A 111,680-nucleotide genomic window follows, 5' to 3' on the forward strand; every position below is an offset into this window, starting at 1 on the left:
TCTCGTTGATGACTCCGACCGGATCGAAGGCGGACCAGCCCGGTAGGGCCGCGGATCTGCCCGGTAGGGCCGCGGACTAGCCGGGACGAGGTCGCCCCAGGCCACTGGCCTACTACCTTGGTCCGCCCCTACCCGCGCATGCCCTAGGAGAGCCGGGGTGATCGACCCGGTCGGCGGGTCGGGCAGGTTGCCGGTGGGTCCACCGCCGCCGGGGACCTGGAAGTCCGGTACGCGCGGGTGCCGGGGCCCTGACGAACGACACGCTCAGGAGAAGGCGACAGCCCCGGGGCCGGCGAGATCCTCCGGGCCGGCGGGGCGCCCGGACACCGCCAGCAGCAAGGCGATGGTCGTACCGCGCACCTCCTCGCCTGTGCCCATGGTGAGGTCGGTGTCAGTGGCCACCAGGCGCAGGCCCTGGGCGCGTTCCTTGCCGCCGCCCATCTTCACGCTGGTGCTGACCTGGTAGCGCAGCGCGGTCGCTACATGGGCGGCCGGGTAGTCGTGGCGGACGCCCAGCGGGCGTCGGATGTCTTCTCCGTGCACGAACGCCTCCACCAGCCGGCTGGCGCGCGGCACCGGCGCGCTGGTCGTGCGACTGCATACTGTCTCAAACCGTTCCAGCGTGCGGGCGGGGTCTTCCGCGCGTTCCCGTTCGACGCCCTGGGCGTTGAGACGGTCGAAGTGGAAGCCGGCGGCGAGGAGGTCACGGACGAACCCCAGCCTGGTGGTCTTCGCGTCGTCGACCAGGTGGGCGAGGATGTCATGGACGTCCCACCCGGGACACAGGCTCGGTGTGGACCATTGTGACGCCGTCAACGCCCGGAGGTCGTCGATGAGCGCCGTGCGCTCGGCGTGGACCACGTGCCAGATGTCGTTCATCGGTCTCCTTGCTCCCCATCCCCTGCGGCCAGCCGCGCGCCCCGGGCGCGCTCGTGGTCCATCAAGGTGTAGCGCGACGCGGTCGCCTTCCCCGTCCGGACCGTAGTCGACAGCTGGACGACGCGGCCGCGGACGTGGGCCGGACGGCCGTCGTCGCCGCCGCGGAGCCAGCGGCACACCCGACCCGCCACGCGCCCGCCGCTACCCTGAGCCATGGACCGCGAGCGGTCACCCGCGACTGCCGGCCTGGCCGAGTCCTTCGGCGGCCGCCTCAAGCAGCTGCGCGAGGCCGCAGGCCTCAGCCAGGAGGAGCTGGCCGAGCGGGCCCGGATCTCCACCGACGCCGTCAGCGCTCTCGAACGCGGGACCCGGACGCGCCCGTACCCCAGCACAGTGCGGGCCCTGGCCGACGCGCTCGACCTCGGGCCCGAGGACCGCGCCGGGCTCCTCGCGTCCCTGCCGGCACGCGGTAGCCCGCGCGAGCCGGAGCCGGTGTCACCGCGCTCACGCCGCCGCGGCCCGCTCCCCCGCGCGGCCACTCCGCTGCTCGGCCGGGACGAGGCCGTCGAGGCCCTCGCAGCCCTCCTCACCGACCCGGGCCGGCCGCTGGTGACGCTGACCGGGCCGGGCGGGGTGGGCAAGTCCCGGCTCGCCGCGGCGGCCGCCGCCCATGTCGCCGCGCGGATGCCCGACGGCGTGGCCTGGGTGCCCCTTGCCCCGGTGATCGACGAGAGCCTCGTCCTGCCGGCGATCGGCCAGGCCGTCGGCGTGAGGGGGAGCGACGGCGAGGCCGACGTCCTGGCCGTGCTCGGGGAGCTGGAGCTGCTGCTCGTCGTCGACGACCTTGAGCACCTTCGGGGGGCACCGCTCGTCGTCACGGAGGTCCTGACCCAGTGCCCCGGCGTGAAGGTCCTGGCCACGAGCCGGGCACCGTTGCGGGTCCGCGGTGAGACCGAGTTCGCGGTGGCGCCCTTGCGCACCCCGGAGCCTACGGAGACCGACCCGGCCGCCGTCCTGGCGTCCCCGGCCGCCGCACTCCTCCTGGACCGCGGCCGCGCAGTGCGCCCGGGGCTGGTCATCCACGAGCGCGACGTGCCCGCCGTCGTCCAGCTCTGCCAGCGCCTCGCGGGCCTGCCGCTCGCACTGGAGCTGGCTGCCGTCGGGCTGCGCTCGCTGACGCCGCAGGAGCTGCTTGACCACCTCGAGGAGGTGCTCGACGCCGACGGGCCGGTGGACCTGCCCGCCCGGCAGCACTCCATGCGCGCCACCTTGGACTGGAGCTATGGGCTCCTCACGGACCGGGACCGCACCAGCCTGCGCCGTCTCACCGTCTTCACCGGTGGCCTCACCACGGCCGCCGCGCAAGCAGTGCTCGGCACCGCGGACGTCATCACCTCCATCGACCGCCTGGTGACGCAGTCCCTGCTCACCGCGCAGCCGTCGCCGGCGGGCGGGACCAGGTACGACCTGCTGGCCCCGGTCGCCCAGTACGCCCGGTCCCTGCTGACGGCCGCTGAGGACGACGACGCGCGCCTCGCGCACTGCCGGTACTTCCTCGACCTCGCCGAGCACGCCGACCTGCACCGTGGGCAGGGCCAGCTCGAGCGGCTACGGCGCCTGAGCGAGGAGGACGGCAACATCGCCGCCGCCGTCGACTGGGCCGTGCGCCACGACCACCACGACCTCGCCGCACGCTTCACGTGGGCGCTGTGGCGCTACTGGTGGCTGCGCGGGCAGGTGGTGCCGGCGCGCCGGCTCGTGGAGGAGATTCTCGCCGCGGAGCTGCCCGACGCCGAGCGCGCCCGGGCACTCGTGGCCGCCACCGCCCTGGCCGAGCCCGACGTCGGCACCGCCCTGGTCCGGGAACGCTGCCAGGCGGCCCTCACCCTGGCCCGGCGCGGCGACGACGCCGAGGCCGAGTCGGCCGCTTGCACCCGCCTCGGCCTCCTCGCCCTGGAGGAGAACGATCCCGCCGCCGCGGAGAGCCACTTCCGTCAGGGCATCGACGCCGGCCGGCGCACCGGCGGCGACGGGGCGTGGTTCGAGGCCGCGTGCCTGGTGTTCACCAGTGCGGCGCGGCGCCACCGGCACGACGACGCCGGCGCCGTCACGTCCGCCCGGACCGGCCTGGCGGCCGCGGAGCGGGAGGGAGACCGCACCCTGGTCGCCGTCGCCCTGTACAACCTCGCCCAGGCCGAGCACCTGCTGGACGACGACGCCGCGGCCCGGGCGCACCTCGAGACGGCGGTGGCCATCTCGCGCGGACTCGGTGACGCGGCGAACCTCTCCTACCTGCTGGACGCCGTGGCGGTGCTGGACTCGGCCGCCGGGGCGCACGAGCGCGCGGCCATCCTGCTCGGGGCGGCGGCCGCCCTGCGCCGCGCCATCGGCACGGCCGTCTACGGCTACTACGCCCCCGACCTGGCCGTGCGCGACGCCGCAGCGCTGGCTTCGCGCACCGCCCTCGGGCCGGAAGGCTTCGAGGCTGCCCGCGACGACGGCGCGCGGCTCGGTCTCGAGGCTGCCGCCGCCCTTGCCCTCGTGGGCCCCGGCGCACCCTGACGCCGGCAACTGTCCAGGTGGCGTCCGGGGGCTGTCGGTGCCGCGTCGGACGCGCGGGGCGCACCTTGGTGGAGTCCTGCTCCACCACCTGAAGGAAGCACCCTCATGATCGAGATCCGCGACCTGACGAAGGTCTACGGCAGCACCACCGCCGTCGACCATCTCACGGTCACCGTCCGGCCGGGCGTCGTCACCGGCTTCCTCGGCCCCAACGGGGCCGGCAAGTCCACCACCATGCGCGCCGTCCTCGGCCTGGACCGGCCCACCGCCGGCGAGGTGCTGGTGGCCGGCCGGCCGTTCGCCGAGCACCCCGACCCCATGCACACGCTCGGCGCCCTGCTGGACGCGGGCGCGGTCCACCCCGCCCGTACCGCTCACCGCCACCTCACCGCGCTCGCCCGCTCCAACGGCATCGGGCCGCGACGGGTCCAGGAGGTCATCGACCTGGTCGGGCTCGGCAACGTCGCGCACCGCAGGGCCGGCACCTTCTCGCTCGGCATGTCCCAGCGCCTCGGGATCGCCGCCGCCCTCCTCGGCGACCCGCCGGTGATCATGCTCGACGAACCGGTCAACGGCCTCGACCCCGACGGCATCCGGTGGATCCGGACGCTGCTGCGGTCCCTCGCCGCGGAGGGCCGGACCGTGTTCGTCTCCTCCCACCTCATGAGCGAGATGGCGCTGACCGCCGACCATCTCATCGTGCTCGGGCGTGGGCGTCTGATCGCCGACGTCCCCCTGGCGGACCTCACGAGCCCGCTCACCGCCGTCCGGGTGCGCACGCCCGACGGCGGCCGCCTTGCCGCGGCCCTCACCCGGCCCGGCGTCACCGTCACCCCCGCCGCCGCCGGCGCCGGCGCCGACGCCGACGCCGACGCCGACGCACTGACCGTCACCGGCGCGGGCGTGGACGCGATCGCCGCGGCCGCCCTCGCCGACGGCGTCCTCCTCACCGAGCTCACCCCGCTCCACGACTCCCTCGAGGACGCCTACCTCGCCCTCACCCGGGACGACGTCGAGTACTCCGCCCAGCCCGCCCCCATCTCGAAGGCCCTCCGATGACCACCGCCCTCTCCCCCACCCGTCCCACCCCATCCCTTCGGCCCGGGCCGTCTCGGGCCACGACGCGGCGCGTGGTCGCCTCCGAGCTGACCAAGCTCCGGCTGCGGTCCACCGTCGTGGCTATGACCGTCGCCGTGGTGCTTGTCGTGGCCGTCGGGGCCGCCATGGCCATCGGCGTGCTGGTCCAAGAGGTGCCCGCGGACGGCCTGGCCGACGCCCCGGTCGGTGCGCCCGCCACGGCGGCGCTGACCGGTGTGGAGGCAGCGGTCTACGCCGTCGCCGCCCTCGGGGTCATCGCCGTCACCGGCGAGTTCGCGAGCCGGTCCATCGCCACCACGTTCGCCGCAGTGCCGCGCCGGTCGCGGGTCGTCCTCGGCAAGGCCCTGGCCGTGGGGGTCCTGGTGCTGGCCGTCACGCTCCCCGCCATGCTCCTCACGTTCGCGGCGACCCAGGTGATCCTGGGCCGGGCCGGCATCGCGGTGTCGCTGGCGGACCCCGGGGTGCTGCGGGCCATGGTCGGTGCCGCCCTGTACCTGACCGTGGTGGCGGTGCTCGCCGGCGGCCTCGGCTGGTTGCTGCGCAGCACCGCCGGCGCCTACATGGTGCTGATCGGGGTGCTGGTGCTCGTGCCCGCGCTGGCGACCCTCCTGCCCGGGGACCTGGCCGCAGCCGTGCTGCCGTACCTGCCCAGCGCCGCGGGCACCGCGATGATGCAGCTGGAGGACACCGGCCAGCTGGCCCCGTGGGTCGGGTTCGGGGTGTTCGTGCTCTACGCGGTCGGCACGCTGGTCATCGCGGCCGCCGTCGTGCGGCGCCGGGACGTGCGCTGAGCACCTGCGCGAGGAGGAGGCGGGGCCCGAAACGGGCCCCGCCTCCTCCTCGCACCAGGCCGGAAACCGGCATCGCAGCGACTACGTCAGCGGTTCTCTTCCGCCCATGGCAGCAGGACCTTCTCGAGCCACACCAGCAGGTAGAACAGCACGATGCTGATGAGGGCAAGCAGGACGATGGCTGCGAAGGCGAGGGCTGTGTCCGCGCTGGCACCGGACTGCACGATGACGAAGCCCAGCCCGGAAGAGGCACCGACGAACTCGGCGATCACCGCGCCGATGACCGCCAGCGAGATGGCGTTCTTGAGGCCGACGAAAATCTGCGGCATCGCCCACCGGAACCGGATCTTGCGGAACTCCTGCAGGTTCGACGCGTCGAGCGAGCGCGAGAGCTCGACGAGCTCGGACGGGGTCGAGCGCAGGCCGGAGACGGTCGAGAGCACGATCGGGAAGAAGCACAGCAGGATGACCATGACGATCTTGGGCGTCTGGCCGAACCCCATCCACACCACGAGGATCGGGGCGATCGCCACCTTCGGCACCGAGTTCACGGCAAGCAGGAGCGGGTAGATCATGAGCTCGACCACGCGGAACCGGGCGATCGCCATCGCCACCGGGATGCCGATGAGGATGGACAGCACGAACCCGGCGAGGGTCTCACCCAGGGTCACCCACGTCTGCTGGAGCAGGTACGGGCCGAGCTCCACCAGCCTGCCGGTGACCACCTGCGGGCCTGGGACGAGGTACTCGGGGATCTCGAACAGCACGGTGGCGAGCCACCACAGCGCGGCGATGATGACGACGGCGAGGACCGGCAGTCCGACGGTCGCCAGGCGGGACGTGCCTGATTGCTTCGCCGGCCGCGTCCTGGCGCGTGCCGCAGCGTCGCGGCGGAGCCCCTTGTCCGGAGCGCTCACGGCGGTCATGCGGCAGCACCTTCCTTCTCCGGCATCAGCAGGTCGTGCAGCCGGGCGCTGACCCTGGTGACGTCCTCGGCGTGCGCGTTCTGGCCGAGCGTGCGCGGCCGGGGTATCTCGACGTCGACGATCTCGCGCAGCCGGCCCGGACGCGGGCTGAGGACCACGACACGGTCGGCCAGGAGGACCGCCTCGTCGATGGAGTGGGTGACGAACACGATCGTCGTGCTTTCCTCGGCCACGATGCGCTGGAGCTCGACCGAGAGCTCCTCGCGGGTGAGGGCGTCCAGCGCCGAGAACGGCTCGTCCATGAGCAGGACCTTCGGTCGCTGGATCAGCGAGCGGCACAGCGAGACGCGTTGCTGCATGCCACCGGAGAGCTCGTGCGGCAGCTTGTCCTCGAAGCCGGTCAGCCCGGTGAGCTCGAGAAGGTCGTGCGCCCGTGCGGTGTGGCTGGCGCGGTCGAGCTTGAGGATCTCCACCGGCAGCAAGATGTTGTCGAGCACCGAGCGCCACGGCAGCAGCGCCGGTCGCTGGAACATCACGCTGACGTCCCGGCGCGGCTTGACCACCGGCTCGCCCGCCACCCGGACCGTCCCGGAGGTGGGGGTGATGAGCCCGGAGATGATGCGCAGGAGGGTGGACTTCCCGCAGCCGGACCGGCCCACCAGCGTCACGAACTCGTTCGTGGCCACCTCGAGGTTGATGTTCTCCAGGGCGTGGACCGTGCCGGACCTCGTGGTGAAGACCTGTGAGACGGCGTCGATCGAGATCACTGCTGGCCGCCCGGCGCGAGGTCGAAGCTGACGAGGTCCTCGGGGGCGACGTCGCCCGTGAGGGCGGGAGCCATGATGTCGATGATCGCCTGGACGCGCTCGGCGTCGATCGTGCCGATCTCGACGCCGTCGCCCTCGACGTACGGCGCCATGAGGGTCACCTCGGCGGCTGCCACGTCCGGGTTCTGGGTGGGCTGGTACTTGCGGAGGATCTCCCCGGTCTCCTCGGGGTTGGCGATGGAGTACTCCAGCCCCTTCAGGAGCGCCTCGGTGAAGCGGCTGACCAGGTCGGGGTCGGACTCCGCCAGCTTCTGCGACGTCAGCAGCACGTTGCCGTACAGCTCGGGCAGGAGGTCACCATAGGGCAGGACGACGACGTCCTTGCCCTGGGCGGTCGAGGCGATGAGCGGCTCGCCCACGACGAACTGACCGATGGCGTCGACCTGGCCGCTGGCGAGCAGCTGCGGCAGGGCCGGCGGTGCGGCGGGGACGAACTCAACCTGCGCCGGGTCGATGCCCGCGGCGGCGGCGTACGTGGGGAAGATGACCTGGTTGGTCGAGCCGGGCTGGTCGCCGATCGTCTTGCCCTCGAGGTCGGTCGGCCCGGCGATGCCGTGGCCGTCGATCGAGATGATCGCCGCGAGGGACTTCTGGTGGATGACGCCGGTGGTGGTGACCGGGAGGCCCTCGTTGGCGACGGTGACGACGACCGTGGAGAAGTCGCCCGTGCCGAAGTCGGCACTGCCCGAGGCGATGAGCTTCATGACGTCGACCGTGCCGGTGCCCGGCTGGATCGTGACCTCGAGCCCGGCCTCCTCGAAGAAGCCCTTCTCCTGCGCGACGTAGGCGTAGGCGTCCCGACCGAAGGTGTTGAACGACGTCAGGTACGTGACCTCGGCGGTCTCCGCCGGGGCGTCGCCGGCCGTCTCGTTCGCGGCGGCCGACGTGGTCTCGGCCTCCGCCGGCTGTGTCGGGGTGGAGCCACCGCACGCGGTCAGGAGGAGGAGGCCGGCGAGGCCTGCAGCGACGCCGGTGGCACGTGAGCTGGTCATGGTGGTCCTGTCACTCGTTGCTGGGCAGGGCTGCTGCTGGCCGCCGAGAGGTTGGCGCCGACGCAGCGGTTCATCGGGCGTCCGTCTGGTGACGGCGGCGGTCAGCTGTGATCCGCCGACCGGCTGTGAGGCCAGTCACTCGATACCACCGACCCTGCCCGATATTTGATCAGATGTCAAAGACGTCCGAAACGGTCCAGCGGGCCCTCAGGACCGCGCGGTCACCACTGCCGGCTCGCGGTGGATCGGGGTGTCGACGTCACGAAGCGGACGCCCCGTGCCACCCCACCGCTGCGCAACGATCTCCGCGGCGATGGACACAGCCGTCTCCTCGGGGGTGTGCGCGCCGAGGTCCAGACCGATCGGCGAGCGCAGGCGCGCGAGCTGCTCCTGCGTGATGCCCTGCTCGAGCAGCTGGGCGTTGCGGTCGGCGTGGGTGCGCCGGCTGCCCATGACGCCGATGTACGCGGCGGGCCCGTTCAGCGCCTCCACCAGGAGCGGGATGTCGAACTTCGGGTCGTGGGTCAGCACGCAGAGCACGGTGCGCTCGTCCACGTCGATCGACTGCAGGTACTCGTGCGGCCACTGCACGACGATCTCGTCGACCTCCGGGAAGCGCGCCCGCGTGGCGAACACCGGCCGGGCGTCGCACACCGTGACGTGGTACCCGAGGAAGGACCCGATCCGGGCCACCGCGGCAGCGAAGTCGATCGCCCCGAACACGACCATCCGCGGTGCGGGGGCGAAGGACTCGACGAAGACCGACAGCTCGTCCATGCGCCGCTCCCCGTGGGTGCCCAGGTGCACCATCTGGTTGCGGCCGTGCTCGAGCAGGCCGCTGGCGACGTCCACGATCGCCGCGTCCAGCCGCTCGTCCCCCGTGCCACCCCTGGCCACGCCGTCGACAAGGAGCACGTGGCGGCCCATCAGGCCCCCCTCCTGCGCGGCGGCCACGGTCGCCAGCGCCGTCGGCCGTTTGGCGTCGACGGCAGCGACGAGGTCGGCCAGGTGGTCGGGTGCGGCGGGGTCGAGGCGCTGGACGAACAGCTCGATCGTCCCCCCGCACGTCAGGCCCACCTCGAACGCGTCGTCGTCGCTGACGCCGTACTTGACGCGCTGCGGTTCGCCGCTCTCCAGCACCTCCCGGCACACCTCGTAGACCGCGCCCTCGACGCATCCGCCCGAGACGCTGCCCACCGCCTCGCCGTCGGCGTTGACGGCCATGGCGGCGCCCGGCCCGCGCGGGGAGGACTTCCACGTGCGCACCACGGTGGCGACGGCGAACGGTGCGGTCCAGGACCGGATGCTCTCGAGGATGTCACGCACGGCGATCGTCTCCTGGCTCGGTGCCGGCCACGGGCCGGCGGGGGGTGTCGGTGTCGGTGCGGTGACCAGCGACGGTCACCGGCGGGGTGTCGATGTCCTGCCCGGTCGCCAGATCGGCGCACTCGACCGTCAGGTGCTCGTGGGCGCGGAGGTAGGGGCCGGCGCCGTCGGCGTCCGTCAGGGACGCGAGCAGGGGGGCCAGGTGCGCCTGCGGCAGGACGACGGGGTGGCCCGGACGGCCGTCGAAGACGGCCCGGGCCAGGCGGTCACCGGCCGCGGTGAGGACCCGGGCGACGACGTCCGCACCAACGTCGGGGCAGTCGACGACGTGGACGACCACCCGGCCCGCTTCCGGCCCGACGGCGGCCAGCCCGGTCCGCAGCGACGCACCGATCCCCCCCTCCCAGCCGGCGCAGTGGATCCCCTCGACCCCGGCGGGCAGGTCCGGCTCGGCGGCGCCGGTGACGACACGGACCGCGGGGCAGCCGCCGTCGTGCAGGGCCTGCACCGCGCGCTCGAGCCATCCCGGCACGAGGATCTTCGGCATGCCGTACCGGCGTCCGGCGCCCGCGGCGAGGACGAGCCCGACGGTGTCGGTGACGACCATGGGTCCCTCCTGCGGCGTTGGAACAGGGGCTGGGCGAGGCCCGGGGTTCGGGCTACGATGGCTGGATTCTTCGTAGGATTTGATCACATGTCAAGCACGTGCGTAGCAGAACGGAGGCCGGGATGACGACGCCCTTGGGTCTGCCTGCCTCCTTCCCGCCCGACCGGCTCGGCCGGCCCCTGCGTGACCTGCGCATCTCGGTCACCGACCGGTGCAACTTCCGGTGCGTGTACTGCATGCCGAAGGAGGTGTTCGGCCGGGACTACGCCTTCCTGCCGAGGGCCGAGATCCTCACGTTCGAGGAGATCACCCGGGTGGCGCGGGTGGCGGTGGCGCACGGGGTGGAGAAGCTGCGCCTGACCGGCGGGGAGCCGTTGCTGCGCCGCGGCATCGAGGAGCTGGTTGGGGCCCTCGCCGCGCTGCGCACCCCCGACGGCCGCCCGGTCGACATCGCCCTGACCACCAACGGCTCCGCGCTCCCGGTCAAGGCGCGCGCCCTCAAGGACGCCGGCCTCACGCGGGTCAGCGTGTCGCTGGACTCCCTCGACCCCGACCGGTTCGCGGCGATGAACGACGTCGGCTTCCCGGTGGACCGGGTACTGCGCGGCATCGAGGCCGCGCAGGAGGCCGGGCTCGGCCCGGTCAAGGTCAACATGGTGGTCAAGCGCGGCACCAACGACGCCGACATCGTGCCCATGGCCCGGCACTTCCAGGGCACCGGGGTGGTCGTGCGGTACATCGAGTTCATGGACGTCGGCGCGACGAACGGCTGGCGGATGGAGGAGGTGCTGCCCTCGTCGGAGGTCGTTGCCCGCATCGACGCCGAGCTGCCCCTCGAGCCCGTCGACCCCGCCTACCGTGGCGAGACGGCCGCGCGGTGGCGCTACCGCGACGGGTCCGGCGAGGTCGGCGTCATCTCCTCGGTGACCGGCGCATTCTGCGGCACCTGCACCCGCGCCCGGCTCTCCACCGACGGCAAGCTCTTCACCTGTCTCTTCGCCGCCGACGGGTTCGACCTGCGGGCCCTGCTGCGTGACCCGACCAAGGACGACGGCGACCTCGTCACCGCGCTGGGCGGGATCTGGGGGGCTCGCGGCGACCGCTACTCGGAGCTGCGCGCCGGCCTGGGCGCGCGGCGCGCCAAGCGCATCGAGATGTCCTACATCGGCGGCTGAGCCACCCTCCCCGCAGGCGAACTAGCCCTTGTCGGCCAGCCGACCACTAGCGGCGAGATGTCATCTCCTCCGCGAGATGTACCTCGTCGGCGAGATGTTGTCTTCTCCGCCGATGCCCCTTTCGCCGTGCGTCTAAGGCGTCGATGAAATCTCGCGGAGAAGTTGACATCTGGCGGAGGAGATGACGTCTCGCGGAGAAGATGACATCTCGCGGGAACTTGGGTGAGGGTTAGCGGCGGCGTCTGGCGGCGACGGTGTCTGCGGCCTGCCGTACACCGCGCGCCACCGCTTTTGCGCCCGCCTTCACGCCGCCGGCCAGCCGCTCGCCGGCCGGTGGCGTCAGGAGCAGCTGGGCGCACAGGTACCCCGAGAGCGCGTTCGTGCCGGCCCCGGGCCAGGTCGACGCACCCACCAGATACAGCCCGGGTACCGCGGTCGTGTACCCCGACGCACCGAGCCACGGCCGGAAGAGGAAGTTCTGCGCCACGTGGTGGCTGCCGGCCACGGAGTCCCCGCCGACGAGGTTGGGGTTGGACCGCTGGAGGTCCAGCGGGGAGAGCACGGTGCGGGCGCGCACGAGGGCGCCGAGCCCGGGCGCGTACTCCTCGAGCTTGGCGAGCACCCGGTCGGCCATCGCCTCCTTGGCCTCGTCCCAGTCCCGCGCGGTGATCTCCCCGCGCGCGTCGCCGCGGATCTGCGAGGGCAGGCTGCGTACCTGGACCCAGACCACCTGCCGGCCGTCGGGGCTGCGGCTGGGGTCGACCTGGCTGGTCTGGCCGACCACCAGCAGCGGGCTGTCCGGGAGGAGCCCGGCGACGGACTGGGCGTACGTCAGGGACAGGTCGTCCACGTACGGGCCGACGTGCACGTACGCGAACGACGCGAGGTCGGGGTCCCCGGCCCACGGCACGGGGCCGTCCAGGGCGAGGTGGACCATCATCGTGCCCGGGCCGTACCGGAACCGTTCGGCCTGCTCCCGGTCCGCGGCCGGCACGACGCCGTCGTCGCTCAGGAGCTCGCCGTACAGCTGGGTGGGGGTGGTGCCGGCGACCACGGCGCGACGCGCGCGCAGCTCCTCCCCGCCTTCGAGCCGGACGCCGGTGGCGCGAGCCGCCGAGGTGAGGACCCGCTCCACCCTGGCCCCGGTGCGCACCTCTCCGCCGGCCTCGGCGATCAGCGCGGCCAGCGCCCGCGGCAGGGTGGAGATCCCACCCTCGGCGACGGCGATCCCGGCCTCCATGTCCCCGAAGGTCTCCACGAACGGGAACATCGCCCCGAACGACACATCGGGGCCGTAGTCCAGGTGCATGCCCCAGGCGGCCAGGAGCGCCTTGGCCTCGGGGGTGCCGAACCAGCGCTCACCCAGCTCCCGGGTGGAGCAGGCGAGGATCTGGGCCAGCTGCAGCGCCCGGCGCGGGCCGGTGCGGCGCACGCCGCGGGTGAGCGCCCCCAGCGCCGCGGCGCTGGGCAGCCGCGTGCCGTAGATCGGCATGAGGGTGGCCATGAACTCGTGCTGGAGCTCGCGCAGGCGGCGCCAGCCGTCGAGGTCGGCCGCGGAGTGCTCGCCGAGCAGCCGCTCGGTCTTCTCGGCGTCCTGGTAGACCCGCAGGCTGGTGCCGCCGGGGAAGACGCTGGCGTAGGGCCGGTCGCTGACCACGGGGCGGAACCCTGTGCGGGCGAGCTCGTCGGCCAGCTCGGCGTAGACGGGGCTGGCCAGGAACAGGTTGAGGTTGGTGGCGTACAGGTCGTGCACCAGCCCCGCCTCGGTCGCCTCGCCACTACGGGTGGCGCCGCCGACGTCGTCGTTGCCCTCCAAGACCACCACGTCCCAACCCGCGCGGGCGAGGTACAAGGCGGTGACCAGACCGTTGTGGCCGGAACCGATGACAACGGCATCGACTGTGCTCATGGGTGAGGCTCCTCGGGAAGTCACGACGCAGATGGGTGGGCCGCTCAGCCCTCGGGCCGGGGCCGGGTGGCGTGGAAGCGGCCGTTGTGGAACAGCAGCGGCTCGCCGCCGGTCCGGTCGTACTGCTCGACCTCGCCGACGTAGATGAGGTGGTCGCCGCCGTCGTGGCGGGCGACGAGGCGGCACTGGAAGGAGGCGACCGCGTCGCGGAGCACCGGCGCGCCGCCGACTCCCTCGACGACGTCGACGCCCTTGAACTTCTCCTCCGACCCGGACACGGAGAACTGCCGGGACAGGTGGTACTGGGAGTCCGCGAGCACGTTGATCGCGAAGTGCGTGGCGCTCTCGAACGCGGGCAGGCTGGTGGCGCGCTTGCTCGGGCACCACAGGACCAGCGGCGGGTCGATCGAGACCGAGGTGAAGGAGTTCGCGGTCAGCCCGTGGTAAGTGCCGACGTCGTCCTTGGTGGTGATGACGGTGACGCCGGTGGCGTACTGCCCCAGCGCGGCGCGGAAGTCCCGGGCGTCGAACTCGCCGCGGGCCTCGGCGGCGCCCTGGGCGACCAGCTCGGCGGCACTCGCCTCGTCGAACCACCAGCGGTAGCTGGTGCGGGGGTCCTCGAGGCTGCCGGCGACGGCCTGGGCCACGCCGGGGATGTCAGCCGCGGTGCGCAGGAGCCGGCGCTGGGTCTCGGTGATGCCGTCGAGCATGGAGTTGGTCCACAGCACCGACCACTTCGACCAGCCCCGCCAGAACGCCTCGAAGGTCTTCTTCTTCCAGGCGTCGTCGAAGGGCCGGGCGCCGCGGCGCAGGATGGCGTCGAGGTAGAAGTCCGCGGCGAGGGAGGCGTTGTTCGACGGCTGGGAGGCGATGGGGTCGGTGGCGACGACGGCGGTGCCCAGTCCCAGCACCGCGCGGCCGGAGGGCAGGTACCCCACCGGCCGCCGCACGGCCGGGGTGACCTGACCGTGGGCCACCGCGGTGGCGTCGACGAGCCGGGCGCCGGCGAACCGCGCGGCCTCGGCGGGGAAGTGTGCGGCGAGGAGCTCCTGGGTGACGGCGAGGTGGTCCTCGGGGCCGCCGATGGCGTCGAGGGCACGGCCCATGGCGGTGCCGGGGCGTCCCTCGAACATCATCACCTGGGCGACGCCGTCGGCCGTGAGCATGGGGTAGGTGATGAACTCCCCGACGTCGGGGTTGATCGCCAGTCGCAGGGCGTGGCCGGCGGGGTCCGGGACGACCCCCGTGACCAGTGCCATCGCGAGCACTCGCTGCGGGGCGGCGAAGGGGCTGCGGCTGCGGTCCACCGGGAAGGCGGAGCCCACCTCGCCCTTGCCGGTCGCGACGATGACCAGGTCGTGGGAGGAGGCCAGCTCCTCGGTCGCGGCGAGCGACATCGACTCCAGGCGCAGGTCCCCGCCCCGGGAGGCGAAGAGCTCGAGCCAGGTGGCGTACTTCAGCCGCAGGTCGACCGACCGGGCCGGGGAGTCGAACGCGGTGCGCCAGCTGGTGCCCTCCTCCCCCTCGAGGGTCAGGGCGAGGTCGGTGATGGCGGGGGCCTCGTCCTCCCAGGTCGGCAGGTCGGAGTTGTCCTCCACCTCCAGCGCGGGGGCGAACAGGCACTGGCTGGCCATGACGTTGCCCGAACGGATCTCGTCCGGGCTCCGGTCGGTGACGAGGGACACCTGGTAGCCGTGGTGCTGCAGGCCGAGCGCGAGCTGGATCCCCGCCTGTCCCGCACCGACGATCGCGACCTGCCGTCCGGTCACCACCTGAGGCCGACGCGTCACCGGTCCGGGCCGGTACGCGAGGGTCTCAGTGCGCGTTGCCGGCACTTTGGCGCTCCGCCAGCGTCTCGCCGGCGATCATGAGCTCGTCGGCGGGGACCTCCACGATCCACGCCCGCACCGCCGCCAGCGGGGTGCCGGTGGTCTCGTGGGCGGCCTGGGAGATGGCGGCCAGCAGCTCACGCTTCTGCTCGGTGGTGCGTCCGGCGCCCATGGTGATCTGGATGAGTGGCACGGTGCGGTCTCCTTCGGTGGTGGTGTGCGCGGAAGGCGGGTCCGGCGGGCGGTCGCCCAGGTGGGCGACCGCCCGCCGGTGCCGACGCTGCGGGGTCCGACGTCGCGGGTCGACGTCGCGGGTGACGTCGCGGTCAGACCCGACTGGCGACGTCGGACGTGACGTAGCTGGTCAGGTCGGCGGTACGCACGGTGTTGCGCAGCTGGCCCAGTCCGCTCCCGGCGGTGACGACGACGTCGCCCTCCCCCAGGAAGATCTGCGGCTCACGGGCGTTGCCGATACCGGCCGGCGTGCCCGTCAGGATGACGTCCCCGGCCCGCAGGGTCATGCCGCGGCTGAGCTCGGCGATGATCCGCTCGAAGCGGAACGCCACCTGCGCCGTCGAGGCGTCCTGCAGCACCTGCCCGTTGAGCTCGCAGGAGAGCTGGATGCCGTAGGGGTCTGCGACGTCGTCGGGTGTGGTGAGCCACGGGCCGAACGGCATGGAGCCGTCGATGCTCTTGCCCTTGAGCCACTGCCCGCCGTGGGCGCGCTGGAGGTCTCGCTGGGAGACGTCGTTGGCCAGGGCGAACCCGAACACGTGCTCCATGGCGCGGTCCTCGGGGATGGAGCGGCCGTCCTTGCCGATGACGATGGCGACCTCCGCCTCGTAGTCCCACTTCGCGCTCAGCTCCGGGTCGAACGCGATGTCGTCGTACGGGCCCACCACGGCCTGCGGGCCCTTGGTGAAGAAGGTGGGGTGCAGGGGCCGCCCCTCGGGTTCCTGTCCCTCCCGCTTGCCCTTCGACTCCTCGAAGTGGTCCCAGTAGTTCCACCCCGTGCACAGCACGTCGCGGTTGAACCGGGCCAGCGGTGCGGCGAGGTCGACCTCGGCCAGCGGGCGCACGTCGCCCGATGCCACGCGGGCGGCGACGGCCTCGAGCGCCGGGGCGCCGCCGCGGACGACGTCGTCGAGCGTGCCGGCGTCGGCGGGCAGGACGGTGACCGTGCCCGCACCGGCGTCGACGACGCCGATGCGGACCCCGTCACCGGTGCGGACGGAGGCGAACCTCACTCCTGGTCCCCGACGACCGCGATGGCGTTGATCTCGATGAGGTAGTCCTTGTTCACGAACTTGGAGACCTCCACCATCGTCGAGGCGGGCGCGACGCCGGTGAAGTACTGCACGCGCACCTCGTGGATGGCCTTGAAGTCCTCCATGTTGCGCACGTAGACGTCCACCCGGGCGATGTCGTCCATGGTGCCGCCGGCCGCCTCGACGGCGGAGCGCAGGTTCTGGCAGACCTGGTGCGTCTGGGCCTTGACGTCTCCGACGCCGGTGACGCCACCCTCGGCGTTCCGGGCCGTCATGCCGGAGATGAAGACCAGCCGTCCGGCGGCGCGCGCCGCGGTGGCCTGGGCGAAGTGTCCGTTGGGGACCGCGAGCTCGTCGCTGCGGATCTCGACCTTGGGCATTGTGTTCTCCTTCTTCTCGCGCGCTGTCAGCGCGCGTCGTTGGGGTCGGTGTACCAGTCGGGCTGGGTCGGGTAGTGCGGGCCGTCGTAGAACTCCAGCAGCACCGTCTCCTCCTCGGCGAGGGTCGGGCCGTGCAGGCTGCCCTTGGGGTTCCAGTAGAACGAGCCGGGAGTGAGGGTCACGTTCGTGGGCACGTAGGTGTACCGGCCGGAGAGGCAGAACATGAACTGGTTGGAGGCGTGGGAGTGCCGGCTCGGGATGCCCGAGCCCTTCAGGAACCGCACGAGGGTGATCGAGGCGCCGGTGTCCTCGTCGCGCCACAGCGCCTTCTGGCTCAGCCCGGCGAGGGTCTTGTCGACCCACTCCAGGTCCGCGGTCTGCACGAGGATCTCCCGAAACCGGTGCGTGAGCTCACCACCGACGACCGGGCCCTCCTGCTCGCGGGCGCCGTCGGCCGCGATCCCGCCGTAGCGGGCGGGCTCGGAGAGGTTCTCCGCCCACTCCTCCTCGGCGACGGCCGCCGGCCGGGGCGGGCGAGGGACGAGCGGGAGCGCGACGTCCTGCTGCTCGGTCATGCGTGGTCCTTCCCGTGGGTGGTGAGGTAGTCGAGCGCGACCACAAAGTAGGTGCGCGCTCGGTCGGTGTCGTTGGGAATCTCGTGCGCGCCGCCGTCGTGGAGCTGGACCGACGCGGCGAGGTCCTCGCCCTCGAGGTCGGCGTCGAGCTCGGCGAGCACGTGGCCGATCGGGTCGAGCGTGAGCCGGGCGGTCTGGCCGGGCGCGACGTCGACGGTCCAGACCCGTACGTACTCGGTGCCGATGACGGGGACGCGACCGTCCCCGGGGACGGGCAGGTCCGGGGTCTCGCCCTGGACGCTCCGCGCGCCGGGGCCGACGTCCACGACCACGCCGCCGGGGCGGTTCTCGCCCATGTCCTTCAGCTCGATGAGCCGGTTGCGGTACCGGGTGCCGCCGGTGTTGGTGAGCCGGTGGATCGGTGAGATGGGACGGAAGACGGCGCCGCCGGAGTACTCCGAGACGTGCCGGGGCTCGCTGCCGTCCAGCCAGTCCATGCGCCCGGACGAGCCGGCCACCGAGAGCACGACGTACGGGTTGTGGTGCAGGTGCCACGGGTGCGTGCCGTCGGGCGGCAGCGTGACGTCCCACACCCGCACGACGTCGTTGTCGACCAGCCGGGTCGAGCCGACGTCGACCAGGGTCACCTTCGAGCCGTCGGGCGCCTCGACCACGTCACCGAACATTGCTCTCCTCCTCGATCAGGTCTGTCTCGTCGGCCGCCGGCAGCTGGGCGCCGACCAGGTCCGCAGCCCGGCGCAGGCCCTCCAGGACGCTGCCCTCGAGCGTGACGCCGGCGGTCTCGGCCCGGCGGCGACGGGCCTCCTCGGGCTGGCCGGGAAGGAGGACACGCTCCACGCCCGGGCGTGGCCGCGAGCGGAGCACCTCCTCCCCCAGCGCCGTGGCGCGCTGGGCGAACCCGCCGCCGAACGCCTCGGGGTTGATGGCGAGGAAGAAGTGGGCGCAGTCGTTGGGCGTGGCGGTGTCCTTGTACAGGCCCTGCACCGCCTGGCCGAACGCCCCGCCGGAGAGGACCCCCGTGAGCATGTCCACGACGAGCGCGAGACCGAAGCCCTTCGGCCCGCCGGTGGGCAGCAGCATGCCGGCGATGGCGGCGGTCGGGTCGGTGGTGGGGACGCCGTCGGCGTCGCTGGCCCATGTGTCCGGGATCGTCCGGCCCTCGGCCTCGGCCATGCGGATCTTGCCGAGTGCCGCCTCGGAGAGCGCCATGTCGAGCGTGACGGCATGGTCGGCGTCGTCGGCGGGGACGCCCACGGCCACGGGGTTGTTCCCGACCACCGGCTCGGCGCCGCCGACGGCGGGCATGAGCGGGCGGGTGTTCGACGTGGCCAGGCCGATGCATCCCGCGGCGGCGGCCTGTTGCGCGTAGGAGGCGGCGCGGCCGAAGTGGAAGGCGTGCCGCACGGTCACGGCACCGATGCCGAACTGCTTGGCCTTGTCGACCGCCAGGTCCATGGCCTGCCGGCCCGTGAGCTGGCCGAGCGCGTGCCGCCCGTCCAGGACCGCGACCGCACCCGTGTCGGCGACCACCTCGGCGCGCTCGTGGCGGGAGACGGACCCGCTGCGCAGGCGCTCGACGTACATCGGCAGCAGCATGGTGCCGTGCGACGCGACGCCGCACATGTCCGCCTCGACGAGACTCTCGGCGACCTGCGCCGCGGCGTCAGCGGAGAACCCGACGCCCCGGAACACGGAGCCGACCGCGGCGCGCAGCCAGTCGGCGCTGACGGTAGTCGTTCCGTTCACGAGACCTCCTGTGATTTGTGATATCTGATACCCCATCATGCCATGGCTTTCGGCGAAAGGGGAGTCCTGACGGTCCGGGTCCTTCGGTGAGGCGCCGGCCGGGCGGGGTAGGGCGGCGGACGTGCCAGACGCCGTCGTCGCCCCAGCGGCTACTGGACGGACCCGTCGTCGCCGGTCCGGGCACCCACGGCGACCGCCGTGTCTGTCGGGGCCGACGCCGGACCCACGCCGGGCTGCCGGCGCGCTCGTGCGATGCTCCGTCGGCTGATGGCGTCCCAGGGCCTGCGCAGCGCGAACTCCTTGCCGCCGGTCAGACCCTCGGGCCGCAGGAGCAGCATGAGCACCAGCACGGCGCCCAGGATGATCAGGCGGGCGCCCTCGGGGATCGTGACGATGACCGGCCCCAGGACGACGCCGGACTGGAACATCTGCAGCAGCGAGTCGAGCACCGAGAAGGTGATCGTGCCGGCCACCGCGCCCCACAGGCTGTTGCGCCCGCCCAGCACGAGCATCGCGATGAGGATGAAGGTGTACTCGATGCCGAGCTGGGAGGCCTGGACCACGCGGTTGGTCTCCGCCCACAGCGCCCCGCCGAGCCCGGCGACGGCACCGGAGACGGTGAACGCCACCACCCGGTGCCAGGTGACGTGCACGCCCGAGGCCGGCGCGGCGATGAGGGACTCCCGGCTCGCCCGCAGCAGCCGGGCGCTGCGGGTCTGCTGGTAGATCCACGACACCACGATCACGGCGATCGCGAGGTAGAGCAGCTCCTGCAGCCCGAGGGCGTTGGGGATGCCCACCATGGACTGGCCGCTGGGCGGGGCGACCTTGGTCCAGTAGGTGAGCACCACGCCCACCATGAGCAGCAGGGCGAAGGTGGCGATGCCGGCCTGCAGGCCGTTGGCGCGCATGAGGAACGGGGCGAAGATCGCGGCGAGGACGCCGCCGCCGACGACGGCGAGGAGCAGCGCCGCCCAGAGCGGCAACTGGGCGTCGACCAGGAACGGGAAGGGGTCGGCCAGGATGTTTCCCTTGAGGACGGGGTCGATGACCATCAGCCCATAGGTCCACGCGCCGACCGCGACGAAGGCGACGTGCCCGAAGGACAGCACCCCAGAGTTGCCGATGAAGATCTGCAGGCCGACCACGATGACGAGGCTGACCAGGAAGTACTCGGCCTGCACGACCAGCGATCCGCCGCCGAGGCTCGCGACGAGGACGACGAGGTAGAGCACCAGCACGGGGCCGCCGAGGCTGACCAGACGTGCGCCCCAGCCGGGGACGGCAGTGGCGGTCCGCGCGGTGGTGGTGTCGGTGTTCATGCGCGCTCCAGGACGGGGCCGCGGACCAGGAGGCCCGACGGCTTGAGGATGAGGATCACCATGACGACGGCGAAGACGAACGCGTTGCGGAAGTTGACGACGTCGCCGGGGAGGTAGCTGGTGAGGATCGAGGAGACGAACCCGACCACGAAGCCGCCGACGACGGCGGACCCCAGCTTGTCGATGCCGCCGATGACCGCGCCGATGAGCGCGAGGACGGTGATGTTGACGCCGAAGGTGGGCGACACCGCCCCGGTCTGCACGACGAGCGCGAACCCGACCGCCGCCGCCAGCGCCCCGCTGATGCCGAACGTCAGCGCGATCACCTTGTTCGCCCGCACGCCCAGCAGGCGGGCGGTGGCGAAGTCGGTAGAGGCCGCCTGCACCTGGAGCCCGAGGCTGGACCGGTTGAGGAACTGGTGCAGGGCCAGCAGCAGCAGACCGGCGACGACGATGGTGACCAGGGAGAGCATCTGCACCCGGACGCCGCCGATCTCCACCGAGCGGGCGAGCGCGGGCGCGACGGCCGCCGTGCGGACGTTGTTGCCGAAGACGATCTCGTAGACCCGCTGGAGCAAGAAGCTCAGCCCGAAGCTCGCGATGAGCAAGGTCGAGGCGTCCGCTCGTCGCATCCGCCGGAAGACGGCGAACTCGAGCACCAGCGCGAGCAGCACGGAGGCCGCGATCGCCAGCGCCAGGGAGATGACGGCGCCCCAGTGCCAGGTGAGCACGAGCGTGTAGGCGGCGATGGTGATGATCTCGCCGTGCGCGAAGTTGGCCAGGCGCATGACGCCGAAGACCAGGCCGATCCCCAGTGCGGCGAGCCCGTACAGGGCGCCGGTGGAGATGGCGTCGATGAGTCCTTGGATGATCATGATCCGAAGTACGCCTTCGTGAGGAGGTCTTCGTCCTGGGCCGCGTCGGGTGTCAGCTCGAGCGTGATCCGCCCGTCGTGGAGCACGTAGGTGCGGTCCGCGAAGGCGATGGTGAACTCGGCGCGCTGCTCGACCACGAGGATCGAGGTGCCCTGGGCCCGGACGGCCTCCAGCGCCTCGAAGACGGTGTCGACGGCGGTCGGCGAGAGGCCGAGGGAGGGTTCGTCGAGCATCAGCACGTCGGGCCTCGCGAGCAGGGCGCGGCCGATGGCGAGCTGCTGCTGCTGGCCGCCCGAGAGCAGGCCGGCGGAGCGGCCGCCGAACTCGCGCAGGATCGGGAAGAGGTCGAGGACCTGCTCGAGGTCCTCGTCGATACCGGTGCGGTCGCGTCGTCCGACGAGGCCGAGGCGGAGGTTGTTGCGGACCGAGAGGTCCCCGAAGATGTGCCGGCCCTCGGGGACGAGCGCCAGGCCGCTGCGGATGACGTTCTCGGGGGCGAGCCCGGTGATGTCGCGCCCAGCCAGCCTGACGGCGCCGGCGCTGGTCCGCACGGCGCCCATGAGCGCCTGCAGGGTGGAGGACTTCCCCGCACCGTTCGGCCCGATGAGGCCGACCGTCTCGCCGCGTCCGACGGCGAAGGAGATGCCCTTCACCGCGGGGACGCCGCTGTACCGGACCTCGAGGCCGGCGACCTCGAGCATGGGCTCTTGCTGCGTCGTCGGCTCGAGCGCCGACTCAGGCTGCGTCGTGGGCACGTCCGCTCCTCCCCAGGTAGGCCTCGGCGAGGGCCTCGCTGCGCTGCACCGTCTCCGGCGTGCCCTCGAGGAAGCTCTTCCCCTGGACGACGACGTGGATGGTGTCGCAGACGGCCATGATCAGCCGGATGTTGTGGTCGATGAGCAGCACGCCGGTGCCCTCCGCCGCGATCGAGCGGACGACGTCGCCGAACTCGCCGATCTCGCCCTCGTTGAGGCCGGCGGCGGGCTCGTCGAGCAGCAGGTAGCGCGGTTCGATCGCGAGGGCCCGGGCGACGCCGAGGCGCCGCTCGGTGCCGTGCGGCAGGGCCGCCGCGAGCTGGTTGGCGCGGTCGGCGATGCCGAGCCGCTCCATGAGCTCGGTCGCCCGGCGGCGGGCCTCCGCCCGCCGCCGGCCGGTGCCGAGGGCAGCCACCTCGATGTTCTCCCGCACCGAGAGCCCGTGGTACGTGTGGCCGTGCTGGAACGTCCGGGCCAGGCCGTTGCGCGCCTTGGTGCGCGCGTCGGTCCTGGTGACGTCCACGCCGTCCATCGTCACCGTGCCGGTGTCCGGCCGGTCGTACCCGCTGATGATGTTCACCAGCGTGGACTTCCCCGCGCCGTTCGGGCCGATCAGCCCGAGGACGGCGCCGCTCGTGACGGTCAGGTCGACGCCCACAAGGGCCTTGACCCCCCGGAAGGACCGGGTGATACCGCTGACGGCGAGAGTCTTCGTCATGGTGGCTGCCTGTTCGCTCATCCTGCGAAGGTGACCTTCTCGGGCGCGCGCTCCTCGACGAACGCGAGCTTGCCGTCCTTGACCTGCAGCACCCGCATGGGCCGCTCGACGGAGATGTGCAGCTCCTCGGTGAACTTGGTGGGGCCGGCCATGAGGTCCAGCTCGCCCATCGTCTCGAGCGCGGCTGTCAGCTTGTCGCCGTCCCAGCTGCCGGCCTCCTCGTAGGCGGCTTTGATGGCCTGGAGGGTGGAGTGCCCGGCGACGAACGCGCCGACGGAAGGACGCTCGCCGTAGGCGGCCTCGTAGGCGTCGGCGGCCTCGTTGACGGCGGGGTTGGGGTCGTCGCCGTTCTTCGCGGCATAGGTGACCACGTAGTAGTCGCTCAGGCCAGGGATGCCGCCGGTCCAGAAGTCACCGTCCATGCCGAAGCCGGAGATGATCGGCGCGTTCACGCCGCCGTCGCGCATCTCCTTGGCGACGGTGGCGCCGCCCGGGGAGTAGCCGCAGTTGGCGATGACGGCCGGCTCCTCGCCCGCCGCGACGGCGGAGACCGTCTCGCGGACGGAGTCGCCCTGCTGGTAGTCGTACTTGGAGACGATCGTGCCGCCGAGCTCGGTGAAGCGCTTCTCGAAGATCTCGCACTGGTTCTGCGTGTACTTCAGGGTGGTGTCCGTGAGGAGGACGGCGCTGGTCCAGCCCTGCTCGTAGGCGAACTCGGCCTGGATCGTGGCCTCGCCGGGGGTCCCAGAGCCCATCGAGAACCCGTTCTCCAGCCCGCCGGCCGGCCCGTAGATCGGGTCGCCGATGCAGGGGGCGATGCTCAGGACGTTCTCGGTCTCGGCGACGAGCGCGGCCGGGGAGGAGACGTCGTAGTCGCAGGTGACGATGAGGACCTCGGCACCGCCACTGATGAGCTCGGTCGCCGCCGAGGCGTACCGGTCGAGGTTCGTGCCGGTGTCGATGACCTTCAGCTCGATCTGCTGCCCGCCGATACCACCCGCGGCGTTGAGCGTCTCGGCCTCCAGCTTCATGGCGTTCAGGGGCGGGGTGTCGATCGGGCCCATGAAGCCCGACGACGCCATGACCACGCCGATGGTCACGGTCTCGGCGCTGCCGGAGGGCTGGGTGCCCGCGGCACCGTCGGAGGTCTCCGCGGAGGGCGCGGGTTCCTCTTGGGCGCTGGAGACGCAACCGGCCAGGAGGAGCGCCACGCCGGCAAGACCGGCGAGCGGTGCGATGCGAGGGAGGGACATGTCACCACCGAGTTTCTGTTGGGGGTCCGAGGACAGGATCAGGCGGTCGGGCCGGCGCCTGTGCCGGCCAGGGTCTGATACTGGCAGTTTGATCACAGATATTTCAAGGAGTCTTGGTAAAGATCTTGTTACGGTCCTGCGTTCGGAGCGCCGGTCACCGTGCTGCGTGCGCGGGGGCGCGCCCGCCACCGACCGAGGGTCTTTGGGCCGAGCGAGCGTGGCCAACCATGCTCGCTCGGCCCCACGACCCTCGGTCGACGCAGACGCCCCGGAGGGGATCGTCCCTACGAGGCCGGGACCGGCACCGAAGCCGCGGCGCCGACGATGCTGCGGTACTTCTCGACGACGGCGTCGGGGTCGCCGGCCGGGAGGATCGCCGCGATGTGGGCGTCCGGGCGCAGCAGGACCACCACGTCCTCCCCCACGCCGAGCCGGCGGCGCAGCCGCTCCGAGGGGTCGAAGAGGGCCCGGTCGCGTAGCCCGGAGTCGTGCGGGGCGTCCCAGCGGCTGACCACGTAGTGCCGCAGGCCCGGCCGCGTCGGGCCGGGGATGTTCGGCTGCCGGCGGGCGTCGGTGAAGTGGAGCGCGACGAACGAGTTCGCGCACAGGTCGTGCACGTACGTCTGGCCGTCGGGCCCGAAGACCGGCAGGTCGGGTGCGCGGTCCCCCGCCGTGACGGGCAGCGGCACGTCGCCGGACTTGACCATCGACCACTCGCCGTCGCCGTCCACGTCGAGCTTCACGCCGAGCAGGGCGCGGGTGAACGCGTTGCCCCAGTTGCCCTCACCCATGGCGGGTGCGCCCTCGGCCCGGCGGCCCATGTTCGCGCGCGCCGCCTCGGCGAGAGCCCCGGAGCCCTTGATGGCCACGGGAGCCTGCTCCTGCTCGTAGCCGGCGAGCACCGACTCGTCGGCCCAGCCCCGGAAGAGCCAGGCCAGCCGCCAGGGCAGGTTCGAGGCGTCGAGGATGCCGGTGTTGAGCCCGAGCGCCCACATCGGGGTGATGAGGTGCGCGGCGTCGCCCATGAGGAAGACCCGGCCCACGTTCCACGTCTCGGCCACGCGGTGGTGGACGCTGTAGATGTTCGTGCCCAGGATCTCCATCGAGTCCGTCTCGCCGATGAAGCGGGCCACCTTCTCGGCGAACTCCTCCCGGGTCGGTTCCGGGCGGCCGGGGCCGAGGGGGAAGAGGAAGCGCCAGCAGTGCGGCTGGCGCACGAGCACCATCCACTCCTGCGGGTCGCCGAAGTACGCCAGGTAGGGGTAGTCGCGCGGGTTGGCCAGGTCGAGGTCCACCTTGAGGTCGACGAGGCTGTACCGGTCCTCGAGCGTCTTGCCCTCCACGGTGATGCCGAGCAGGCGGCGGACGGTCGAGTGCCCGCCGTCGCAGGCCAGGACGTAGCCGGCCTCCTGGATCACCTCACCCGCGGGCCCGTCGAGGGTGAGCTCGACCCGGTCGCCGTGGTCGGTGAAGGTCCGCAGGCGGTGGCCCATGCGCAGGGCCCCGGGGGCCTTGCGCTCCAGGGCGTCGCGCAGCAGCGGCTCGAGCTCGTGCTGGGGGATGTTGATGACGAACGGGTATCGGGTGTCCTCGGTGAGGTCGCCGGTGCGCACGGACAGCGTGGAGGTGTTCGTCGCGCGGTCCAGCTCGCCGATCTCGTCCACCCGCACAGCGGCGCGCAGCACGTCGTCGAGAGCCCCGTAGCGGTGCAGCACCTCCAGGGTGCGGGTGAGGATCGTGCCCGCCTTGGTGTCCAGCGACAGGCGGTCGTCCTCCTCGTAGACGACGACGGGCACACCGTAGTGCGCAAGTCCGATCGCAGTGACAAGACCGATAGGACCGCCACCGATGACGGCGACAGGCAGCTCGCGAACCATTACTTCTCCTCCTTGCTGAACACCCGGTCGCGGGTGAGGGTCGAACCGGTCATGGTGGCGGCGTCGGACATGAGGTACATCAGGGGTCCGACGACGTCGGCCGCCACCCCGACGCCGGTGGTGCGCAGCCACTGCTCGTACTCGGGCCCGGGCGGGTTGGCCGCCCGCATCTGGGGGGTGTCGATGACGCCCGGGAAGACGGTGTTGACGCGCACCCGGTGCTCGGCGACCTCGGCCGCGAGCGACTGCAGGAACGCGACGAGGGCGGCCTTGCTCGCCGCATAGGCGGACGCCTCGGCGTGGCCCGTCCGGGCCAGCCCGGAGGCGAACGCGACGACCGAGCCGGACCGACGCCGCACCATGTGCGGCACCACCGCCTGGCACGCCCACACGACGCCGTCGAGATTGATCGCGAGGGTGCGCCGCCAGGTCTCGGCGTCCATCTCCAGCACAGGCACGCGCGGCTGGACGGCCGCGCCCGCGACGAGCCCGTCGATCCGGCCGTGCCGGTCCACGATCTGCTCCACCGCGGCGTGGACGGCGTCGCGGTCGGCGACGTCGACGTGCACGTGCTCCACGCCGTCGGTGCTCGGCCCCTCGGCCACGTCCAGGACGACGGCATGCCCGCCGGCCGTGGCGTACTCCCGAGCGACGGCCGCGCCGATCCCGGACGCACCGCCCGTGACCACCAGGACGTGACCGGTGGCGTCAAACGTTGCCCTCACGCGTGCACCTTCTCTTTCTGCTTCTCCCCCGCGCGGCGCGGTGCCGGGCGGAGCGTTCGTGCCCGGCGGACCAGGCGGTGTGCGGCGCGGTAACCCGAGCCGGCGCCAAGACCCGGCCCGGGGTGGACGGCCGCGCCGATGTGCACGAGGGCGTCCACGCCGGTTCCGCCGGCGCCTTGCGGGAAGGGGCGCCACCACAGGTTCTGGTCCAGCTCCGCCGAGCCGCCGTAGGGGTCGCCGGCGATGGCGTTGGGGTTGCGGGCGAGCAGGTCGGCCGGGGTGGTGACCCGCACGTCGCGGACGGCGCCGCGCAGCCCGGGGGCGTGCGCGGCCACGCGGTCCAGCACCCGGTCGGCGTAGGCCCGGGCGAGCTCCGGGGTCCAGGCCCCGTCGGGACGGAGCTCCCCCGCCGCGTCGCCGACGGGCGCGAACGGCACCTCCTGGAGCTGGAGCCAGAGGGCGCCGGTGCCGGCCGGGACGCGGGAGGGGTCGAGCAGGTGCTGGCGGCCGACGACCACGGTGGGACGCTGCGGCAGGAGCCCGGCCAGCGCCTCGGCGCAGGCGACACCGGTGGACGCCGACCCGTCGCTGACGTGCACGAGCGGGATGTCGGCGAGCCGCTCGTCGGTCCACTCCAGCGGCCGGTCGAGGGTCACGTGCACATGCATCGCGGCGCGGCCGGGCTGGTACGTGGCGGCCCCCGCGCGCCGGGCCTGAGGTGCCGCGGCCCCGAGGAGGTCGCCGTAGAGCGCCTGCGGGGACACCGAGGCAAGGACGGCCCGACGGGCGAGGATCCGCTCACCGCCGGCGTCGACGCCGACCGCCCGGCCGCCGCGCACGAGCACGCGGTCCACGTGCACGCCGGTGCGGACGTCGACGCCGAGCTCGGAGAGCAGGCCCTCGAAGGCGGCGACGAAGTTCCCGGCCCCGCCCTCGACGACGGGCAGCCCGGCCAGGTGCGTCGTGGCGGCGAAGAGCGGCAGCATGAAGCCGCCCGAGGCGGCGTCCGGCGAGAGGCCGGCGTGCAGGAGCCACGGGACCCAGAGATGGTCGACCTCGGGTCCGTGGAAGGTGCGGCCCGCCCAGGACCGGCCCGAGCTGAGCAGGTCCCGGGTCAGGCGCTCGGAGCCGCGCAGCCCCGACCGGCCGCCGAGGCGCAGCGCCGCCCCGAGGCCGGCCGGGGCGCGCAGGTCGGCACCCATGAGCGCGCCGATACGGTCCGCGCGGCGGCCGAACTCGTCCACCATCTGCAGGTAGGCCCGCCGGTCGCCCGGCGACATGACGGCGGCGGTGAGCGCGGGGTCGCGGTGCGCCACGGTGACCCGGCCGCCGTCCGCCACGCTGGCGGTCACGGCGCCGTCGGTGTTGCGGTAGCGCAGCCCGTGCCGCTCCAGGTCGGGCCCGAGCTCGGCGAAGGCCGGCGAGGTCACGAAGAGCGGGTGCCAGGAGGAGTAGAGGTCGTCGACGTACCCCGGCGTCGTCGCCTCGGCGGAGGCGATGAAGCCGCCGATCCGCTCGTTGCGGTCCATCAGGACCACGTCCCAGCCCGCGCGGGCCAGCACGGCGGCGGCGACCATCCCGTTGACGCCGCCTCCGACGACGACGGCGTCCGCCGCGGCCGCGCTCACGCGGTCACCTCGGTGGCGACCGGGTGTGCTCGCGCCGCCACCCGGGCGGCGACGGCGGGGGCGAGCACGGCCAGGTAGGTGGTGCTCCAGGCCTCGAGGGCGGCGCCGGGGTCGGTGAGGTCGGCGTCGAGCACGAACACCCCGCGGGTGGGCATGCTCGCGCCGATCTCCACCAGGACCGGGCGCAACGAGGTCTCGACGGCGAGGGCGTGGTGCGGGGCGCCGGCCACCATGAGCGGCACGGTGGGGATGCCGAGCAGCGCGTCGGCCGCGAAACGGTCCAGGAACGCCTTGAGCAGACCGGTGTAGGTGGCCTTGTAGGTGGGTGAGGCGACGACGAGGGCGGCGGCGCCGCGTACTGCGTCCACCGCCTCCGCGACGGCGGCCGAGGCCGGGTCGAAGAGCTCCCCGGCGAGCTCGGCCAGCTCGATCACGCGCACCTCGCCGTCGCCGGCCACCCGCCGGCCCAGGGCGCGCGCCACAGCGGCGGTACGCGATCCGGGCCGGGGGTTGCCCACGACCACGACGACGTTCCCGTTCATCGGGGCTTCCGCACGCCCTTGCGCTCCAGCCGCGGGAGCACCTCCTGGGCGAAGTACTCGAGCTCGGAGACGTAGTCGACGAAGGCCAGCGTCAGGCCGGAGAAGCCGGCCCGGTAGTAGCGCTCGAGCTCGTCGGCCACGTCGTCCGGCGTGCCGTACAGCGGGACGGACCCGTGCCCGGCGGCGAAGCGCGACCGGTAGGTGGCGAGCATCTCGGGGGTGAAGGACTTGGCGTGGAGGTTCTGCAGGCGCATGAGGTTGTCGACGGCGGACCAGTCGGCGTTCTCCTCCGCGTAGTAGTGGAGAAACTCCTCGGCCTCCTTGCGGGTGGGGCGGCACACCACGTGGCTGGGCGTGAGCACACCGAACTCGCGGCCGTAGGCCTCCTGCGCGTGGCTGGAGAGCTTCTCCACGATGCCCGCACCGTCCTCGGGACCGAAGACGTTGGTGAAGACGTAGTCGGCGTTGCGGGCGCCGAACTCGCGCCCCTGGCCCGAGGATCCGGCGTTGAGGATCGGCATCCGGCCGCCGAACGGCTTGGGGTTGCCGTAGATGTGCTTGCCGTTGAAGAAGCGGCCGTCGTGGTCGAACGGCGCGTCCTCGCTCCAGATGCGCTGGATGAGGTCGAACCACTCCTGGGCTCGGGCGTAGCGGTCGTCGTGCTCCTTCGGCAGGTCGACACCGAAGATCTCGTACTCCGGCTGGTTCCAGCCGGCGACGACGTTGAGCCCGGCACGGCCGTGGCTGAGCTGGTCGATGGTGGCGAGCTGCTTGGCGACGACGACCGGGTGGTTGAAGGCGGTGTGCACGGTGGAGAAGATCGTGATGTTTTTCGTCTTCGCCAGCAGCCCGGCCGCCCAGGTCAGAGTCTCCAGGACGCCGCCGTGGAAGTTTGTCTCGCCCCCGTACCCGATCCACCGGGCGATGGGCAGCAGGAAGTCGATGCCGACCTCGTCGGCGAGGATCGCCATCCGCTCGTTGTCGTCCCAGCTCGCGGACCAGCGCTCCTCGATCTTCGTGACGGCGAAGCCGCCGGAGCAGTTCGCGCTGAAGAGCCCTAGCTTCAGGCCGGTGTCGGCCAGCATCGGGCGGACCTGCTGCTGGGTGTCGAGGGTCTGGGTCATCACGGTCTCCTTGCGGTTGAGCAGGCGGTAGGGCGCTGAGGGCGGTCGGGGCGGGTCCGGCAGTCAGGCGGTCTGGGTGGCGAGGCGGCCGAGGGCGGCGGCCGCGTTGTCGACGGCGGCCAGGCGCTGGGCGTCGCCGCCACGGTGGGCGAGCAGGGCGAGCGGGTCGGTCGAACCCATGGGGAACGGCCAGTCGCTGCCCAGCAGCAGCCGGTCGGAGCCGAAGACCTCGGCTGCGAGGTCCACGACGGCGGGGTCGTGGGCGAGGGTGTCCACGTAGAGGCGGCGGACGGCCTCGCGTGGCGGCAGCTCCAGCCGGGCGACGCCGGGCCGGTCGGTGTCGTAGCCGTGCTGCCAGCGCCCCACGACGGCCGGCACCACGCCGCCGCAGTGCGACAGGATCACCCGCACGCGCGGGTAGGTGCTCAGCACGCCGCCGAAGACGAGCTCCGCGGTGGCCACGCCGGTCTCGGCCGGGTTGCCGAGGAGGTTGGCCAGGTAGTACCGGGTCAGGCGGACGTCCGGGGCGGCGCCGGGGTGCAGCAGCAGGGTGCGGCCGTCCTCGTCGAGCATGCGCCACAACGGGGCGAGGGCCGCGTCGTCGAGCGCGTGCGATCGCCCCCCGGCGGACGCGACCACACCCGCCCAGCGGACGTCGTCGCGCACGGCGGCGTACGTCGCGGCGGCGACGTCGGGGTGCTCGAGCGGCAGGTAGGCCAGGGGCAGCAGCCGGGTGTGCCCGGCCACCGCCCGCAGCATCCCGTCGTTGAGCGCGTGCCCCCAGACTGCCGCCTGCTCCGCCGGAAGATGCTGCCGGAAGAACGGCGGCGGCGCGGACACGACGGCGGAGTCCAGACCGGCGTCGTCGAGGTAGGTCTCGAGGTCGCCGGGCTCGTAGAGCCCCGCTGGCCCGACGGTGTGCCCGTCCACGGCAAGCCGTCCGCCGTCGGCGGCCACACCCGCCACCACGGCCTCGAGGACCGGGGCGAGATGGGTGTGGACGTCGACGGAGCCCAGCAGGCTCACGCGGGGACGGGCGCCGTCGCGGCCGCCCGTGCGGTCGCGCGCAGCACCTCGTCGATGACGCGGTGGGCGATCTCGCCGGCCACCCGCTGCCCGACGCTCGCCGCCGGGCCGGCCACCAGCACGTCCGCCTGCCAGGCGACGCGTGCGCCGTCGCCGGTGGGCTCGAAGGTCAGCTGGATGTCCGCGGTGACGGCGTTGTTGCCGCGCTGGGCGACCACCCCCACCACGGCGGAGGTGTCGGTGACCTCGCCGGCGGTGATGGTGGTGTCGAACCGGATCGGGCCGAGCGCGATGACCGGGTGGAAGCCCGCCTTGATCGCGCCGTCGCCGGCCTCGACGTCGGTGAACGTCGGGACGGCGGCGAGCACCTCGGGCGAGGTGGCCAGGCGTCGCAGGGCGGCCGGGGTGGCCGGGGTGTCGAACGTGCCGTCGAGCCTCATCGGATCACCTTCACGTGCTCGGAGTTGGCGCCTGCGAGGAGGTCGAGGACCACCTCGGAGGGGATGTGGGAGTCGATGACGATGCCGGTGTCGCCCAGGGCGTTCTGCACCGCCGCACCGAGGGTGTGCTGCGGGGCACCGCCGCCCTCCCCCATGCCCTTCGCGCCGGTGGGCGTGAACGGCGAGGGGCTGACGACGTTGTCGTAGCGCAGGATCGGCATGTCGTAGGCGGTCGCGGCGTGGTAGTCGTAGAAGTTCGCGCCGAGGAGCTGGCCGTCCGGGGTGTAGTGCATGTTCTCGAACAGCGCGGCGGACAGGCCGTGCGCGGTGGCTCCCTGTACCTGGCCCTCGACCAGCATGGGGTTGATGGGGTTGCCGCAGTCGTCGACCATGGCATAGCGCAGCACCGTGATCTGCCCCGTCTCCTCGTCGATCTCGACGACGGCGGCGTGGACCTGCGTGGAGTAGGTCAGGGTCAGGTTGCCCTTCTTGGTCTCCAGGTCCGGGACGTTGAACGGGGCGTTGTACACGCCCCGGCCCACCAGGGTCACGGTCTCGGCGAGCTCGCGAGGCAGCTCTGCGGGCGACATGTGCACCAGCCAGCCGATGGCCTGGATCGGCATCTGCCGGTCCGGGTCGCCGACGACCTTGACCATGCCGTCCTCGAGCACGAGCTCGCTGGGCTCGGCGCCCAGCTGGGAGCCGGCCACGAGCTTGATCTCGCGGATGAGCTTGTTGGTCGCGTCGATGAGGGCGCCGATGCCGGTCACGACGAACTGGGAGGCGTAGGAGCCGGAGAAGCCGGTCTGGGTCCCGAGCAGCGAGTCGCCGCCGCGGTGGGTGATGAGGTCGTCCGGCCGCAGGCCGAGCATGTCCGCGACCACCTGCGCCATCGTCGTCTCGTGCCCCTGGCCGTAGGCGACGCCGCCGGTGACCACGTAGACCGAGCCGTCCGAACCCATCCGGACCAGGCCGGCCTCGGTGTTGCCGCTCATCCCGGAGTTGGGGTTGATGTAACGGGACTGGCCGAAGTTGTTGGTGCCGGAGTCCAGCGTCGAGCCGATGCCGATGCCGATGCGCTTGCCGGTGCCGACGGCGGCGGCCTGCAGCTCCTTCGCGTCCTCGTAGTCGATGAGCGCGAGCACCTTGCGCAGGCTCTCGGGCAGGTCGCCGGAGTCGTACACGCACTCGTTGACCGTGGTGTAGGGGTACTGGTCGGGCTGGATGTAGTTCTTCAGCCGGAACTCCACCGGGTCGAACCCGAGCTTGGTGGCGGCGATGTCGAAGAGCCGCTCCATGGCCCACAGGTGCTGCATGCGGGAGTAGCCGCGCACCGGGAGGGTCGGGCCCTTGTTGGTGTAGACGGACTTCCAGTTCACGCGCAGGTGCTTGATCTGGTAGCAGGCGTTGGCCACCTGCGACCAGATCGGGGCGCCCAGGGGCTCGTAGCGGGTGTAGGCGCCGTGGTCGTCCAGGGCGTCGTAGGTCACGCCGAGGACGGTGCCGTCGTTCTGCACCGCCATCTTGATGTTGGTGAACGTGCGCTCGTTGGAGTGCCCGCCCTCCATGTGGGCCTCGGACCGCGTCTGGGTCCAGCGCACGGGACGGCGGAACTTTCGGGCCATCAGCGCCAGGGCCACCATCGGGATGAACATGCCGACCTTGACACCGAACGAGCCGCCGATGTCCTTGCTGAGCAAGCGGATCTTCTCCACGGGGTGGCGCAGGGCCTTGGCGACCATCAGCAGCGTCAGCTGCGGCTGGGCGCAGCCGCTCTGGATGGTGAAGGCGTCCATGCCGGCGTCGTAGTCGACCGAGACCACGAAGGTCTCCAGCGGCGTCGGGGAGAAGCGGTGGAAGTGCAGCTCGTCGACCTCGATGACGTGGTCCGCGTTCTGCAGCGCGAAGTCGATGTCGCCGAAGTCGAAGTCGCCCTGCCAGGAGATGTTCTCGCCGATGCCTGCGTGGAGCACCGGTGCGTCGTCCGCGATGGCCGCACGGGCCTCGACGACCGCGGGCAGCTGCTCGTACTCGACGACGACGGCGGCCGCGGCGTCGCGGGCGGCCTCACGGGAGTCGGCGGCGACGGCGACGACCGGCTCACCGACGTAGCGGACCTTGCCGCCGCTGGCCAGGGGTCGGTCCACCTCGGCCGCGCCGGGCCCGGCCTGGTACTCGATGAACGGGTCGCTGAGCTCTTCGACGTCCTCGGGCGTCAGCGTGCCGACGAATCCCTTGACCTTGGCGGCCCCGGAGACGTCGATCTTCGTGATGCGGGCGTGGGCGAACGGGGAGCGGACGAACTGCACGTAGGCGAGGCGGAAGGTGGGCGTGTCGTCGGCGAACTCGCCCTCGGCCCGCAGCAGGCGGTCGTCCTCGCGGCGCAGGATCGCCTGGCCCTCGTACTTCTGCTTCGCGGTCGCGCGCGTGGAGGTGATGGTCATGCCTGCGCCCCTGTCGTCTCGGTGTGGCGGCCGTGCGGCAGCGGGGCGTCGGCCCCGCCGGCGGCGCAGACGGCGTTGACGATGTTCTCGTAGCCGGTGCAGCGGCAGATGTTGCCCTTCAGAGCGCGGCGCACCGACTCGTTGCTGACCTCTTCGCCCGACTCGAGGAAGTCGGTGGCGGTCATCAGCATCCCGGAGGTGCAGTAACCGCACTGGAGGGCGTGGTGCTCCTTGAACTTCTGCTGCAGGTCGTTGAGCGTGCCGTCCTCGGCGGCGAGGGACGCGGCGGTGTCCACCTCGGAGCCGTCGGCCTGGACGGCCAGGATCATGCACGACTTCGCCAGCTTGCCGTCCCACTTGACGGTGCAGGCGCCGCAGTTGCCGGTGTCGCAGCCGATCTTGGGACCACGGCGGTCGAGGTCGTCGCGCAGCCAGTGCACGAGCAGCTTGCGCGAGGACACGACGCCCTCGTGCTCCTCGCCGTCGACCGTGACGGTGATGGGATGGAGGTCGGGACCTGCGAGCAGGTCCGTGGTGGTCTGCTGGCTCATGCCTGCTCCTTCTCGATGACGTCGACGAGGGCGCGGCGCAGCTGCACCTTGGCCATCGCGCGCCGGTACTGGGCGCTGCCGTGGGTGTCGGAGATGGTCTCGAACGGCTCGGTGTCGAACGCGGCGAGGGCCGCCGTGATCGTCTCCTTGGCGAGGGGGCGCCCGGCGATCGCGGCCTCGACCGCCGTGAGGCGCACCGGCGAACCGGGGACGGTGCCGAGGTAGACGCGCGGCTCGGTCAAGGACTCACCGTCGACGGCGGCGCGCACCACCACCCGGGCCAGCGCCCAGGAGTCGCGGGCCAGCTGCATGTGCCGGTGGACGAGCCGGGTGCCCGCGGGCAACGCCGGCACGTGGACGGCCGTGAGGAGGCCGCCGCCGGTCACCGCCGTGGCGAGCGCCCCGCGGAAGAACTGCTCCGCCGGGAGGGTGTCGGCGCCGTCCGCGGTGATGACCTCGAAGGAGGCACCGAGCGCGGACAGCAGCGGCGGGAAGTTGTTGGTTGGGTCGTTCAGCGAGACGTTGCCGCCGATGGTGCCGCGGTTGCGCACCTGCCGGTCGACGAGGCCGGCCGCCATCTCGGCGACCGAGGGGACGACCTCGCGCACGACCGCGTCCCTGGCCAGCTCGGCATAGGTGGTGGCGGCGCCAATCCGCACCCCGTCCCCCGCCCGTTCGACGCCCCGCAGTTCTTCCAGCGCATGGACGTCCACGAGCGCGGTGGGCGAGACGAGGTCGAGCTTGAGGGCGTTGATGAGGGTCTGGCCGCCAGCCAGCACCGCGGCGCCGGGCACCTCGCGGAGGAGGTCGGTGGCGTGGCTGACGCTGTGTGGCCGGAGATACCGGAAGGGCGGAAGAATCATGGAGGAACCTTCCTCGAGTACCCCGCGAGGGGACTCGAACGTCGTCGTCGACTCGAATGACCGGAACCTTCCCGTATTTGTGATCACATGTCAAGAGGATCAGATACGGGAGTGTCCGGGGGCTTAGCGGCGGGAAGATTCGCTAGCAGGCGGCCGTGCCGTGCCGGCGAGACACCCCGTCGCGGTGAGCGTCCCCTGCCCGTGTCTACCGTGCGATCGATGGTCACGTAGTGAGAACGTGATCACAGCCGCATGTAAACTCACCGCATCCCGGTCCCCCGGGCCCCGACGTCGTCGCCAGCCGCCCGGGAGTCGGCGCACTCATGACCTCCACGAACCACGATCTCTTCGAGCTCTCGCCCGAGAACGGCTCCGGGCTGCACCGGACGATGGCCGACCGCGTGACCGTTGAGATCCACCGGCTGATCATCATGGGCGACATCGAACCTGGCTCCGCGCTGCCCATCCGGGACCTCGCGGACCGGTTCGGCACAAGTGCGATGCCGGTCCGCGAGGCACTGCGCCGGCTGGGCGCGCTCGGTCTGGTGGAGATCGCGCCGCACCGCGGGGCGCGCGTCGCCGAGGTCTCGATCGAGGACCTCGAGGATACCTACAGGGTCCGCCTCCTGCTGGAGCCGCTGGCGGTCTCCTACGCCGCCGCGGCGGTGGACGAGGAACACCTCGAGCGCGCCGCCACGGCTCTGGAGCAGCACAACGCGGCCATGGACGCCGGCGACCTCGACCGCGCCCGGACGGCGCACACCGAGTTTCACTTCCTCCTCTACCAGGGGGCCGGCTCCCGGTGGCTGCAGCGGGCGATCGAGCCGGTGTGGCAGAACAGCGACCGCTACCGGTTCGCGGCCCCGGGTGGCGAGAAGGACCGCAGCCGCGCCGAGCACACCGAGATCCTCGAGGCGTGCCGGGCACACGACCCGGCCGCGGCCGAGGCCGCGATGCGCCGGCACCTCGAAGGGGCTCTCGGCCGCATTCGCAAGGCCATGCTCGACCACCACACGGCCTGAGTCACCGAGCTTTCGTGTCCGGGGACGCCGTCCCGAGTTCGTCGCTGCGCGCGTAGCACTTGACATGTGATCACATTCTCCGCAGTCTTTGTGCTCCAGCCGCCCGGCGCGGACAGGGGGCGACGTCGCTCCTGCGCACCGATTTGTCCTGATTTTGCGGGCGGGCAACCAGCGACCGTGGGGAAACCCGTGACCATTGGCTACGAGCTCTCGCCCGACCGTGTCGCGGGCATGCACGACACGCTCTCCGACCGCGTGACCGCGGAGCTCCATCGGCTCATCCTCATCGGCGAGCTCCCGGCCGGCTCACCGCTGCCGATCCAGTCGTTGGCCGAGAGGTTCTCGACGAGCGCGATGCCGGTGCGCGAGGCCCTGCGGCGGCTCGCCTCGCTCGGCCTCGTCGACATCGCGGCGCACCGAGGCGCCCGGGTCCGCGACCTGACCGTGGCGGATCTGGAGGACACGTACCGGATGAGGCTGACTCTGGAGCCACTGGCCGTCTCGCTGGCTGCCGAGCGCAGCGAGGAGTCCGTGGCTCAGCTGGCGGAGGATGCGCTCGACCGGCATGAGCAGCACCTGGGTGCCGGCGCCCTCGAGGACGCCCGCCGCGCGCACACCGACTTCCACTTCAGCCTCTACCGTGGCTCCGGCTCGCGCTGGCTGGTGCGCGCGATCGAGCCGGTCTGGCAGAACAGTGAGCGCTACCGTTTCAGCGCCCACCGCGGTGACTCCGACCCCCACCGCAGCCACGCCGAGCACATGCACATTCTGAAGGCCTATCGCGCCTCTGACGCTGTAGCCGCCGAGCTGGCCATGCGCGAGCACCTCCAGGGCGCGATGACGCGCATGCAGGCGGCGATCTCGCAGAACTGACCCGGCAGCCGCCGGCGCCACGCCTAGGCACGTCTCACGGGTCGCGCACGGCCGACTGTCTGTCGCGCACGGCCGACTGTCTGGGGCACGGCTGGGTTGCCGCCGGGCGCCGCCACCCTTCAGGTGCCGCCGCCGCCGACATACCGTGACCGGCCGGCGAAGAGGCCCAGCACCAGCTGCCCGGACGCCACCCCGACGACGAACACCAGCGCCGGCGTCCACGATCCGCTCGACTCACGGATCGCTGCCATGACCAGTGGCCCGGCCGCGGCCATCAGGTAGCCCACCGTGTGCGCCATCGCCGACAGGCCCGGCACGTCGGCCGCCGTCCGGCTCCTCAGGACGATGAGCGACAGGGCGAGCGGGAAGGTCCCCCCTTGGCCGATGCCGAGGAGCACGGCCCAGAGCCAGGGCGCCGCAGCGGGGGCGAGGGCGAGCCCCAACAGACCCGCCAGGATGAACAGGACCATGCCGGCCGCCGAGACCTGCTGGTTGCGTGCCCGGGAGCTCAGAACAGGGACCAGGAGCCCGGACGCCGCACCGACAAGGATGGAGGTCGAGAGCAACAGACCCGACTCCGTGGCCGTCATGCCGGACTCGCGTGCGATGGTCGGGAGCCAGGCCACCATGCAGTAGAAGCCGACCGACTGCGTGCCCAGGTAGGTCGCGACCTGCCAGGCCAGAGGCTGCCGCCACAGCTGCCGAGCGGTGGCGGTACCCAGGTCCGCCCTCGAGCGGCTCGTGCCGCGCGGTGCCCAGAGCGCGAGGGCGGCGGCGGCGAGCAGGCCCCAGGAGGCGAGTGCCCAGCGCCAGCCACCCAGCCACTCGGAGACGGGCACGGTGATCCCCGCCGCCAGGGTGGCCCCCAGTGCGAGCGTGACGGAGTAGGCGCCCATCATCGGCATGGTGCGTCGGGGCAGGTCCCGGCGGATCAGCGCCGGCACGAGGACGTTCGCGACGGCGATGGCCCCTGCCGCGACACCTGTGCCGAGCAGGAGGAGGGCGATGCCACCCCAAGGCCGCACCGTCAGAGTGAGCGCGACGACGACCAGGACCGCGAGGATCGTGCGCTCGAGGCCGAACCTCCTGGCGAGCCGAGGGGCGAGCGGGGCGCCCAGGGCGAAGAACAGCAGCGGCGCCGTCGACAGCACTCCCGCCTGAGTGACGCTGATGCCCAGACCGAGATCGTCGCTGCGGATCTCCGGCAGGAGCGGCCCGACGCTGGTCAGCGCCGGACGGAGGTTCACCGCGACCGCGAGGAGACTGACCACGAAAAGAGCCGCGCCCGCGCTGCCGACACGCCGCTTGTCCGGGTCGCCGCCCGTGACGCTGTCACCAGCCGGTTCACCAACGACCGGGTCTGTCGCTGCCGGCTGACGGCGAACGACGTCCTCGGCAGGACTGGTCATGGCCTGTGGACCCTTCCCGTGACGTTCTTCCCGTGACGTTCACAGGCCCGTCGAATTCTTCAGCCCATGTGATCACATGTCAACGCGGTCCTCCCCCCGGGCGCCTTCTCGGCCTATCGGGCTCCGACTGGGTGCGCGCGTTATGGATCGAAGTGCGCGCGCAGCGGATAGACGACGGCCTCACCGGGGTCACAGACTCGAACGGCGACGCCTGATGTGGACGGCGCACCCGCCGCCAGATCCGCGCCACTACCAGCACCCCGCAGGCAGCCCGCCACCCGGGGGTGACGATCACCCACGCACACCACGTTGAACCAATGGAGGTTCTGATGGCCCGACCGATCAAGGAAGCCCGCGACTTCAAGCTCGGCACCTTCAGCTCGAACTGCTCGTCCGGGCTCGCCGTGACGAAGGCCCCCGACCGGTGGTCCGGCAGCTGGGCGGACAACCTCCGGCTGGCGAAGATCGCCGACCAGGCGGGCATCGACTTCATGCTGCCGATCGCCCGGTGGATCGGGTACGGCGGCGAGACCAACTTCCACGAGGGCGTGCTCGATCCGACAGTCTGGGCCGGGGCGCTGCTGGCGCACACGAAACACCTCTCGGTGTTCTCCACCATCCACACGGCGTTCAACCACCCGATCGTCGTCGCCAAGCAGATGGCGACCGTCGACCAGGTCGGTCAGGGCCGGGCGGGTATCAACATCGTGGCCGGCTGGAACAAGCCGGAGTACGACACCTTCGGCGTCGAGCTGCCCCAGGACCACGACGACCGCTACGCGCTGGCCCAGGAGTGGTGGGACGTCATCCGGAAGATCTGGACCACGCCAGGCAAGTTCGACCACGACGGCAGGTTCTTCCACCTCCGGCACGTCGAGGGCATGCCCAAGCCGTACGACGGCGTCCTGCCCGTGCTCAACGCGGGTTCGTCCAAGCAGGGCCGGGAGTTCGCCGCCCGCAATGCCGACTTCGGGTTCACGATCGTCGGCGGCCCGGAGGACGGCCGCGACATCGTCGCCTCGATGAAGGCCCAGGCGCGGACCGACTACGGCCGCGAGGCAGGGGTCTTCACCCTTGGGCATGTCGTGTGCCGCCCCACCCGCAAGGAGGCCGAGGACTTCCTCCATTACTACGCCGATGAGCAGGCCGACTGGTCCGCCGTCGACAACCTCATGGCGCTCCAGGGGCTGCACGCCCAGTCGTTCACCCCGGAGATGCTCGCCACGTTCCGTGCCCGGTTCGCCGCCGGGCACGGCAGCTGCCCGCTCATCGGGACGCCCGACGACGTCGCGGACGAGATCCAGCGCTTCCACGAGGCGGGGTTCGACGGGATGACCCTGGCGTTCTTCGACTACGCCGGTGAGCTCGAGTACTTCGCCGAAGAGGTGCTCCCCCGGCTGGAGGCCCGGGGCGTGCGCCAGGCCCGAGACTGGGACCGCGAGCCAGCCGGTCTGACGGTCTAACGACGCACGGTTCCCGGTGCGGTGGACGGGTGGCCTTCCGGCGAGACTGCCCAGATGGCCCCTCGTCCACCGCACGGCGTCGTCCTCGTGCCTCGCGCGGCCGGCCAGAACGCTCTCTCGCGCGGCGCTAGCGGCGCCACAGCGTCGCCGAGGGAGACTCGCCGTAGCGGCCGTTGTAGTGCACCGAGAAGCGCCCGAGGTGGGTGATCCCCAGGCCCATGGCCACCTCGGTGACGGTGGTCGTCCCAGGTTCGGCACGCCGGAGCATCTCGTGCGCACGGGTCAGCCGCAGCTCCCGCACGAACGCCACCGGGGTGGTGTCGAACTCGCGGCGGAACGCCTCCTGGAGCGCCCGGGTGCTGGTGCCGACCTCGTCGGCGATGTCGCCGACGGCGAGCGGTTCACCGAGGTGAGCCTCGATGTGGTCGACCGCCCGCCGAGCGACGCTCGGTGGAGCGAGTCGCACCGGCCTGATGGCGTCCGTGAACGTGTGCGGCTGGGTCTCGAGGAGCTGGGCGGTCAGCGCCCGGCTGAACGCGTCTGCGGTGGCCCGTTGTTCGAGGATCGAGCCCTCATGGCCCGCCTCGTCCCAGAGGAAACGGACAGCCCTGAGCCAGCTCCGTACCTGCGGGGTGCGGGTGGGCATCCCCAGGTCGAAGACCAGCGGCCTGCCGGCCCTCCGGCCGACCAGCCTCGTGAGCTCGGACTCCAGCAGCGCGCGGTCGACGTAGACAAGCAGCTGCGGGTTGTCGGCCCGCCACGTCATCCGGATGGGGTCGACCGGGGAGAGCACCGACGCCGTCGAGAGGTCGGAGACGAGCTCGTCCCTTCCCTGCTCGATGCGGGCCGTGCCACGCAGGGGGATCTGCACGAGGTAGAACGTGCTCAGCTCGCCGGGGAGGATGTCGACGGTCTCGCCGTAGTCCAGCTCGACGATCGCGAGCCCGCCCAGGCGCACCGACTTCAGCGTCAGGTCCACGCCGCGCCCGTCGGAACGCGGCTCCAGGCGATGCGGGCAGAAGAGCTCACCGACACTGACCCGCGCCACGTCGACGTCCCGGGTCGCGAGCTCCAGTCGTCCGCGGACAGCCTCGCTCACGCGCTGCACCTCCCGCCTGAGTGACCGCCCCGTCGCTCGACCTGATCGTTGATCGTACGTCCGAAACATGCACTTCTGAGCGGAAATCCGCGCGTGATGTGGATAGTCGCGCCGCGCACAGCGGATAGCACGCGACCTCGGGGGTCCCTACGGTCGGGGCAGGCCGCGACGAGGCGGCAGGAACCGGAGGAACTCCGACATGACAAGTTCGCTCGACGGCCGCGTCGCCGTCGTGACCGGAGGAGCGACGCTGGTCGGTCACGGTGTCGTCCAGGCGCTCCACGAGCAGGGCGCCGTCGTCGTTGTCGTCGACATCGACGCCGACGGCGCCCAAGAGGTTGCCGACCAGCTCGGCGACCGGGTCCACGTGGTCGTCGCCGACATCACGGACGACGCCACGGTGGGCCGGCTGGTCGACGACGTCGTCTCGACGCACGGCAACATCGACATCCTGGTCAACCTCGCCTGCATCTACCTCGATGACGGCGCCGACACCGACCGGGCGGGCTGGTTGACCGCCTTCGACGTCAACGTGGTCAGCGCGGTGATGATGACTCGCGCGGCGCGCCCGGCCCTGGCCTCGAGCGGTCACGGGGCGGTCGTCAACTTCACCTCCATCTCCAGCAAGGTCGCCCAGACCGGGCGCTGGGTGTACCCAGCGACGAAGGCAGCCATGGTCCAGGTCACCCGGTCGATGGCGATGGATCTTGCCTCCGACGGCATCCGGGTGAACTCCGTCAGCCCCGGGTGGACCTGGTCGAAGATCATGGACTCCCTCTCCCAGGGTGACCGCACACGGACCGACCGAGTGGCGGCGCCGTTCCACCTGACCGGCCGGGTAGGCGATCCCGTGGAGGTCGGCCGCGTCGTCGCGTTCCTCGTCTCGGACGCTGCGTCGGTGGTCACGGGCGCCGACTGGGCGGCGGACGGCGGGTACTCCGCCATGGGGCCGGAGCAGGGCGTCACCGCCATCCCCCAGCTCGCCACCGAAGGAGCACACTGACATGCACATCGCCATCATCGGGGCCGGCTTCGCCGGCCTCGCCGCCGGGAAGGTCCTCACTCAGTTCGGGCACGAGGTCACGATCTACGAGAAGGCACCCGACGTCGGAGGTGTGTGGAGCTCGACGCGTCGCTATCCGGGCCTCTCCACCCAGAACAACAAGGGCACGTACGCGCTGCCGGACCTGCCCATGCCCAAGCACTTCCCCGAGTGGCCGAGCGGGGAGCAGGTCCAGCAGTACCTGGAGGCCTACGCCCGCAAGTTCGCGCTCCTGGACAGGACCCGCCTGAGCACCGAGGTGATCGGCGCGGACCTCGACGAGAGCGGTCCACGGTGGACGATCCGCACCCGCGGCCCGGCCGGCGAGGTCCACGAGAGCGCGGACTTCGTCGTCGTCGCCAACGGCATCTTCTCCGACGCCTTCACACCGTCCTACCCGGGGCGGGACGAGTTCGAAGCCGCCGGTGGAAGGGTGTGCACGCCGTCGGACGTCCGAGATCTCGCCCAGGTCGAGGGCAAGCACGTCGTTGTCGTCGGGTACGGGAAGTCCGCGTGCGACATCGCCACCGCCATCAGCGGATCGGCCGCCACCACGTCCGTCGTCGCGCGACAGCTGATCTGGAAGATGCCCAAGAAGCTCCTGGGCGTGCTCAACTACAAGTACCTCATGCTCACCCGCCTGGGCGAGGCCCTCTTCGAGTACCAGCAGACGAAGGGCGTCGAAGCCTTCCTGCACGGCAAGGGCAAGGCCGTCCGTGACGGCATGCTGAGCGGGCTCCAGGCCGTTGCCACCAAGCAGCTGCGGCTCACGCGGAGCGGCCTCGTCCCGGTCGGCGGCTTCGAGCGCATCGCGCGCAGCACCGTCAGCCTCACCAGTGACTCGTTCTTCAAGAAGGCCGCCTCCGGCGAGATCGACGTCGTCCGGGACAGCCAGATCGTGCGCCTGTTCGAGCAGGGCGGGCTGCCCATGGCCGAGCTCGCAGACGGGTCTACGCGACGCGCCGACGTCGTGATCGCGGCCACGGGGTGGCGCCAGGGGGTGCCGTTCCTCAGCCCCGAGATCCAGGACCGTCTCACCGACGAGCGGGGCAACTTCGAGCTGTACCGCTTCGTGCTCCCGCACGACGTGCCCGGTCTCGCCTTCTGCGGCTACAACTCCTCGTTCTACTCGCCGCTGTCCGCCGAGGTGGCGGCGCTGTGGATCGCCGACTACCTCATGGACGGGAGCAACCTGCCCCCCGTGGCGGAGCGCCGCCGCCAGGTACAGCAGCGGCTGCGGTGGATGGAGGAACGCACGGAGGGTCACCACGCCCGCGGGACGAACCTCATCCCGTTCTCGATGCACAACGTCGACGAGATGCTCGCGGAAATCGGGATCATCATCCCGCGAGCCCAACGAGTCCGAGAATGGCTGTTGCCGGCGAACCCCCGCGACTACTGCCGGATCACCGAGCAGCTCCTCGCGAGGCAGCAGAGCGCGCGGCGCGACCTCGGCGAGCCGAGCCTGCCGCGCGCCACGGAGCAGCCGAGTGCGGCACAGCTAGCAGATCAGGCAGCTGGGCCCGTGGCCGAGGATCGGCACAGGTCACCACGGGCCGAAGAGCAGCCCAGCACGCCGGGGGCCGAGAAGGAGCGGAGCATCGTCAACTGACGCGGTGCCTCGTGCACTGCTCACCGCACGATGACCGCTCGGCTGACGTGCGAGACGTGCGCCGGGGCCGGGATGCGGCCGGTGGCTGCATCCCCGGCCCCGGCACCATGTTGCGCCGCCCAGAACGTAGACGTGGCCGCGCGTGTGATGGATGATCACATCGCACGGAAGGTGGTGGTCCCTCTGACTCCCGGTCGATCGGCTGAGTGGCGCGCGGTGGCGCCGCCCACCTCTGCGCCGCCCGTCAAGGGCGGTGGGACCGCGTCGATCAGACAGCCAGCGGTCGCCTTGGGCGCGTCGTCAGAAATGCGGACCCGCCGGCTGGACGAGTTGCGCGAGTCGGTCTCGCATGCGGCGACCCCCCACGACGTGACCCTCCGCGGCGGGGACCTGGACGGCGTCGTCAGTGCCTCGCAGGCAGCACAGACCAACGTCGTGTTTGTCCGGTACGGCGCCGATGTGCTGGTGGAGGCGGGCCCCACAGGCGGTCGCTTCGTCCTGACGGTCCCACTGGGCCCGATGGGCGTGGGTACGAATGCGGTGGAGCGGCACTTCTCCTCCCCCTTCGTGCTCACCCCCGACCGCAGGACGCTCATGGCCCCACATCCGTGGGAAGGAGCGCTCGTGATCGCCACGAGCATCGCTCGCGTGCGGGATCACCTTGGAGCGCTCGCCGGCATACCGCCAGACGGCGACCTCGAGTTCCGCTGGTCGTCCACCGCCCCCTCGCCCCTTCCTCCGGGCTATCTGGATTCCACCTGCCGGTCAGTAGCTGAGACGCTCTTCCGCAGCCCGGCTCTTCCAGACGTTGCGGTCCGGTCGCTCGAGCAGACCCTCATCTCGGCAGCGCTGCTGACCCTCCCCCACACCCATACGGGAATGCTCCAGAACGGCTCGGCCCGGGTGTCGACCTCGCACGCCGAAGCGGCGCGGGCATGGATGGCGGAGTACCACGGCGCCGCCGTCACGGTGCCGGACGTGGCCCGCTCGATCGGGTTGTCGGTGCGACAGCTACAGACGGTCACCATGGAGCGTTTCGGTCTCACGCCGACCGAGATGCTGCGTGGGATCCGGCTGGCCGAGGCCCGCCGCCGCCTTACCGGTGCGGGCGCCGAGCTTGCCGCCACGGTGGCCGAGGCTGCCCACTGTGCCGGTTTCGTCCACCTGGGCCGCTTCGCTCAGCTCTACCGCAGCACGTACGGCGAGACGCCGCACCAGAGCTTGGCGACAGCCCGGAAAGGCTCGCTACCCGACGACTCCTCGCGGAACGCAGTGCCATCGTCAGAACAGGTTTCGCCAGTACACTTCCCAATCTATTAACGGTCGATAGATTCGCCCGGCTGCGGGACCGCTCGATGATGCATGGTGCAATAGGCGAGCGGGTCCCGTGCGGAGATTCCGCCCCGCGCGCGATTTCGATCTTTCGGCGCAACTAGTCATGCGCGACCGCGTAGTCACCCGTTCGCTTTATAGCGCTGGCGTCTAGCGGATGCCGAAAGGTGCGCCACGTCGGCCCGCCATCTTTCCGGGGGCGTGCACCGCAGCGTGACCCTCCCGGTTCTGGCGCCGTTCCGTGCATGCGTTCCCGACGAGGTCGCGCACCCCCTCACACACGACCGCGGCTGATCGATCCACGCTAGAGCATCCGTGCGCGGCTCTCGAAAGAATCAGGTACGCCATTTACGGACTGTGGCGTCACACTTTCCGAAATAGTCTGACCTTTGGGGGCCGGAATGTGATAGTTGACATATGAGCACACCCCCCCTATGTTCACCGAAACCGTCGACGACGATCGGAGATTGCCGCCATGTCAGCCTCAACTCGCGAACTGATCAATCCACCAGCGATTCACCCGGCTCCGGGTTTCAGCCACGTCTCAATCGCCGAACCGGGGCGGATCGCCTACATCGCGGGGCAGGTCGCACTGGCGCCGGACTTCAGCGTCGTGGGAGGCGATGACCTCGCTGCGCAGACGAGAGCGGCCATGCAAAACGTGAAGCTGGCGCTCGACGCGATCGGAGCGACATGGGACGACGTCGTCCGTCGCACGATCTACACCCTGAGGCCCACGGAGTACGAAGTCATCACGAGCGCCATCGAAGCTGTCCAGGGCTCCAGCCAGCACCCTGCGCAGACCATCGTCGGAGTCACCGGACTAGCGGTCGACGGTCTGCTGATCGAGATCGAGGCCACCGTTCACCTTCCGTAGGCGCCAGCCGCGCAGAGAGCACCGCAGCCCCGAGGAGGTGCAAGGCGCGGCGGCACGAACACGATCAAGAAGACAGGCGAGACAAACACGCACTGAAAAGTCCCGGCAAGAACGGAACAGGCACGCGAGAACGTGCCCTCACCTCACGGAGCGAAGATGAAGATCGACAAAGACGGCGGGCTCGTCATCGACACCGATGCCATGGAGTGGCGCACCCTGGCGCCGGGGGTCGGCATCAAGGTCCTGCGTCTCGACCGCGCGTCGGAGGAGTGGACGATCATGATCCGCTCCGAGAAAGGCTCGGTTCTGCCCCCGCACCAGCACATCGGCAACTCCGAGATCTACATCATCAAGGGCGCCGGACATCATGAGCAGGCAGGTCACTTCAAGACCGGCGACTACGTCCTCGAACCGGACGGGGCCACCCACAGCCCGCTCTTCTTCAACGAAGAGGTCATTCAAATCATGTTCGCGAAGGGGCCATCGCAGTTCCTGGACGAGAATGGGAACCCGACGTTCCTGATGGACGTCAACATGCTGAGCGGCTTCGCCGAGGAGCATGTTCTGGCGTCGGCCTGACGAGGCGGATGAGGTGGCACTCAACGCCTGATCGGGTAGTTCACCCGGGCGGCATTCAGGACCCCGCTGTTTCCCACGCTCCTAGGGGAACTGTGGGCGACTGCTGAGGATCGCGGCCGATGCGTCAAGATCGTGGCCCCTCGGCTGCTGGTACGTCGACACCGGCAGCCGAGGGTCTCACGATCTTCCGGGAACGGTGCACTCAGCCAGGCACGACCACCACGAGAATCCGCCCGCGGTCACAGTCGTCTCCCGTTACCGACGGGTGGCAGGCATGCCGTCGATGAGCCCGCCATCGCCGGTGGGGCCCCCGGGCTGCTGTCATGCCCATCCCAGAAGCCCCGTGTCGCATGAGGCCGGCAAGAACCTCGTAGGACCGCCGGGTCGCTCGCTAGAGCCGTGAGATGACGAAGGCGAGTGCGCCGATGCCGGCGATGAACGTGACGGCGGCCGTGACAAGGAGAAGCGCGGCTCCGGGCAACGCGCGCCTCTCTCCCTCCCCCACCAGGACTCGATGGACGGTCCGGTAACGGGCCGTCGCCACGACCGCTATCGAGGCGCCGAGCGCCGCCCCGACGAGCACGGCCGCGAGTGTCAGCGCGCCGAGCTGTGGCGCGAACAGTCGAGCAGCGAGCAGAGGCCCGAGGGCGAGCGCCAGGGCGGTCCGACGCCACGCCAGCGCCGTCCGCTCGGGCTGCAGTCCTGGATCGAACAGTTCGGCCCCGGGCTGTGTCACTTGACCAGCACACCGATCAGCAGCACGGCACCTCCGATGAAGACCCCCACCCCGAGCGGACCTGCCATGGCCGGAGCCGGCAGCGGGCGTGCTTCTCGCAGCGCCCGCTCGACCCGCATCCAACCGAACCACGCCTGAACCGGCGTGACCGCACCGAGACCGATGAAGATCAGTGACGCCGCAAGGCCGAACGAGCGCTCGATCGGCAGCTGGAGCGCTTCCAGAGCGACTCCGACGGCAAGCAGCGCCAGCGAGGTCCGGACCCACGCCAGATACGTCCGCTCGTTGGCCAACGAGAACCGGACGTCCGGCTCAGCGCCGGCACGGTAGACCCGACGCGGAAACCGGCGGTCGTCGACGGACAAGCTCTCCTCATTCCAGCCGGGTCCGTGTTCGTGCAAACCCAAGCACGTTCAGCCCCGTCGGGACGGCGGGGGCACTCTTGACATTTGATCACATACCGGCGAGTCTCGGGTGAAACCTCGCCGTGCACTGGTGTCTGGAGTAGGCGCCGTGCCGCCACGGTGACAGACGAAGAAGGATTGTGCCAATGGCATCCGACGATCGCATGCCCGGGGGCCGGCGCCCCAACTTCATCATCATGTGTATGGACCAGTGGGACGCGCACATGGAGCTGCCGGCGAATCTCCGGCTGCCTGCGATGGAACGGATGGAGGAACGCGGGGTCACCTTCGAGAAGCAGTACTGCACGGTGCCGATGTGCACGGCCTCGCGTGCAGCGATGTGGACCGGCGTCCATGCCAAGAACACGGGCCTGTGGGACAACCTCAACTTCTCCTGGATCCACGAGCTCTCGCCGGACGTCCCCACCATCGGGCACATGCTGCGCGAGCAGGGCTACTACACCGCGTTCAAGGGCAAGTGGCACCTCTCCGACGTGCCGATGTCCGAGGACGCGCTCGAACGGTACGGCTTCGCCGACTTCCAGGCCTGGGGCGAGATGTTCGGTACACCGCTCCAGGGCGCGATGCTCGACGGCACCGTCGCCTTCGAGACGGTCGACTGGTTGCGGCACCGGGCTCCCAAGGACCAGCCGTGGTTCCTGATCTCCTCGATGGTCAACCCGCACGACGTGATGTACATGCGCACCGAGCCGTTCATCCCCCCACGGGAGAACGGCACGATGAAGCGCGCGGTCCATCTCCCCCAGACCCTCGGGATCTTCGAGGAGTGGGACGTCACGTACCCACCGAACTTCGACGACGACCTCTCCGGCCAGCCGCCCGGGGTCACCTCCTACCGCAACAACATCGAGTGGAACTACGGCGCAGTCCCCGACGACCGGCCCGACCTGTGGCTCCAGCGCCGCAACTACCTCCTGAACTGCCTGCGACTCGTCGACCAGGAGTTCGGCAAGGTTCTCGACGAGATCGAGCGGCAGGGCCTGTGGGACAACACGGTCGTCATCCTCACCTCCGACCACGGGGAGATGAACGGCGCCCACCGCCTCGCACAGAAGGGCGGCATCCACTACGAGGAGGCCGCCGTCGTGAACATGTCCGTCGCCGTGCCGGGTGGGCCGGCAGGCACCCGGACTCGCGCGGTCGGTTCCCACCTGGACCTCGCCCCCACCGTCCTGGAACTCGCGGGCCTGAGCCAGGAGGACATTGCCCGCCGCTACCCACAGCTCCGCGGTCGCAGCCTGGCGGAGGTGCTCCACGACCCGGACGTCCCCGGCCCGCGGGGTTCGATCGATGAACCCGGTGCCGGCGCCCTGCTGTGCTGGGACGGGCTCTTCATGCTCGATGCCGAGTGGTCCGTCAGCGGCGCACTGCGCTCCATGGTCGACCTGCCGCACGACCGCCGGGACGCCTCGCTCCTCGAGGCCGGCGAGAAGTACGGCGCCCCCGACTTCTCGCTGCGGACGTTCTACCGCGCGGTGGTGGACGGGCGGTACAAGCTGGTGCGCTGGTTCAGCCCCGAGGACTACGAGACGCCACGCGACGTCGACGACCTGCTCAGCCGGTCGGACCTCAGCCTCCACGACCTCTGGAAGGATCCTGGCGAGCTGGTCAACCTGGCCGACCCGACTCGGGTGGAATTCGACCGCGGCCTGGTCGCGACCCTCCTGGACAAGCTCAACGCGCTCATCGACTGGGAGCTCGGTGACGACTCCTGCCCGTTCGACCTCGACATGTTCGGCACGCGTGAGCTCGTCTACACCCGCACGTCGGAAGCGGCGACGCGCACCTCTTGAGCCGGCTCGACTCGAAGCAGCGCCCCGGTGCCATGGCACCGGGGCGCTGCTTGTGACCAGCGGGAACGCTCAGCGCGCGGCGATCTCCGTGATGAGGGAGTAGATGTGCGAGCGCAGCTGGGCGAACCGGGGGTCGCCCTTGGTGCTCACCTGGTGCCTCGGTTTGGCCAACGGCACCGCGATCTCCTCGGCTATCTCCGTGGGCGACTTGGTCAGCACGAAGACGCGGTCGGCGAGGTAGACCGCCTCGTCGATGTCGTGGGTGACGATGAGCGCCGTCATGTTGAGCTCCCGGACGATCGTCAGGACAAGGTCCTCCAGCTCGGCGCGCACGATGGCGTCGAGCGAGGCGAACGGCTCGTCCATGATCAAGATGTCCGGCTCGTACGCCAGGGCCCGTGCGATGGCCACCCGCTGCTGCATCCCGCCGGAGAGCTGCCACGGGTACTTCCGGTCGACGTGGCTCAGGCCCACGGCGGCGAGCGCCTCGTCGGCCTTGGCGTGCACCGTGGCCCGGTCCTTGTGCTTCTTGCGGATGGGCAGCTCGACGTTGCTGCGCACCGAGCGCCACGGCAGCAGGGAGCGCGAGTAGTCCTGGAAGACGACCGCCATCGCCTCGGGCGGTCCCTTGACCTTCTGACCCTCGAAGAGCACGGCGCCCTTGGTGGCCGGAAGGAGCCCGACGATGCAGTTGAGCAGCGTGGTCTTGCCGGCCCCCGAGGGGCCGACGATGGCGATCATCTCTCCGGCGCGGACGTCGAAGCTCACCGAGCGGATGGCCTCGACGGCGTCACGCCCGCTCCCGTACGTCTTTCCTACCTCGGTGAGCTCGAGGACGGACCGGTCGGCATGCTGCGCGGCCGGTGCGGTGTCGGTCATGGTCTGCTTAGTCATTGCTTTCCCCTCGCCACATGAGGACCTTGTCCTGCACGAGCACGAATCCGAGGTTCACCACGTAACCGACGATGGCGAGCAGGATGATCCCGCCCCACATCTCGGGGATGGCGAACGTCTGCTGGGCCTGGAGCACGTAGTAGCCGATGCCGTTGGTGGCGGCCACCATCTCGCTCGAGACCATCACGATGAGGCCGATGGCCAGCGCGGTGCGCATCCCGGCGAAGATCTGCGGTCCGGCGGCGGGCAGGATGACGAAAACCAGCCGCTCGACGGCGTTGAACCGGTACACCCGAGCCATCGCCTCCAGCTGGGGCTCCACCCCTCGCACCCCCTCGATGGTGTTGAAGAGGATCGGGAAGACCGCCCCCAGCGTGATCAGCCCGATCTTCATCGCGTCGCCCGGGCCCACGAGGATGAGGGCCCCCGGGATCAGCGCCACGGGCGGCAACGCCTGGAAGAAGACGATCAGCCAGCTCGGCATGCGCTGCACGAGGCCAGGGCCCCGGCCGATGACGGTGCCCAGCCCGATGCCGACCGCGCACGCCAGCAGATACCCGACGCTGAAGCGGACCAGACTGGGGAACGCGTGCTGCAGGAACGTCGGTCCGGTCCACGTCTCCACGAACCGGTCGAGGATGTCGGGCAGCGCGGGGAAGTACAGCGACGGCCGTGCCGTGCTGAGCACCCACCACAGCGCCACGAGCCCCGCGAGCAGCCACGTGCGGGCCAGGAGTGCCTTGATGGTCGTGCTCATGCGGCCTCGCGCCTCCTCGACGGGTGCCACTGCAGTGTCGGGGCCTCCAGCATGTGGAAGATCCGGTTGACGAGGACGCCGACCAACCCGGTCGCGACCACGAGCGCATACATCTCGGCCACGGCACCACCGGACTGAAGCTCGGTGATCCGGGCGCCGAGTCCCGGGGACCCCGTCACGATCCCGCCGGTGACGGCGAGGATCAGCGCCGCCGCCGCACTCAGGCGCAGCCCGGTGGCGACGAAGGGGGTGGCCGCCGGCAGCACGACGTTGAGGATCCGCTCACGACGGTTGAGCCCGTAGACACGCGCGGTGCGCAGCATGACGGGATCGACGGAACGCACGCCGTACGTGGTCTGGAGGTAGATGGGCCAGAAGGCGCCGATGAAGGCCAGCAGCGTGGCAAGGGCGACGCCGCTGCCGAGCAGCAGCACCGCCAGCGGGATGACGGCCACCGGCGGGATCGGCCGTAGCACCTCGGCCGTCATCGACGTGGCCGTGTAGGCGGCACTGCTCAGGGCCACCAGGACGGCGAGCGGGACCGCGATCACGACTGCGAGCAGGAGTCCGACGCCCCACGCCGTCATGGTGTTGCCGACGGCGGTCCAGAACACCGTGTCGACGAGCTGGGTGCCGAGATGTCCCAACACCGCCGGCATCGAGGGCACACCCGCACGGACAGGCTCACTCACCGCCCGGACGACCTCGACCAGCGCCAGGAAGAGCACGATCCCGACCAGGGGCTGAGCTCCCCGGACGCCGGCGAACCGGCCCGAGCCGATTCGCCGGCGCGAGGGGCGGCCCCTGCCGGGCGGCGACATGGTCGCCGCCTCGGCAGTGGTCACGTTGGAGGTCAAGAGCCTCAGCGCTCCCAGAGCACGGCGTCGACGTCGGGACGGGCCTCGACGAAGCCCTGGGCCACCATCGCGTCGGCGAGCGCGTCCAGGGTCTCGCGCTTGAGGTTCGTCGAGTAGGTGGGCAGCCGCATCCCGGCGAGGGCCTCCTCCGGGATCTCGGTGTAGGTGGCGATGGCCTCACGGACCGCGTCGGCGTTGGCGTTCGCGAACTCCGACGCCTCGCCGACCGCATCACAGAAGCCCGCCACGGCGTCGGGGTTCTCCTCGACGTAGTCACGGGTGGCCATGTAGGCAGATGCGGTGCCGTCCTCGCCGTACGGCGCCTGGATCGAGGCGACGATCTCCATCCCGGACTCCAGCGCGGGGGTGAGGAACGGCTCGGTGACGACGGCGGCGTCGACCTGGCCCCGCTCGACCGCACCCACCATGTCGGCCGGGTTGAGCGCGGTGAAGGTCACCGCCGCGGGGTCGCCGCCCATGTTCTCGATCTCGACCCTGGTGGTAAGCTCGTTCGCCGCCTTCAGGGCGTTGACGGCGATGGTCGTCCCGCTGAAGTCGGCGCCTGAGTCAAGACCGGACCCGCCCTTGGCGACGAGTGCGACGAGCTGCTCGTCGGGGTTGAGCGACTCGGCGTTCGACCCGCACACCAGGACGAGGGGGACGTCCTTGGTCTGGGCGTTCAGGACGACGACGGGCGAGGTGTAGGCGATGTGGCCGGCTCCGCTCATGAGCTCGGCCACCGCCGCGGCACCGTTCTGGACGAACGTGGTCTCGACCTCGACGGAGCGCTCCTGGAAGAGCCCCTGGTCCTGGGCGAGATAGATCGGCGCGGCGTCGGCGACCGGCATGATCATCACGTTGAGAGCGGTCACGGGAGCGGCACCAGCCGCGGACTCTGTCTCAGCGGCGGACCCTGTCTCGACGGTGGTGCCATTGCCTGCGGCACCGCCCTCGGCAGCGTTACAGGCAGCCAGGGAAAGGGTTGCGGCGACAGCGACCGCAACAACGGCGAACGGCTTCTTCATGGAGGACTCCCAGCTATCAGCGGCACGCAGCGGCGGTGCTGCGGCGTCGGCGGGTGGATCGCCGCCGAGCATTCCGTGACATGTGATCACATGTCAAGACTTAAGGTGAATTCGTTACAGAACCGTGCAAAAGCCCTCGCTGGGCACACGAGGACGGCGGGCACCTGGCCCTCGTGAGGGCCCCCTCGACACCGGTTCCGGGCTCCGGCCGCCGGCACTCGTCGTCAGTCCCGGAACGCCAGCGAGATGGAGGTCGCGGCGCGCTATTTCAGGCTACGAGGCCGCCTTCGCTACGACGTGACGGTGCGGAAGCCGAGGTTGCCGGTGGCCGTGTCCGGCGTGTTGGAGCTCCGGGCGGCGACGCGATATCGATAGCAGTAGGAGTCGTGGCAGAGGTAGGACCCTCCGCGCATGACCCGCACCGACCCCGCGGCCGGGCCGCGCGGATCCTGTCCCGGTGAGTGGGTGTAGTAGCGAGGGGAGAACCAGTCGGCGCACCACTCCCACGCGTTTCCCACCATGTCGTGCAGCCCGTAGCCGTTCGCCCCGAACGTGCCCACCGGATTCGTCGTGAGGAATCCGTCCTCGAGCGTGTTCCGGCCCGGAAACTCGCCCTGCCAGATGTTGCATCGGTGCGTGCCCGCCTCGTCAAGCAGCTCGTCACCCCACGGAAAGCGCCCACCCTCCAGGCCACCGCGAGCGGCGTACTCCCACTCCGCCTCCGTGGGCAGGCGCCGCCCGGCCCACCTGCAGTATGCGGCGGCGTCGTTCCAGGACACCTGGACCACCGGGTGGTCCGGCACGTCCTCCCAGGACGAGAGAAGGCCCGCGGGCCGCGCCCACGTGGCGCCCCGCACGACCAGCCACCAGGGAGTGCCGGTCGCCCGCCCGAGGATGTCGCTCTCGAGCGCGCGCACGGCGGAGTGGAAGACGGCGGACCAGCCGAACTTCTCGGAGTCGGTGACGTAGCCGGTGGCCTCGACGAAGCGGGCGAAACCGGCGTTCGTCACGTGGTGGACGTCGATCGAGAAGGGCCGGAGGACGACGTCGTGGACAGGGGTCTCCCCGTCCTGCTGGTAGCCCTCGCCGTGGTGGTCACCCATGGCGAACCTGCCGCCCGGGAGCCCGCGCTCGGCCCGGGGACCACCAGGGGCTGCCGACCGCACGCCCATGATGGCGTCAACGGCGACGACGTCCCCATCAGGTGCACCGGCACCACGTCCCGGTCCACAGCAGCTCGCCATGCGTCCTCCCAGCCCGTCCGGTCACAGCTTCGCGAGCCGGCGCGGGGCAAGTATGGCTTCGGCCGCCGCGAAAACACCAAACGTCTCGGTGCACGTGGCACTCGGCAAGAGGCGTACGAGGCGAAGCAGGACAGGTATACGCAGCACTCAGAACAGGTGAGCGGTCACCTCGATCTCGATGAGCAGCCCGTCGACGGCGAGACCGGTCACCCCGAGGATCGTCTGCGCGGGGTGCTCGGCGCTGCCCTGGACCTCCTCGATCGCGCGGGTGATCGTCTCGTACTCCGTCGGCTGCAACGTGTAGATCGTCCGTCGCATGACGTCGCCCCAGGATGCGCCCACGGCCTCGAGGGCGATCTCGACGTTCCGCATCGCAGCCCGGGTCTGCTCGGCGAGGTCGCCAGGACCGATGAGTCCGAAGTCGGGACCGAGCGCGGTCTGGCCGGCGATGTAGGCGACCCGGCCGGCTGGTGCAACCGAGACATGGCTGAATCCCGGGGCCGGATGCAGCCCCACGGGGTTGAGAAGCTCGCGGACCGTCGGCATTGACCATCGCCTCCAAGTGGGGTGCCCGCTTCTGCGGGTCTGCTGGCGGGTCCCATCTGAGCACATTTCCGACCGTCCCGGGCCGAAAGCGGCCCCGCCCCGGCGTGTCCGGTTGCGGACGACGTCCGTGAGGACGTCCACAGGGGACCGGCACGCGCCGCCGCCGGCGAGCATGATGACGTCATGGCGGAGTTCACCGGGTTCCCGCTGTGGGGGCCGCAGTTCTACGACGAGCTCGAGCGCAACAACGACCGTGAGTTCTGGGCCGCGAACAAGGAGCGGTGGGAGCGCGACGTGCGGGACCCCATGCGCGCGCTCGTCGCAGTGCTCGAGCCCGAGTTCGGGCCCGCGACCGTCTTCCGGCCGTACCGGGACCTTCGCTTCAGCCCGGACAAGTCGCCGTACAAGCTCCACCAGGGCGCCATCGCCGGGCCAGCACCGGGGTTCGGGTACTACGTGGGCCTCGACGCCGACGGCCTGATCGTCGGCGGCGGGTTCCGCACCCACTCCCCCGCCCAGACCGACCGGTTCCGGAAGGCGATCGACGCCGACGACGGTGACATCCTGCCGGCGATCGCCGATGCGCTGGTCGAGCAGGGGTACATGCTCGACGGCGCAGCGCTGAAGACCCGGCCGCGCGGCTACCCCGCCGACCACCCCCGCATCGACCTCCTGCGGCGCAAGGAGCTCATGGCCGTCACCAACGTCGGCACCCCACCATGGCTGCCCACGCCGGCCGCATTGGACCACGTGCGGGAGATGTGGCGGCAGATCCGGCCCCTGGCGCAGTGGGTGGTCACGAATGTCGGGCCCGACTGAGCCTCCTCGAGGTGCCGACGCGAGCGTCCGCATTCTTTGCGTGGTCCCAGGTGTACCCCAGCCTTCGCGCAGGTCTGCCGCCCACCGTGGTGCCCGCGGACCACCCCGGGCCGACCGCACCCGGTCGATGCGAAGGACAGCACCATGAAGCGCACCACACTCACCGCCGCCGCGGGCGTCGCCGCCGTGAGTCTCGGACTCGCCGGCATCAGCCTCCTGCCCGCGAGCGCCGCAGAGTCCGCCGACACCACCACCTCCGACGAGGACACCGCCTTCCTGGTCGACCGCCTCGCCCGGCTGAAGCAGGCCCTGGCGGACCTGGTCGACGACGGCACCCTCAGCCAGGACGAGGCGGACAAGGTCGCCGAGACGCTCAACGAGTCGGACACGTGGGGCCAGCACGGCGGCGGCCACCACGACGTCGGCGGGGTCTCCTTCGACGCGGCCGCCGAGGCCCTCGACCTGAGCGCCGACGAGCTCCGCACGGCACTGGCCGACGGCAGCACGCTCGCCGAGGTCGCCAAGGCGCAGGGCGTGGACACCGCTGACCTGGTCGACGCGCTCGTCCAGGCGGCCACCGCCCACATCGCGGAGGAGGTGGCCGAGGATGACCTCACCCAGGACCAGGCCGACCAGATGACGGCAGAACTCGAGGACCGGATCACCCAGCAGGTCGAGGAGGGGTCGTTCCGCGGCGGGCCCGGCGGGGGGCACCGCCCCCGTGGCTTCGCCGGCCCGGACGACGCCGCCACCGGCGGCAGCACCGACCAGGGAACCACGGACCCAGGCACCACCGACGGCAGCACCAGCGGCACGACGTCGGAGGGCACCGACAGCGTCAGGTTCAGCCGGGTGTAGCCACCAGCGCGTTTGAACCAGCAACGCGTGCCGTGGCCCGCACCGCCCCCTGCGCGGGGCACGGCCTTGAGTGGGGGGCTCGCGGTCAGAACAAGGCGAGCTGGGCCGGCTCGGCGGCTTCCGCGGGCGGCGTCGGGGCCGCCGGCTGGCGCGCCCAGCGTCGCGGTGGCCGCTTGTCGAAGCCGTGCCGGCGGCGCGCCCGGCCCGAGCGCTCCCCGAGCCAGGCGCGGTAGTCGGCCGTCGCGTACGACCCGCGGCCGTACAGCCGTCGGTACTGCGGAAGGAGCTCGGGATACTCACGGTCCAGCCAGGCGAGGAACCATTCCCGCGCACCTGGTCGCAGGTGCAACGCACCGGTGGTGACGTCGGCGGCGCCGGCGTCGGCCAGGGCGGAATAGAGGGCGTCGAGCTGCTCCTCGGAGTCGGTGAGCCACGGCAGGATCGGCATGGCCAGCACGGAGCACTCCAACCCGGCGGCGCTCACGGCTCGGATGAGGTCGAGGCGTGCCGCGGGTGTCGGCGTGCCCGGCTCGACGCGGTGCTGCAGGTCGGGGTCGAGCAGAGCGAGGGACACCGCGACGGAGACGGGCACCGTGCGCGCCGCCTCCAGCAGCAGCGGCAGGTCACGCTTGAGCAGCGGCCCCTTGGTGAGGATGGAGAACGGCGTGCCGGACTCTGCGAGCGCGGTGATGATCCCCGGCATGAGCCGGTAGCGGCCCTCGGCGCGCATGTAGGGGTCGGAGTTCGTGCCCAGCGCGACGTGCTCGCGCGCCCAAGACGGCCGGGCGAGCTCCGTGCGCAGCACGTCGACCACGTTGGTCTTGACGATGATCTGGGTGTCGAAGTCCCGACCGGCGTCGAGGTCGAGGTACTCGTGCGTGCGGCGGGCGAAGCAGTAGGTGCACCGGTGCAGGCACCCGCGCGTGGGGTTGATGGTCCAGCTGAAGGGCATCGCCGACGCCGCCGGGACCCGGTTGAGCGCGCTCTTGCACAGCACCTCGTGGAACGTCACCCCGGCGAACTCGGGGGTCTGCGTGCTGCGGACCAGCCCGGCCAGCGGCAGCAACGCCCCGGGGTCCGTGCCCGTCAGCTCACGTGTCTCCCACCGCACCGGACTATTCGAACAAACTTTCGATCCGGCGTCCAGTGCCAGGGAGGAACAAGACCCCGTGCCTCGCCGCGCATCGCGGCGATGAGGCCGCCACGAGGAAGGTCTCGCTGCTGGCTGGCCTGGTCCCATCACTCGCTGACCGTCAGCGCCGCCTGGGATATCGACGCGAGCTGGGCGTCGCCGGTCATGTCGCCCACCGTCAACTGACCGGCGGCATCCCGCGCGGTGTACGCGTTGCGCGTGAACGTCCGCCCCTGGCGGGGCACCACCTGGAAGCGGGTGTCCTCCACGCGCACGGCCGGCCCGGTCCCGTCCAGGGCGAGGGCCACCGGCGTCGGGACGACCGCGCTCGTCTCCTCGCCCGTGCAGGCATCGACCCTCGTCCGTGCGAGGTCGAGGGTGCCGTGCGCGCTGGCACGGGCCAGGTCACCGGGGATGTCCACCGTGCCGGGCCCGTCGCCTCGGAGCGTGACCTCCTCCTCAAGGGTCCGGCCGTCCGGGCAGGCGACGACGGTCGTTTCGATGACGTCGGCCGTGATCGTCTCCGCGCGCTCCGGCGGGGCGCTCACCGTCGCGGTGAGGATGACGTCGTGGGTGACCGTCCCGATCTCCCCCTCGGGTCCCTCGACCAAGGTGAATCGGCCTTCCGCGCCCGTCCCGCCGGCCGGCGCGACGTTGGCCGGTGGCTCCGTCGGCGGCGTGCCCCGGGTGAAGGTGCGTTGCTCGGCATAGCGGAGGAACGCGGCGCTCTCCTCGACCGCGCCCACCTCGCCCACCGTGGCGGAGCCGAAGCCGTCTCGCGAGAGGTCGACGCTGCTTGAGCGGGACACATCGGCACCGGAGGACACCGAGCCCGTCACCCCGGTGCGGAACCGCACGGACGTGCCGGTGACGTCGATGGAGACATGCTGTGCCGGCACGGGCGTGGACACCTCGGGCGTGCCGCAGCCCTCGGTCGTGACCATCTGGAGGTCGACGACGGCGTCTGCGTGCGCCGTGCGGAGGCGACGGTTGATGTCGAGCGTCACCGGGCCGGGCAGCGTCGCGTCACCACCGGTGGTGATCGTCGAGCTCGACACCGGGCCGCCGTCCGGGCACTCGTCCTCCGACCCTCGCGAGAGGAACACGTTCACCGAGGTCGCGCCGCCGAGCACCTCGAGGACGGACACCGATCCGACGTACCCGGGACCGCCGTCGTCGGGCAGCAGTGGGTTGTCCGGGCCGATGTTGACCGCCGCCTGGAACGAGCGGAGCTCGGTGGTGACCGGTCGTGCGGGCGGCGCTGCCCAGGCGCCGGAGGCGGCCAGTGAGACCATCACGGCGCCGGCCACCGCTGCAGCAACGCCCGCACCACGTAGCTTGCCCATCTCGCCCTCCCCAGGGACGCCGGACGGCACCACGCTACGCCGCTCGGTGAGCGGCCGACAGAGCCGATCGGCGGGTCGCGCACACCAGACTCGGGAGCGCCGAAGAGGCGTACGGTGACGCGCACCATGACCCGCATCGTCACCGGCGTCCTGCTGATCGTGCTGCCGATCGCCTACAACGTCCTCTTCGCGGCGTTGGCCCGGAGCTTCGACTACCCGGACATCCTCCGGCGTCCCACGGCCGAGGTGCTCGAACGGTTCGCCGCCGGCGGCAGCCGGCTGGTGCTCACGTGGTGGGCGTTCACCATGACCGCCGTCCTGCTCGCGCCGACCGCGGTGCTGCTGTCGGTGACGCTCGCCGACGCCGAGCCGGCGATCCTCTCCCTCGCGACGGCGTCCGGTGTGCTGGCCGCGCTGGTGCAGTTCCTGGGGCTCGTCCGCTGGGCGTTCGCCGTGCCGCACCTCGCACGGCTCGCCGCTGACCCCGCCTCGACGCCCGCCACCCGCGAGGCGGTCGACGTCGTGTTCCAGACCCTGAACCGCTACCTCGGCGTCGCCGTCGGCGAGCACCTCGGCTACCTCTTCACCGGCCTGTGGACGGCCTTCGTCGCCGTCACCGCACTCCAGTCGGATGTGCTCCCCGCGGCGACCGGGATCGCCGGGCTGGTGCTGGCCGTGACCTTCGTCGTCGGCGCCGCCGAGTTCGTCGGCCCGTTCGAGCCGGAGGGCTGGGCGTTCGCGGGCAAGCTCGTGCCGCTCGCGTACGTCGGCTGGTCGTTGTGGCTGCTGGCGACCGGCGTGCTGCTGCTGCTCGGCTGACCTTCGCGGCCCTGCAGACCGCGGAAGCGGGCCGTTCGTCGAGGTCAGGAATTGGCGGCCGCGGCCGCCTGAATCCCGGTCCTGGTTGACCCCAAAGAAAGGGGCTTTGGACCTACCGCGGCGCACGAGCGATAGGTACTGTGAAGGCCTAGACCGGGAGTCCCCGCAGGAGTGGCGCGAGTGCACACGCCGCCTCGGCGAAGGGTCGAACGGTGCCGACCGGACCTGGTAGGTGATGCGTAGAGGTGACGAAGACGAACATCGCTACCCCGCCGTCTGACGGCTCGCGAATCATGAACGGCCGATGATGCTGATTTCAGCACCGGCACAGCCCACGATCGGGCGGTCGACGAGAAGCAGACCTCCGAGGTAGCGCACAAGCGGTCCGGGTCCTTGCGACCCGGACCGCTCGTCGTTCTGGGCATCGGGGCACAGCACGTCGTCGCGGCGCCAGATGAGCACCCGAAGACTCTTGACAGGGTCACTTGCTTTTTGCAAGTGTGGACCTGCCCGCACCAGCGGGTACCGGTACTCGAAGGAGAGGGCACCATGGCCACGGAGATCTTCGTCAACCTGCCCACCGCGGACCTGGAACGGGCGAAGGCGTTCTACACGGGGCTCGGCTGGCGCATCAACGACAACTTCACCGACCACAACGCCGCCTGCGTCATCATCGACGAGCACCTGTACCTGATGATCCTGACCCGCGAGTTCTTCGCGACGTTCACCGACAAGGCGATCGCCGACCCCCACACCTCCGCACAGGTCGAGGTCGCGCTGAGCCGGGAGAGCCGCGCAGAGGTCGACGCTCTCCTCGAGAAGGCCCTCGCTTCCGGCGGCACCGAGCTCCGCGAGGCCCAGGACTACGGGTTCATGTACGCCCGCGACTTCGAGGACCCCGACGGCAACAACTTCAGCGCGCTGTGGATGGACCCGGTCGCCGCGGAGCAGGGCCCCGAGGCGTTCATGGCCCAGCAGGGCCAGCAGGAGGCGGGCGCCTGACGCATGGCCCCACGCAGCTATGGGCAGTACTGCGGCGTCGTCGCGGCCCTCGAGCTGGTCGGGGAACGGTGGGCCCTGCTCATCGTCCGCGACCTGCTCGTGGGTCCGCGCCGCTACACCGACCTTCAGCGGGGGCTGCCGCGCATCCCCACGAACATCCTCTCCACGCGGCTCAAGGACCTGCAGGCCGGCGGGGTGATCCACCGCGTCCCGCTGGCCCACGGCCTCGTGTACGAGCTCACCCCCTTCGGGCGCGAGCTGGAGGACGTTGTCCTGGCCCTCGGCCGCTGGGGCTTCAAGGCGATGGGCGAGCCCGACCCCGCCGACGTCGTCACCGCCGACTCGATGACCATCGCCTTCCGCACGGCCTTCCGTCCCGAGGCGGCGGCCGATCAGCAGCCCACCACCTACGAGGTGCATATCGGCAACAACGTCCTCGCGCTCGAGGTGGCCGACGGCGTCCTGCAGGTCACGCCGGCGCCGCACCCGGGCGCCGGGGTCACCTTCGCAACGGGCCCTGGCATCCGGTCGGTGATCGCAGGCCAACTCTCCCCCGCCGAGGCGGTCGGGCGGGGCATCGTGCACGTAATCGACGGCGATCCCGCCTTGCTTGACCGGTTTGCTCAGACGTTCCACCTCGCGGCGGATCAGGCGCGGTCGCCCGTCGACACCCTCGCCTGATGCCACGTCTCCCGGTCGGGCGACCACACCTCGCCCGCGCGGGAGCACCGTGGGGGCAGCTCAGGTACGGACGTCCGCCGGGCCCCGGTGCACCGGCAGGCCGGCGGCACGCCACGCCTGCACCCCGCCGACGAGGTCCGTGGCTCGGCGCAGGCCCATCTGACGCAGCGAGGCGGCCGCGAGGCTCGAGCTGTACCCCTGGCGGCACGCCACCACGATCTGCAGGTCGTAGCCGGTAGCTTCGGGGATCCGCCAGGGGCAAGCGGGGTCCAGGCGCCACTCCAGCACGGTGCGGTCGATCACGAGCGCCCCCGGGAGCTCACCTTGCTCACCTCGCTGGGGCGCGGTGCGCGTGTCGACCAGCAGCGCTCCATTAGCGACCGCCGCGACTACCTCCAGTGGCTCCAGCCGCTTCATGCCCGCTCGTGCCGCGGCAAGCACGTCGTCGATGCTCACCCGCACAGCATCGCGCCCGCACCGGTGGAGACGCGAGGCTTCGGCGACTCTCGCGTGGAAGCCAGTCGCTGGCTGACTCCGTTCCCGGCCTACGCCTCGACCGCCTCCCCTGCCAGCTCGGCCAGGTACTGGTGCACGGACCCGACGGCGACCGACCCCTCGCCGACCGCGCCGGCGACGCGCTTGACGGACCCGTGCCGCACGTCCCCGGCGGCCAGGACACCCGGCAGGCTGGTCTCGAACGGCAGGGGCGCACGGCTGAGCGGCCAGGCCGGGGCCGGGACCTCCGCCCCGGTGAGCACGTACCCACGCTCGTCCAGCCCGACGGCGCCCGCGAGCCAGCCGGTGTGCGGCTCGGCCCCGATGAGGACGAACAGGGCGGCCGCCGGGACCGTCGCCGAGTGCCCGGTCCCGGTGTCTTCGAGGGTGAGCGACTCCAGCCGGCCCCTGCCCGAGCCGCCGGTCACCCGGGTGCCCAGGCGCACGTCGATGTTCGCCGTCGCCGCGATGTGGGTGACGAGGTATTCCGACATGCTCGCGGTGAGTGACCGCCCGCGCACGAGCAGCGTGACCCGGGCGGCGTAACGGGCGAGGTGCAGGGCCGCCTGGCCGGCGGAGTTGGCCCCGCCGACCACGTACACCTGCTCCTCGGCGACCGCGGGCGCCGCGACGCCCGCGGCGCCGTAGTAGACGCCGGCACCCACGAGACGCTCGAGCGCGGGGACGGCGAGCCGCCGGTAGGTCACCCCGGTCGCGACGATCACTGCCCGCGCGCGCAACGTGCCGCCGTCGGCGAGGGTGACGACGCGGTGGTCCCCGAGGGCGCTCACGTTGGCCGCCGGCTGGGAGAAGACGAGCTCCGCGCCGAAGAGGATCGCCTGCTCCCACGCCCGGTGGGCGAGCGGCCCGCCCCCGATCCCGCGAGGGAAACCGAGGTAGTTGCGGATCAGCGAGCTGGTGCCGGCTTGGCCGCCGATGGCCTGCGGCTCGATGACGACCGTCCGCAGCCCTTCCGAGGCGCCATGCACGGCCGCCGCGAGGCCGGCCGGTCCTGCGCCGAGCACGGCGAGGTCGTAGGACTCGGCGGACGGTGTGGTGCGCATGCCGTGCGAGCTCGCGAGCTCGGCGGGGCCTGGGTCAGCGAGCACCGTCCCGCTCTGGTGGACCGCAGCGGGCAACCGGCCGAGGTCGAGGCGGTGCGCGTCGATGAGGCGCCGGCCCTCCGGTGAGCTCGACGGGTGGAAGTCGAACGGGACGCCGTTGCGGGTGAGCAGGTCGAGGAGGTGGTGCGTGCGCGGCGACCACCGCTCGCCGACCACGCGGTAGATGACGAAGTGCGGCCGGTGGGCCTTCACCCAGCCGCTGAGCCACTCCTGCACCTGCGGGTAGAGCCACTCCTCCGGATCGACCCAGCCCTTCGCCACCGACAGGTCGATGCGTCCGAGGGCCACGGCCCGCTGCAGGGTCGCCAGCTCGGTGAACGGGATGCGGGTGTGGAAGCGGTCCATCGCGAAGAGCAGCACGCGCCCGGCGCCCGGGCAGAGGGCGTGCGTGCGCTCGAGGAGCTCCACCCCGCCGCCGGGCAGGTGCAGGTCGGCGGCAACCAGGGCGACGTCCTGCCCGCGGTCGACGAGGTCCGCGAGCAGGTCCAGGGCTTCCGGGGCCGAGGCGGCACCGCGGATGAGGTAGTCCGGCCCGAACCGACGTGCCAACGCCTGCTCTGTCACGTGCCTGGCCGCCGCGTCGCCGTCCACGACGACCATCGCCGGCGGCAGCTGCGCACCTGGTGTGGCGGGATCCGCCATGACCGCCCACCCCCTTCTTCGGTAGGACGATTCTGCTGTGGCACGGGCGAGCCGACATCCGTTCGGGAGGCGCCGGCTCCTCGGCACGGGCACGAGCCGCCCGTCCTACTGGGCTGACATTGCCGACAGCACGTCCATCCGCGCCACCCGCCGCGCCGGCAGCATCCCGGCGAGCAGGCCCGCGGCGGTAGCGAGCACCACCACGAGCAGCAGCCTGTCCACAGGCCAGGCCACCGGTACCGGCTCGGCGCCGGACAGCGCCCGCACGGTGGCGGACCCCAAGCCGGCGCCGAGGCCGACGCCGATCACCACCGCGAGCGCGGCCACGAGCACCGCCTCCCAGCGCACCATCCAGCGGACCTGGTTGCGGGTCATGCCGATCGCCCGCAGCAGCCCGATCTCCCGGGTCCGCTCGACGATCGACAGCGCCAGGGTGTTGGTGACGCCCAGCAGGGCGATCGCGACGGCGAGCAGCAGGAGCACCGTCACCATCCCCAGGATCTGGTCGACCGCGCCGGCCCGCGCCGCCACGGCGGCGGCCATGTCACGCACGTCCGCGGTCGGGAATGCGGAGAGCGCGTCGACCACGGCCTCCTTGCCCGCCTCGGCGGCAACCCCGTCCCTCAGCTTCACCAGCAGGGAGGCATCGACGTCCTCGGTGAAGTGCTCGGCGTAGGTCTCCATCGAGATGAGGTACCCGGTGGCGAGGGCCTGGGCGTCGCCGTCGTCCACGAGCCCGACGACCTCGAGGTCCGTGTCCCCGGTGCGGGCGAATGTCAGGGTGAGGGTGTCACCCACCTCGAGCCCGCGTTCGGCGGCCTTGGCGCCGCCGAGGACGATGCCCCCGTCGGCCAGGGCGTCCAGGGAACCCGCGACCAGGTCCACGTTCGCGACCTCACCGAGGGTGGCGGGTTCGATCGCAGTCAGGGCGCTGGTCGCGCCGGCGTCCTTCCAGTGCCCGTACCGCATGCGGGAGACGACGGCGACCTCGGGCAGGTCCTCGACGGCGTGGTGGACGTCGTGGGACAGCCCGCCGAGCATCTCGGCCCGAGTGCTCTCGATGACGAGGTCGGCGGTGATGACCTCCTCGTAGGTGCCAGCCGTCGTGGCCTTCACCGACTGCCCGAGGATGGTCATGAAGGTGATGAGCGTCAGGCCGATCGCCAGTGCCGTCGTGGTGGCGGCGGTGCGGCGCGGCGCCCGGGCGGCGGACTCGCGGGCCAAGCGACCCGTCATGCCGGCGGCGTCGAGCGGACGGCCCACGAGCCGGGCCAGCCGCGGGGCGAGCACGGGGCCGAGGAGCGTCAGCGCCACGAGCGCGGCGAGGGCGCCGGTGGCCACCACCATGACGGAGGCCCCGACGAGCGCGGACCCGACGGCGACCGTGGCGATGCCGGCCACGGCCCAGCCAGCCACCGTCCGCCGGCGCGACGGCGGCACGGCGCCGCTCTCGCGCATCGCCTCGATGGGCGCGACGCGCGCGGCCTTGCGGGCCGGCCCGACGGCGGAGAGCACGGTCACGACGACGCCAATGGCCAGGGAGATCAGCAGCGTGCGCGGCGCGACCACCAGGCCGCCGTCGGGCAGCGCCACCCCGAACGCGCGGGCGACGCCGCGCAGCCCGTACCCGGCGAGGATCCCGAGACCGGTGCCGAGCACCGAACCGGCGGTGCCGACGACGAGCGCCTCTCCCAGCACCGAGCGGCGCAGCTGCCAGGCGGTGGCGCCGGCCGCGCGCAGCAGAGCGAGCTCGCGCGAGCGCTGGGAGATGACGATGGTGAAGGTGTTGGCGATGAGGAAGCCGCCGACCAGCAGGGCGGCCCCGGCCATCGACAGCAGCATCACCCGGATCATCGCGAGCTTCGAGGCGGCCGCCGCGGCGCCGGCGGCCACGGTGTCCTGCGAGGTGGCGATGTCGTAGTCAGCGCCGAGCTCGTCGCCCACGGCGGTCTGGAGGTCGGTGGGTGGAACGCCGTCGGCGGCGATCGCCTGGACCTGGCTCACCTGGTCGCCGAGGTCGAGCAGTCGCTGGGCGGTGGGCAGAGCGACGAGCGCCATGGTGGTGTCGGCGAGGCCGTCCTCGGCGCCGAAGCCGGCGAGGCCCACGACCGTCAGGGTCTCGACGGCGTCCGCCCGGACGGTGACCTCGTCGCCGACGGCGATGCCGTACGTCGCGGCGGTGGCGACGTCGAGGACCACCTGGCCGTCCGCCGTCGGCTCCGTGCCCTCGCGGATCTCGAAGGCGCCGAACGGCGCCGGCGACCAGGAGGAGAGCACCGAGGCCCCGGCCGGGACGAGCGGCTCGCCGTCGACCTCGAGGAGGCCCTGCCCGGCGGCCGAGGCGGCGGCGTCGGCCACGCCGTCGACGGCGAGGACGCGGCCGAGGAGGTCGGCGGGCAGCGGGTCGCGCTCGACCTCGACACCCATGGCGGAGTCGAAGGCGGCGGCGTCGCGGATGGTGAGGTCCACCCCGGCGGAAGCGGTACGGAACTGGTCCTCGAAGAGCTTCTGTGAAGTGTCGGTCAGGACGAGGCTGCCGCTGACGAACGTGACGCCGAGGACCACGGCGAGCAGGGTCAGCGCGAAGCGGGACCGGTGGGTGGCGATGTGCCGCAGGGTGAGGTGCCACATGGTGCTCACTCCCCCGCCGCGGTGAGGCGGGCCATCGTGGCGAGGACGGCGGCGCGGGTGGGGGTGGGAAGCTCGTCGACGACGCGGCCGTCGGCGAGGAAGACCACGCGGTCGGCGTAGGCGGCGGCGCTCGGGTCGTGGGTGACCATGACGACGGTCTGGCCCAGCTCGCGGGCGGCGTGGCGCAGGAAGCCGAGGACGGCGTCGCCGGCGCGGGAGTCGAGGTTGCCGGTGGGCTCGTCGGCGAAGACGATGTCCGGCCGGGCGATCAGAGCCCGGGCGACGGCGACGCGCTGTTGCTGCCCGCCGGAGAGCTCGGTGGGGCGGTGGGTCAGGCGGTCGGCGAGGCCGACCACGTCGACGAGCCGGGCCATCCACGCCGGGTCCGGCTTGCGACCCGCGAGGGTGAGCGGCAGGGCGATGTTCTCCGCGGCCGTCAGGGAGGGGACGAGGTTGAAGCTCTGGAAGACGAAGCCGATGCGGCTGCGTCGCAGCAATGTGCGGGCGTCCTCGTCCAGCGCGGTCAGGTCGGTCTCGCCCAGCAGCACCTGGCCCGCGTCCGCGGTGTCGAGGCCGGCCAGGACATGCATGAGGGTGGACTTGCCGGAGCCGGACGGCCCCATGACGGCAGTGAACTGGCCGGCGGGGATGCGCAGGTCGGCTCCGTCGAGGGCGCGGACCTCGGTGGCGCCGTGGCCGTATATCTTGACGACGGCGCGGGCCTCGGCGGCCACGGCGGTGCGGGTGGGGGTCAAGGTGGTCATGGACGTGCCTTCCAGTCGGTGGTGGCGGTGCGTCGACGCCGGCAGGCGAGCCGGCGGGTGGGTGCTTGCGGGCGGTCGCGGCCTCCTGGAGGAGGTCGCGCCTGCGGTGGTGACAGTGACGGTGCCGGTGAGTTTCCTCTCGGGTGGGACACCACGAGGTTCCCGCCGGGGCCGCTGGGTTCGCGCCGGTGGAATCACCGGGTCGGTTGCCGGGTTCGCCGGAGGGGCCGGGTGCGTGCGACCCGAGCCGCCCGGGCAACGCGCCGTGCGACGGCGTGCCGGGCGCTACCTTGTCCCGGTGCTGGCGGGCCGGGACTCCGAGCGCGCCGCCGTCGTGGCGCTGCTGCACTCCGCACGCGCCGGCGCCGGCGGCGCCCTCGTGCTGCACGGGCTGCCCGGCGTGGGCAAGACCGCCCTCCTGGCCACCGCGGCCAACGACGCACCAGGCATGACCCTGCTGCATACCCGCGGCATCGAGTCCGAGTCGCCGCTGGCGTTCGCGGCCCTGCACCGCCTCCTGCGCCCGGTCCTGCACCTGACGGACCGTCTGCCCGGCCCGCAGTCCCGGGCCCTGCGCGCGGCGTTCGGGGAGGCGGACGACGCCGGCGCCGACCGCTTCCTCGTCTTCCTCGCCGCGCTCAGCCTGGTCTCCGCGGCGGCCGAGGACACACCGGTGCTCGCCGTCGTCGACGACGCCCACTGGCTCGACGACGCCTCGGCCGCGGCACTGCTGTTCGTCGCCAGGCGCCTGCAGGACGAGAAAATCGCGGCGCTGTTCGGCGCCCGGGACGGCGACGAGCGGACCTTTGACGCCGGCGACCTCCCGCAGCTGGAGCTCACCGGGATCGACGAGGCCGCTGCCGCGGACCTGCTGGCCGGGCGGTCCGGCGCGCCGGTGCCCGCAGGGGTCCGGGACCGCCTGGTGCGATCCACCGGCGGCAACCCCCTCGCCCTGGTCGAGCTGGCTGCGGCGCTCTCGACGGCGCAGCTCGCCGGACTCGAGCCGCTCCCGGCGGAGCTGCCGCTGACCGCCGGCGTCGAGCGGGCCTTCCTCGACCGCTACCGCCGCCTGCCGGACGGCGCCCGCACCTTCCTTCTGGTCGCGGCGGCGGACGACTCGGGCCGCCTCGCCGTCGTCCAGCAGGCGGCGCGCGCGCTCGGGGCCACCGCGGACGCCCAGGACGAGGTCGAGCGCTCGGGGCTGCTGCGGGTGGTCAGCGGGCAGCTGGAGCTGCGCCACCCACTGGTGCGCTCGGCGGTGTACTCCGCGGCGACCAGCCGGCAGCGGCGGCAGACGCACAGCGCACTGGCGGCGGTGCTGACCGGCCCCGAGCAGGCCGACAGGCGGGCGTGGCACCGCGCGGCCGCCGCCGACGAACCTGATGAATCGGTGGTCGAGGAGCTGGACGCCGCGGCCCGGCGCGCCCGCAGCCGGGGCGGGCTGGAGGCGGCCGCCGCCGCGTGGGAGCGCGCGGCGGAGCTGACCCGCGACACCGAGGCTCGCACGCTCCGGCTCTATGCGGCGGCCCGGGTGGCCTGGCTGGCCGGCCGGCCCTCCTGGGCGCGCCGGCTGGTGGACACGGCGATCCCCGGCGCGGACGAACCAGGCCTGCGGGCGGACATGATCCGCCTCCGGGCGCGCATCGAGTGGAACACCGGCTCACTGGCGCACGCGCACCGGATGATCATGGAGGGCGCGGCCGCGGTGGCTCAGCACGACGTCGACCGCGCGCGCGAGATGGCCATGTTCGGTGCCGCGGTGGCGTCCTTCGGCGGGGACTCCGGCGTCGGTGTGGACCCCGTCCCGCTGGCCTTCGCCGAGGCGGCGGACACGGCCCGCACCAGGTGCTTCGCGGACCTGCTGCTGGGCCTCGCCCACGTCCGTGCCGGCGACTGGTCCGCTGCGGCACCACTGCTGAGGGCGGCGTCCTCGCTGACGGAGACGCTCTCCGACGAGGACCAGGACCTGCTGCCCAACCTGGGGATCGGAGCGCTGCACCTGGGCGACGACGACGGCGTCCGCCGGCACCACGAGATGCTGCTGGCCCGGGCGCGCGGCAGCGGCGCGATGGTGATGGTGCTCTACGCCCTGAACCGGCGGATCTTCGCGGACGTCGCCACGGGGCGGTGGCGCGAGGCCGAGGCTGCGGCCATCGAGGCGTTGGACGTCGCGGCCTCCCTCGGACAGCCGGGGCTCGGCGCGATGTCGCAGTCCTGGCTGGTCCTGCTCGCGGCGCTGCGCGGCCAGGAGAGCTTCGCGGAGCGGCTCGCCCGCGCCGAGGCGACGGTGGCGGCGCACCCCACCGGCATCCTCGGGGCGGTGATCGACGACGTTCTGCGCTGGGCCAAGGCCGTCGACGCCGCGGCCCGGCCCGACGCGGCGCTGCACCACCTGGAGCTGGTCCGGCAGGGCGTGGTCCAGCGGCTGGCCGCCGTCGACCGCGTCGAGGCGGCGGTACGGGCGGGTCACCCGGAGACGGCGGCCTCCTGGGTGAGCGAGCTGGAGGACTTCGCCGCCGCGACCGGGCAGTCATGGCCGGCGGCCGCCGCGGCGCACGGCCGCGCGCTCCTGGCGGAGAGCCCGGACGCCGAGCGACTCTTCGCCCGGGCGCACGCCCTCCACGCGGACTCACCGCGCACGTTCGACCGGGCCCGCACCGAGCTCGCTCACGGCGAGTTCCTGCGCCGCGCACGGCGCCGGGTGGACGCCCGCGTGCACCTGCGAGCCGCGATCGAGGTCTTCGACGACCTCGGCGCCACGCCGTGGCGCGACCGGGCCGCGGCCGAGCTACGGGCGTCCGGTGAGACCGCGCGGCGGCGGGAGGGAGCGAGGGTGCCCGCGGCGGAGCTGACACCCCAGGAGCGGCAGGTGGCCAAGCTGGTCAGCGAGGGCCTGACCAACCGCGACGTGGCCGCGCAGCTCTTCCTCAGTCCCCGGACCATCGACTTCCACCTGCGTAACGTGTTCGGCAAGCTCGGGGTGGCGTCGCGCGCGGAGCTGGCGCGGCTCCCACTCGCCTGATCCCGCGACCAGACTGGCGATCTGGTCGCGGGCTCGAGGCTCACCGTCGGTGGAGCGGGAACGATTGGCTCACGCCTTCCTGACATGCTCGCCGTAGCGGAGCACCTTGCGGTCGACGGTCAGCAGGACCATCTGCTCCGCCGGGAGACGCGGCGAACCGACAGCTGCCCAGAGCAACACATGGGTGTCGAGGAGGTATCCCCTCACCGCTCCGTCCCGAACAGCTCGGCGATCTCCTCCGACATCAAGTCGTCGAAGTCCTCGGGCCCCTTCATCTGGCTCGCGACCTCGGGCGGCAAGAAGCCGATCCTAGGTACCGGCGGGGGCATCGAGGACGGAGCGGCGGGGAGTGGTCGAGGAGACCGCTTCAGCGGTCGAGGTATCGCTCGGAGAGCCGCGGGGGCGCGCACGCGAGCCAGCCGTCGGTGATCGCCTCCCGCAATGCCGACTGCGCGACGGCCGGCAGCGCGATGAGCACGGCCGGGTAGCCGTCGAAGTGCGGGATCGTGAAGAACCCCTCGTGACGCGCCCCGAGCACCGCCTCCTTCTCGCCGAGGTCCTCGACGCGGACCGCGACGATCGGGCCCTCCGGCGGGACCGTGTCGCCGAACCGACGGATGTCCACCTTGTGCCAGCGCCGCTCCCACACGAACGCCTTGCCCGCCACGGACCAGGCCCGGTGACCGCGCGGCGAGATCTCCTCGGTCACCTCGGGCAGGCGCCCGGCCAGCCTGGACACGTCCTGCAGGGTTGCCACGTGCTCACGCTAGCCCCGGCGCACCGCCGTCGGGAATGTACGTTCAGCGCGCCGAGGAGGCGGCGAGCGAGTCCGCGAAGGAGTCGACCTTGGCCCGCCAGCCGTCCTCGAGCGGTCCCTTCATCCCGGTGACGTACACGCAGCCCTCGGCGACCTTCGTCAGGCTCTTGGCGTCGAGGAGCTCCGTCATGATCGGCCGGACCTTCTGCCACCGGGCGGTCTCCTCCGCGGTGGGCATCTCGCCGGTGTTCTTGTCCGGCCGGGGTGCGCCCTCGGTGGTCAGCAGGGCGTATCGGGCCCCGGCGGGCAGCGCGGCGTGCTTGAGGAAGCGCCGCGCGCGTCCGAGGGGCCGGCCCAGCGCCCCGGTGAGCTGAACACGTACAGGTCCGCCGGCTCCAGGGCCGTGGGGTCGGCCTCCCGGATGTGGTGGACGTCGACGGCGACCCCCTTGGCCGCCATGGCTGTCCTGAACTCCGCCGCGACCGCGGCACCGTTCCCGAACTTCGACGCGTGGTAGTAGGCGATCTTCATGGCGAGCCCTCCTCCGGCCGCCGGCGGGCGTGACCGGCCGCGTGTCGCGGCGTCTCAGCGCGCCCGCTCGTATCACCACCGTCACGCGCGAGGGGGCATGGGCCAAGTGACCAAGGTCCTCGCAACGCGAACGGCCCGGCCAGTGCGGACGGGGAAGAGGTGCGAGGGAGCAGGGCCGGCGCGCGGCCGTCGGGACCGACCGCAGGATGCCGACGGTCCGTAACGGCGCAGTAACGCCGGGCGGCGAAGGCTGGCGCCTGTCGGTGTGCAGCCTTGGAGGCGATCGGCATGGCAGCACTGACCCCGACAGTCCTCGAACGCGTCGCGCGCTGCGCACGGCACGTGCACGTCAACGGGCTGACCACCGGAGCCCAGGTGGTCCTCACCGTCGACGGCGACACCTTCACCGCCACCGCCGCCGGCGGCGGGCACACGTTCGACGTGCCACCGCTTACCGCCGACGCGGTGCTCACCGCCACGCAGGACGACGGCAGCGGCCCCACCCCACCCTCCCCCGCGGTGATCGTCGAGGACGCCGCCGCCCCACCCACGTCGGCGCCCCTCTTCCCCGCCGAGGTGAGAGCCTGCAGCCAGTGCGTCCACCTCCGCGGGCTGGTGCCGGGGTGCGAGGTCGAGGTGCGCCAGGCGGGCAACGTGGCCGGCACGGCGACCGCCGACCGGCACGGCGAGGCCTGCGTCCAGGCAGAGCTGCGCGGGTCGCGCGAGGATCCCGGGCCCGCCCTCACGGCTCGCATGAGCGTGTGCGGCGCCGCCGGGCCGTCGAGCGGTGCCATCCTTCTGCCGGACGGACCGCTGCCCGCACCCGGGGTGGACGCGCCACTCTTCGGCTGCCAGCGCGTGGTCCCCCTCCGAAACCTCCGGCGCGGCGCCAAGACCCAGGTGGGCACGGACTCGGGCACCTACCTCGGCTGGATCTGCAACTGCTGGACCGACGTCGACGTCAACGTGCTGCACCCCCTCGTCCCGGGCGAGCGGGTGCGCGCCGAGCAGTACTGGGACGGCGACGCGTGCAAGATGCTCGGTCCGGCCGGCCGATGGGTCGACGTCGTCCCGCCCGACGAGCGGATCAAGCCCGCCGTCCAGGAGGCGCTCGTCGAGGGCGACCAGCTCATCCGGGTGACCAACCAGATCGTGGGCAGCGACCTTGTCATCCTGGTGCGCGACGACGACGCCTCGCCCGAGCAGCGGTTCGGGCCGCGGCCAGCCTCCCAGGAACCGGAGATCGCCCTCAACGCCCCCCTCGTAGCCGGCCAGCAGGTCGCCGTCGAGCAGCACCTGTGCGGACATGTGGAGGTCTCCGACTGGGCGACCGTGCTGCCCGCCCCCGCCAGCGTGACCGCCCCGGTCCTCCTGCCGCCGCTGTACGAGTGCGCCGGCGCCGTCCAGGTGGCGGGTCTGTACCCGGGCGCGGTGGTCCGGGTCTTCCTGGACGGCATCCCGTGCGGCCTGGGGTGGGCGGGCCTGGACGTCAGCGTCGAGGTGACCGCGGCACCCGCGCTGGTGGTCGGGGCTCGCGTCACCGCCCGCCAGTGGGTGGGCGGCGTCGCCGGCCCACTGTCCGATCCGGTCACGGTCCAGGCCGTCCCGGAGAAGCTCCACGAACCACGGATCGTGGGCCCGGTGGCCGTGGGAGACACCACGGTCTGGGTCAGCGGCGTCACCCCGGGGGCGTTGGTGTCGGTCTACTCGGCGGGCGCCCTCCTCGGCGAAGGGTATGCCGGCGAGCCCCTCGCGCGGATCGGCATCAGCGCCGCCACCGGGCTCGTGGACGCCCACGTGCGCCTCTGCAACCGGACCGCTACAGGCCCGCGCACCGAGGTCTTGGAGTACCCGGGCGCCGCGCGCACCAACCGCGGAGTGGGCACCCGGGACCTCGACTACGGCACTGTCTGGATCCCCGAGCACGCCACCACCGAGGGGACCACAGACGGCGGGTACGACCACCCGATCCGCGGCCGGCTCTACCACCCCGTCGACGAGAACGGCGAGCTGCCCGACTTCGCCCGCCCGCGCCCGCTCGTGCTGATCGCGCACGGGCTCCACTACGCCGACGAGGAGGACCAGAGCCACCTGGGCTACGCCTACCTCGCGGAGCATCTGGTGCGCTGGGGGATGTTCGTCTTCAGCCTCGACCTCAAACGGGTCAACGAAGAGACGATCAAGATGCAGAGCACCCAGCAGTGGGCACGCGGCGCGATCATCCTCGCGGCGCTCGACAAGCTGTTCGCCGACGACGACGTCGGCGAGTACTTCAACCGGGACCGGATCGGTCTGGTCGGGCACTCGATGGGCGGCGAGGGCGTCGTCGTCGCCCAGGCACTCAACACCGCGCCGCAGACGCCGTGGGGCATTCGCGGCGTGGTGAGCCTGGCCCCCACCCACTGGCGGCCCGACGTGACGCTTACGAGGGCGAAGTACCTGCAGCTCCACGGCTCCCTCGACCTTCTCCTGGAGAACCCCGGCCGGGTCCAGGGCGCCGAACCCCCGTTCAACGGCTTCCGGATCTACGACCGGGCGTGGCGGCCGCGCAGCTTCGTGTGGGTCTACGGCGCCATCCACCAGGGCTGGAACCCCAACTGGTGGAACAGCCCCGTCCTCGGCGGGCCACCCTGGCAGGCCGACGTCGACGGCGCCCTCACGCTGGACGAGCACGCCGAGGTGGCGCGCTGCTACGTCAACGCCTTCTTCCAGGACACGCTCTTCGGCCGGCGCGACTACGAGGGCTACCTCCACGGGCTGGTCACCCCCCGGACGGTGGCCCACCTCGAGATCTACCCGCTGCACCGTTCGCACGGCACCGATCTGGTGGACGACTTCGGCGACGGCGACGACCAGGACGGCGTGCCCGAGGAGACGCCGATCGACCGGACGGCGAACCGGGCGGGCGGCGCCTCGCTGGCGTCCGGTGCCGGGCTCGACCTCTGGGACGACACCGAGCACGTCGGGGTTCTCGCCCGCTCGGTGCACGACACCCGCAGCACCGACCTCGCGTGGCTCCAGCCCGACCTGGAGTACACGGTGAGCTTCCCACCCCGCTCCCTCCAGCCGACCGACGTCCTCTCACTCCAGCTCGCGCAGCACTACGACCAGGACGCGGCCGGCGAGCCGGACGCGACCCACAACCCCGCCGGGATCGACCTCGACCTGGTGGCGACGCTGGACGACGGTGCCGAGACGGCGTCCGTCCGGGTGGGCAGCGCCGGGGTGGCGCCCTACGCCGCGCCGGTGGAGGAGCCGTGGACGGTGTTCCGGACCGTGCGGCTGCCCCTCGACGCGTTCACCGCCGTCAATCAGGCACTCGACCTGGGCACCATCCGGAGCGTGCGGCTCCGGCTCGTGCTGCGCCCGACCGGCCGCGTGCTCGTGGACGACGTGGAGTTCCGGGCATGAGGAGCAGCGGATGAGCATCGGTCCCAACCGCTGGCAGCGGCGGCGCGACAGCGCAAGGGCCCGGCGCGCACAGCCGGTGATCCATCGCTGCACGGTCCAGCGCCGGTGGCGCGGGGGCTACCAGGTGACCATCGAGGGCACCGACCTCGTCCGCGCCGGCGTGCCCGCGAGTGCCCGCGTCGGCCAGCAGGCCGTCACGGACCTGCGCGTGGCGCCGGGCCGGATCACCGGGGTCGTGGCGCACAAGCCCCGGTCGCGCGCCGCCGTCGTCGACAACGGCGTGCTCGAGGCCCGGGCCGTGGCGACACTGCGCCGGTACCCCGCCCTGGCGGATCTCGCCCGCATCTTCCCGCGACGGCGCTGAGGCGTGTCGTGCGTCTGACCCGGCTGGAAGTTCTCTCCTCGTCGTCGGCCACGCCGAACCAGCAGGTGAGAGTCAGGTCCCCGGAGTCGAAGGTGACCTCGGGCCGGTACCCGGCGAAGTACGGGGACTGGCGCCCTCCGTCGTCCGACGCGGCGAGGGTGAGCGTGACCGGGATCGCGTCCCCAGCCGCGAACGTCCGCGGTGCGTCCGCGGTCGCTTCGGCGGTCGCATCCGCGCCGGTGCCTGCACCGGCGGCCACCGTCCGGCGACCGGCTCGCTCCGCCTGGACCCGACGGCGTCACGCACGGCGCCGTCGGGCGTTCCCGATTCAGGGTGTGGAGCTGGCGGCGAGCGAATCCGCGAGGTGTTGTCGACCTTGGCCTGCCAGCCGTCCTCCAACGGTCCTTTCATACCCGTGACGAAAACGCAGACCCCCAGCGACCTTCGTCAGCCCCTTGGCGTCGAGCAGCTCCGTCAGGATCGGCCGGACTGCCACCGGGCGATCTCTTCCGCGGTGGGCATCTCGCCGGCCTTCTTGTCCGGCCGGGGTGCGCCCGCGGTGGTCAGGAGGGCATACCGGGCACCGGTGGGCAGCTTCGCGTGCTTGAGGAAGCGCCGCGCGCGCCCGAGGGGCCGGCCCATGCGCCCGGGTGAGCTGAACACGTGCAGGTCGGCCGGTGGCAGGGCCGTGGGGTCGGCGTCCCGGATGTGGTGGACGTCGACGGCGACGCCCTTGGCAATCAACGCATGCTCGACATCCGCTCCGGCAGTACCGTTCCCGAACATCGATGCGTAGTAGAAGGGAATCTTCAAGGCGGGCCTCCTTTGGGCCGTTGGTTTGACAGGTACTGCGGGGCCCCCTGGGCCCGGTGCGCGGCTGGCGGCGATGAGCACGGCGGCGAGCACCAGCAGCCAGAGCATCGCGGCGGCGCCCGCGCCAGAGCATCGCGGCGGCGCCCGCGCCAGCGGCGGCGAGGATGCCCACACCGAAGGCGACGGCAAGCCCGTCGAAGACCAGGAACGGCGGGACGACAAGCCACCGGACCGGGGACCCGATGGCCATAAGCTCGCTCAACGCCTGGTCGACGTAGCGGTACCCGTCCCAGCGAGCCGCGGCGAGGACGTCGGCGGCCACGTACACGACGGGCGCGGCGATTCCCGAGGCCAGGAGCAGGGGCCTCAATCGTCCCCGCTCCGCGGCCGTCCGGTCGAGCTCCGATGCGTAGGTCATGCCGCTCACTTCGTTGTGGCTCCACGCTCGCGCTCAGCCGGACGGTTTCCAAGCGACCAAAGTCCCGTCGGATTTGGGCGGCCGTCGGAACGGCGCCCGCTGACCGCCGGCGCAGCCGCGTCGTGGCCGTCAGCCGACGACACCACGTTCCTCGGGCAGAACGGTCACTTCGCAGCGCGGGCCGGACGCTCGGGCGATGCGCGCATCGGCGGTGACGAGCGAACAGCCCAGTTCCTCGGCATTCAGGAGAGCGGCCGCGGCCCCGAGCGACACTGGGCGTAGCGCGGGGTGCCCAGGAAGATCGCCTCGCCCCAGAGCCGGTCCTCGTCGAGGTGGCCGAGGATGTGCCCCGGGACCACCGCCACGAAGGCGCCGTCGTCCACCTCGCCGGTGACCACGTGCTGCTCACCCGGCCTGCTCTCGAACCAGAGCACGACGGCGACGTCACCGCGGTCGACGGCGTGCGGGACGCCGTCCTCGCTGGCGCGGATAGGCCCGCGGACTGCCTCGCCGTCGCGGACCAGGTCGTCGATCCAGGTGCGCAGGCCGGGCCGCAGCGCGAGCCCGGCACCCCACACCACGGACGGCGCCGTGCACCTCCGCGGGTCGGGCGGTGCGACGAAGGCGTTGAACGAGGACCGGACCGGCCGCTCGAACTCGCCCTCACGGAAGGCGAGCGCGAAGGCCGACCCGTGGACGGGGTCGCCCGCCAGGCTCTCGGTCGCGACGGGCACCACGCGGCTGCCGTCCCGGGCCAGGCGCAGCCACGCGTGGCCGACGTACGCGCGCACGTGCGCGCTGTCCTGCTCCGGCACCACGAAGTAGAGCGCCGAGGAGTACACCGGGTTGGTCACCGCCAGCCCGGACCAGCGCCGCTCCGCGGGCGAGCCGTGGGTCAGGCCCTTGGTGTCGAAGTTGGACTGGGCCCAGTTGTTGTGGATGACGATCTCGCTCTGGTTGGGGTCCAGGGGGTCGACGTACCGGTCGACGGTGACCTTGACGCAGAAGTGCTCGACCTCGACGTCCGCCACCTGCAGCTTGGCGGGCACGTCCCAGTCCATCTCGAACGCGACGACGCCGCCCGGCGGGACGGGCTGCAGCGGCGCCGCGCCGAGGGCGTTCCAGGTGCCGGGGCTGACCGTGAAGGGCAGCCACTCGAAGCTCACGCGCACGTTGTCGGCCTGCTTGGAGCCGGCGTTGTGCACGCGGGCGACGATCTTGTGGCGCAGTCCCTTGGCCACGCGGTTCTCCCCGGCCGGGCCGCGCAGGTCGATGTCCGGGCTCTTCCAGTTGCCACGGCCGGGGGCCGGTGCGATCCGCAGCTCGGGCCGGTGCGCCCGCACGTATTGGACGTCGACCCGGGCGGAGTTCGGATCGGCCGGGTCGAACTGGTTGAACACCAGCCGGAAGTCGTGGAGCCGGGCGATGTTGGTCGTGTCCGTCTCCTCGTAGTCCTCCCCCGCGGCGTCCAGGACCGGCCCCTCGCCGTCGGCGTCGGCGGCGAGACGCAGCACCACGGGGCGGGCCGGCTCGGCCTTGCCGTCGGGCTTGACGTCGGTGCCGACGACGAGCTGGGGGCCGCCGTCGGTCGCGGTCAGCTGCTGGTCGCCGATGTGTCCGGCGCCCGCGATGGTGCGCCGGTACTCGAAGTAGTAGTTCCACTTGTCCTGGATGCGGATCTCCAGCCCGGCCAGCCGGCCGCCGGTGGGACCGGTGGGCGGGATCGACCCGACCGCCTGCAGCGTCACCGGTCCGCCGGCGGGGTTGGCGCCGAAGTCGAAGGACCGCACCCAGCCGGGCGGGATCCAGCCCATGCGCATCTTCGTGGGCAGGGAGAAGTGCGGCAGGGTGGAGTCGCTGCTCATGAGGTCGAGGTTGGCCACGTCCCGCGCGTCGATCTCGGCGGGGTAGTCGCCGCGGTTGTACAGGTCCTCCAGCCCCAGCGTGTGCCCCAGCTCGTGCGCGGTGGCCGTGACGAAGCTGAACCGGCGGTCGGCGGGCATCGAGGCGGGCAGGGTGTCCGGCATGAAAATCACCGGCATCCGCTCGAACGAGGTGGAGAAGTCGGTCTTCCACCAGAACTGCGCCCGCCAGGCCTGGGGCCAGATGTACTTGGCCGGGAAGAGCTTCCCGCCGATGGCGACGGCGTTGGACGACTCGGTGCGCACGAGGAAGACCACGACGTCGCTCATGGGCAGGACCGTCCTGCCGGTGCCGTTGTCGGCCAGCGCCGCGGAGACGGCGTTGGCGCACTCCTCCCAGAACGACGGCTTCGGGTTCCAGCCCGCCCACGTGTCGGTCTTCTCCTTCGGCTCCAGCGCGTCGGACCACCCGATGTCGACGGACACCGGGTCGAGGACGGCGCCCGTCACCAGGTCGATGTCCGTCCCCCGGCCGGGCCCGGCGTCGCTGAAGATGGACGCCTCGCGGTAGTAGGCGCGCACGTTCTCTGGCGGGGCGGGCGGAGGGCCGCCGACCAGCACCTCACGCCAGCCCGCCCGCGACGTCGTCAGCTCCGGCGCCGTGAAGCGGGAGCCCTTGAGCTGCAGCGGCACCATGAGCACGCGCCAGAGCCGGGGCGCGGGCACGGTGTTGAGGTTCTGCGGGCCGGCGGCACCGCCCCCCACGAGCCCTTGACGAACACCTCCTGCTTGCCCGTCAGCGCGACGCCGGGGCCGGTGTCGTCGTCGGGCCAGTGCGCGACCACGCGGAAGCGGGCGGTGGCGAGCACCTGGCCGTCGGAGCGGAGGCGGCACACCAGGGTGAACTCTCCGGGTTGGCGAGCCGCGCCGACGACGAACCGGTGAACGCCGTCGCCCTGGTCGGGCTCGAGGCCGGCGGAGACGAAGCCGGCATCGGCTCCCTCCTCGACGGTGAGTTCGACGTCGGCCGGCTGCAGGCCCGCCGCGCCGAGCTCGGCCTCGCACCGGACGTAGCCGGAGAGCCAGGCGGGCGCCAGCGGCACGCGCAGCTCGATGCTCGACGGCGGCAGCCCCCAGTCGCGGGCCTCTGCCGCGTCCGCGGTGAGCGCCACGAGGACGGAGTGCCAGCGCGCGGCCCCGATCACGCGCGCCCCGAAGTCGGGCCCCGCCGTCGGCGGTTGCCCGCCCAGCCCGATGATCTCGGAGGTCCCAGTGACCGTGTCCACCGCCAGCACCGCCGGGTACGTAGCCGCCGCGGCGACGACGGCGCCCGCCCCGGCCGCGACGGGCTGCGGCGGCCGGGCGGTGCCCGTGCCCAGGTCGAGCACGCGGAGCCGGCGCCCCGGCGAGGTGTCCTCTAGGACGACGACGGTGCCCGGCTCGGGGCCGGGGGTCAGTGCGAGCGGATGGTCGAACGCGTCGGAGAGCTCGGCGCCGGCCCCGGTGGCCGGATCGACGCTGTGCAGGCGCCCGTCAGTGGTGAGCATGAGCAGGGTGGCTGGGTCTTGTCCGTTCGCCACGGCCACGATCTCCGCGGCCGGGGTGTGCACGGTCTGTGCCTCGGCGCGGAGTCCGCCGTCGCGCGGGACCAGCAGCACGGCCGACGGCTCGGCGACGAAGAGACCGAGTCCGTCGGTCGTGAACGCGACTCCCCGCACGTCGGTGAAGCCGCGCGCCAGGACGACGTCCCGACCGTCGTAGAGGCGCAGCGCGCGCACGTCGCCCGAGGCCGTGGCGTAGCAGACGGCGTTGCCCGGCTCGTCGAAGACGACCGTGCCGGGGACCGGTGAGGCCGAGAGGGCAAGGGACCAGGCAACCATCTCGGGCTCCTTCGGCCGGGGCAAGGGCAGCCCGCGCGGACTGCCCGCCTGGGATCGGCCGAGCCCGCCGCGGCGATGTCCCGAACGTAGGGCGCGAGTGTTACTGCGGCGTTACCCGGTCGACGGTACCCAGAGGGCCTGGAGGTCCTCAGTCGTCCAGGGCAGAGGCGGAGACGTCCCACCGCTCGCCAGACCGTGTCGCGACACCGGCTGGGCCTGGGCTGGACCGGGCCGTGCGCTGATGAGGAAGCGACCGCCCGACACGGCCGCTTCCTCAGGTTCGTCTCGTGGCGTTCAGGGCGCCGAGGCGGTGGCGAGCGTGTCGACGAAGGTGTCGACCTTCGCCTGCCACCCGTCCTCCAGCGGTCCCTTCATCCCGGTGACGTACACGCAGCCCTCGGCGACCTTCGTCATCCCCTTGGCGTCGAGCAGCTCGGTCATGATCGGCCGGACCTTCTGCCACCGGGCGATCTCCTCCGCAGTGCGCATCTCGCCCGTCTTCTTGTCCGGCTGGGGTGCGCCCTCGGTGGTCAGGAGGGCGTACCGGGTGCCGGCGGGCAGCTCCACGTGCTGGAGGAAGCGCCGCGCCCGGCCGAGGGGCCGGCCCATGCGCCCGGGCGAGCTGAAGACGTACAGGTCGGCCGCCGGAAGGGCTCTGGGGTCAGCCTCCCTGATGTGGTGAACGTCGACGGCGACGCCCTTGGCAGTCATCGCACGCTCGAACTCCTTCGCGACGGCGGCACCGTTCCCGAACTTCGACGCGTGGTAGTAGGCGATCTTCATGGCGGCCTCCTCAGTCCGCTGGCGGGGTTCCAGGTGGTGCGACGCCCTGCGGCCCCGGCGCGCAGCTCGCCCAGGAGCGGGCCGGCGGCGAGGACGAGCAGCCCGGCAACGGGCCAGAGATGTCCGGCGGCCGAGCGCACGACGGGCACGGCGGTCCGGGAGGCGACGGCCAGCCGCCTCGTCCGGTCCGGCAGCGGTGGCTTCCCGTCCGCGTCCCGTGTCTGTGTCATACCGCTCACCCCGCAGGTGCTCGCAGCACCACGATCGCGCCCGGACGGGCGAGATGAAAGCGACCAAGGTCCCCACGCCCGCTCGGCGGCACGGCCGCGGCTACAGCCTGGCCCTGGCGTCGCATACGGCTGCGGCCGCGGCCGCCGGATTCTCACCTTCACCGTCGGGCCGATCCGCGTCCTTCCACTGCCGGCGTAACTGAGCTACCGGCCCGTCCACGTGGTCGATCGCCGTGCGGCGCCGAGGACCGCCTCCCGGGTCTCGTCCGGCAGGGTGTCTGGCACGCGAGAGAACCACTTCGGTATCTGCCGGCGCTCGAGCAGGACGACGTCGCCTGTCGGGTTCCGCCGCGTGAGCCGCTCATGTCGGACCAGCACGATGACCGGGGTGACCGGAACGGCGAGCTTGGTCGCCCTGCTGAGCAACCGCGAGGTCCGCTCGGCCTCGAACAGGCTGTTGCGGACGTACGGCACCTTCTTGCCGTTCACCATGAAGGTCTGTCCGCGGACCCAGATCTTCGCGCCCGGGTGGTGCTTGGCGTTGAGGGTGAACACTCCGCCAGGCCCGATGAGGACGTGGTCGATGTCGGCGCCGTTCGTGCCGATCGGCACCGCGTTGAGGTAGGTCCACCGCCGGTCCCGGGCGCAGAGCTTGGCGAGCTGCGCCGCAACGAGCTCCTCCCCCACCGCACCGACTCGCCAAGCGCGTTCCTCTGTCCTCAAGTCGAACAGCCGCGCGATGAAGGTGCGCACGGGCGCCTCTCGGCGCCTGGCCTCGGCCTGGGCACGGGCCATGGCCCCGGGACGGCGCCCGGCGAGGTCGACGTCCGCCGGTCGGGGCGCCGGTGCGATCGGAGAGGCCAGTTCTCCCGGCGTGGCAGACCCGGGCTCCGAAGTGCCCAAGCACGGACGGTCACGGGCGAGCGCCCTGGCCCGAAGCTGCGCGATCGAGAGCTTGGAGCCATTCGGCGCCGTCGCTACCGCGGGTGCGGCGGCCGAGCGCGGGGGCGCTGTGAGCTCGGTCCGGTCCTCCCCAGGTGGCGCGCTGCGCTGCTCGAACCGATCGAGCCACTTACCGACTTCACTGAGGACCGTGGGGAGCAGGTCGGTGTTGAGGGGGTGTGTCTCCCGGGTGGTGAGGTCGTACCAGCCGATCTCCGTGCCACCGCCGGTCATGACGCGGAGCCGGTCCGTGCCCGTATCCGCGCTGCGGTGGACCGCCAGATCGCGGAGGTCACGGCGCCGCGCGCCTCGGTTTTCGGACGCGGAGACGTTCATGCGTGCGATCCTCCCCACGCGGCGGTGCGGTGTCCCCGGAACGGGCGGTCCACAACCTCCGGCCGGCGCCGTGTGCGTCGTCGCCTGGGGCATTGATGTCCGCGCGGCACGCTCGTGCCCGAAGTCATCACGCGGGCGGCTGTGAGTCCGGTAGACCACCTCGGGACCGAGCGGTGCAGCCGTCGCGAGTGCCGTAGACCCGCGTCAGGCCGGTCGACGGGCGACGGCCAGGAACACCGAGTACGTGACGCCGTCGCGGACGTACTCGGTGCAGTCCCTGACCGAGACGTCGACCAGACCGGCGTCCTCGAGCTGCACGCTGAGCTCGGCACGGTCGAAGCCGTGGTGGCCGTCGAAGTCGTGTCCGTGGAAGGAGCCGTCCTCGCGGTCCAGGTCGGCGATGCAGAGGTAGCCGCCGGGGGCCAGGAGCTCGGTGAAGCGCGAGAGCACCCGCGGCAGCGCCTTGATGTGGTGCAGCACGAGGGAGGTGACGATGAGGTCGAACCGCTCGTCCGGCGGCGGCTGGGCCTCGAGATCCAGGTCCCACACCCGCGCGGCGGGAAGCGCACCGCTCCCGATCTTCTCCAGGATGACGTCGCGCATCCCCGACGAGCTGTCCGCAAGGGTCGCGGGGCCGATCCGCCCGGCGAGCGCCTGGGTCACCAGGCCTGTGCCGGCGCCGTAGTCGAGCACCCGCGTGCGCGCGCTCAGCGACACCGCGGCCGCCACAGCCTGCGCGACCTCGTGTGCCCGGGCGACTTTCTGCTCGTCGCGGTCCCAGTCCGCCGCCGTGGCGTCGAAGTGCTCGGTTCCCATCGGGCCACCCTGGCAGGAGGGCCGCACACGACGGAAGCCCACGATGCGTCTGGCCGGGCGTAGCAGAGAGACGCCCAATCCATGCCGTGCACCGCGCCGCGGCGTCCTGGCCGACGAGGTTCGACGGCGCTCCTCGTGGCCACGCGCTTGTCGACCTATCCTGCGTCAGGTGCCCCACTACTACGACCTCACCGTGACGCTGGAGGACGTGCCCACTCCCCCGTGGCGGCGCTTCCTCATCGACAGCGAGGCGACCCTCGCGGACCTGCACTGGGCGATCCAGGATGCGTGCGGGTGGGAGGACCGCCACCTCTTCGAGTTCTCGTCCACGTCGGGGGTGCCGCTGGCCGGGGTGCCGGACGACGAGGGCGACGTGCCGGTACGGGACGCCTCGACGGTGCCGCTGAGGGAGGTCCTCGGCGCGGACGGGCCTGAGCTGCGCTACGTGTACGACTTTGGCGACCACTGGCGGCAACGCCGTCCGGTGCGAGGCCGTCGTGGAGTCGACGAGGGCTTCCACCGCCGCCTGGTCGGTGGTGCCCGCGCCTTCCCGCCCGAGGACTGCGGAGGCGTCTCTGGCTACGCGCAATGCGTCGACGTGCTCCGTGCCGCCGAGGACGACGAAGACGTGCGCACGTGGCTGGGCGACTGGACTCCGGAGCGGTTCGACCTCGACGCGACCCGCCAGGATTTCGACGCCGATCGGGCCCCCGCGGCGTTGCTCCTGCCGGGCTTCCCGCACCCGTCCCACCTCGCCGCGGTCGAGGTGCCCGCCGCCACGCAACCCGCGTTGAACGCGGCGGCCGAGGGAGTCGCGCTTCTCGACCGCCTCCGGGCGTTCACCCGATGGGCGGGCGACGGACGCAGGCTCACCGCCACCGGCAACCTGACGATGGCGGCGGGCGCGGAACTGATCGGTCTGCTCGGCACCGGCGACCGCCTCGATCAGCGCATCGGCGACCGCGTGTTCAAGACCAGGAGCACGGTGGAGCTCCGCGGGATCGACCTCACCTTCCGCCTCGCCCGCCGGGCGGGGTTCGTCAAGGTGCAGAAGGGCACCGTATCGGCGACGAAGCGCGGTACGCAGCTTGGGCGCGACCCGCTCGCCGACTGGCGCGCCGCGTTCACGGGACTGCTCGACCTCGGCGTCCTCCAGCACCGCTACGCCCACTCGACCTGGATGGACCCCTACTGGAAGGAGCTCCTCGACGGCCAGGTCCCCGGCCTGGTGGCCAACCTGCTGGTCGTCGGCCGGCCGGTTCCGCTCGTCGACCTGCAGGAGCGGCTGTGGCAGCTGGTCGAGGCGTCGTTCGTCCTCGACGACCTTGACGAGGAGGGCCTGCGCCGGCACCGCGATCTCCTCGACCGCGACGTCCGCAGCATCTGCCAGGCGCTCGCCGATCTCCGCGTCGTCGAGGTCACCGACGTGGTGACCACCACCGACGCCTACGGGTTCACGGTTGAGCGGGGCGGCGAGGTGGCGGTGACCGCCCTGGGTGCCGCGGCGGTGCCGGACCTCGTGGCGCGACGATAGGCAGCGGCATGGCGTCCATCGCGGAGCGAGTCGCCCGCGCCGCCGAGGCGGCGTTGCGGGAGCACGGCTACGTCGCGCCCGTCGACGTGCTCGTCAGCCTGGGCTTGCTGGCGCCCGTGCACCGGGACCGCTGGCGGCAGGGACGCGTGCCCCATCTCGAAGGGGAGGTGCAGACGGGCCTGGGCAAGGCCTCGACCGCGATGACGACGGTGCAGCGTGGGGCCCGAGGGCAGGGGCTCCAGCCAAGCGAGACGGCCTATGTGGCACGCCCCCGCGACCGCAGGGCCCTGCGGTTCTCCGTCAGCGGCAAACCCGAGATCGAGCTGGCACATCGCACCCACTGGGTCTCGCCGGCCCTGTCGGAAGCCAAACGGGCGCGCCTCCAGGAGAAGGCCAGCCGTCCGCCGGACCTCGTCGTCATCTCTCCGTTGCGGGACGGCGAGGTCACTCAACTCAACTCGCGTCACCCGTCATGCCGGTTCGTAGCGAGCGCCGGACGAGACCTGACGGCCCCCGGAGCGCCCCGATGAGCACCGCCGTGCCGAGCAGGGCGACGCCGCCCGCGAGCCACGGCAGCGCCGGCACCCCGAGGCGGTCCACCACGCCGCTGCCGGCCGCCGTCCCCAGGGCGATGCCGAGATTGAACATGACGGGGATGATCGTCCCGGCCACCGACCGCAGAGCCGGACCAGCGGCGCCCATGATGACGGTCTGCGCGAGCGGAAAGGCGGCCCCGCTGGCCAGGCCCCAGATCGCCACGATGACCACGTCGCCGCCCGCCGAGGCGCCCACCACCGCCAGCGTGAGGAGCGTCGCGGCGAGCAGCGCCGCGTCCGCGAGGAACACCTGCCGGGGCCGCAGGTCCGCGAACCGCCCGACGACGACCACCGCCAGGCCCGACGTCACCCCGAACACCACGAGCAACGCACCGGTGTCCACCGTCGACGTCGCGAAGAGTGCGGTGACGAACGTGAACGCCGCGAGGTGCCCGGCCGCGAGCGTGGCGCTGGCGGCCGTGATACCCACGACGACGCGGACCGGGGACCCGGCCACACGGGCGGGCGTCCCTGGCGTCGCCGCCTCCGCCGGACCGTCCGGCCTGCCGGGCACGACGGCGAGCACCACGGCGGCCGCCCCTACGAGGCTCAGCGCCGCTAGGACGACGAAGACGGCGCGCCAGTCCCACAGCTCGGCGGCGGCGTTGGCGGCCGGCACCGCGACGACGGTCCCGAGAGTGCCCCCGCCGAGGACGACGGCGACGGCACGGCCGAGCCGGTGCTCCGGGACGATGGCCGCGGTGTGCGCGTTCATCGTGGCCCACAGCAGCCCGCACGCGGCCGCGGCGACCACCCGCGACCCGAGCGCGGCGGTGAAGTTCGGCGACAGCGCGGTGAGCAGGCTCGCGCCGCCGAACACCACGAGGCCGACGGCGACCGTCCGGCGGCGGTCCCGGCCGGCCATGAGCCGGACGAGCGGGAAGCTGGCGACCACGACGACGACAGCCCACAGCGAGACCAGGAGCCCGACCTGCGGGACCGGCACACGCAGGTCCGCCGCCATGAACGGCATCATCGCCGTGGGCAGCAGCTCGCCGGCGACGACGACGAACGTCACCGCGGCGAGGATGAGGAGGCTGGGCCAGGGCATGGCCGGGCGGGCTGCCACGGCCAGATCGAGTTCCGCGTAGGTGCACGAGGAATCCATGGCACGGGACACTAAACTTTGACATCAGTGTGAAGGTCAAGCCCTCAAGCGGAGGCGATCGATGAAGATCGGCGAACTCTCCAGCCGGACCGGTGTGGCGACCCGGCTGCTGCGGTACTACGAGGAGCAGGGGCTGCTGGCGCCCGGCCGGTCGGGGAACGGGTACCGCTCCTACACGGAAGACGACGTCGAGCTGGTGGACCGCATCGCCCTGCTCATCCGGTCGGGGGTGCCGACCCGCCTCGTCGGCGTGCTCCTCGAGCTCGAGGGCGACAGCTCCCCCGAGCTCGCCGCCACGTGCACCCGCGACGTCGCAGAGCTGCTCGTGGCCGAGCTCAACCAGCTCAACGCCCGCATCGACTGCCTGACCCGCACCCGCGAGACCATCACGCGATTCCTCGCGCGCACCGACCACGCCGCCCTCGTCGGGGCGATGTAGCACCCGCCCGGACAGGCGCCAGGGCACGTCCCAGACGCCGCGTCCCCGCCCTCAGCCGAACGCCGAGTCGATGACCTTTCGTGCAGGGAGCGCGCGGGCGAGGAACGCGGTGTCGCCGGCGAGGAGTTCCCGCGCCGCCTGGATGAGCCCGCTGAGCGCGTTCCAGGCGAAGGTGCCGCCGACCGAGATGCGGGCGACGCCCGCGTCGGCCAGCTCCGCCGGTGTCGGCCCGCCCCTGACCAGCAGCACGTTGACCGGCCGGTCGACCTCCGCGCAGACGGTGCGGATCTGGCCGAGGTCGGTCAGCCCTGGTGCGTACAGCACGTCGGCGCCCGCCTCCTGAGAGCCCTGCAGGCGCGCGAGGGTGTCGTGCAGGTCCGGCCGGCCGTGCAGGTAGTTCTCGCACCGTGCCGTCAGCACCAGCGACCCGGCCGCCGCGGCGGCCGCCTGGATCCGCTCGCGCGCCAGTCCGGCGTCGTAGATCGGCTCCTCACGGCGGCGGGTGTAGTCCTCGATCGAGCACCCCGCGACCCCGAGCTCCCGCGCGGCGCTCACCGTCTCGGCAACGTCGGCCGGGGCGTCGGCGTACCCGTTCTCCAGGTCCACCGACACCGGCACACCGACCGCGCGCACCAGGTCCGCCGCATTGGCCAGCGCTTCCTCCCGGGTGATGTCGCCGTCGTGCCGTCCTAACGTCGCGGCGAAGCCGCTGCTCGTCGACGCGATGGCCGCGAACCCCAGCTCGGCGAGGATCTTCGCGGACCCGGTGTCCCATGCATTGGGCATCAGCAGCGGCGAGCCGGGACGGTGCAGGGCGCGGAACTGCTCGGCGAGGTTCTCGGCGGACATGGGCAGACGGTATCCGTCCGGGTGCTCGAACTCGCCGCGCTCGCTGCAACGAAGTCGGTGCCAGTCCTCCGGCTGGGCGGCGGTCGGCAGTCGGGCTGCGTGCAGTTTCCTGCTCGGACGACGGCGGGCCTGCTCACGCAATGGGGCCGGCCTCGGCCGCGGCCTTGTGCCCGGCCGCCTCCATCTCGAGATAGCGGCGCGTGAGCCGACCGGTGGCCGCCCTGACGAGCGGGGCGAGGAGCCCGTGTTGACTCACGCCAAGCACCAGCCTGCTCCGGTCCGCACCGGCGGGCAGGACTGTGTGCGTGGCCACCGTCGTCACTCCGCCGGACTTCGCCGCCCACGTGAAGGAGCTCCCGGGCTGCCACGCGATGACCTGCCACTCCAGGGCAGGCAGCCGCGGCTGACGGATGCGCACCCGGGCGCCCGGCCCCAGCTCCGGCTGTCCGAGTGGCTCGACCGACGTCATCGAGGCCGTCCACGGCGGCCACCGCGTGGGGTGCGCCAGCACGTTCCACACCGCCGACGGCGGCGCGGAGATCCCGATCTCGACGTCCATGTCGACCTCCCGACAGCTCGGTCCCGGCCCCCGCCGGATCCGTGCCCGCTCAGCAAGGGCCACTCGAGAAGACAACTGAACTTATCAGGGACGGGACAAGCACGGCTGACGGGTCTGACGCCACCCGCCGCCGCAGCCCCCTCGCGTCAATGACCGCAGCCGCATTGCCGGCCGTTGCTCGACACCCGAGCGGCGACGTACACTTTTACGTACGTTGGCGGAGGGAGAATGGGCTCATGCGCACGATGTCCTACTCGGAGTCCCGTGCGAAGTATGCGGAGACGCTCAACTCCGTCGTGGACAACCGCGAGGAAGTGGTCATTACACGAGCGGGTCACGATCCCGTGGTCATCGTCTCCCTCGACGACTACGAGTCGCTCAAGGAGACCGCCTACCTCCTCCGCAGTCCCGAGAACGCACGACGCCTGCTGACCTCGATCGAGAGGCTTGAGGGAGGCGCCGGCATCGTCCGGGACATCGAGGAATGAGGCTCGTCTGGGACGAGCTGGCCTGGGCCGACTACATCTGGTGGCAGTCAGAGGACCGAAGGGTCCTCAAGCGAATCAACCTGGTCATCAAGGACATCGCCAGAAACGGCAACGAGGGCCTCGGTAAGCCCGAGCCCCTGAAGCACGGGTTTCAGGGTTACTGGTCGCGGAGGATCACCGACGAGCACCGGCTGGTCTACAAGACGGTCGGCGAGGAGATCCGCATAGCGGCCTGTCGATACCACTACGGGCGGTGACGGGTGCCCGCGCCATCTTTGCCGCGGCCGCTGTACTGGGGCGAACAGCTGTCGGCTCAGAGCAGGAAATAGCTCCCGGTGTCTGCGGTCATCGCCGAGCCTGCTCGAGTTGCTCGCCGAGAATGTCCTGCGCATATTCGATCGTCGGGGCGAGATGTCCAGGCTCGCGGTTGTCGCCGACGAAGCGGACTACACCTGGCGAGTGCTGGCCGAAGTGCCGGACGACGAGGAGTTCGTGGTCCGCGGACCGCTCGCCGACCTTGCCGCCTGGCTGACCGGCCGGGGCGGCACGGCGCGGTTGCGGACTAGGGTGCGGAGCCGGTCCCGCCCCTCCCGCGCCTGCCACCGGCAGGAAGCGGGTGCGACTTGTCGCTCACGCGGTGATGGCCGTTTCGTGGTCAGTACGCCGCGGTCTCGCCATCGATGGTCTCGACATGGTGGCGGTCCGTCGGTGCCAACGCGGATGCGATCCGCGTATCGAACGTGGCCAGTACCGCTCCCGTGGCAGCCGCGAGGTTGACGAGGTGAAAGTCGGTCACCTGCTGATGTCCGACCAGGGCCGTCAGGTCGATGTGTGGCACTGCGAGGCTGGAGTCGTCCGGCACAAATACGTGATCGGGAACGTCGCGCATCTGGGCGAGGACGTCTAGGGCGGCGCTGGCCGTCACATCCTGACCAGCGACCGCCGGGTTCGTCATCAGCCTGATGAAGCTGGCCTCGGTCATCGGTGTGGTGGCCCAGCGCACGGAGTCTGGAAGTCGGGCCAACCATCGGTGTGCGCTCTCGTGCCGGATGTGCGTGGGGTTCGTCAGTGCGACGAGGACGTTCACGTCCAGCAAGCGCGTGGTCTCAGCGCCCGGCATCGTCGCGGAACCTATCGACGAGGTCGTCGGTAATGACGTGCCCGGAGGGCGGCGACTGGAACACGGGGAATCCCGCGCGGTGCGCGATACGCCCGGCAGCGAGCCCCTGGCGGACAAGGTCGGAGGCCGCGCGGCCCAAGGAGATGTTCTCGGACCGAGCCTTCGCTCGCACCGCAGCGAGAACGGCATCGTCTAAATCAAGCGTGGTGCGCACGCGACACATTCTAACATCAGCGCATCACCGCATCACCGGATCAGGTCTCAGAGAAGCCGCCGTTGGCCCAGCGGTTCGGAGCCCTGTCACGGCTATGAGCTCGAGGAGCGGGACAGGCAGGCCCGCTGTGCGCAAGCGGCACTCGTCGCGGGTCTGGCCTGCCATCCTCAATCGCGGTTTCACCCCCGTCGGCCCGACCACCGAGGAGAGCGATGCCCAAGAAGCACAAGAAGCGCAGGACCGGCCCTAGCGACGCCGCGCGAAGCCAGCCCGGTGCCGCCTTCGGGCTTCGGTCCGGACGGCAGGCCGGGCCTGTCAACGGCAGGTGAAAACTGACCCCCTGGCGGCAGACAGGGCCTTTCGATCGTGCCGGACCTGGATGACGTCGATGCTCGTCCACGCGGACCTCGTGAGGCTCGCGTCGGCCGGTGGCTGTTGAGGACCACCGCTACGAGCTCCTGCCACAGCTGCTCCCGGTGCTCGACGTCGTCATGCACCAGCTGGTGGAGGAGCTCCGTCCGTTCTGAGTGCCAGCCCTCGAGCCACGGCGTGAAAGGCCGCGCTCCTTCCTCGATCGGCTCCGCCCGGCGGCCCACGGCTCGATCCCGACGGGGAATGAGCTCGGCGTCAGCGCTCGCAGACGATGCCGTCGCTGTCGCCGTCGCGGTACCAGCCGTACTCGGGGTCGACGCCGGAGACGTACGGGCCGAAGCCGTTCGACTTGGCCTCCTTACAGGTGCCGAACCGCGGGTCCGTGGCGCCACCCGCGGGCGCAGGGGCCGGAGCGGGTGCAGGAGCAGGTGCCGGAACTGGGGCAGGACTAGGAGCAGGCGCAGGCGCCGCCGGCGCCGACGCGCGCTCGGCGCCGGGCATCAGCGGCACGTTGGTCCGCTCGGGCAGAAGCTCTTCCGGGCAGGCGGAAAGCACACGCACCATCGCATCGCGCTCGGCCCCGGTGACCCAGAGGTCGTACTCGGACTTCACCGCGACCTGCCGCGCGACGTAGGCGCACCGGAACGCCCCGCTGGGCGGCAGCCAGGTGGCGGTGTCGCCGTCGCCCTTCTGGGCGTTGAGCCCACCGTCAACGGCAAGGAGGTTGAGCGGGTCGTTGCCGAACTCGCGCATCGTCGCCGCATCCCAGGACTGCGCGCCTTTCTGCCAGGCGTCGCTGAGCGCCACGACGTGGTCGATCTGGACAGCGTTGGACGTGCCGGTCCCACGGGTGAAGGCGATCGCGGTGCCGCTGTACGGGTCGTCGAGGGTGCCGGTCTGCACCACGCAACCGTTGGTGCCCGGCTGGATGGAGATCCCGGTGAGGTCGCGACGGAGGATGTCGTTGCGGATGTCGCAGCCGTTGCGGTCCTGGTCGTACTGGCGGTAGGCGAACAGGTCGCGGTCGTAGCCGGTCTTCGGGGCCCGGCCCTTTACCTCGAGGTCACCGACGGCGGCCAGCGCGGTGCCCACCGCAGCGTCCGGCGCCGCCGGTTCCGCCGTCGGAGACGGGCTCGGCGTCGGGATGGGTGTCGGGGCAGGCGACGGCGTGGGCGACGGCGTCGTCCGCGTCTGGGTCGGGGCGGGTTCCGCCGTCGCCGAGGCGCCCTCCGCAGGGCGCGCCAAATCGGACTCTCCCGCCGGGGCGGCCGTGGCGCCGCCGGCCAGGGTCAGGACGAAGGCCGCAGCAAGGGCGGCCGCGCCGCCCTTGCGACCACGAACCCAGCGCGGCCACCGACCGGTCACCACGGCGAGCAGCCCGACCACGATGGCGCCGAGCCCGAGCATCAGGAAGGCGCCGGAGAGGCCATCGATCACGAGACCAAGCAGAGCCAGGGCGCCGAAGACGACGGCGGGAACGAGCCAGGGCCGGGCTGGTCGCGGTGCCTTCGGCCGACCGGCGGGTCGGCGTGGTCGAGACGGTCTGACCGGCCGTCCATGAGGCGGGCGCGCGACGTGCGGGGCCGGTGGGCTCTCTGGGTGGTCGAAGGGCATGTGGTGAGGCGAGTTTTTCACGTCGACGATCCAGGGGCAGTAACGGTGATGTCTGAGGCGGCACTGCCGGCCTCAGGGCGATCCCGCACGGCCGTGCCAGTGTCCTCAATATTCGGCCGGATCCCGCCGGAACTGAGTGACTTCCTTCCGGGACTTCTGGCCGAGTTCGCTCCACCCACGGCCGCCGTCAACTTTCCGCTGCGGGCTGCGTTTGACATCACCCGGCTCACATGGCGCCACCCGTGAGCGGGTCAACGAGAATCGGCGCCGAATGCGAGAGCGGGGACCGCACCCCGTCCAGATATGGGCGCCCGCCGTTCGCGCACCCTGCTCTCCGCCGAGGCTCACCGACAGTCGGTCACCGCTCGTGCGGCGGACCTGCCCACCAGCTCAGGCCGACAACGGCCCGCGGGTCGTAGCTGTCAGGGCGTGGTTGACGTCGAGCACCAGAGCACGGATGTCGCTGATCCCGAAGGAGCTCAACCTGGCCGTGTGCTCGGCGAGGTACGCGCGGGCGGAGGGTTCGTCGTCGAACAGATAGACGCCGCCCGAGATCCCGTCCTCCTCGCGCTCGGTCCAGATCTTCCAGCGCAGTCCCGGGGTCCGGCTGATGAGGTCGGCCAGCTCGGCGTAGGCGGCGGCCATCTGCTCTCCCCAGGGCCCGTCGGTCGGGAAGTCGACCTGCAGGAGTGTCGGCATGGCGTCATCTTCGCCGAGCGCGCGGTCCGATGACAAGAGACGCCGAGTGGCCGCCGAGCTGGTAGGTCCATGGTCCGATACCGATACCGCCGGTCGCACATACTTTTGAGGTGCTCGACCCCATCCCTACCGAAAGGGTCCTCATGAGTACCTACGTCGTCACCGGCGCCGCCTCCGGCATCGGGCTCGTGACCGCCGAGATCCTCTCCGGGCGCGGCCACCGCGTCCTGGGTGTGGACCTGCGGGGTTCGGACATCGACGCCGACCTGTCCACCACCGCCGGGCGGACCGCCATGGTGGAGCAGGTCACCGCTCGCACCGACGGACGCATCGACGCGATCGTCGCCTGCGCCGGCTTGTCCTCGCCCACCACGGACACGGTCCGCGTCAACTACTACGGCGCCGTCTCGACGCTCGAGGGGCTGCGGCCCTTGCTCGCCGGTTCCCACGCCCCGCGCGCTCTCGCCGTCGTCTCGATGGCGTCCATCTTCCCGCCGGACGAGCAGCTGCTGTCCCTCCTGCTCGACGGCGCGGACGAGGAGAGCGCCGTCGCCCGCGCGGCCGAGCTCGCCGCCGACGAGCGCGCCCCGCAGATCTACGGCACCACCAAGCGCGCCCTCTCCCTGTGGCTGCGCAGCCGCGCCCCGGAGCCGGCGTGGGCCGGTGCCGGTATCCCGCTGAACGCCGTCGCCCCCGGGATCATCGAGACCCCCATGACCACGGACCTGATCGCCACCGAGGAGGCCAAGACAGAGCTCCTCAAGACGGTACCCATGCCGCTCAACGGCATCGCCAAGCCCGAGGTGGTCGGCAACCTGATCGCGTGGCTGACGGGTGAGGAGAACACCCACCTGTGCGGCCAGGTCGTCTTCGTCGACGGAGGCTCGGACGCGGTGCTGCGCGGCGCCAGCACCTGGTGACACCTCGACGACGCACCGTCGCCTCATGATTCCACGCGTCAGTTCGCCCGGGCACGCGGCGCCGAAGGTCTACGACCTCGCGCCTCGGGCGCCGGGCGCTGCGTCTATCCCAGCGAGAACCGGAGACGGCTTGAACCCCTTGACGATGAGGTAGATGCCGAACGACAGCTCCCAGACGAACTCCGGCGCGACCGCGAGGGTCCGCAGCGGGGATCCGGGTTCGATGACGTCGAACATGATGGCGACGGCCGTGACGACGAGCAGTGGACCGCCGATGAGTCCGAGCACCGCCAGGCCTCGAGGCACCAGCCCGGACCGGAACATCAGGTAGCCCAGGATCATGCCGTTCGCGACGCCGGCGAAGATGCCCGGCCCGATCAGGAAGGCCTGCCAGTAGATGGCGACGAGAGCCTCGCCAATTCCTGGATCGGTGGCCGTGCCTTCCTGGCGCATGAACACGAACGCGAGAGCGGCGATGATCCCGATAGCGATGAACATGGCCTCGATGAGGCGAGCGGCGACGTAGCTCAGGGCGAGGCCCTGGCTGTAGCGCTTGAAGACCACGTACGGCACCACCGCGGTGCCGACGTTCGCGACGATGAGGATCAGCTCGAGCAGAGCGGCCAGCGCCACGCTCGCGGTGGGGTCGGCGCCGGCTCCGGTGATGGAAGCGGGATTCTCCCGCATGGGGGCGTAGAGGAAGGCCGCGGGGATCGAGGTCACGAAGGTGACCACCATCAACCAGCCGGTGAGGGTGGCGATCCTCCTCGTAGTCATGCAGGGACCCTAGTTGGAGGCCGCCCGCGACCAACAGCCCCCATCTCTTCGGTGTCCAGCGACCGCGACCGCGGATGCGACTCTCGTCTCATCCGGTCCGTAAAGCGTTGCCAGGACTAGAACTGGACCGGTCGATGGCGTACAACCGGGTCGTGAGCGACGACCCCAACCTGATCCGCGTGGACGGGACCGACCGCGTCTTCAAGCGCAGCCGCATCCTCGTCGTCCTGCTCATTCCCATCGCGATGGCGCTCGTCGCGGTCTCCTCGATCAACGTCGCGCTGCCGACGATCTCGCACACCCTCGGCGCCACGGACTCCGACCTGCAGTGGGTGCTGTCCGGCTACGCGCTGACCTTCGGGATCACGCTCGTGCCGGCCGGCCGCGTCGGGGACGTCCTGGGCCGCGGCACGTTCTTCGTGATCGGCCTCCTGGTGTTCTCCCTCGCCTCGCTCGCCTGCGGCCTGGCGCCGACCCCGGAGTTCCTCAACATCTCCCGCCTCGCCCAGGGCATCGGCGCGGGCCTGTACAACCCGCAGACCATGGGGATGATCCAGCAGTACTGGCGCGGCATGGAGCGCGCGAAGGCCTTCGGCCTCTTCGGCACCGTGGTCGCCGTCTCCGTGGCGGTCGGCCCGATCCTGGCGGGCGTCATCATCGACACGTTCGGTCCTGAGGCCGGCTGGCGCACCACGTTCCTCATCAACTTCCCCCTCGGTCTTCTCGGCTGCATCCTCGCCCTGTGCTGGTTCCCGTTCGGCAAGGAACGGGTCCGTCGCGCCGCCCGGAAGACGGCGAAGCTCGCCCGCCGGGCGCGGACGACGGCGGACGGCGCGACCGCTGTCGTGCGACAGAAGGTCGACCTCGACCCCGTCGGGGCCACGCTCCTCGCGGTCGCCGTGCTGTGCGTGATGCTGCCGTTCATGTCCGACGGCGGCAGCCTCGTCTGGCTGCTGCTCGCGGCCGGCGTCGGGCTGCTGGTCCTGTGGATCCTCTGGGAGCGCAGGTACAAGGCACGCGGGCGGGCGCCGATGGTGGACCTCTCGCTGTTCGCGTTCCCCTCGTTCTCCAACGGGACGGCCGTGGCCGGCACGTTCTTCCTCGGCTCGACCTCGATCTTCGTGGTGGTCGCGCTGTACATGCAGAACGGCCTGGGGGCCAGCGCGCTCGAGACCGGCCTCGTCGGCTTGCCGAACGCGATCGTCTCCGCCTTCGCCGCCATCTGGGCCGGGCGTCGCGCGCTCTCCCGCGGGCGCACGATCGTCGCCGGCGCGCTGGGCTGCGTCATTCTCGGCGTCGTGCTCAGCGTGGGCGTCGTGCTGCTGATCGAGGCGTTCGGCATCAGCTTCTGGTGGCTGGCCCTGACGCTGACCTTCGCCGGCGTCGGCCAGGGCGCGCTCGGCTCGGCGAACCAGACCCTCGCCCTGGAGAACGTCCCCACCGCCTACGGCGGCACTGCCGGCGGGGTGAAGTCGACGGCGGAGCGCATCGGCACCGCCGTCGGCAACGCGATGATCACGGCGGTCTTCTTCGGTGTCGTCGGTGCCGGCAACTGGTCGACGGCGTTCGCCGCCGCGTTCGGAGCCGTGTCCGTGTGCCTGCTGATCTCGCTGATCGTCGCGCTGCACGACCGCCGGGTCACCGGTGACGGGCCCGCCGCCCCGGCGGTGCCGGCCGGCTGAGGGCCGCCCGCCGTCGCACATTGACCCGTCGAGGCCGGGCGGGGAGCATGCCCGCGTGACGTATGAGTTCGACGCCAAGCTGTGGATCTGGGACGCCCGGCAGGCCGACAGCTGGACGTTCGTCGACCTGCCTCCCGACGTCGCGGACGACGTCCTCGAGCTCGCCGGGCCCTTCACCCGCGGCTTCGGGTCCGTGCGGGTCGAGGTCGCGGTCGGCGGCACCGTGTGGCGCACCTCGATCTTCCCGAGCAAGGCCAAGCGCACCTACGTGCTGCCGATCAAGAAGGCCGTGCGGCGGGCGGAGCAGCTCGCGCCCGGGGACACCGCGCGGGTGCGGATCGAGCTGGTCGACGTCTCGCCGCGCTGATCGCGATGATTCAGCCGAGAACCTGACGCCTCGCGGAGCAGATGACATCTCACGGAGAACTTGACGTCTCGGCGGGGTCGGGGGTCGGTGCGGCGTCAGCCCCCGTCCGGCTCGAGCAAGATCACCGGGATCTGCCGAGCGGTGCGCCGCTGGTATGCGGCGTAGTCCGGAAACGCAGCCACCGCCCGCTCCCACCAGAGCGCCCGCTCCTCGCCGTCGAGCTCGCGGGCCGTGGTAGCGACGACGTCGGCCCCGTCCTGGACCCGGGCATGCGGGTGCGCGCGCAGGTTGTGGTACCACTCCGGGTGCCGCGGCGCCCCGCCCAGCGAGGCGACCGCGAGGAAGCGACCGTCGTGCTCGACCCGCATGAGGGGGACCTTGCGGACCTTCCCACTGCGCGCCCCCAGCATCGTCACCACGACGATGGGGTAGCCGCGCATGGTGTTCGCCCGCGTGCCGCCCGAGGCCTCGAACTCCGCGACCTGCTTGCGGGACCGCGCAGACGTGCTCGGCGCGTACTCCCCGTCCACTGCCCCCCTCCCTAGGTCCGGCCCAAGCCGGGTCGCGCCTGCGCACGGGCCTGGGCGTCACCCTGCGCACGGGCCCGCCGCCAGTCCTCGGTGACGGCGGCCAGGCCCTGGTGGATGTCCGGGTAGGCGGGCGACCAGCCCAGATCCCGTTTCGCCAGGGTGTTGTCCAGCCGGATGCTCGCGCGCGTCATCAGTGCCCCGAGGTAGGGCGAGACGAGGGAGAACGCGGCGTTCGGCAGCCGCCACGGCGGCGGCGCGCCGGCTGCCGCGGCATAGGCGTCGAGGTACTCGGTCCAGGTCAGCGGGTGGTCGTCGGCGACGTTGTACGCGTGGCCCGGGCGGCCGCGCTCGAGGGCGGCCACGGTCGCGGCGGCGGCGTCCTCGACGTGGACGGCGGACAGTGCGGTCCCGCGCGCCGGTGCCGGCAGCCGGCGCTTCGTGGCCATGTCGAGCAGGCCGAACGTGCCGGGCTCGGAGCCGTAGAAGAACGCGTAGCGCAGGGCGATGCCGTCGAGCCCGCGCGCGGTGAGGACGTGCTCCTCGTTGGCCCGCATGGCGGCGACGTGGACGTCGAAGCTGCCGCCCCCGGCGGCGCCGAGCGGCGCGTCCTCGGTGAGCGGCTCCGCGCCGTGGTCGACGAAGCCGTAGACGTACAGGAAGGACTGGGTCACGAACCGCCCAGCGCCGACCTGCCGAGCCGCCTGGAGGAGGTTGGCTGTGCCGCGGGTGCGCAGGCGGTCGGTGGGGTACAGGTCGCGGTGAGCCATCGGCATCCGCGCCAGCGCCGTGCCCTCGTGGACGACGGCGTCCGCGCGCACGCCGTCGAGCGCCCGCAGCAGTCGGTCGTGGTCGAGGATGTCGGCGACGACAGCCTTCGCCCCGGCGTCCCGGAGCCGCTGGGCCCCGGCCTCGGACCGCGTGAGCCCGACAACATCGTGCCCGGCCGCGTGCAGCCGCTCGACGAGCGGTCGGCCGATCACGCCGGTCGCACCGGCAAGCAGGACCCTCACTTCCCCTCCAGTGCAGGCGACCACCCGATCGCGGGGGCCACGTGCGCGGCGATGCTCTCGAGCAGGTGGAGGTTGTAGTCGACGCCGAGCTGGTTCGGCACGGTGAGCAGCACCGTGTCGGCGGCCTGCACGGCGGCGTCCTGCGCCAGCTCCTCGGCGAGAACGTCTGGCTCCCCCGTGTAGCTCTTGCCGAACCTGGCCCGGACCCCCTCGAGGATCCCCACCTGGTCGTGCCGCTCGTCCTCGCGCCCGCCGAAGTAGGCGCGGTCCAGGTCGGTGGTGAGCGGGATGACGCTGCGGGACACCGACACGCGTGGCTCGCGCTGCCAGCCCGCCTCCCGCCACGCCTGCCGGAAGACCTCGATCTGCTCGGCCTGGAGCTCGTCGAACGGCACCCCGGTGTCCTCGGTGAGCAGGGTCGAGCTCATGAGGTTCATGCCCTGCTCGGCGGTCCACCGGGCGGTGGCGCGGGTGCCGGAGCCCCACCAGAGCCGGTCGCGCAGCCCTGGCGACTGTGGCTCGATCCCGAGCGGCCCGGGCGGGTTGGGGAACATCGGCCGCGGGTTCGGTTCGGCGAACCGCGCCCCCTCGACGGCGCGAAGGAGGACGTCGGTGTGTTGCCTGGCCATGTCGGCGTCGCTCTGCCCTTCGGCGGGATGATAGCCGAAGTACCGGTAGCCCTCGATCACCTGCTCCGGCGAGCCGCGGCTGATCCCCAGCTGCAGGCGGCCGCCTGCGATCAGGTCGGCGGCGGCGGCGCTCTCGGCCATGTAGAGCGGGTTCTCGTACCGCATGTCGATCACGCCGGTGCCGATCTCGATGCGTGATGTGCGGGCCCCGATGGCGGCGAGCAGCGGGATCGGCGACGCGAGCTGCCGGGCGAAGTGGTGCACCCGCACGTAAGCGCCGTCGACACCCAGCTCCTCCGCGGCGACGGCGAGCTCGATCGTCTGCAGCAGGGCGTCGGCCGCGGAGCGGGTGTGTGAGCCCGCGGCGGCCTGGTAGTGCCCGAACGAGAGAAACCCGATCCGCTTGCGCGAGCTATCCCCCGCCGTCGTGTCCGCCATGTCTGTCCGTCCCTAAATCGACCGCCGTCCGGTACGGAGAGGACAACCGGGGCGGGCGCGGGGTATTCCGCGCCCGCCCCGTGGAGGGTGTCAGACGTTCTTGTCCTCGTCGGTCATGTAGGGCTCGGCCGCCCGAGTCCCGGGAACCGGCTCGACCGGCGTGACCGGCACGACAGGCGTGACCGGGACGACCGGCTCGACCGGCGTGATGGTCGTGTCGGCGACGTCGTCCTCGTCGTCCTTGGACCCGCTCAGCGCCGCAGCGGCGGCCACGCCGGCTGCGACGGCACCGACGCCGAGCGCGGCGGCCTTGCCGGAGATGCCGGCCTTGCCCTTGTCGCCCTCGGTCCCGGCCGCAGCCTCGACGCCCGGTGTACCGACGCCGGCGCCCTCGTTGACGGAGCCGCGCCACGCGCCGGTCGCGTACCCCTCGGACTCGATGAAGGCCTTGAACCGCCCGAGGTCGCCCTCGGCCTGCTTCTCGACGATGTTGAGGGCGTCGCCCACCTTCTCGACCAGCCCCTCGGGCTCGTACTCCAGCGTGAGGTGGACGGCCGTCTGCCCGCCACCGACGTCTTCGAAGGTGACGGCACCGGCGTTGGTGGCCCCCTCCGTCGCGGCCCAGGCCACCTTCCTGTCCGGCACCTGCTCAAGGATTCGGGCCTCCCACCGGCGCTTGACGCCGGCGATCTCGGCCACCCACTCCAGGCGGTCGTCACTGAGCTGGGTCACGCTCTTGACCCCGCCCATGAACTGCGGGAAGTCCTCGAACTGGGTCCACTGGTTGTACGCCATCGCCGCCGGCACGTTCACCAGGATCGACTTCTCCACCTTCGTGGTCATCGCAACTCCTCGAGGTCGTCGGCGGGCCACCGCGCCCGCCGTGGGGGTTTTCCAGGATGACCCACGCGGTCCCGTCGCGCGCGCCGAGGCCTCTCCCGGACCGCGCGGCGGCGGGGCACCGTTCGTCGAGATCGGGCGTGCGATGCTGGAGGACATGTTCAGAGAGGATGAGGTCGCCTACCTGCGATCCCAGCCGTTCGGCCGGATCGCGACGATGGGCGTGGACGACCAGCCCGACGTCGTCCCGGTCGCCCTCGAGTTCGACGGCACCTTCTTCTGGGTGGGCGGGGTCGGCGGCTCGGTGCTCACGACGCGCAAGTTCCGCAACGTGGCGGCCGGCCGGACCAACGTCGCGATCATCGTCGACGACATGGTCTCCTTCGACCCGTTCGTCGCCCGCAGCATCCGTGTGTACGGGGTGGCCGACGGCCCGGTCGAGCGGGTGGGCATGGTCGGCCCGGGTGTGTTCCTGCGCGTCACACCCACCGTCTCGTGGAGCTGGAACATGGCCGGCGAACCGGTCGGCGAGACCTGGTACGCGGCGACTCGGAGGGAGCACGAGGCTCCGCCGTCGGGCGCGGACTGACACAGGACCGACCCTTATGGTTGACAAGTCGACTAGGTGTCTTGTCTACTAACCCGCGTGGTCCTCACCCGTTTGATCCTCGGCCTTCTCACCCTGGCACCGATGACCGGCTACGACGTGAAGAAGCACGTCGACTCGAGCATCAGGCACTTCTGGGCCGCCGACAAGGCCCAGGTCTACCGGGCGCTCGCCACCCTGGTGACGGACGGGTACGCGACCGTCGAGGTGATCCCGCAGCAGGGCCGGCCCGACCGTCAGGAGCACCGCATCACCGACGCCGGGCGCGCTGCCCTCCGGGAGTGGCTCGCCTCTCCCCTGCCGCTGCACGCCGACCGGGACCCCTTCCTCGCCCGACTCTTCTTCGCAGGCGAGCTCGACCGGGCCGAGGTGGGGACCCTCCTCACGCAGCGCCGCGCGCAGACCACACAGCTCCTCGCCGCACTGACCGCCATGCGGTCCGCTCCACCCACCACCCACCGTGCCACCTACCTGCGGACGGCCACCCTCGAGAACGGCCTCGCCCACGCGCGCGCCGAGCTCGAGTGGCTCGACGCCGTCGAAAGGGACCTGCCATGACCACCAACGCCACCGACCGGCCCCGGACCTACCCCGTCGAGCACGCCGGCGCCGGCCGGGCCGAGGCCACGATCGTGCTGCTGCACGGCGGCAACGTGGCGAACTGGATGTGGGACCCGCAGGTGAAGGGCCTGGCCGAGCACCACGTGCTCACCCCGCATCTGCCCGGCTTCGGCGCCCGCGCCGGCGAGCGGTGGACGTCCCTCGCGGCGACGGCGGACGATGTCGCCACCACGATCGCCGAACGCGCCATCGACGGCCGAGCCCACGTCGTCGGCCTCTCCCTCGGCGGTGTCGTGACGGCTCACCTGCTCGCCCGGCATCCCGAGGTGGTCGACTCGGCGATGATCACCGGCGTCCCGCTCACCGGCATCCACGGGGTGACCCGCTTCCTCAGCGAGCTCCAGCTAGGTCTGTGGGACAAGCGGTGGTTCTGGCAGCTTCAGTCCCGCGCCTTCGGCCTGCCGGCGGAGGACCGGGAGCTATTCGTCGAGCACGGCCTGAGCGTCACCAAGGACAACGCGGTGCGCATGATGCGCGAGGTCTTCGCGGGCGGCGTGCCAGCCGGGCTGGCGGCCTACCAGGGCCGGCTGCTGGCCATCGCGGGCGAGAAGGAATCGGCCTGGGTTCGCCGCTCCTTCCCCGAGCTGCGCCGTGCCGTCCCGCAGGCGGTGTGCCGGGTCGCGCCGGGCATGCACCACGCGTGGAGTATCGAGGCCGTCGAGCTGTTCAACGACGTCGTTCGCGCGTGGGTGCGCGGCGACGTGGACGGCCGCCTTCACCCCATCTCGTGAGATGTCATCTTCTCCGTGAGATGTCATGACATCTCACGGAGAAGATGACATCTCGCGCGCAACTTGTGGGTCACTCCGGGCGGATGTGGACGCCCGGCTCACCGGTGGCGCCCTCGACGTCGTGCCCGGCCATGGCCAGCATCTGGTCCGCCAGATGACGCAGCGCCCGCGCGACGGCGATCTCGTCACCGATCCGCCGCACGGTCGGGTCACCCTCGTGACGCCGGCTGCCGCCGCTCGCGTTGAGACCGAAGATCGAGTCGGAGATGAGGGCGACCTTGGCGGTCGTCTCGTCACCGGACTCGAAGATGGACACCCGCACCTGCCACTCGTGGATCGGCTCGGTCGTGGACCGCCCTGCGGCACCGCCGCCCGCCGCCGCGTCGGCCCCTCGCAGCTCGGCGTCCGGTCCGGGAAAGACGATCCCCTCCCGCCCGTCGCTCCAGCGCACCTTGTAGGGCGGTGCGCCGTCCACGCCCTTCACCTCGAGAATCTCGCCGTCGCGGACCGCCTCCCCGACGCGCCCCGCCGCCAGGACGATGTGGTCTCCAAGATTCGCTCGCATGATCGCTCCCCGGTCACCGTGGTGCTTCTACTGTGACGCCGAACGGGGTCGAACGCTCGCGCAAGCCCGCGCATCGTCCGGCCGGCCTCACAAGCCATGGGAGCGCCACGACGTCAGCGCCGTCACGCGCGGCGCAGATGGCCGGCGCGTAGCCGGTACCGGTCGCGACGTCGAGCACCCGGTGCCGGGTTGCACCCCCCGCGGCCGCGACCAGCGAACGGCCCAGGTTCGGGATGACCTCGCTGGCCACGGAGGCGTAGTCGCCGAGCGCCCACATGGCGGCGTGCTTGGCCTTCAGCGGCCTTCAGCGCCCGGGCGCCTCCACGCGGTTCCAGGATCGGCAACAAAGGTTGACGATGTTACTTTGTCAACCTAGGCTGACGACCGTGAGCAAGGAGAGCGACCTCGTCGCCGGTGGTACGAGCAACGACCCGGACGTGGGCCTACGCGCCGTTGCGGCGCTGCGCCGGCTGGTCGAACAGCTCGAGGACCTGCAGGTGCGCAACGCCCGGGAGCACGGCTGGTCCTGGGCGGAGATCGCCGCGGTCATCGGGGTCTCCAAGCAGGCGGTCCACAAGAAGCACGCCGGGCGGATCGTCCCCGGCACGAGCGGGAGGCAGTGATGTTCGAGCGGTTCACCGACGAGGCGCGCACCGCCGTCGTGCAGGCCCAGGTGCAGGCCCGACGGCTGGGTCACGACCACATCGGCGGCGAGCACGTCCTCCTGGGCGTCCTCGCCGCGGACGACGGCGTCCCGGCCCGGGTGCTGCGGGACCTCGGCGTGGACCGGGCCGCCCTCGAGCACGAGCTGGCCGTCCTCGGGCACGCCGACGCGGACGCGCTCGCCAGTATCGGCATCGACCTCGAGGCTGTCCGCCGCCAGGCGGAGTCCGCCTTCGGGCGCGGGGCGCTGGATCAGCCGCGGCACCGCCGTCGCGGGTTCCTGCGGCGCAAGTCGGGAGGTCACATTCCGTTCACCGCGAGCGCCCGCAAGGGGCTGGAGCAGTCCTTGCGGCAGGCGCTCGCGCTGGGGCACGGCTACATCGGTGCCGAGCACCTCGTCCTCGGCCTCATCCCCGACGACAAGACCCCCACCGCCCGGACCCTGCGGCGGCTCGGCGTCACGCCGGCGGACCTGCGGGCCAGGCTTCGGGAGGAGCTCGGCCGGGCTGCCGGCTGAGGTGCTCGGCGCGCCGCGGCCCGCGACGCAGGGCGTGCGCAGCGGCACGACGTGGGTTTGCGCAGCCGGCCCCGACGTGGCAGATGGCACAGCCAAAACCGGGCCATGGTCCCGGCTGCGGGCGCGGGAGGCGGGCCTACGGTGGGGCCGTCCCGACACCCAGGCCGAGGAGAGGCATGTCCAACGTCCAGCCCCCCGAGATCGTCGACTCCATGGTCGCGATGGGCGCCAAGAAGGCCCATCTTGGTCGGGGGCAGCTGGTGCTGCGCGGCACCGTCGGCGGCATGTTCCTCGGTGTGGCCACCACGCTCGCGCTGACCGCGTCGGTGCAGACCGGTGTGCCGGTGGTCGGGGCGCTGCTCTTCCCGGTCGGGTTCGTCATCGTGCTGCTGCTCGGCTTCGAGATGGTCACCGGCTCCTTCGCCGTCGTGCCGCTCGCCGTCCTCGAGCGCCGCGCGACGGTTGTGGAGATGCTGCGCGCGTTCTGGTGGGTGATCGTCGGCCACCTGATCGGGGGCCTGCTCTACGGGGTACTGTTCGCCGCCGTCGCCACCCAGATGTGGACGACGCCGGAGGCCCCGGTGGCCCAGGCGCTGGTGGACCTCGCGGTGCACAAGACCCTCGACTACCGGGTGCTCGGCGGCGCCGGCATCGTGCTCGTCCTTGTCAAGGGCGTGCTGTGCAACTGGCTGGTCGGCACCGGTGTGGTGATGGGGCTGACCTCCACGTCCACCGGCGGCAAGATCGCCGCGATGTGGCTGCCGGTGATGACGTTCTTCGCGCTGGGTTTCGAGCACGGCGTGGTCAACCTCTTCGTGATTCCGGGTGCCATGCTGATCGGCGCCCCGATCGGCTTCGGCGACTGGTGGCTGTGGAACCAGATCCCGGCCCTGGTAGGGAACTTCGTCGGGGCGTTGACCCTGGTCGCCATGGCGATGTGGGTGGCGCATCGGCCGAAGCCCGCACGCCCGAGCGGCACGGGTTCCGCGCCGGGCTCGTCGGCGCGGGAGGAGTCGCCCGCGCCCGCGAGGGTCGGCGCCGGCGCCCGCTGACCTCTCGACCGCGATCGCGTCACAAACTCCGCTTTCGCGCACAACATCGCAGGTGGCGCCTGCTCTGTCCCGGCGATTTGGGGGGACTTCGTGGCGCCATCCGGGTCGCCGCCTCCGCCGCGACCCGGCGCGGCGGTCGTGTTAGCCCGCCGGCTACCTTGGGGCGAGCCCGGGCACCGCGGTCCACCCGAACCCGCCGCCGCCAGCGGTCGAACTACCGGCCGGCCCCTCCGGCGCGCCACCGAGCAGCACCCGGGTCAGCGCCCCGCCGTCGGCCATCATCTCGGCCACGGAGCTGCGCAGGTCCTCGTCCCCCACGGTCCCGGCCTCCCCTCGCTCGACGGCGCGCAGCACGGCGCGGCGCACCAGCTCCTTGACGAACGAGGCGGTGGTGCCCGCCGCGGTCGCGGCGACCTCGTCCAAGACCGCCGCCGAGAACGGCAGGTCCCCGGCGTACAGCGTCAGCAGGGCGCGCCGGGCCTCGGCGTCCGGCAGCGGGATCTCCACCGCGAGGTCCACCCGCCCCGGCCGCTGGGCGAGGGCCGGCTCGAGGATGTCGGCGCGGTTGGTGGTCAGGAGGAAGACGACGTCGGCGTCGGGAGCGAGCCCGTCGAGGGCGTCGAGCACCTCGAAGAGCAGCGGGGATGAGGTGCGGTGGCTGCGCTCCTCAGCGACCAGGTCGCAGTCCTCGAGCACCACGATCGCCGGCTGGAGCGCCCGCGCCGCGTCCGCCGCCTGCGAGACCAGCTGCAGGGACATGCCGGAGAGCAGGATGACCGTCGCGTCCTGCGCCGCGCCCACGAGGTAACGCACGGTGTGCGTCTTGCCCGTGCCGGGCGGACCGTAGAGCAGCACCCCGCGCTTGAGGTGCTGACCGGCCGCCACGAGCGCGGCGCGGTGCCGCGCAATACCGAGCACGTGCCGCTCCACCCGCCCGAGCAAGCCGGCCGGGAGAACGACGTCCGCTGCACCGACGTCCGGACGCCGCACGAACGTCACACCACCCGTGCCGGGCTCGAACTGCGAGGCGGCGAACGTGACCACCTGTCCGCGCAGCACGCTGCGCGCGTTCATCGCCTCCCGGACCTCGGCGAGGACGGCGGCGGCGAGGCCGTCCGCCGGCGCGATCACCTCGAGCTGCGGCATCCCGCCGTAGTTCGGCTTGGCCGCACGCTGCAGCACCGCGACGGGTCGGCGGCCGTGCGTGCCGTCGTCGAACATGAACAGGTGCAGCCCGAAGCTCACGCACGCCCGCTCGGCGTCGGGCCCCACTGGCACGGTGTGGTAGTCCACCGGGCCCACCGGGAACTGCCCGTAGTGCCCGGCCGACTGAAGGATCTCGGACAGGCCGGAGTGCCAGCGCTGGTCTCCCCCGCCGATCCCGATGAGCGTGCCACCGCCGTGGGCGGCGATGACGTGCTCCAGGGCGACGTCGGCGTCCGCGGCGCGGAATGGGCTGAGGATCTCGGTCAGGACCGGCAGGCTGCACGGGTCGACGCCCAGGTGCTCCTCGAGGACCGGCACGAGCGGCTCGCGGGTGCCGGCGCGGTATTCGTGGACGTGACTCGAGGCGAGCTCGGCGAGGCGGTTGAAGGCGGTGAGGAAGGCGCCGAGGTCGTCGTCGCCGGCGGCGCCGGCGGGTGGGGCGCTGGACCGGTTCATGCCCGGATCGTCCCAGGCCGGCCCCGGAGACGCCAGCAATTTCAGCCGTCGTCGTCCGCCGCTCGTGGCGTGGGTTTGCGGGCGCCTTGCCCGGCACCGTTTGAACCGGCAAGGATGGCCGCCGGCAGGCGACGATCGTCGACGGCAGACAGGAGGCTCCATGGCCCAGGGTGGCCCGCACACGGCGGCGAAGTTCGCCGCGGTGGCGCTGATGTGGGGATCAAGCTTCCTCTTCATCCGGGTCGCGGTCGAGGGCATCTCCCCCGCCCAGCTGGCCCTGGGGCGGCTGGTCGTCGGCGCCGCCGTGCTCACGACGATCATGCTCCTCACCGGGCGGCGCTGGCCGCGCGAGCGGCGCACGCTGGGCCACCTCACGGTCCTCGCCCTGGTGCTGTGCGTGGTGCCGTTCCTGCTCTTCGCGTGGGCGGGACAGCACATCCCGTCGGGGCTGTCGAGCATCTACAACGCCACGACCCCTGTCATGACGCTCCTCATCTCGCTCGTCGCCCTGCCGCAGGAGCGGCTGACGGCGGTGCGCGCGGCCGCCCTCGCGCTGGCGGCGGCCGGCGTCGTCGTCATCGCCGCGCCGTGGACGCTGGTCACCGAGCCGGGCGGGGACCACTTCCTGCTCGGTCAGCTCGCGGCCCTCGGCGCCACCACGTGCTACGGCGCTGGCTACGTCTACATGCGCCGGTACCTGGCGGGCTCTGGCTACGACGCCGTGACGGTCTCGGCCACCCAGATCGGCATCGCCGCGCTGATCATGGTCCTGCTCGCACCGTTCGTCGCGACCGACCCGGTTGCCCTGGACGGCGCCATCGTGGCCTCCGTCGTCGCGCTCGGCGCGCTGAGCACCGGCGTCGCCTACATCTGGAACTTCGACGTGGTGCGCGCCTGGGGCGCCACGCTCGCCTCCACCGTGACCTACCTGACGCCGGTGGTCGGGGTGGTGCTCGGCGTCGTCGTGCTGGGTGAGACCTTCACGCTCAACCAGCCGCTCGGGGCGCTGCTGGTGATCGTGGGGATTCTCGTGGGCCAGGGGCACCTGCGCCTGCCGCGAGAGCGGGCGCTCGAACCCGGCGTAGAGCGGCCTAGAGCGGCCCACGGAGAGGAGTCCTAGAGCACCGTCTTGCAGGCTCTCGATCGAGGCACCGGAGCGACGGCGGAGAACCCACCCCGTCAGGCCGCCCGGCCCGACCGAGAGAAGGCCACGATGAAACGCTCAGCCACGATGGCGGTGCTGGCCGCCGCCGGGATCCTGGTATCGGTTACCGGCGCGCACGCCACCACCACGGACCTCGAGGGCACCGGCGAGACGACGATGCCCCAGGTCGAGACGGATACGCCGCGCACCTCCTGCGCCGCGCCCGACGCCGCAGCCGACGTCGCGCTCGCCCGGACCCTGGCACCTGCCGCGCACGGCGCCGCGGTCTTCGCCGCACTGCGCGGCGAGGACCTCTCCCGCGGCTGGGCCGCCGACGGTGCCCGGCTGGCGGCACGGGGCGCGGCCTATCAGGCGAGGTCCGCTCCTGTGGTGCGGGACGCCGCCGTGCCCACCGACCCGGTGGTGGACCTCGCCGCCTACGGGACTGCGGTGTTCACCGCGCTCGTGGAGCAGGGGGTCCCGCGGGGCTTCGCGGCGAGCGGCGCACGGTCCGCGGCGCAGGCGGCCGCGTACAACGCCTGGCGCGGCATCGAGACCGTGAGCTACGGGGTGACGGTGGCGCCGGCGACGTTGCGGCCCTTCGACGTACCGGAGGACACCGACGAGGCGTGGTACTGCCTCCTCTGACCGGGGCACGGTCTGCCCGGCGCCGCTCCTTCCGCGGCGTCTCCGCGGTGCAACGCCGCGTCGGTCAGAACGGCACCCCGCACCGCAGCACCACGTTGGCGTAGGGCGACGCCTCACCGGTCCGGACGAACAGCCGCGCCGTCCCTGAGAGGGCTTTGAGGTCCTCGTGACGCACCCGGCGGGGGTCTCCGAAGTGCTCAGTGACCAGCCGCAGGGCGGCCGGGTTGGCCTCGCGAGTCTCGCTGGCCATGGTGGCCTGCTCCACGACGAGCTCGTCTGCGAGCAGATCCACGACCTGGGCAAACGTCGGCACGCCGAAGGTCACGGCGAGGTCCACGACCGGCACGCCCGGCGGGCGGGGCAGTCCGCAGTCCCCCACGACCACCAGGTCCGTGTGGCCGAGCCGGGCGATGGCCCCGGCCAGGGCGTCGTTGAGGATGCCGCGCCGCTTCATCGGGCCACCTCCGACCGGTCGGGGTAGGACGCCTGGGCGCCGCGGCGACCGACCGCGATTCCCGCGACGTCTGTGGCCAGCTCGACGGCGGAGCGCAGGTCGGCGCCGTCAGCGAGCTCGACGGCGAGCGCCCCGACGAACGCGTCGCCCGCCCCGGTGGTGTCTACCGCGGTGACCTCCCGGGCAGGCACGTGCCCGACGGACGCGTCCCGCTCGGCGTAGGCCGCGCCGTCGCCGCCGAGGGTGAGCACGACCGAGCGGGCCCCCAGGTCTAGCAGGGCGCGCGCCGTCGTCTCGGGTGCCGCCGTCGTCTCGGGAGCCTGGCCGAGGAGGAGGTCCGCCTCGGACTCGTTGACCACCAGCGGGTTCGCGACGGCGAGCACCTCGGGAGGCAGTGCGGCCGCGGGTGCGGCGTTGACGATCACCCGGGCCCCGGCCGACGCCGCTTCGGTGGCCACGTGGGCGACGGTCTCCAGCGGGATCTCGAGCTGGAGCACCACCACCGCCGCTTCCTCCCAGGCCGGCCGGACCTTCTCGACCGCCTCGACGCTCACGTGCCGGTTGGCGGCCGGCGAGACGATGATCGAGTTCTCGCCGTCGGGCGTGATGAGGATGATGGCGTTGCCGCTCGGTGCGTCCACCGCGCGAAGGTGGGTGACGTCGACGCCGGCGTCGGCGAGGGAGCGCCGCAGCATGTCACCGTAGGCGTCCTCGCCGACGCAGCCGACGAAGGCGACGTCACCGCCGAGCCGGCCCGCCGCCACGGCCTGGTTCGCGCCCTTGCCGCCGGGGGTGACGACGAGGTCGGAACCGAGCACGGTCTCCCCGGCTGTGGGCCGGTGGTCGATGTCGAGCACGAGGTCGGCGTTGGCCGAGCCCACGACCACGATCTTGCTGCCTGCCACGGTGTTCTCTTCTCCTTGGTGTAACCCGGATGCGCGCCGAGACCTCGCCGCCCGCCAGATGCCGGCCGAGCCGGCCGACATCTGGCGGAGGAGATGACATCTCGCGGAGCAGATGACATCTCGCCGCAGGGGGCGGGTGACATCTCGGCGCGCAAAGGTTCGGCCTAGAGGTTGTCCTTGGTCAGGACCACCACCGGCACGGAGATCGTCGCCTCGACGTCCTCGCCGTTGATGAGCTTCAGCGCCGTCTCGACGGCGCTCTTGCCGAGCTCCTCCGGCTGCTGGGCGATCGAGGCCTGCATCGTGCCGGCCTTGATGGCGGTCTGTGCGTCGTCGGTGCCGTCGAAGCCGACGACGAAGACGTCCTTGCCGGCCCGGTCGCCGAGGGCCTGGATGGCACCGAGGGCCATCTCGTCGTTCTCGGCGAAGATGCCGACGACGTCGGGGTTGGCCTGCATGAGGTTGGTGGCGACGTCGAGGCCCTGGGCGCGGTCGAAGTCGGCCGGCTGAGTAGCGACCACCTTGATGTCCGGGTAGGCGGCGATCCCCTCGGTGAAGCCCTGCCCACGCTCGCGGGAGGCGGAGGTGCCGGCCACACCCTGCAGCACGATGATCTGGCCCTTCTCACCGATGGCCGCGGCGAGCGCGTCGGCGGCCTGCTTGCCGCCCTCGACGTTGTCCGACGCCACGAAGGCGTTCACCTCGGCGCCGTTGACCGCGCGGTCCACGGCGACGACGGGAACGTTCCCCGAGACCAGCGGCGAGACGATCGGCCCGGCGGCGTCGGAGTCGACGGGGTTGATGATGACGGCGTCGAGCTGCTGGGTCTGGAAGTTGGCCACCTGGTCGGCCTGCTGGGTGGCGTCGTCACGGGCGTCGGTGACTGTCAGCTTGGCCCCGGCCTCGTCGGCCGCCGCCTGGGCGCCGTCGCGCAGGGAGACGAAGAACGGGTTGTTCAAGGTCGACAGCGCCAGGCCGATGGTGGCACCGGAGGCCCCACCACCGCCAGACGTGGCCTCGTCACCGGTCGGGTTGTTGGAGTCCTGGCCGCCGCAGGCGGCCAGGGTGAGGGTGGCCGCCGCCGCGAAGGCGGCGAACCGTGCGATGCGCTTGTGCATTGCGGGTGTTCCTTTCTGGTGCGGCCGGGGCGTTCCGGCCGCGTGGGGGGGTTGGGGATGAAGGAGGCGCCGTCGTCAGACGCGACGACGGCGGAGGGTGTCGGTGAGGACGGCGAGGGCGATGACCACGCCGATGGCCACCTGCTGCCAGAACGAGGAGACGTTCAGCAGGTTCAGGCCGTTGCGGATCACGGCGAGCACGAGCGCGCCGACGAAGGTACCGAAGGCGCGGCCCTGCCCCCCGGCGAGGCTCGCACCGCCGATGACGACGGCGGCGATCGCGTCGAGCTCGTAGCCGGACGCGGCCTGGGGCTGACCGGAGGCGAGACGCCCGGCGAGCACCAGCCCGGCGACGGCGGAGTAGAACCCGGCCAGGGAGAAGATGATGAGCTGCTGCCGCTTGACGTTGATCCCCGACAGCCGTGCCGCCTCCTCGTTGCCGCCGATCGCGTACATCGCCCGGCCCGTGTAGGTCCGGTTCAGGATGAACGCCGCCAGCACGCCGAAGACGATCATGATGACCACCGGGACCGGCAGCCAGCCGCCGATGGTCTGCCCCAACCAGGCGACGGCGGGCGGTTGGGCCAGCGGCACGCCGCCGGAGAGCACGAGCGCGAGCCCGCGGGCGATCGAGAGCATGGCCAGGGTGGCGATGAACGCCGGCAGCTTGCCGTAGGCGACCAGCGCGCCGCTGATGAAGCCGGCCGCAACGCCGGTGATCAGGCCGGCGAGGATCGCGATGATCGGGTTGATGCCCATGGTGCTGGCCGTGTAGCCAGTGACGATGCCCGCCAGAGCGGCGACCGAGCCGACCGAGAGGTCGATGCCGGCGGCCACGATGACGAAGGTCTGCCCGAAGGCGAGGATCGCCACCACTGCGGCCTGCACGCCGATGTTGAGCATGTTCTGGGTGCTGAGGAAGACGGGGCTGAGGAACGCCATGACGGCGCCCAGCACGATGAGCGCGACCAGTGCGCCGTTCTGGCTCAGCAGCACCTGGGCGCGGGTGCCCAGCGCCCCGGCGCGGGCCTGACGGGTGGGGGTGTCAGTGGACACGGGTGGACTCCACTTCGGTGACGGCCAGGGACATG

The 111,680-nt window shown here is 71.9% G+C and carries 111 protein-coding genes and 3 pseudogenes (1 of these 114 cut by a window edge); 38 read left to right on the top strand and 76 right to left on the bottom strand.

What is annotated here, in order from left to right:
* Positions 1 to 264: 264 nt before the first annotated feature.
* Positions 265 to 879 carry a maleylpyruvate isomerase family mycothiol-dependent enzyme gene (locus FE374_RS11175; protein ID WP_139929092.1) on the bottom strand — a complete coding sequence of 205 codons (615 nt, stop codon included), beginning with the start codon at positions 877 to 879 and terminating at the stop codon, positions 265 to 267.
* Positions 880 to 1,092: 213 nt separating this feature from the next.
* On the opposite strand from FE374_RS11175, the gene FE374_RS11180 reads away from it, so the two are divergent.
* The 3 genes from FE374_RS11180 (at position 1,093) to FE374_RS11190 (ending at position 5,330) form a co-directional block, all read left to right on the top strand.
* Positions 1,093 to 3,441 carry an ATP-binding protein gene (locus FE374_RS11180; protein ID WP_139929094.1) on the top strand — a complete coding sequence of 783 codons (2,349 nt, stop codon included), beginning with the start codon at positions 1,093 to 1,095 and terminating at the stop codon, positions 3,439 to 3,441.
* Between the two features lie 105 nt (positions 3,442 to 3,546).
* Positions 3,547 to 4,500, top strand: a complete 954-nt coding sequence (locus tag FE374_RS11185; protein ID WP_139929096.1) for an ATP-binding cassette domain-containing protein — start codon at positions 3,547 to 3,549, stop codon at positions 4,498 to 4,500.
* Between the two features lie 71 nt (positions 4,501 to 4,571).
* Complete coding sequence (locus FE374_RS11190; protein ID WP_139929098.1) at positions 4,572 to 5,330, top strand: ABC transporter permease; 759 nt, start codon at positions 4,572 to 4,574, stop codon at positions 5,328 to 5,330.
* An 86-nt stretch (positions 5,331 to 5,416) separates the two neighbouring features.
* On the opposite strand, the gene FE374_RS11195 is transcribed toward FE374_RS11190, so the two are convergent.
* From FE374_RS11195 to FE374_RS11215, 5 genes are all read right to left on the bottom strand, one after another.
* A complete protein-coding gene (locus tag FE374_RS11195; protein ID WP_139929100.1) occupies positions 5,417 to 6,256 on the bottom strand; it encodes an ABC transporter permease in 840 nt (279 codons plus the stop codon).
* The gene (locus tag FE374_RS11200) at positions 6,253 to 7,023 is read right to left on the bottom strand and encodes an ABC transporter ATP-binding protein (protein ID WP_139929102.1); all 771 of its coding nucleotides are present in this window, start codon (positions 7,021 to 7,023) and stop codon (positions 6,253 to 6,255) included. Before FE374_RS11200 ends, FE374_RS11195 begins: the two co-directional genes overlap by 4 nt.
* A complete protein-coding gene (locus tag FE374_RS11205) occupies positions 7,020 to 8,075 on the bottom strand; it encodes an ABC transporter substrate-binding protein (protein ID WP_139929104.1) in 1,056 nt (351 codons plus the stop codon). Before FE374_RS11205 ends, FE374_RS11200 begins: the two co-directional genes overlap by 4 nt.
* A 207-nt stretch (positions 8,076 to 8,282) precedes the next feature.
* A complete protein-coding gene (locus tag FE374_RS11210; RefSeq protein ID WP_139929106.1) occupies positions 8,283 to 9,401 on the bottom strand; it encodes an XdhC family protein in 1,119 nt (372 codons plus the stop codon).
* Positions 9,394 to 10,008, bottom strand: coding sequence for a nucleotidyltransferase family protein (locus FE374_RS11215; RefSeq protein ID WP_139929109.1), 615 nt, complete (start codon positions 10,006 to 10,008; stop codon positions 9,394 to 9,396). Before FE374_RS11215 ends, FE374_RS11210 begins: the two co-directional genes overlap by 8 nt.
* Before the next feature lie 122 nt (positions 10,009 to 10,130).
* On the opposite strand from FE374_RS11215, the gene moaA reads away from it, so the two are divergent.
* Positions 10,131 to 11,183: a GTP 3',8-cyclase MoaA gene (gene moaA, locus FE374_RS11220; protein WP_139929111.1), complete on the top strand. Its 1,053-nt coding sequence runs from the start codon at positions 10,131 to 10,133 to the stop codon at positions 11,181 to 11,183.
* 229 nt (positions 11,184 to 11,412) lie between these two features.
* On the opposite strand, the gene FE374_RS11225 is transcribed toward moaA, so the two are convergent.
* The 23 genes from FE374_RS11225 to FE374_RS11335 form a co-directional block, all read right to left on the bottom strand.
* Positions 11,413 to 13,092 (bottom strand): phytoene desaturase family protein, encoded by a 1,680-nt coding sequence (locus tag FE374_RS11225; protein WP_139929113.1) that lies wholly within the window; start codon positions 13,090 to 13,092, stop codon positions 11,413 to 11,415.
* 44 nt (positions 13,093 to 13,136) lie between these two features.
* Complete coding sequence (locus tag FE374_RS11230; RefSeq protein WP_223173519.1) at positions 13,137 to 14,861, bottom strand: flavin reductase; 1,725 nt, start codon at positions 14,859 to 14,861, stop codon at positions 13,137 to 13,139.
* 46 nt (positions 14,862 to 14,907) lie between these two features.
* The gene (locus tag FE374_RS11235; protein ID WP_139929115.1) at positions 14,908 to 15,114 is read right to left on the bottom strand and encodes a tautomerase family protein; all 207 of its coding nucleotides are present in this window, start codon (positions 15,112 to 15,114) and stop codon (positions 14,908 to 14,910) included.
* A 133-nt stretch (positions 15,115 to 15,247) separates the two neighbouring features.
* On the bottom strand, positions 15,248 to 16,168 hold the full coding sequence (locus FE374_RS11240) for a fumarylacetoacetate hydrolase family protein (RefSeq protein ID WP_139929117.1): 921 nt from the start codon (positions 16,166 to 16,168) through the stop codon (positions 15,248 to 15,250).
* The gene (locus FE374_RS11245; RefSeq protein ID WP_139929119.1) at positions 16,165 to 16,569 is read right to left on the bottom strand and encodes a RidA family protein; all 405 of its coding nucleotides are present in this window, start codon (positions 16,567 to 16,569) and stop codon (positions 16,165 to 16,167) included. Before FE374_RS11245 ends, FE374_RS11240 begins: the two co-directional genes overlap by 4 nt.
* A 26-nt stretch (positions 16,570 to 16,595) precedes the next feature.
* Entirely contained in the window at positions 16,596 to 17,144 is a 549-nt protein-coding gene (locus FE374_RS11250; RefSeq protein ID WP_223173520.1) for a cupin domain-containing protein, read from the bottom strand.
* Positions 17,141 to 17,830: a cupin domain-containing protein gene (locus tag FE374_RS19380; protein WP_179957310.1), complete on the bottom strand. Its 690-nt coding sequence runs from the start codon at positions 17,828 to 17,830 to the stop codon at positions 17,141 to 17,143. The genes FE374_RS11250 and FE374_RS19380 overlap by 4 nt, the downstream gene beginning before the upstream one ends.
* Positions 17,820 to 18,911 (bottom strand): Ldh family oxidoreductase, encoded by a 1,092-nt coding sequence (locus FE374_RS11260; protein WP_223173521.1) that lies wholly within the window; start codon positions 18,909 to 18,911, stop codon positions 17,820 to 17,822. Before FE374_RS11260 ends, FE374_RS19380 begins: the two co-directional genes overlap by 11 nt.
* A gap of 149 nt (positions 18,912 to 19,060) precedes the next feature.
* Entirely contained in the window at positions 19,061 to 20,233 is a 1,173-nt protein-coding gene (locus tag FE374_RS11265) for a branched-chain amino acid ABC transporter permease (RefSeq protein WP_139929121.1), read from the bottom strand.
* Positions 20,230 to 21,108: a branched-chain amino acid ABC transporter permease gene (locus FE374_RS11270; protein WP_139929123.1), complete on the bottom strand. Its 879-nt coding sequence runs from the start codon at positions 21,106 to 21,108 to the stop codon at positions 20,230 to 20,232. Before FE374_RS11270 ends, FE374_RS11265 begins: the two co-directional genes overlap by 4 nt.
* Positions 21,105 to 21,863 carry an ABC transporter ATP-binding protein gene (locus FE374_RS11275; RefSeq protein WP_139929125.1) on the bottom strand — a complete coding sequence of 253 codons (759 nt, stop codon included), beginning with the start codon at positions 21,861 to 21,863 and terminating at the stop codon, positions 21,105 to 21,107. The genes FE374_RS11270 and FE374_RS11275 overlap by 4 nt, the downstream gene beginning before the upstream one ends.
* Positions 21,844 to 22,581 (bottom strand): ABC transporter ATP-binding protein, encoded by a 738-nt coding sequence (locus FE374_RS11280; protein ID WP_139931555.1) that lies wholly within the window; start codon positions 22,579 to 22,581, stop codon positions 21,844 to 21,846. Before FE374_RS11280 ends, FE374_RS11275 begins: the two co-directional genes overlap by 20 nt.
* A gap of 17 nt (positions 22,582 to 22,598) precedes the next feature.
* Positions 22,599 to 23,834, bottom strand: a complete 1,236-nt coding sequence (locus FE374_RS11285) for an ABC transporter substrate-binding protein (RefSeq protein ID WP_139929127.1) — start codon at positions 23,832 to 23,834, stop codon at positions 22,599 to 22,601.
* Between the two features lie 284 nt (positions 23,835 to 24,118).
* A complete protein-coding gene (locus FE374_RS11290) occupies positions 24,119 to 25,711 on the bottom strand; it encodes an FAD-dependent monooxygenase (protein ID WP_139929129.1) in 1,593 nt (530 codons plus the stop codon).
* Complete coding sequence (locus FE374_RS11295; protein WP_139929131.1) at positions 25,711 to 26,436, bottom strand: SDR family NAD(P)-dependent oxidoreductase; 726 nt, start codon at positions 26,434 to 26,436, stop codon at positions 25,711 to 25,713. The genes FE374_RS11290 and FE374_RS11295 overlap by 1 nt, the downstream gene beginning before the upstream one ends.
* Positions 26,433 to 28,064, bottom strand: coding sequence for a phytoene desaturase family protein (locus FE374_RS11300; protein ID WP_230978271.1), 1,632 nt, complete (start codon positions 28,062 to 28,064; stop codon positions 26,433 to 26,435). Before FE374_RS11300 ends, FE374_RS11295 begins: the two co-directional genes overlap by 4 nt.
* Complete coding sequence (locus FE374_RS11305) at positions 28,061 to 28,606, bottom strand: NADPH-dependent FMN reductase (protein WP_139929133.1); 546 nt, start codon at positions 28,604 to 28,606, stop codon at positions 28,061 to 28,063. Before FE374_RS11305 ends, FE374_RS11300 begins: the two co-directional genes overlap by 4 nt.
* Positions 28,603 to 29,730 carry an LLM class flavin-dependent oxidoreductase gene (locus FE374_RS11310; protein ID WP_230978272.1) on the bottom strand — a complete coding sequence of 376 codons (1,128 nt, stop codon included), beginning with the start codon at positions 29,728 to 29,730 and terminating at the stop codon, positions 28,603 to 28,605. Before FE374_RS11310 ends, FE374_RS11305 begins: the two co-directional genes overlap by 4 nt.
* A gap of 63 nt (positions 29,731 to 29,793) precedes the next feature.
* Positions 29,794 to 30,756, bottom strand: a complete 963-nt coding sequence (locus tag FE374_RS11315) for an amidohydrolase family protein (protein WP_223173522.1) — start codon at positions 30,754 to 30,756, stop codon at positions 29,794 to 29,796.
* Complete coding sequence (locus FE374_RS11320; RefSeq protein WP_139929135.1) at positions 30,753 to 31,196, bottom strand: CoxG family protein; 444 nt, start codon at positions 31,194 to 31,196, stop codon at positions 30,753 to 30,755. Before FE374_RS11320 ends, FE374_RS11315 begins: the two co-directional genes overlap by 4 nt.
* On the bottom strand, positions 31,193 to 33,640 hold the full coding sequence (locus tag FE374_RS11325) for a xanthine dehydrogenase family protein molybdopterin-binding subunit (RefSeq protein WP_139929137.1): 2,448 nt from the start codon (positions 33,638 to 33,640) through the stop codon (positions 31,193 to 31,195). The genes FE374_RS11320 and FE374_RS11325 overlap by 4 nt, the downstream gene beginning before the upstream one ends.
* A complete protein-coding gene (locus FE374_RS11330; RefSeq protein ID WP_139929139.1) occupies positions 33,637 to 34,191 on the bottom strand; it encodes a (2Fe-2S)-binding protein in 555 nt (184 codons plus the stop codon). Before FE374_RS11330 ends, FE374_RS11325 begins: the two co-directional genes overlap by 4 nt.
* Entirely contained in the window at positions 34,188 to 35,054 is an 867-nt protein-coding gene (locus tag FE374_RS11335; protein ID WP_139929141.1) for an FAD binding domain-containing protein, read from the bottom strand. Before FE374_RS11335 ends, FE374_RS11330 begins: the two co-directional genes overlap by 4 nt.
* Before the next feature lie 323 nt (positions 35,055 to 35,377).
* Here FE374_RS11335 and FE374_RS11340 point away from each other — a divergent pair, with 323 nt between their 5' ends.
* Positions 35,378 to 36,076, top strand: a complete 699-nt coding sequence (locus FE374_RS11340) for a GntR family transcriptional regulator (RefSeq protein ID WP_139929143.1) — start codon at positions 35,378 to 35,380, stop codon at positions 36,074 to 36,076.
* Between the two features lie 66 nt (positions 36,077 to 36,142).
* Positions 36,143 to 36,949: a GntR family transcriptional regulator gene (locus tag FE374_RS11345; RefSeq protein ID WP_223173523.1), complete on the top strand. Its 807-nt coding sequence runs from the start codon at positions 36,143 to 36,145 to the stop codon at positions 36,947 to 36,949.
* Positions 36,950 to 37,068: 119 nt separating this feature from the next.
* Here FE374_RS11345 and FE374_RS11350 read toward each other — a convergent pair whose 3' ends face one another.
* Complete coding sequence (locus FE374_RS11350; RefSeq protein WP_139929145.1) at positions 37,069 to 38,358, bottom strand: MFS transporter; 1,290 nt, start codon at positions 38,356 to 38,358, stop codon at positions 37,069 to 37,071.
* A gap of 329 nt (positions 38,359 to 38,687) precedes the next feature.
* Here FE374_RS11350 and FE374_RS11355 point away from each other — a divergent pair, with 329 nt between their 5' ends.
* Complete coding sequence (locus tag FE374_RS11355) at positions 38,688 to 39,821, top strand: LLM class flavin-dependent oxidoreductase (RefSeq protein WP_139929147.1); 1,134 nt, start codon at positions 38,688 to 38,690, stop codon at positions 39,819 to 39,821.
* Between the two features lie 127 nt (positions 39,822 to 39,948).
* Here the strand turns inward: FE374_RS11355 and FE374_RS11360 are convergent, their stop codons facing one another.
* Positions 39,949 to 40,920, bottom strand: a complete 972-nt coding sequence (locus FE374_RS11360) for an AraC family transcriptional regulator (protein ID WP_168205668.1) — start codon at positions 40,918 to 40,920, stop codon at positions 39,949 to 39,951.
* 199 nt (positions 40,921 to 41,119) lie between these two features.
* Here FE374_RS11360 and FE374_RS11365 point away from each other — a divergent pair, with 199 nt between their 5' ends.
* The 5 genes from FE374_RS11365 to FE374_RS11385 all read left to right on the top strand — a co-directional run bounded on the left by FE374_RS11365 (position 41,120) and on the right by FE374_RS11385 (position 46,362).
* A complete protein-coding gene (locus tag FE374_RS11365; protein ID WP_139929151.1) occupies positions 41,120 to 41,923 on the top strand; it encodes an SDR family oxidoreductase in 804 nt (267 codons plus the stop codon).
* Between the two features lies 1 nt (position 41,924).
* Positions 41,925 to 43,574, top strand: coding sequence for a flavin-containing monooxygenase (locus tag FE374_RS11370; RefSeq protein WP_139929153.1), 1,650 nt, complete (start codon positions 41,925 to 41,927; stop codon positions 43,572 to 43,574).
* Between the two features lie 132 nt (positions 43,575 to 43,706).
* The gene (locus tag FE374_RS11375; protein ID WP_168205669.1) at positions 43,707 to 44,894 is read left to right on the top strand and encodes an AraC family transcriptional regulator; all 1,188 of its coding nucleotides are present in this window, start codon (positions 43,707 to 43,709) and stop codon (positions 44,892 to 44,894) included.
* A gap of 487 nt (positions 44,895 to 45,381) precedes the next feature.
* Positions 45,382 to 45,783 carry a RidA family protein gene (locus FE374_RS11380; RefSeq protein ID WP_139929157.1) on the top strand — a complete coding sequence of 134 codons (402 nt, stop codon included), beginning with the start codon at positions 45,382 to 45,384 and terminating at the stop codon, positions 45,781 to 45,783.
* 156 nt (positions 45,784 to 45,939) lie between these two features.
* Entirely contained in the window at positions 45,940 to 46,362 is a 423-nt protein-coding gene (locus FE374_RS11385) for a cupin domain-containing protein (protein ID WP_139929159.1), read from the top strand.
* Positions 46,363 to 46,753: 391 nt separating this feature from the next.
* Here the strand turns inward: FE374_RS11385 and FE374_RS11390 are convergent, their stop codons facing one another.
* On the bottom strand, positions 46,754 to 47,098 hold the full coding sequence (locus tag FE374_RS11390; protein WP_139929161.1) for a DUF202 domain-containing protein: 345 nt from the start codon (positions 47,096 to 47,098) through the stop codon (positions 46,754 to 46,756).
* The gene (locus FE374_RS11395; protein ID WP_139929163.1) at positions 47,095 to 47,463 is read right to left on the bottom strand and encodes a YidH family protein; all 369 of its coding nucleotides are present in this window, start codon (positions 47,461 to 47,463) and stop codon (positions 47,095 to 47,097) included. The genes FE374_RS11390 and FE374_RS11395 overlap by 4 nt, the downstream gene beginning before the upstream one ends.
* A gap of 185 nt (positions 47,464 to 47,648) precedes the next feature.
* Here FE374_RS11395 and FE374_RS11400 point away from each other — a divergent pair, with 185 nt between their 5' ends.
* Positions 47,649 to 49,316, top strand: a complete 1,668-nt coding sequence (locus tag FE374_RS11400; protein WP_179957311.1) for a sulfatase-like hydrolase/transferase — start codon at positions 47,649 to 47,651, stop codon at positions 49,314 to 49,316.
* 69 nt (positions 49,317 to 49,385) lie between these two features.
* Here the strand turns inward: FE374_RS11400 and FE374_RS11405 are convergent, their stop codons facing one another.
* The 6 genes from FE374_RS11405 to FE374_RS11430 all read right to left on the bottom strand — a co-directional run bounded on the left by FE374_RS11405 (position 49,386) and on the right by FE374_RS11430 (position 54,639).
* Positions 49,386 to 50,210, bottom strand: a complete 825-nt coding sequence (locus tag FE374_RS11405; protein ID WP_230978273.1) for an ABC transporter ATP-binding protein — start codon at positions 50,208 to 50,210, stop codon at positions 49,386 to 49,388.
* Complete coding sequence (locus FE374_RS11410) at positions 50,203 to 50,967, bottom strand: ABC transporter permease (protein ID WP_139929165.1); 765 nt, start codon at positions 50,965 to 50,967, stop codon at positions 50,203 to 50,205. The genes FE374_RS11405 and FE374_RS11410 overlap by 8 nt, the downstream gene beginning before the upstream one ends.
* Positions 50,964 to 51,812, bottom strand: a complete 849-nt coding sequence (locus FE374_RS11415) for an ABC transporter permease (RefSeq protein WP_139929167.1) — start codon at positions 51,810 to 51,812, stop codon at positions 50,964 to 50,966. The genes FE374_RS11410 and FE374_RS11415 overlap by 4 nt, the downstream gene beginning before the upstream one ends.
* 17 nt (positions 51,813 to 51,829) lie before the next feature.
* Complete coding sequence (locus FE374_RS11420) at positions 51,830 to 52,696, bottom strand: ABC transporter substrate-binding protein (protein WP_168205670.1); 867 nt, start codon at positions 52,694 to 52,696, stop codon at positions 51,830 to 51,832.
* A 443-nt stretch (positions 52,697 to 53,139) separates the two neighbouring features.
* Positions 53,140 to 54,093 (bottom strand): formylglycine-generating enzyme family protein, encoded by a 954-nt coding sequence (locus FE374_RS11425; protein WP_139929171.1) that lies wholly within the window; start codon positions 54,091 to 54,093, stop codon positions 53,140 to 53,142.
* 147 nt (positions 54,094 to 54,240) lie between these two features.
* A complete protein-coding gene (locus tag FE374_RS11430) occupies positions 54,241 to 54,639 on the bottom strand; it encodes a RidA family protein (protein WP_139929173.1) in 399 nt (132 codons plus the stop codon).
* 183 nt (positions 54,640 to 54,822) lie between these two features.
* Here FE374_RS11430 and FE374_RS11435 point away from each other — a divergent pair, with 183 nt between their 5' ends.
* Both FE374_RS11435 and FE374_RS11440 read left to right on the top strand, forming a co-directional pair.
* The gene (locus FE374_RS11435; RefSeq protein ID WP_139929175.1) at positions 54,823 to 55,458 is read left to right on the top strand and encodes a DUF2461 domain-containing protein; all 636 of its coding nucleotides are present in this window, start codon (positions 54,823 to 54,825) and stop codon (positions 55,456 to 55,458) included.
* A 144-nt stretch (positions 55,459 to 55,602) separates the two neighbouring features.
* Entirely contained in the window at positions 55,603 to 56,316 is a 714-nt protein-coding gene (locus tag FE374_RS11440) for a hypothetical protein (protein WP_139929176.1), read from the top strand.
* An 85-nt stretch (positions 56,317 to 56,401) separates the two neighbouring features.
* Here FE374_RS11440 and FE374_RS11445 read toward each other — a convergent pair whose 3' ends face one another.
* Together FE374_RS11445 and FE374_RS11450 are read right to left on the bottom strand one after the other, a co-directional pair.
* Positions 56,402 to 57,427 carry an Rv2578c family radical SAM protein gene (locus FE374_RS11445; protein WP_230978274.1) on the bottom strand — a complete coding sequence of 342 codons (1,026 nt, stop codon included), beginning with the start codon at positions 57,425 to 57,427 and terminating at the stop codon, positions 56,402 to 56,404.
* A 128-nt stretch (positions 57,428 to 57,555) separates the two neighbouring features.
* Positions 57,556 to 58,794: a hypothetical protein gene (locus tag FE374_RS11450; protein ID WP_139929178.1), complete on the bottom strand. Its 1,239-nt coding sequence runs from the start codon at positions 58,792 to 58,794 to the stop codon at positions 57,556 to 57,558.
* A gap of 126 nt (positions 58,795 to 58,920) precedes the next feature.
* Between FE374_RS11450 and FE374_RS11455 the strand changes: the two genes are divergently transcribed.
* Positions 58,921 to 59,613 (top strand): DUF4386 domain-containing protein, encoded by a 693-nt coding sequence (locus FE374_RS11455; protein ID WP_139929180.1) that lies wholly within the window; start codon positions 58,921 to 58,923, stop codon positions 59,611 to 59,613.
* 291 nt (positions 59,614 to 59,904) lie between these two features.
* Here the strand turns inward: FE374_RS11455 and FE374_RS19190 are convergent, their stop codons facing one another.
* Complete coding sequence (locus tag FE374_RS19190; RefSeq protein ID WP_168205671.1) at positions 59,905 to 60,075, bottom strand: hypothetical protein; 171 nt, start codon at positions 60,073 to 60,075, stop codon at positions 59,905 to 59,907.
* An 87-nt stretch (positions 60,076 to 60,162) separates the two neighbouring features.
* On the opposite strand from FE374_RS19190, the gene FE374_RS11460 reads away from it, so the two are divergent.
* Together FE374_RS11460 and FE374_RS11465 are read left to right on the top strand one after the other, a co-directional pair.
* Positions 60,163 to 60,615, top strand: coding sequence for a VOC family protein (locus FE374_RS11460; protein WP_139929182.1), 453 nt, complete (start codon positions 60,163 to 60,165; stop codon positions 60,613 to 60,615).
* 3 nt (positions 60,616 to 60,618) lie between these two features.
* The gene (locus FE374_RS11465; protein WP_139929183.1) at positions 60,619 to 61,296 is read left to right on the top strand and encodes a winged helix-turn-helix transcriptional regulator; all 678 of its coding nucleotides are present in this window, start codon (positions 60,619 to 60,621) and stop codon (positions 61,294 to 61,296) included.
* A gap of 60 nt (positions 61,297 to 61,356) precedes the next feature.
* Here FE374_RS11465 and FE374_RS11470 read toward each other — a convergent pair whose 3' ends face one another.
* The 4 genes from FE374_RS11470 to FE374_RS11485 form a co-directional block, all read right to left on the bottom strand.
* Positions 61,357 to 61,713 carry a rhodanese-like domain-containing protein gene (locus FE374_RS11470; protein WP_179957378.1) on the bottom strand — a complete coding sequence of 119 codons (357 nt, stop codon included), beginning with the start codon at positions 61,711 to 61,713 and terminating at the stop codon, positions 61,357 to 61,359.
* Between the two features lie 128 nt (positions 61,714 to 61,841).
* Positions 61,842 to 63,557, bottom strand: coding sequence for an FAD-dependent oxidoreductase (locus FE374_RS11475; protein ID WP_139929188.1), 1,716 nt, complete (start codon positions 63,555 to 63,557; stop codon positions 61,842 to 61,844).
* 105 nt (positions 63,558 to 63,662) lie between these two features.
* Positions 63,663 to 66,188: an ABC transporter permease gene (locus tag FE374_RS11480; RefSeq protein WP_139929190.1), complete on the bottom strand. Its 2,526-nt coding sequence runs from the start codon at positions 66,186 to 66,188 to the stop codon at positions 63,663 to 63,665.
* Between the two features lie 5 nt (positions 66,189 to 66,193).
* Entirely contained in the window at positions 66,194 to 66,952 is a 759-nt protein-coding gene (locus FE374_RS11485) for an ABC transporter ATP-binding protein (RefSeq protein WP_139929192.1), read from the bottom strand.
* A 235-nt stretch (positions 66,953 to 67,187) separates the two neighbouring features.
* Between FE374_RS11485 and FE374_RS11490 the strand changes: the two genes are divergently transcribed.
* Entirely contained in the window at positions 67,188 to 69,974 is a 2,787-nt protein-coding gene (locus tag FE374_RS11490; RefSeq protein WP_223173524.1) for a helix-turn-helix transcriptional regulator, read from the top strand.
* Positions 69,975 to 70,043: 69 nt separating this feature from the next.
* Here the strand turns inward: FE374_RS11490 and FE374_RS11495 are convergent, their stop codons facing one another.
* The 4 genes from FE374_RS11495 to FE374_RS11510 form a co-directional block, all read right to left on the bottom strand.
* Positions 70,044 to 70,181 (bottom strand): type II toxin-antitoxin system VapC family toxin, encoded by a 138-nt coding sequence (locus tag FE374_RS11495; protein WP_139929194.1) that lies wholly within the window; start codon positions 70,179 to 70,181, stop codon positions 70,044 to 70,046.
* A 160-nt stretch (positions 70,182 to 70,341) separates the two neighbouring features.
* A complete protein-coding gene (locus tag FE374_RS11500) occupies positions 70,342 to 70,731 on the bottom strand; it encodes an MmcQ/YjbR family DNA-binding protein (protein ID WP_139929196.1) in 390 nt (129 codons plus the stop codon).
* 43 nt (positions 70,732 to 70,774) lie between these two features.
* On the bottom strand, positions 70,775 to 70,969 hold the full coding sequence (locus tag FE374_RS11505; RefSeq protein ID WP_139929198.1) for a hypothetical protein: 195 nt from the start codon (positions 70,967 to 70,969) through the stop codon (positions 70,775 to 70,777).
* A gap of 41 nt (positions 70,970 to 71,010) precedes the next feature.
* Complete coding sequence (locus tag FE374_RS11510) at positions 71,011 to 71,262, bottom strand: hypothetical protein (RefSeq protein WP_139929200.1); 252 nt, start codon at positions 71,260 to 71,262, stop codon at positions 71,011 to 71,013.
* Between the two features lie 288 nt (positions 71,263 to 71,550).
* On the opposite strand from FE374_RS11510, the gene FE374_RS11515 reads away from it, so the two are divergent.
* A complete protein-coding gene (locus tag FE374_RS11515; protein ID WP_139929202.1) occupies positions 71,551 to 74,673 on the top strand; it encodes an alpha/beta hydrolase family protein in 3,123 nt (1,040 codons plus the stop codon).
* A gap of 10 nt (positions 74,674 to 74,683) precedes the next feature.
* Positions 74,684 to 75,037, top strand: a complete 354-nt coding sequence (locus FE374_RS11520) for a hypothetical protein (protein ID WP_139929204.1) — start codon at positions 74,684 to 74,686, stop codon at positions 75,035 to 75,037.
* 474 nt (positions 75,038 to 75,511) lie between these two features.
* Here the strand turns inward: FE374_RS11520 and FE374_RS19865 are convergent, their stop codons facing one another.
* The 8 genes and pseudogenes from FE374_RS19865 to FE374_RS11555 all read right to left on the bottom strand — a co-directional run bounded on the left by FE374_RS19865 (position 75,512) and on the right by FE374_RS11555 (position 83,117).
* Positions 75,512 to 75,850 carry a hypothetical protein gene (locus FE374_RS19865; RefSeq protein WP_139929206.1) on the bottom strand — a complete coding sequence of 113 codons (339 nt, stop codon included), beginning with the start codon at positions 75,848 to 75,850 and terminating at the stop codon, positions 75,512 to 75,514.
* 139 nt (positions 75,851 to 75,989) lie between these two features.
* Positions 75,990 to 76,268: pseudogene (locus tag FE374_RS20315) on the bottom strand (DUF998 domain-containing protein); the annotation flags it as partial.
* 242 nt (positions 76,269 to 76,510) lie between these two features.
* Positions 76,511 to 78,856, bottom strand: coding sequence for a metallopeptidase domain-containing protein (locus FE374_RS11530; RefSeq protein ID WP_139929208.1), 2,346 nt, complete (start codon positions 78,854 to 78,856; stop codon positions 76,511 to 76,513).
* Positions 78,778 to 80,010: a hypothetical protein gene (locus FE374_RS11535; RefSeq protein ID WP_139929210.1), complete on the bottom strand. Its 1,233-nt coding sequence runs from the start codon at positions 80,008 to 80,010 to the stop codon at positions 78,778 to 78,780. The genes FE374_RS11530 and FE374_RS11535 overlap by 79 nt, the downstream gene beginning before the upstream one ends.
* A gap of 294 nt (positions 80,011 to 80,304) precedes the next feature.
* The gene (locus FE374_RS11540; RefSeq protein ID WP_139929212.1) at positions 80,305 to 80,793 is read right to left on the bottom strand and encodes a hypothetical protein; all 489 of its coding nucleotides are present in this window, start codon (positions 80,791 to 80,793) and stop codon (positions 80,305 to 80,307) included.
* Positions 80,790 to 81,023 (bottom strand): hypothetical protein, encoded by a 234-nt coding sequence (locus tag FE374_RS11545; protein ID WP_139929214.1) that lies wholly within the window; start codon positions 81,021 to 81,023, stop codon positions 80,790 to 80,792. Before FE374_RS11545 ends, FE374_RS11540 begins: the two co-directional genes overlap by 4 nt.
* A 204-nt stretch (positions 81,024 to 81,227) precedes the next feature.
* Positions 81,228 to 82,301, bottom strand: coding sequence for a nuclease-related domain-containing protein (locus FE374_RS11550; protein WP_168205672.1), 1,074 nt, complete (start codon positions 82,299 to 82,301; stop codon positions 81,228 to 81,230).
* A gap of 204 nt (positions 82,302 to 82,505) precedes the next feature.
* Positions 82,506 to 83,117, bottom strand: a complete 612-nt coding sequence (locus FE374_RS11555; RefSeq protein WP_139929218.1) for a class I SAM-dependent methyltransferase — start codon at positions 83,115 to 83,117, stop codon at positions 82,506 to 82,508.
* A 169-nt stretch (positions 83,118 to 83,286) separates the two neighbouring features.
* On the opposite strand from FE374_RS11555, the gene FE374_RS11560 reads away from it, so the two are divergent.
* Both FE374_RS11560 and FE374_RS11565 read left to right on the top strand, forming a co-directional pair.
* Entirely contained in the window at positions 83,287 to 84,651 is a 1,365-nt protein-coding gene (locus FE374_RS11560; protein ID WP_168205673.1) for a plasmid pRiA4b ORF-3 family protein, read from the top strand.
* Positions 84,652 to 84,659: 8 nt separating this feature from the next.
* Positions 84,660 to 85,181, top strand: coding sequence for a hypothetical protein (locus FE374_RS11565; protein WP_179957312.1), 522 nt, complete (start codon positions 84,660 to 84,662; stop codon positions 85,179 to 85,181).
* On the opposite strand, the gene FE374_RS11570 is transcribed toward FE374_RS11565, so the two are convergent.
* Positions 85,105 to 86,355, bottom strand: coding sequence for an MFS transporter (locus tag FE374_RS11570; protein ID WP_139929222.1), 1,251 nt, complete (start codon positions 86,353 to 86,355; stop codon positions 85,105 to 85,107). The genes FE374_RS11565 and FE374_RS11570 overlap by 77 nt on opposite strands.
* Before the next feature lie 61 nt (positions 86,356 to 86,416).
* Here FE374_RS11570 and FE374_RS11575 point away from each other — a divergent pair, with 61 nt between their 5' ends.
* Positions 86,417 to 86,794: a MerR family transcriptional regulator gene (locus FE374_RS11575; protein WP_139929224.1), complete on the top strand. Its 378-nt coding sequence runs from the start codon at positions 86,417 to 86,419 to the stop codon at positions 86,792 to 86,794.
* 51 nt (positions 86,795 to 86,845) lie between these two features.
* Here the strand turns inward: FE374_RS11575 and FE374_RS11580 are convergent, their stop codons facing one another.
* Together FE374_RS11580 and FE374_RS11585 are read right to left on the bottom strand one after the other, a co-directional pair.
* Positions 86,846 to 87,643, bottom strand: a complete 798-nt coding sequence (locus FE374_RS11580; RefSeq protein WP_139929226.1) for an isocitrate lyase/PEP mutase family protein — start codon at positions 87,641 to 87,643, stop codon at positions 86,846 to 86,848.
* A 133-nt stretch (positions 87,644 to 87,776) separates the two neighbouring features.
* Positions 87,777 to 88,202: an SRPBCC family protein gene (locus FE374_RS11585; RefSeq protein ID WP_139929228.1), complete on the bottom strand. Its 426-nt coding sequence runs from the start codon at positions 88,200 to 88,202 to the stop codon at positions 87,777 to 87,779.
* 236 nt (positions 88,203 to 88,438) lie between these two features.
* On the opposite strand from FE374_RS11585, the gene FE374_RS11590 reads away from it, so the two are divergent.
* Both FE374_RS11590 and FE374_RS11595 read left to right on the top strand, forming a co-directional pair.
* The gene (locus FE374_RS11590; protein WP_139929230.1) at positions 88,439 to 88,690 is read left to right on the top strand and encodes a type II toxin-antitoxin system Phd/YefM family antitoxin; all 252 of its coding nucleotides are present in this window, start codon (positions 88,439 to 88,441) and stop codon (positions 88,688 to 88,690) included.
* Complete coding sequence (locus tag FE374_RS11595; protein ID WP_139929232.1) at positions 88,687 to 88,947, top strand: Txe/YoeB family addiction module toxin; 261 nt, start codon at positions 88,687 to 88,689, stop codon at positions 88,945 to 88,947. The genes FE374_RS11590 and FE374_RS11595 overlap by 4 nt, the downstream gene beginning before the upstream one ends.
* 398 nt (positions 88,948 to 89,345) lie before the next feature.
* On the opposite strand, the gene FE374_RS11600 is transcribed toward FE374_RS11595, so the two are convergent.
* The 3 genes from FE374_RS11600 to FE374_RS11610 form a co-directional block, all read right to left on the bottom strand.
* Complete coding sequence (locus tag FE374_RS11600; RefSeq protein ID WP_139929234.1) at positions 89,346 to 89,810, bottom strand: TA system VapC family ribonuclease toxin; 465 nt, start codon at positions 89,808 to 89,810, stop codon at positions 89,346 to 89,348.
* Positions 89,797 to 90,024: a DUF2191 domain-containing protein gene (locus FE374_RS11605; protein ID WP_139929236.1), complete on the bottom strand. Its 228-nt coding sequence runs from the start codon at positions 90,022 to 90,024 to the stop codon at positions 89,797 to 89,799. Before FE374_RS11605 ends, FE374_RS11600 begins: the two co-directional genes overlap by 14 nt.
* A gap of 627 nt (positions 90,025 to 90,651) precedes the next feature.
* Positions 90,652 to 91,833 (bottom strand): GmrSD restriction endonuclease domain-containing protein, encoded by a 1,182-nt coding sequence (locus FE374_RS11610; RefSeq protein WP_230978276.1) that lies wholly within the window; start codon positions 91,831 to 91,833, stop codon positions 90,652 to 90,654.
* Between the two features lie 313 nt (positions 91,834 to 92,146).
* On the opposite strand from FE374_RS11610, the pseudogene FE374_RS20320 reads away from it, so the two are divergent.
* A pseudogene (locus FE374_RS20320) lies at positions 92,147 to 92,326 on the top strand (antitoxin MazE-like protein); the annotation flags it as partial.
* A gap of 74 nt (positions 92,327 to 92,400) precedes the next feature.
* Here FE374_RS20320 and FE374_RS11620 read toward each other — a convergent pair.
* Positions 92,401 to 92,709 (bottom strand): monooxygenase, encoded by a 309-nt coding sequence (locus FE374_RS11620; RefSeq protein WP_139929238.1) that lies wholly within the window; start codon positions 92,707 to 92,709, stop codon positions 92,401 to 92,403.
* 143 nt (positions 92,710 to 92,852) lie between these two features.
* On the opposite strand from FE374_RS11620, the gene FE374_RS11625 reads away from it, so the two are divergent.
* Positions 92,853 to 93,629, top strand: coding sequence for an SDR family oxidoreductase (locus FE374_RS11625; protein WP_139929239.1), 777 nt, complete (start codon positions 92,853 to 92,855; stop codon positions 93,627 to 93,629).
* A 69-nt stretch (positions 93,630 to 93,698) separates the two neighbouring features.
* On the opposite strand, the gene FE374_RS11630 is transcribed toward FE374_RS11625, so the two are convergent.
* Positions 93,699 to 94,406: a DUF4386 domain-containing protein gene (locus FE374_RS11630; RefSeq protein WP_139929241.1), complete on the bottom strand. Its 708-nt coding sequence runs from the start codon at positions 94,404 to 94,406 to the stop codon at positions 93,699 to 93,701.
* A gap of 152 nt (positions 94,407 to 94,558) precedes the next feature.
* Here FE374_RS11630 and FE374_RS11635 point away from each other — a divergent pair, with 152 nt between their 5' ends.
* Positions 94,559 to 96,088, top strand: a complete 1,530-nt coding sequence (locus tag FE374_RS11635) for an MFS transporter (protein WP_230978277.1) — start codon at positions 94,559 to 94,561, stop codon at positions 96,086 to 96,088.
* A gap of 55 nt (positions 96,089 to 96,143) precedes the next feature.
* A complete protein-coding gene (locus tag FE374_RS11640; protein ID WP_139929245.1) occupies positions 96,144 to 96,455 on the top strand; it encodes a DUF1905 domain-containing protein in 312 nt (103 codons plus the stop codon).
* Between the two features lie 95 nt (positions 96,456 to 96,550).
* Here the strand turns inward: FE374_RS11640 and FE374_RS11645 are convergent, their stop codons facing one another.
* The 4 genes from FE374_RS11645 to FE374_RS11660 all read right to left on the bottom strand — a co-directional run bounded on the left by FE374_RS11645 (position 96,551) and on the right by FE374_RS11660 (position 99,905).
* The gene (locus tag FE374_RS11645; RefSeq protein WP_139929247.1) at positions 96,551 to 96,985 is read right to left on the bottom strand and encodes a nitroreductase family deazaflavin-dependent oxidoreductase; all 435 of its coding nucleotides are present in this window, start codon (positions 96,983 to 96,985) and stop codon (positions 96,551 to 96,553) included.
* An 11-nt stretch (positions 96,986 to 96,996) separates the two neighbouring features.
* Complete coding sequence (locus FE374_RS11650; protein ID WP_139929249.1) at positions 96,997 to 97,995, bottom strand: NAD-dependent epimerase/dehydratase family protein; 999 nt, start codon at positions 97,993 to 97,995, stop codon at positions 96,997 to 96,999.
* A complete protein-coding gene (locus FE374_RS11655; protein ID WP_139929251.1) occupies positions 97,992 to 99,062 on the bottom strand; it encodes an LLM class flavin-dependent oxidoreductase in 1,071 nt (356 codons plus the stop codon). Before FE374_RS11655 ends, FE374_RS11650 begins: the two co-directional genes overlap by 4 nt.
* Positions 99,063 to 99,152: 90 nt before the next feature.
* Positions 99,153 to 99,905 (bottom strand): SRPBCC family protein, encoded by a 753-nt coding sequence (locus FE374_RS11660; RefSeq protein ID WP_139929253.1) that lies wholly within the window; start codon positions 99,903 to 99,905, stop codon positions 99,153 to 99,155.
* A gap of 154 nt (positions 99,906 to 100,059) precedes the next feature.
* On the opposite strand from FE374_RS11660, the gene FE374_RS11665 reads away from it, so the two are divergent.
* The 3 genes from FE374_RS11665 to FE374_RS11675 are packed head-to-tail and all read left to right on the top strand — an operon-like array spanning position 100,060 to position 101,861.
* On the top strand, positions 100,060 to 100,491 hold the full coding sequence (locus FE374_RS11665) for a PPOX class F420-dependent oxidoreductase (protein WP_139929255.1): 432 nt from the start codon (positions 100,060 to 100,062) through the stop codon (positions 100,489 to 100,491).
* Between the two features lie 57 nt (positions 100,492 to 100,548).
* Positions 100,549 to 101,067, top strand: coding sequence for a PadR family transcriptional regulator (locus FE374_RS11670; RefSeq protein WP_139929258.1), 519 nt, complete (start codon positions 100,549 to 100,551; stop codon positions 101,065 to 101,067).
* Positions 101,064 to 101,861, top strand: coding sequence for an alpha/beta fold hydrolase (locus FE374_RS11675; protein ID WP_139929260.1), 798 nt, complete (start codon positions 101,064 to 101,066; stop codon positions 101,859 to 101,861). The genes FE374_RS11670 and FE374_RS11675 overlap by 4 nt, the downstream gene beginning before the upstream one ends.
* 70 nt (positions 101,862 to 101,931) lie before the next feature.
* On the opposite strand, the gene FE374_RS11680 is transcribed toward FE374_RS11675, so the two are convergent.
* Complete coding sequence (locus tag FE374_RS11680; protein WP_139929263.1) at positions 101,932 to 102,426, bottom strand: DUF1918 domain-containing protein; 495 nt, start codon at positions 102,424 to 102,426, stop codon at positions 101,932 to 101,934.
* Positions 102,427 to 102,812: 386 nt separating this feature from the next.
* On the opposite strand from FE374_RS11680, the gene FE374_RS11685 reads away from it, so the two are divergent.
* The 3 genes from FE374_RS11685 (at position 102,813) to FE374_RS11695 (ending at position 104,658) form a co-directional block, all read left to right on the top strand.
* Positions 102,813 to 103,049 carry an RNA polymerase sigma factor sigma-70 region 4 domain-containing protein gene (locus tag FE374_RS11685; RefSeq protein ID WP_139929265.1) on the top strand — a complete coding sequence of 79 codons (237 nt, stop codon included), beginning with the start codon at positions 102,813 to 102,815 and terminating at the stop codon, positions 103,047 to 103,049.
* Positions 103,049 to 103,606, top strand: a complete 558-nt coding sequence (locus FE374_RS11690) for a Clp protease N-terminal domain-containing protein (protein ID WP_139929267.1) — start codon at positions 103,049 to 103,051, stop codon at positions 103,604 to 103,606. The genes FE374_RS11685 and FE374_RS11690 overlap by 1 nt, the downstream gene beginning before the upstream one ends.
* A gap of 176 nt (positions 103,607 to 103,782) precedes the next feature.
* Entirely contained in the window at positions 103,783 to 104,658 is an 876-nt protein-coding gene (locus tag FE374_RS11695; protein WP_139929269.1) for a formate/nitrite transporter family protein, read from the top strand.
* Between the two features lie 153 nt (positions 104,659 to 104,811).
* Here the strand turns inward: FE374_RS11695 and FE374_RS11700 are convergent, their stop codons facing one another.
* A complete protein-coding gene (locus FE374_RS11700) occupies positions 104,812 to 106,320 on the bottom strand; it encodes an AAA family ATPase (RefSeq protein ID WP_139929271.1) in 1,509 nt (502 codons plus the stop codon).
* A gap of 160 nt (positions 106,321 to 106,480) precedes the next feature.
* On the opposite strand from FE374_RS11700, the gene FE374_RS11705 reads away from it, so the two are divergent.
* Together FE374_RS11705 and FE374_RS11710 are read left to right on the top strand one after the other, a co-directional pair.
* Entirely contained in the window at positions 106,481 to 107,440 is a 960-nt protein-coding gene (locus FE374_RS11705; RefSeq protein ID WP_139929273.1) for a DMT family transporter, read from the top strand.
* Between the two features lie 93 nt (positions 107,441 to 107,533).
* The gene (locus tag FE374_RS11710; RefSeq protein WP_139929275.1) at positions 107,534 to 108,112 is read left to right on the top strand and encodes a hypothetical protein; all 579 of its coding nucleotides are present in this window, start codon (positions 107,534 to 107,536) and stop codon (positions 108,110 to 108,112) included.
* 64 nt (positions 108,113 to 108,176) lie between these two features.
* Here the strand turns inward: FE374_RS11710 and rbsD are convergent, their stop codons facing one another.
* From rbsD to FE374_RS11730, 4 genes and pseudogenes are all read right to left on the bottom strand, one after another.
* Entirely contained in the window at positions 108,177 to 108,566 is a 390-nt protein-coding gene (gene rbsD / locus FE374_RS11715) for a D-ribose pyranase (protein WP_139929277.1), read from the bottom strand.
* Positions 108,563 to 109,471: a ribokinase gene (gene rbsK, locus FE374_RS11720; RefSeq protein ID WP_230978279.1), complete on the bottom strand. Its 909-nt coding sequence runs from the start codon at positions 109,469 to 109,471 to the stop codon at positions 108,563 to 108,565. Before rbsK ends, rbsD begins: the two co-directional genes overlap by 4 nt.
* Before the next feature lie 164 nt (positions 109,472 to 109,635).
* Positions 109,636 to 111,645, bottom strand: a pseudogene (locus tag FE374_RS20405) (ABC transporter permease/substrate-binding protein).
* Positions 111,635 to 111,680: the end of a sugar ABC transporter ATP-binding protein gene (locus tag FE374_RS11730; RefSeq protein WP_139929281.1), read on the bottom strand. 1,577 nt of this gene lie beyond the right edge of the window; 46 of the gene's 1,623 nt are visible here — the last part of the coding sequence; its start codon lies beyond the right edge, outside the window — the gene reads right to left on this strand; the stop codon is at positions 111,635 to 111,637. The pseudogene FE374_RS20405 and the gene FE374_RS11730 overlap by 11 nt, the downstream one beginning before the upstream one ends.

It is taken from the genome of Georgenia yuyongxinii (assembly GCF_006352065.1).
GTDB classification, from domain to species: domain Bacteria; phylum Actinomycetota; class Actinomycetes; order Actinomycetales; family Actinomycetaceae; genus Georgenia; species Georgenia yuyongxinii.

Bases quoted from the DNA above. Each gene is read 5' to 3' on its own strand.
- FE374_RS11290 (WP_139929129.1), bottom strand. From the start codon at position 25,711: ATGGTTCGCGAGCTGCCTGTCGCCGTCATCGGTGGCGGTCCTATCGGT.
- FE374_RS11430 (WP_139929173.1), bottom strand. From the start codon at position 54,639: ATGCCGACGGTCCGCGAGCTTCTCAACCCCGTGGGGCTGCATCCGGCC.
- FE374_RS11550 (WP_168205672.1), bottom strand. From the start codon at position 82,301: ATGAACGTCTCCGCGTCCGAAAACCGAGGCGCGCGGCGCCGTGACCTC.
- FE374_RS11705 (WP_139929273.1), top strand. From the start codon at position 106,481: ATGGCCCAGGGTGGCCCGCACACGGCGGCGAAGTTCGCCGCGGTGGCG.
- FE374_RS11205 (WP_139929104.1), bottom strand. From the start codon at position 8,075: ATGACCAGCTCACGTGCCACCGGCGTCGCTGCAGGCCTCGCCGGCCTC.
- FE374_RS11460 (WP_139929182.1), top strand. From the start codon at position 60,163: ATGGCCACGGAGATCTTCGTCAACCTGCCCACCGCGGACCTGGAACGG.
- FE374_RS11310 (WP_230978272.1), bottom strand. From the start codon at position 29,730: ATGACCCAGACCCTCGACACCCAGCAGCAGGTCCGCCCGATGCTGGCC.
- FE374_RS19380 (WP_179957310.1), bottom strand. From the start codon at position 17,830: ATGTTCGGTGACGTGGTCGAGGCGCCCGACGGCTCGAAGGTGACCCTG.
- FE374_RS11265 (WP_139929121.1), bottom strand. From the start codon at position 20,233: ATGAACACCGACACCACCACCGCGCGGACCGCCACTGCCGTCCCCGGC.
- FE374_RS11520 (WP_139929204.1), top strand. From the start codon at position 74,684: ATGAGCATCGGTCCCAACCGCTGGCAGCGGCGGCGCGACAGCGCAAGG.
- FE374_RS11680 (WP_139929263.1), bottom strand. From the start codon at position 102,426: ATGCGAGCGAATCTTGGAGACCACATCGTCCTGGCGGCGGGGCGCGTC.
- FE374_RS11385 (WP_139929159.1), top strand. From the start codon at position 45,940: ATGAAGATCGACAAAGACGGCGGGCTCGTCATCGACACCGATGCCATG.
- FE374_RS11215 (WP_139929109.1), bottom strand. From the start codon at position 10,008: ATGGTCGTCACCGACACCGTCGGGCTCGTCCTCGCCGCGGGCGCCGGA.
- FE374_RS11625 (WP_139929239.1), top strand. From the start codon at position 92,853: ATGAGTACCTACGTCGTCACCGGCGCCGCCTCCGGCATCGGGCTCGTG.
- FE374_RS11185 (WP_139929096.1), top strand. From the start codon at position 3,547: ATGATCGAGATCCGCGACCTGACGAAGGTCTACGGCAGCACCACCGCC.
- FE374_RS11325 (WP_139929137.1), bottom strand. From the start codon at position 33,640: ATGACCATCACCTCCACGCGCGCGACCGCGAAGCAGAAGTACGAGGGC.
- FE374_RS11545 (WP_139929214.1), bottom strand. From the start codon at position 81,023: ATGACACAGACACGGGACGCGGACGGGAAGCCACCGCTGCCGGACCGG.
- FE374_RS11280 (WP_139931555.1), bottom strand. From the start codon at position 22,581: ATGACGAAGACTCTCGCCGTCAGCGGTATCACCCGGTCCTTCCGGGGG.
- FE374_RS11470 (WP_179957378.1), bottom strand. From the start codon at position 61,713: ATGAAGCGGCTGGAGCCACTGGAGGTAGTCGCGGCGGTCGCTAATGGA.
- FE374_RS11690 (WP_139929267.1), top strand. From the start codon at position 103,049: ATGTTCGAGCGGTTCACCGACGAGGCGCGCACCGCCGTCGTGCAGGCC.
- FE374_RS11540 (WP_139929212.1), bottom strand. From the start codon at position 80,793: ATGAAGATCGCCTACTACCACGCGTCGAAGTTCGGGAACGGTGCCGCC.
- FE374_RS11620 (WP_139929238.1), bottom strand. From the start codon at position 92,709: ATGCCGACACTCCTGCAGGTCGACTTCCCGACCGACGGGCCCTGGGGA.
- FE374_RS11535 (WP_139929210.1), bottom strand. From the start codon at position 80,010: ATGGTTGCCTGGTCCCTTGCCCTCTCGGCCTCACCGGTCCCCGGCACG.
- FE374_RS11630 (WP_139929241.1), bottom strand. From the start codon at position 94,406: ATGACTACGAGGAGGATCGCCACCCTCACCGGCTGGTTGATGGTGGTC.
- FE374_RS11595 (WP_139929232.1), top strand. From the start codon at position 88,687: ATGAGGCTCGTCTGGGACGAGCTGGCCTGGGCCGACTACATCTGGTGG.
- FE374_RS11180 (WP_139929094.1), top strand. From the start codon at position 1,093: ATGGACCGCGAGCGGTCACCCGCGACTGCCGGCCTGGCCGAGTCCTTC.
- FE374_RS11245 (WP_139929119.1), bottom strand. From the start codon at position 16,569: ATGCCCAAGGTCGAGATCCGCAGCGACGAGCTCGCGGTCCCCAACGGA.
- FE374_RS11695 (WP_139929269.1), top strand. From the start codon at position 103,783: ATGTCCAACGTCCAGCCCCCCGAGATCGTCGACTCCATGGTCGCGATG.
- FE374_RS11330 (WP_139929139.1), bottom strand. From the start codon at position 34,191: ATGAGCCAGCAGACCACCACGGACCTGCTCGCAGGTCCCGACCTCCAT.
- moaA (WP_139929111.1), top strand. From the start codon at position 10,131: ATGACGACGCCCTTGGGTCTGCCTGCCTCCTTCCCGCCCGACCGGCTC.
- FE374_RS11565 (WP_179957312.1), top strand. From the start codon at position 84,660: ATGGCGTCCATCGCGGAGCGAGTCGCCCGCGCCGCCGAGGCGGCGTTG.
- FE374_RS11335 (WP_139929141.1), bottom strand. From the start codon at position 35,054: ATGATTCTTCCGCCCTTCCGGTATCTCCGGCCACACAGCGTCAGCCAC.
- FE374_RS11175 (WP_139929092.1), bottom strand. From the start codon at position 879: ATGAACGACATCTGGCACGTGGTCCACGCCGAGCGCACGGCGCTCATC.
- FE374_RS11320 (WP_139929135.1), bottom strand. From the start codon at position 31,196: ATGAGGCTCGACGGCACGTTCGACACCCCGGCCACCCCGGCCGCCCTG.
- FE374_RS11665 (WP_139929255.1), top strand. From the start codon at position 100,060: ATGTTCAGAGAGGATGAGGTCGCCTACCTGCGATCCCAGCCGTTCGGC.
- FE374_RS11270 (WP_139929123.1), bottom strand. From the start codon at position 21,108: ATGATCATCCAAGGACTCATCGACGCCATCTCCACCGGCGCCCTGTAC.
- FE374_RS11250 (WP_223173520.1), bottom strand. From the start codon at position 17,144: ATGACCGAGCAGCAGGACGTCGCGCTCCCGCTCGTCCCTCGCCCGCCC.
- FE374_RS11365 (WP_139929151.1), top strand. From the start codon at position 41,120: ATGACAAGTTCGCTCGACGGCCGCGTCGCCGTCGTGACCGGAGGAGCG.
- FE374_RS11555 (WP_139929218.1), bottom strand. From the start codon at position 83,117: ATGGGAACCGAGCACTTCGACGCCACGGCGGCGGACTGGGACCGCGAC.
- FE374_RS11570 (WP_139929222.1), bottom strand. From the start codon at position 86,355: ATGGATTCCTCGTGCACCTACGCGGAACTCGATCTGGCCGTGGCAGCC.
- FE374_RS11425 (WP_139929171.1), bottom strand. From the start codon at position 54,093: ATGGCGAGCTGCTGTGGACCGGGACGTGGTGCCGGTGCACCTGATGGG.
- FE374_RS11475 (WP_139929188.1), bottom strand. From the start codon at position 63,557: ATGGCGGATCCCGCCACACCAGGTGCGCAGCTGCCGCCGGCGATGGTC.
- FE374_RS11355 (WP_139929147.1), top strand. From the start codon at position 38,688: ATGGCCCGACCGATCAAGGAAGCCCGCGACTTCAAGCTCGGCACCTTC.
- FE374_RS11400 (WP_179957311.1), top strand. From the start codon at position 47,649: ATGGCATCCGACGATCGCATGCCCGGGGGCCGGCGCCCCAACTTCATC.
- FE374_RS11585 (WP_139929228.1), bottom strand. From the start codon at position 88,202: ATGGACGTCGAGATCGGGATCTCCGCGCCGCCGTCGGCGGTGTGGAAC.
- FE374_RS11435 (WP_139929175.1), top strand. From the start codon at position 54,823: ATGGCGGAGTTCACCGGGTTCCCGCTGTGGGGGCCGCAGTTCTACGAC.
- FE374_RS11485 (WP_139929192.1), bottom strand. From the start codon at position 66,952: ATGACCACCTTGACCCCCACCCGCACCGCCGTGGCCGCCGAGGCCCGC.
- FE374_RS11510 (WP_139929200.1), bottom strand. From the start codon at position 71,262: ATGAAGATCGCCTACTACCACGCGTCGAAGTTCGGGAACGGTGCCGCG.
- FE374_RS11515 (WP_139929202.1), top strand. From the start codon at position 71,551: ATGGCAGCACTGACCCCGACAGTCCTCGAACGCGTCGCGCGCTGCGCA.
- FE374_RS11580 (WP_139929226.1), bottom strand. From the start codon at position 87,643: ATGTCCGCCGAGAACCTCGCCGAGCAGTTCCGCGCCCTGCACCGTCCC.
- FE374_RS11225 (WP_139929113.1), bottom strand. From the start codon at position 13,092: ATGAGCACAGTCGATGCCGTTGTCATCGGTTCCGGCCACAACGGTCTG.
- FE374_RS11590 (WP_139929230.1), top strand. From the start codon at position 88,439: ATGCGCACGATGTCCTACTCGGAGTCCCGTGCGAAGTATGCGGAGACG.
- FE374_RS11655 (WP_139929251.1), bottom strand. From the start codon at position 99,062: ATGGCGGACACGACGGCGGGGGATAGCTCGCGCAAGCGGATCGGGTTT.
- FE374_RS11410 (WP_139929165.1), bottom strand. From the start codon at position 50,967: ATGAGCACGACCATCAAGGCACTCCTGGCCCGCACGTGGCTGCTCGCG.
- FE374_RS11575 (WP_139929224.1), top strand. From the start codon at position 86,417: ATGAAGATCGGCGAACTCTCCAGCCGGACCGGTGTGGCGACCCGGCTG.
- FE374_RS11440 (WP_139929176.1), top strand. From the start codon at position 55,603: ATGAAGCGCACCACACTCACCGCCGCCGCGGGCGTCGCCGCCGTGAGT.
- FE374_RS11710 (WP_139929275.1), top strand. From the start codon at position 107,534: ATGAAACGCTCAGCCACGATGGCGGTGCTGGCCGCCGCCGGGATCCTG.
- FE374_RS11455 (WP_139929180.1), top strand. From the start codon at position 58,921: ATGACCCGCATCGTCACCGGCGTCCTGCTGATCGTGCTGCCGATCGCC.
- FE374_RS11285 (WP_139929127.1), bottom strand. From the start codon at position 23,834: ATGTCCCTCCCTCGCATCGCACCGCTCGCCGGTCTTGCCGGCGTGGCG.
- FE374_RS11195 (WP_139929100.1), bottom strand. From the start codon at position 6,256: ATGACCGCCGTGAGCGCTCCGGACAAGGGGCTCCGCCGCGACGCTGCG.
- FE374_RS11380 (WP_139929157.1), top strand. From the start codon at position 45,382: ATGTCAGCCTCAACTCGCGAACTGATCAATCCACCAGCGATTCACCCG.
- rbsD (WP_139929277.1), bottom strand. From the start codon at position 108,566: ATGAAGCGGCGCGGCATCCTCAACGACGCCCTGGCCGGGGCCATCGCC.
- FE374_RS11675 (WP_139929260.1), top strand. From the start codon at position 101,064: ATGACCACCAACGCCACCGACCGGCCCCGGACCTACCCCGTCGAGCAC.
- FE374_RS11660 (WP_139929253.1), bottom strand. From the start codon at position 99,905: ATGACCACGAAGGTGGAGAAGTCGATCCTGGTGAACGTGCCGGCGGCG.
- FE374_RS11465 (WP_139929183.1), top strand. From the start codon at position 60,619: ATGGCCCCACGCAGCTATGGGCAGTACTGCGGCGTCGTCGCGGCCCTC.
- FE374_RS11340 (WP_139929143.1), top strand. From the start codon at position 35,378: ATGACCTCCACGAACCACGATCTCTTCGAGCTCTCGCCCGAGAACGGC.
- FE374_RS11405 (WP_230978273.1), bottom strand. From the start codon at position 50,210: ATGACTAAGCAGACCATGACCGACACCGCACCGGCCGCGCAGCATGCC.
- FE374_RS11600 (WP_139929234.1), bottom strand. From the start codon at position 89,810: ATGCCGGGCGCTGAGACCACGCGCTTGCTGGACGTGAACGTCCTCGTC.
- FE374_RS11450 (WP_139929178.1), bottom strand. From the start codon at position 58,794: ATGGGCAAGCTACGTGGTGCGGGCGTTGCTGCAGCGGTGGCCGGCGCC.
- FE374_RS11480 (WP_139929190.1), bottom strand. From the start codon at position 66,188: ATGTGGCACCTCACCCTGCGGCACATCGCCACCCACCGGTCCCGCTTC.
- FE374_RS11700 (WP_139929271.1), bottom strand. From the start codon at position 106,320: ATGAACCGGTCCAGCGCCCCACCCGCCGGCGCCGCCGGCGACGACGAC.
- FE374_RS11370 (WP_139929153.1), top strand. From the start codon at position 41,925: ATGCACATCGCCATCATCGGGGCCGGCTTCGCCGGCCTCGCCGCCGGG.
- FE374_RS11505 (WP_139929198.1), bottom strand. From the start codon at position 70,969: ATGCCCACCGCGGAGGAGACCGCCCGGTGGCAGAAGGTCCGGCCGATC.
- FE374_RS11305 (WP_139929133.1), bottom strand. From the start codon at position 28,606: ATGAACGGGAACGTCGTCGTGGTCGTGGGCAACCCCCGGCCCGGATCG.
- FE374_RS11350 (WP_139929145.1), bottom strand. From the start codon at position 38,358: ATGACCAGTCCTGCCGAGGACGTCGTTCGCCGTCAGCCGGCAGCGACA.